Genomic DNA, 115,343 nt, shown 5'->3' with positions numbered 1-115,343 from the left:
GCGGTCCATCTCGCCGCACGCGAACTCCGAGTGAAAATTCCCGACCCCATGACCGCACCTCTGTCGAATGTTTCGGCCTTGCTTGCGAATGTTGCCGGAACCGTACGGTCGGGTTTCGGGCCCGTCAAGAGGGGCGGCGGAGGAAATCCCGCTCGGGGTCCAGCCCCTGCCTCCCTGCGGCGGGGAGCTACGATTCCCGGTATGAGCCCCGCAAACGTCCAGTCACATCAGGAGAACGCGCCCACCGGCGAATCGTCGGAAGGCACCGCCACCCTGGCGGAAATCGCCCGCGCGGCCGGAGTCTCGGCTCCGACAGTTTCGAAGGTGCTGAACGGCCGCGCCGATGTCGCCCCGGGGACGCGGACCAAGGTCGAGGAACTGCTGCTGCTGCACGGCTACCGCCGCAGACGCGGCTCCACCACCCAGTCGCAACTGATCGATCTGGTCTTCCACGAGCTGGACAGCGCGTGGGCGATGGAGGTCGTCCGCGGGGTGGAGAACGTCGCCCGCGAGGAGGGGCTGAGCCTGGTGCTCTCCGAGAGCGCGGGCCGGCTCACCCCCGGGCAGACCTGGGTGGACGGGGTGCTGGCCCGCCGGCCGGTCGGGGTGATCCTCGTCCTCTCGGACCTCACCGCCGCCCAGCGCGCCCAGCTGACCAGCCGCAGCATCCCGTACGCGGTGGTGGACCCGGCGGGCGACCCGGGGGACGACGTCCCCTCGGTCGGGACGACGAACTGGCAGGGCGGACTGGCCGCCACCCGCCATCTCACCGGACTCGGGCACCGCCGCATCGGGGTCATCAGCGGGCCCTCGCGGATGATGTGCAGCCGGGCCCGGGTGGACGGCTACCGCGCCGCCCTGGAGACCGCGGGCCTGCCGATCGACCCCGAGCTGGTCCGCGAGGGGGAGTTCCAGCACGAAGCCGGGTACACGGCGGGGCTGGAGCTGCTGCGCCTGCCCGACCGGCCGACGGCGGTCTTCGCGGGCAACGACCTCCAGGCGCTCGGCGTCTACGAGGCCGCCCGTGAGCTGGGCCTGCGCATCCCGGAGGACCTCAGCGTCGTCGGCTTCGACGACCTGCCGCTCACCCGGTGGATCGGGCCGCCGCTGACCACGGTGCGCCAGCCGCTGACGGAGATGGCCGAGACCGCCGCCCGCCTGGTCGTCGACCTCGGGCGGGGCAGGCAGCCGGCGACCACGCGCGTCGACCTGGCGACCAACCTGGTGGTGCGCAGCAGCACGGCGGCGCCCGGCCACTGATCAACTCCGTTGCGCGGGCCGGCCGGCGTCCGTACCGTCGCGCGGCATGAAGACCCCTGTCCTGCGCACCCGGCGGCTGCTGCTGGAGCCGTACACCCCCGCCGACGAGGAAGGGTTCGTGGCGCTCTTCCAGGACGCCGGGGTGGCCCGCTGGATGGGCGGGGGACCGGCCACGGAGGCGGCGGACCGGGCGCTGTTCGGGCGGATCTTCACCAAGGTGTACGCGCGGGACCTGTTCGGCGTGTGGGTGGTGCGGCAGGACGGGCGCGCCGTCGCGCACGCGGAGATCAAGCCGTCCCCCACCCCCGGCGTGGACGGCCACGAGATCGTCTACGCGGTGACCCCGTCGGCGTGGGGGCGGGGGCTGGGCACCGAGATCACCGAGGCGCTGCTCGCCCACGGCTTCGGCACCCTGGGCCTGGCCGAGGTGCACGCCACCGTGGACCCCGCCAACGAGGCCTCGCTCGCCCTGCTGGGCCGGACCGGTTTCCGTCACGTCCGGGACATCCCCGAGGACGACGGGAGCACGGCCCTCCTCCTGACCCGCCGGAAGACGGCCGCCGAGGGGCCGGAGCACCGGGTGCGCTGAGCGCGGGCGCGGGCGCCCGCCGCGGATGCGACGAGTGTCCGGAGCCGTCCTGCGCGCCACTGTCAGTGGCTGGGTGCAGACTGGCGCGTATCCGGCACAACGGCGTTTCGGGAGGTTCGGTCATGACCGATGTTCTGCTCACCGTCGGCACCCGCAAGGGGCTCTTCATCGGCCGCAGGCACGGCGGGGCGTGGGAGTTCGACGGACCGCATTTCAACGCGCAGGCGATCTATTCGATCGGCATCGACAAGCGCGGGAAGGTCCCCCGCCTGCTGGTCGGCGGCGACAGCGCGCACTGGGGCCCCTCCGTCTTCCACTCCGACGACCTCGGTGCGAGCTGGGTCGAGCCGAAGCAGCCGGCCGTGAAGTTCCCGGAGTTCACGGGGACGTCCCTGGAGCGGGTCTGGCAGCTGCACCCGGCGGGCCCCGAGGCGCCCGGTGTGGTGTACGCGGGCACGGAACCGGCCGCGCTGTTCCGTTCGCGGGACGGGGGCGAGTCGTTCGAGATCGTCCGCCCGCTCTGGGAGCATCCGACGCGCTCGCGGTGGGTGCCCGGCGGGGGCGGCGAGGGGCTGCATACGGTGCTGACCGACGAGCGCGACCCGCGCTCGGTCACGGTCGCCGTCTCCACCGCGGGGGTGTTCCGGACCACGGACGGCGGCGAGAGCTGGGCCCCGGCCAACAAGGGGGTGTCGGCGGTCTTCCTGCCGGACCCGGACCCGGAGTTCGGCCAGTGCGTCCACAAGGTCAGCCGGGACGCGGTCGACCCCGACCGGCTCTACCTCCAGAACCACTGGGGCGTGTTCCGCAGCGACGACGGCGGGGACAACTGGACGGACATCGGCGCCGGACTGCCCTCCGACTTCGGGTTCGCGGTGGCCGCCCACCCGCACCGCGCGGACACGGCGTATCTCTTCCCGATCAACGCCGACGCCGACCGGGTGCCGGCCGACCACCGCTGCCGGGTCTTCCGGACCACCGACGCGGGCGCCAGCTGGGAACCCCTGTCGGCGGGGCTGCCCGACGGCGCGCACTACGGCACGGTGCTGCGCGACGCGCTCTGTACGGACGATGCCGATCCGGCGGGCGTGTACTTCGGCAACCGCAACGGCGAGGTGTACGCGAGCGAGGACGACGGGGACAGCTGGCAGCAGCTCGCCTCGCATCTGCCGGATGTCCTGTGTGTCCGGGCCGCGGCGGTCGACGGGTGACGGGCGGGGCGCCCGCCACGCCTACGGCTACGGCAGGCGCCAGTCCACCGGCTGCGCCCCCTGGCGGACCAGGAGTTCGTTGGTCTTGCTGAAGGGGCGCGACCCGAAGAAGCCGCGGTCCGCCGACATCGGGGACGGGTGGGCGGACTCGATCGCCGGGTAGTCGCCGAGTGACGGCCGGAGGTTGCGGGCGTCGCGCCCCCAGAGGACGGACACCAGCGGGGTGCCCCGCGCGACCAGGGCCCGGATGGCCTGCTCGGTGACCTCTTCCCAGCCCTTGCCGCGATGGGCGGCGGGCTTGCGGGGTGCGGTCGTCAGCGCCCTGTTCAGCAGCAGCACGCCCTGCCGCGTCCACGGGGTCAGATCCCCGTTCGACGGGCGCGGCAGGCCCAGGTCCGTGTTCAGTTCGCGGTAGATGTTCTCCAGGCTGCCGGGCAGCTGACGGACGTCCGGTGCGACCGCGAAGCTCAGCCCGATGGCCATGCCCGGTGTGGGGTAGGGGTCCTGACCGACGATCAGCACCCGAACTTCGTCGAAGGGCTGCTGAAAGGCGCGCAGGACGTTCGCCCCCGACGGGAGATAGGTGCGGCCCGCCGCGACCTCCGCGCGCAGGAAATCCCCCATCTCGGCGACGCGCCCCGCCACGGGGGCCAGCGCCCGGGCCCATCCGGGCTCCACCACTTCGTTCAAAGGTCGTGCTGTCACGCGCTCACCCTACCGGCGTAACGGCGGCCTCCTCCCGCCTCCCCCGACGCCGCCGAACTCGTGGGCCGGGAGGGCTCCGTGGCGACACCGCCGACGGTGCGCCGAACGTCTGCGGCTAGGCTGCCGCCGTCATTCCTCTGCTTACGGGAGCCATTCCATGGAGTCACACGGGCACGCGTCCGGGGAGCATGTCCTCGGCGTGGACTCCGGCGGTTCCGGGCTGAGGGTGGCGCTCGGCACCGTGGGCGGGGAGACCCCCCTGGCCACGGCGGTGTGCGCCGAACCGGTGCGGACCGGGTCCTCCGGCATCGACGCCGCCCATCTCCTCGAACAACTGCTGCCCACCGCCCGCCGGCTGCTCGCCGGGCACGGCGGCGGTGACCGCGTCGCCACCGCGGCCATCGGCGCGGCGGGCATGGCCACGCTCGGCGACCAGCTGCGCGCCGAGCTGCCCGCGGCGCTGGCGGACGCGCTCGGCGTACGCACACTGGCACTCGCCGCCGACGCGGTGACGGCGTACGCGGGGGCGGTCGGACAGCGCCCCGGCGCGGTCGTCGCGGCCGGCACGGGCCTGATCGCCCTGGGCACGGATCTGACCGGGTGGCGGCGGGCCGACGGCTGGGGCCATCTGCTGGGTGACAGCGGCGGAGGGGCCTGGATCGGACGGGCCGGACTCGACGCGGCGATGCGCGCCCACGACGGCCGGCGCGGCGGTTCCGCGGCGCTGCTGGCCAGGCTGGAGGCGGTGTTCGGGCCGGCGCCCGGGCTGCCCGGCCTGCTCTATCCGCGGACCGACCGGCCCGCGGTCCTTGCCTCGTTCGCACCCGAGGTGGCCGCGTGCGCGGCGCACGATCCGGTCGCCGACGGCATCCTCCGCGACGCCGCGGCCCACATCGCCGAGGCGGCCGCCGCGGTGTGCCCGAAGGCCGGGGCGGACGACGAACCGTATGAAGTGGCGCTCACGGGTGGCTTGTTCCGGATGGGCGACCCGCTGCTCGAACCGCTGCGTGCCGAGCTGGCGCGACAGCTGCCGCACGCACGGGCGGTCCCCGGTTCGGGTGATCCGCTGATGGGCTCCCTGCGCATCGCACAAGCGCTGGCCAGGGGCGGTCTGAGGCTGCCGCACCATCCCACGCTGCTCCGCGTCACCGTGTCCGCGCCGGGGACCGGCCGTATCCCGGGGGTGACAGAGCAGGGCAGTTGACCAGTAAGCCGCTCATCGGATAAATGCGGACAGACGACGCTCGACGGGGCCCTCCCCGAGCAGCGGGGTACCCAAAACCAGTAGCATGCGGCGCCATGAGCACCCCCACTGGGCCCGCTTCCGGCCTGCCTGTACGAATGCCGCGACCTCGCCAGTCCGGACGGCACCGCCGCCCGGAGCCCGTGGTCGCGCCTGAGGGCGCTGCCGCGCTCGTTCTCGCCGTTCCCGGTACCCCCTCCCCGGCCAGCCGCAGTCTGGCCGAAGAGGTGATCAGCATTGCCCGTTCCGAGCTGCCCGGCCTGAACGCCCTGATCGGTTATCTCGACGGCGACGATGCCGAGTACCCCACCCTTGCCTCCGTTCTCGCGCACTCCGCCGCCGAGCGTGTCGCGCGCTTCGAGCAGGCGCAGGCCGCCGGCCGTGAGGTCGCCGAGCCCGCCGGTCCGGCCGCCGTCGTGGTGCCGCTGCTCGCGGGCCCCGACGGCACCCTGGTGCAGCGGATACGCCGCGCGATCGAGGACAGCCGGGCCCAGGCCGAGCTGACCGATGTGCTCGGACCGCACCCGCTGCTCGCCGAGGCGCTGCACGTACGCCTCTCCGAGGCCGGTCTGGCCCGCGCGGACCGCGCGAGGCTCTTCACCGTGGCCACGGCCGCCGACGGCATCGTGCTGGCCACGGTGGGCGGCGAGGAGGCCGTTCAGGCCGCCGGGATCACCGGCATGCTGCTGGCCGCGCGGCTCGCCGTGCCGGTGATGGCCGCCGCGCTCGACGTCGAGGGCTCGGTCGCCTCGATCGCCGACCAGCTGAAGGGCTCCGGCTCGCAGCAGCTGGCCGTGGCCCCGTACCTGGTGGGCCCCGAGGTCGCCGACGGCCTGCTGGACGCCGCGGCGAAGGAGGCCGGCTGCGCGAGCGCGGAGCCGCTCGGCGCGTACCCGGCGATCGGCAAGCTGGTGCTGTCGATGTACACGAGCGCGCTCGGGATCGCTCCCCCGGTGGCGCAGGGGGCCCAGGCCCACTGATCGATCCGCAGGTCCGGCGGCCGGGTGCGCCGTCGGCGGCACGCCGATGCCCCGGGACCCTTCGAGGGTCCCGGGGCATCGGTGGTTGTCAGGCGAAGATCACGCAGGAGGGTGCCTGGACGTCCAGGGACCCTTCCGGGGCCGGGATGCCGGTGGCCGGGTCCACGGCGAACCAGGCGACGTTCCCGGACCGCTCGTTGGCGGCGTACAGCCGCCGTCCGCTGGGGTCGAGGGCGAGGTCGCGCGGCCAGTGCCCGCCGCAGCTCACCGTCGTGACCAGGGACGCCTGCTCGCCCGTGGCGTCGAGGGCGAGCACGGAGATGCTGTCGTGGCCGCGGTTGGCCGCCCACAGGAACCGGCCGTCATGGGCGACGACGACCTCGGACGGGTAGCTCTGCCCGCCGTCGCCGCCACTCGCCCCGGCGGGCAGCACGGACGTCTCGCCGACGGCCTCCAGGGTTCCGGCCGCGGCGTCCCACCGGCACACCGTGACCGTGGGCTCCAGCTCGTTCAGCACATAGGCGTGGGCGCCCGCCGGGTGGAAGGCGAGGTGGCGCGGGCCGGTGCCGGGGCGCAGCACCGTCTCACCGTGCAGGCGCAGCTCCCCGGTGTCCGGGTCGAGTGCGCAGATCCGTACCGAGTCGGTGCCGAGGTCGACGCTGAGCACCCAGTTCCCCGACGGGTCGGGGAGGACCTGGTGGGCGTGGGGTTCCTGCTGGCGGGCGGTGACCGGACCACTGCCCTCGTGGGTGAGCACGGTGCCGGCAGCGCCGAGGGAACCGTCCGCGAGCACGGGCAGGACGGTGACACTGCCGGAGCCGTAGTTGGCGGTGACGACATGGCCGGCCGCGAGGGCCAGGTGGGTGGGGCCGTTGCCCTCGACCGGTCGGATGTCCCCGAGCGGCCGCGGCACGTCGTGGCTGATGTCGAGGGCGCCTGCCGCCCCCTTCTCGGTCTCGCTGACCGCGTACAGGACCGCGCCGCCGGGGCCCGTGCCCCGGCCGAGGGCGAGGTAGGAGGGGTCGGGTACGACGTCCGTCGTGCCGAGGACGGTGAGCGCCCCGGTCTCCTGGTCCACGGCGGCGACGGTGATACCCCGTCCGCCCGCCGAGGTGAACGACCCGATGAATGCCCGTCCGGCACCGTTGCTGCTGTCCACCGCACTGCCTCTCTCCGCCGACTGATCGCGACGGCGGCGGCCGCCGCGATCTTCCGCGGCGACCGTAGCAGTGCCCGGCTGCGGTCTAGACCAGGGGTGCGGGTCAGGCCGGGACGAGGGGTGCGCGGGGCGGGGCGTGCAGGGGTGCGGCCAGTTCGGCGAGGGCCCGCTCCAGGCCGTGCAGGTGGGCGAGGGCGGGTTCGGTGACCGCCGGGTGGGCCGGGAGGCCGGCGGCAGGGGCGGTACGGGCCGGCCGTTCGGAGGCGGTGAGCGCCTCCACGGCGTTCTCGACGCGCCAGCAGGCCGCGGCGAGCCGGGCGTCGTGGGAGGCTTCCGGGTCCGCCGCGACGGAGGCCAGTCCGCGCACCTCGCGCGCACAGTCGTCCAGCAGCGCGAGCACGTGCCCGGCCCGGGCCCTGCGGGCGCGCAGCGGGCTCAGGGGGTGGACCAGCGGGGCCAGCGAGAGACGGACGCGGCCGAGCAGCGCCTCCAGCTCGGCGACGCGCGGCGCCGGGTCGGCGCCGGCCGAGCCGGAGAGCCGGGCGGCGGCCTCCTCGGTGCAGGCGTGGACGCAGCGCAGCGCCCGCTGGATCCAGGCGTCGGTCGTGGCGTGCGTGGTGACGGGCAGCACGACGAGCACCGCGAGCATCGCGCCGAGCGCGCCGACGGCCGTCTCGCCGAGCCGCAGCGCGAGCAGGCCCGGGTCGAGCACCCCCAGGGAGCCGTAGAGCGCCCCGGCCATCACCGTCACGGAGAGCATCATCCAGGTGTAGGAGACCGCCGCGGTGTAGAAGATCCCGAAGACCCCGGCCGCGACGAGGAGCGCGGTGGGTACCGGAGCTCCGTGCAGCGGGACGACGACGGCCAGGCCGACGGGGATGCCGATCAGCGTGCCCAGGACCCGGCGGAAGCCGCGTACCAGCGTCTCGCCGCGTGAGGCGGTGTTCACGAAGACCCACCAGGTGGCACCGACGGCCCAGTACCAGCGCTGGTCGGACATGAGCTGTCCCGCCAGGAGCGCGACGGTTCCGCCGGCGGTCGCCTGGATCGCCTGCCGCGTGGTGACCCTGGCCAGGCCCGCGCCCATGACCGGGGCGGGCACGGTGGGCGCGGTCAGCCGGCGTTCGTAGCACCACAGCCCGAAGCGGACGGCCGAGGAGGAGAGCAGCGAGAGGGCGACCGCGGAGTAGAGCTCGGGGAGCTGTCCGGGGAGGGTGTGGAGGAACTGCGTGGTGAAGAAGGCCATGAAGGCGAACACACCGAGGGAGTGTCCGCGCGGTCCCCACCGCCGCGCGTAGACGCCCGCGCCCATGACCGCGAGGAAGGCCGCGTCGCGTGCGGCGGGGTGGTCGTGGAGCAGGGCGGCGAGCGCGAGCACCGGGAAGCCGACGGCGGGCAGCAGGGCGGTGGTGACGGCCTGGCCGCGGACGGTGGGATCGGTCACCGTGAACAGGGCGAGGAGCGCGGCCAGCCCGCCGGTGATGGCCGCGACCAGGGAGTGTCCGGCCAGGCCGCACACCGTCACCGCGAGGCCGATGCCGAGGACGGCCCGGGCGGCGAACCTCAGCCGCAGCCGCCCGGGGTCCCGGGCCACGAACGCTCTCTTCAGCACTGCTACTCCCCGCCTCCGTCCGCCGGCTCCGCTCACCGGCATGAAAAAGGCGCCGCGGAATCCGCAGCGCCATCGACAGGTACATCAGAGCATCCGGAGGCCTGTTGGCTCAAATTGACACCGGAAGACTGGACCAATGGCACAGTAGTCAGCCACCCCTGAGCGCCACCGGCCGACCAACGGACCACCGCCCGGCGCACCCCGTCGCAACGACGCCGCCCGGCCCGTCCCGGCACGGCACCTCACAAACCCTCCCCCGGGCCGGTGACAGCACCCCTCGCGCATGGTGTGGACATGATGAGTTGACATCACTACGCTCACCCTTGGTCTAGACCGCAGAACCCTCCGGACATCACCCCACATCTCCAGGAGCGACGTATGCGCAGAAAGATCACTTCCTTACTGGCCGGGCTCGGCCTGGCCGGCGTGGCGCTGTTCGCCACCTCCGGCAGCGCCCAGAGCCACGGCTACACCGACTCCCCCATCAGCCGCCAGCAGCTCTGCGGCATCGGCACCGTCAAGCACTGCGGCCAGATCCAGTGGGAGCCCCCGAGCGTCGAGGGCCCCAAGGGATTCCCCACGCGCGGACCGGCCGACGGCCACATCTGCGCGGGCGGCATCGGCCGCTTCTCGGAGCTCGACGACCCGCGGGGCGGCGCCTGGCCCGCCACCCGGGTCACCGCCGGACAGAACTACACGTTCAACTGGCGGATCGAGGCCCGGCACGCCACGACCGACTTCCGCTACTACATCACCAAGGACGGCTACGACCCGGCCCGGCCGCTCACCCGGGCCGACCTGGAACCGCAGCCGTTCCTCACCGTGCCCTTCGGCGGCCGGCTGCCCGGCTCGACGGTGACCCACTCGGGTGTGCTGCCGCAGAAGTCCGGCAAGCACCTGATCCTCGGCGTGTGGACGATCTCCGACACCGGCAACGCCTTCTACGCCTGCTCCGACGTGCAGTTCTGACACTCCGCCGCCATGGCCCGGCGGTGCGCCGTTGGTACAGTCGCTGCCCCGACCGACGTACCACGGAGAGGCCGGCGGACCATGGCGGTGGACGCGCTCGACACCCGGATCCTGCGGCTGCTCATCGAGCAGCCGCAGACGAGCGTGCGCGAGTACGCGCGGATCCTGTCCATCGCCCGGGGCACCCTCCAGGCCCGTATCGACCGGCTGGAGCGGGACGGTGTGATCACCGGCAGCGGTCCCTTCCTCTCCCCCGCAGCCCTCGGCCACCCGGTGCTCGCCTTCGTGCACCTGGAGGTGACGCAGGGGCATCTGGACGATGTGGGCGAGGCGCTCGCCGCCGTGCCGGAGATCGTCGAGGCCTTCTCGACCACCGGCGGCGGTGATCTCCTGACCCGGGTGGTGGCCCGGGACAACGGGCATCTGGAGGACGTGATCCAGCGGCTGATCCAGCTGCCCGGCGTGGTCAGGACCCGGACCGAGGTGGCCCTGCGCGAACGGGTTCCGCACCGGTTGCTGCCCCTGGTCGAAGCGGTAGGCCGGGCGGCGGCATCCGACCGGGGATGACCCGCCGAGAACATGACCGCCTCGGACGTCTCCGGTCTGGCGCCCCGTCACCGCGCGGGCGGCCGGGCCCGGATGACGGGCGGTCGACCGGGGGTCCGCGCGCCGGATATCCTGATCATGCCGTGTGCTCCCACCCCGCCCCTCGTTCCCGGCGAGGCCGCCGCGGCGGCCGAAGCGGTCCCCGGCCGGAACTGTCCGAGATACCCGAGCTATGCGAGATAGGTGTGCACAGGTGCTGGTTGCTGGTCGGTACCGATTGATATCCGCCATCGGCCGTGGCGGGATGGGTGAGGTGTGGCGGGCCACGGACGAGATCCTCGGCCGGGCCGTCGCCGTGAAGCTGCTGCTGGGGGAGCACGCCGACGAGTCGGCGACCGCCCGGTTCCGGCTGGAGGCCCAGACCGCCGCCCGGCTCAGCCATCCGCATCTGGTGGCGGTGTTCGACTTCGGGTCGTGGGAGGACCGTCTCTTCCTGGTGATGGAGCTGGTCGAGGGCCGGAGCCTGTCCGATCTCCTCCTGGCGCAGGAGCGGCTGGGACCGGAGCAGGTCGCCCGGATCGCCGGCCAGGCGGCCGCCGGACTGGCCGCGGCCCACCGGCAGGGCATCGTCCACCGGGACATCAAGCCGGGAAACCTGATGCTGGACGCCGAGGGCTCCGTCAAGATCGGCGACTTCGGCATCGCCCAGTTCGTCGACGACCCCTCGGCCGCCCTCACCACGACCGGCCACATCGTCGGCACGAGTCTCTACCTCGCCCCCGAACGGGCCCTCGGCCGCACGGCCGGTGCCGCGTCGGACATGTACTCCCTCGGCTGCGTCGTCTACCAACTGCTGCTCGGTCAGCCGCCGTTCCGCTCGGACACCGCGACCGCGACCCTGTACCAGCACGTGGACACACCGCCGACGCCGCTGCGGCAGCGCGGCGTCGAGATGTCCGCGGCCTTCGACTCCTACCTCCTCGGCCTGCTCGCGAAGCAGCCCGAGGAGCGGCCGAGTGCCCAGCAGGTCGCCGACTGGTTCCTCAGCGAGGCCTGGCGGGGGCAGGCGGAGCCGCTGCCGCAGCACCGGCCCGCTCCCCCGCGTGCCGCGTCCCCGGCCTACGCGCCGACGACGGCACCGCCCGCCGTGCCCGGCCGGCACTCCGGCGCGGACTCCGGTGCCCCGACGACGTACCGGCTGCCCCAGGCGCAGGGCCACGGGCGGCGGGCAGCGGGCCGGTCCCGCAACAGCAGGCGGCGCAGCACCAGAGAGGCGATCAGACGCAGACCCCGCGTGGCCAGCGCCATCGCGGGCACGATCGCCTTCCTCGCCGCCGTCTACCTGGGCATGAGCCTGTTCTCCCCCGACTCCAGCTCGGCCACCACACCTCAGGACAGCGGAACGACGAGCGGGTCCGTCTCGCCCGCGCCGTGACGGGAGCGGCGCGGGCGAGGAGCCGGGGACCGGCTACCAGCGACCGTGGACGGACGCGCGGATCCTGCGGTCGTAGAGGTCCCGCACCGCGTCGGCCGTGCTCCGCGGCAGCGGACCCTGTGCCGCGGCCGCCGCGTTGCCCAGGGCCTGCTCCACGGAGCGCGCTCCGGGGATGACCGCGGTGACGCCGGGCTGCTGGATGATCCAGCGCAGCGCGGTCTGCGCGGGAGTCGCGCCGTCCGGAGCGAGCCCGGCGAACTCTGCGGCGGCGGCCACCCCGGTGCCGTAGTCGACTCCGGAGAAGGTCTCGCCCTGGTCGAACGCCTCACCGTGCCGGTTGTACGTGCGGTGGTCCTCGGGTGCGAAGACGGTGTCCGCGGTGTACCTGCCGGACAGCAGCCCGGAGGCGAGCGGCACCCGGGCGATGATGCCGACCCCCGCCGCGCGCGCGGCGGGGAGCACCTCGTCCAGGGGCTTGAGCCGGAACGGGTTGAGGATGATCTGGACGCTCGCGACACCGGGCCGGGCGATGGCGGTCAGCGCCTCGGCACACGTTTCGGCACTCACCCCGTAGGCGGCGATCCGCTCCTCGGCGACCATCGTGTCGAGCGCGTCGTAGACCTCGTCCGAGGAGTAGACGGCCGTCGGCGGGCAGTGCAGCTGTACGAGGTCGAGGGTGTCGACCCCGAGGTTGGCCCGCGAGCGGTCGTTCCACGTACGGAAGTTGTCCAGGACGTAGTTCTCCGGCACCTGATCGGCGCGCCGGCCCATCTTCGTCGCGACGAGGACGCCCGTGTCGGGGCGCTCCTTCAGATAGCGGCCGATGAGCTGTTCGCTGCGGCCGTCCCCGTACACGTCGGCGGTGTCGAAGAAGGTGACGCCGCCTTCGACGGCGGCGTCGAGCACGCCGAAGGCATCGGCCTCACGCACCTCGCCCCAGTCTCCGCCGAGCTGCCATGTGCCCTGTCCGACGACCGATACGTCCCGTCCGGTCCTGCCCAGTTCGCGCTGCTCCATGAGGATCATGCTACGTCCGCCGGGGCCCGGGCCGCCCTGATCAGCCGGCGTCCCGGCCGAGCTCGGCGAGTCGGCGGACCTCCTCGTCGGTGAGCCGCAGGGCGCCTGCCGCCACGTTGGCCTCCAGGTGGTCGGGGTCGCCCGTGCCCGGGATGGCGAGGACGTGCGGGGCGCGCTGGAGGGTCCATGCCAGCCGGACCTGGGCGGGCGAGGCGTCGTGGGCCCGGGCGACGTCGAGCAGAGCCTCGTCCTCCGCCGACCGGTCGGCTCCCGACTGTCCGGCGTCGCCGGCGATCGAGTAGAACGGCACGAAGGCGATGCCCAGCTCGCCGCAGGTCCGCAGCACCTCCTCGGCGTCGGCGCGGCGGGTGCCGATGCCGTACCGGTTCTGCACACAGACGACCGGTGCGATGGCGAGGGCCTCGGCTATCTGCTCGGGCCAGACGTTGGAGAGTCCCAGGTGGCGGATGAACCCCTCCTTCTGCAGTTCGGCCAGAGCGCCGAAGGACTCGGCGATCGGGGCCGGGCCGTTCACCCGGAGGTTCACCACGTCGAGGTGGTCGCGGCCGAGCTGGCGGAGGTTCTCCTCGACCTGCCCGCGCAGTTGCCCGGGCCGGGCCCAGTCCAGCCAGTCGCCCGAAGGCCCGCGGCCGGGGCCGACCTTGGTCGCGATGACCAGGTCGTCGGTGTAGGGCCCCAGGGCACTGTTGATCAGCTCGTTGGCCGAGCGCCGCGGCGAGAAGTAGAAGGCGGCGGTGTCGATGTGGTTCACACCGAGCTCAACGGCCCGGCGCAGCACCGCGACGGCCCGGTCGCGGTCGTGCGGGCCGCGGTCGTCGCCGAACGCCGCACCGTTCTGGGTCAGGCGCATGGCGCCGAACCCGATCCGGTTGACGGTCAGGTCGCCGAGCTGCCAGGTGCCGGCAGCCGCTGCGGTGATGAGGTGCGAAGTCAAGGGCGTGATGCCTTCCTCGAAGGAGTGCTGGACAAGGGGGTGCCGAACCGGAAGGCCAAGCGGTGAATGACAGAGGTCTTGCGCCGAGGGATGGAATCGTGATACCTTCGCCTCAACATCCGTGCTACTTGCACCACTTGGCGCGGATGCAGAATAGAGCAAGCCCGTCGGTTCGTCCAGCCCCGCCCTCCTCCCCCGCACCACGAGGAGGGTTTTTCGCTGTCCGGCCACCCTCCGCGGCGATGGCTTTCCTGTGCGCCGGCTGTGCGATCCCACAGGTCCGACTTGACCAGACTTGCCAAGTCCCCCCGAGGAGCCCGCAGTTCGTTGACGAGGTCATGGCGACGTGTGAGTGTTCGGTCGCCCGATCACGGACACCACCTGGGCGGACGGCCCGCGCCGGCCGAACGGGCGGGTGCGTCTCCCCACGCCGCTGCCCGTGACCGAGGTCCCCACGAACCGAGGAGCCTCGATGAAACGCAGACCGATGACGGCCGGGACAACCCTGGCCGTCCTCGCCGGAATGCTGGTCGTCACGAGCGGCCAGTCAGCTTCTGCAGAACCGTCGCCCCCGTCCCCGACTCCCCTGTCGGCCGCCGTGTCGGCCGCCGACCGGGCCGCGGCCGGCGGTCTCGACACCCTGGCCAAGGGACCCGAGGAACGGTACGAGCGAAAGACGGTGACCCCCTGGGTCAACGGGCTCTACTCCGTCGCGTACGAACGCACCTACCGCGGCCTTCCGGTCGTCGGCGGGGACGCCGTCGTGGTCTCCGACTCCAAGGGGCACATCCGCGGATCCCAGTCGGCCCTCTCCCGGCGCGTCAACGTGCCGACCACCGCGACCGTCCCGGCCAGGACGGCCGAGGCCACCTCGCGCAAGCGGCTCCGCTCGGTGGAGCGGGTCGACAGCCACCGGCTGGTCGTCCGGGCCACCGGCACGAAGACCCGGCTGGCCTGGGAGACCGTACTCACCGGCCGGACCGGCAAGGCCCCCAGCCGCCTGCACGTCTTCGTCGACGCGGGTACCGGCGCGGTGCTCGACAGCTATGACGACGTCAAGGCCGGCACCGGCAACAGCCAGTGGAACGGCCCGTCCCCGCTCTCCATCAACACGACGTCCTCCGGCGGAAGTTACTCCCTGCGCGACCCGGGACGCCCCGGGCTGACCTGCGCCGACTACAGCACCGGGAGCGTCTTATCCAAGTCGAGCGACTCCTGGGGAACCGGCAGCGCCTCCAGCAAGGAGACGGGCTGCGTCGACGTCATGTGGGCGGCCCAGCACGAGTGGGACATGCTGCGCGACTGGCTGGGGCGCAACGGCCACGACGGCAACGGCCGCAGCTGGCCGGTCAAGGTCGGGCTCAACGACGTGAACGCCTACTGGGACGGCTCCACCGTCTCCATCGGCCACAACAACGCCAACCAGTGGATCGGCGCCATGGACGTCGTGGGCCATGAGTTCGGCCACGGCATCGACCAGTACACACCCGGCGGCGCCAACAACGAGTCCGGGCTCGGCGAGGCCACCGGCGACATCATGGGGGCGCTCACCGAGGCGTACACCAACGAGCCCGCCCCGTACGACGACCCGGACTACACCGTCGGCGAGAAGATCAACCTCGTGGGCAACGGGCCGATCCGGATCATGTACAACCCGGGACAGATCGGCGACCCGAACTGCTACAGCTCCGCCATACCCGGCACCGAGGAGCACGCGGCGGCCGGTCCCCTCAACCACTGGTTCTATCTGCTCGCCGAGGGCTCGAACCCCGGCGGCGGCAAGCCGTCCAGCCCCACCTGCAACAGCTCCACCGTCACCGGAGTGGGCATCCAGAGCGCGGGCAAGGTCTTCTACGGCGGCATGCTGCTCAAGACCAGCGGCATGACGTACAAGCGCTACCGCACCGCCACACTGACCTCGGCCAAGAACCTCGACGCCACCTGTGTGCTGTACAACCGGACGAAGGCGGCCTGGGACGCGGTGAGCGTCCCCGCCCAGAGCGGTGACCCCACCTGCACCCCGAGCGGCAACAACGACTTCTCGCTGTCGCTCGACCCGGCATCCGGCTCGGTGAAGCAGGGCAGTTCGGTGACGGCCACGGTCAGGACGACCGTGACCTCCGGCAGCGCACAGACGGTGAGCCTGTCGGCGACCGGACAGCCGAGCGGTGTGTCCGTCGCCTTCAGCCCGTCCTCGGTCCAGTCCGGCGCGACCTCGGCGATGACCGTCTCGACGACATCGGCCGCCGCACCCGGGACGTACACCCTCACCGTGAAGGGCGCGGGCACCCAGGACCACACCGTCCAGTACACCCTGACCGTCGGTGACGGCGGCAATCCGGGCGGCACGGCCCCCGACATCAGCGTCGCCAACGTCCAGGCGCACCTCACGCAGCTGAACACGATCGCCACCCAGAACGGCGGCAACCGGCGGGCCGGCAGCGCCGGTTACACCGCCTCGCTCGCCTATGTGAAGGGCAAGCTTCAGGCGGCCGGCTACACCGTCAGCGAGCAGACCTGCACCACCTGCACCTACCGGGGCAACAACCTGATCGCGGACTGGCCGGGCGGTCCCGCCGACCGCACCGTGATGTTCGGCGCCCACCTGGACGGGGTCGCCGCCGGTCCCGGCATCAACGACAACGGCTCCGGTTCCGCGACCCTGCTGGAGAACGCGCTCGCCCTGGCCCAGCAGAACCCGACGATGACCAAGCATGTGCGCTTCGCCTGGTGGAACGGCGAGGAGCAGGGTCTGGAGGGCTCCGAGTACTACGTCGGTCAGCTCACCGCCGCCCAGCGGGCCGCCATCAACGCCTACTACAACTTCGACATGGTCGCCTCGACGAACGGCGGCTACTTCATCAACAACCTCAACTCGGCGGCCTCGGCCCCGATGAAGGAGTACTGGACCTCGCTCGGCCTGGCCCCGGAGGAGAACATCGAGGGCCAGGGCCGCTCGGACGACTACTCGTTCCAGCAGGGCGGCATCGCCACCTCCGGTTACGCGACCGGTGCCAGTGACACCAAGTCCGCCGCACAGGCCACCAAGTGGGGCGGTACCGCGGGCCGTTCGTACGACCCCTGCTACCACCAGTCGTGCGACACCACCGCCAACATCAACGCGACCGCGCTCAACCGCAGCGCCGACGGGGTCGCCTACACCGTCTGGAAGACGGCGGTCGGCACCACCGCGCCCGCCGACGACTTCTCCGTCTCGGTGAACCCGGTCTCCGGCAGCGTCCAGCCGGGCGCGTCCGTCACCGCGACCGTGGCCACGGCCACCACAAGCGGCTCCGCGCAGAGCGTGCGGCTCAGCGCCTCCGGTGCGCCCAGCGGGGTCACCGTGTCCTTCGCCCCGGCCTCCGTGCAGTCGGGCGCCTCGTCCACGATGACCGTCTCCGCCGGGGCGCAGGTCACCGCGGGCACGTACAGCATCACCGTGACGGGGACGGGCACCGCCACCCACACCACCACGTACTCGCTGGTCGTCGGGGGCTCCAGCAGCTGCCAGGCCCGGCAGGTCGTCGCCAACGGCGGGTTCGAGAACGGCACGGCACCCTGGAGCCAGTCGGCCGGGGTCATCAACAACCGGACCTCCGAGAAGCCCGCGCACAGTGGCGCCTACCAGGCCTGGTTCGGCGGCTGGGGCAGCACGCACAGCGACACCGCCACGCAGTCGCTGACCGTACCGGCGGGCTGCTCGACCTACCGGCTGTCGTTCTACCTGAGCACCGACACCGACGAGTCGGCGGGCGACCCGACGGCCTACGACACGTTCACCGTGAAGCTGGGTTCCCGGACGCTGGCCACGTACTCGAACGTCGACGCGGGCAGCGGCTATGTCCAGCAGTCCTTCGACGTCGGCTCCGCCGCGGGGCAGACGGTGACGCTGGGGTTCACCAGTAAGGAGGACGCCTACCTGCAGACGAGCTTCGTCGTGGACGACGTGGCACTGGACGTCAGCTGATCAACTCCCGGAGGCCGTGGGGGCGGGGCGTGATCCACACGTCCCGCCCCGCTCCCGTCCCGGCATGAGATCCCGTATCGCTGTGATCGGCAGCGGCCCCGCAGGTCTGGCCTTCGCCCGTGTCCTCCACCGTCATGACCACCCCGTGACCGTCCTCGAACGCGATCCCTCCCGGGACGCCCGCCCGCCGGGCGGCACGCTGGACCTTCAGGAGGGACTGGGCCAGCGCGCGCTGGAGAAGGCGGGCGTGCTGGCGGAGTTCCGGGAGCTGTCCCGCCCCGAGGGGCAGGCCATGCGCATCCTGGACACGGACGGGACCGTGCTGCGCGACTGGCAGCCCCGTCCGGATGAGCGGGCGAATCCGGAGATCGACCGGGGCCAGCTCCGTGACCTGCTGCTCGGCCCCCTGGACGTCCAGTGGGGGCGGGAGGTGACGGAGGTCGTGCCGGGCGGCGGGGACGGCGCGCTGGTCCGCTTCGCGGACGGGCGGCAGGAGACCTTCGACCTCGTGGTCGGCGCGGACGGCGCCTGGTCCCGGGTCCGTCCGGCGCTCTCGCCCGTGACGCCGCAGTACACCGGTGTCACCTACGTCGAGACCTCCCTGGACGACATCGACACCCGCCACCCCGGCCTCGCCCGGCTGGTCGGCGACGGTTCCGTGGCGGCGTACGGCGTGAACCGCTCGATCGTCGCCCAGCGCAACAGCGGCGGCCACGTCAAGGTGTACGCCCAGTTCCGCACGGAGGAGGACCGGACCCCCCAAGGGGCGGCCGGCACCGATGCCGACGCCGTGCGATCGGGCCTGCTGGCACTGTTCGAGGGCTGGGCACCTCCCGTCCTCGACCTCCTCCGCCACGGCACGTCCTTCGTCCGCCGCCCCCTCCACACCCTTCCCGCGTCCCACACCTGGGCGCATGTCTCCGGGGTGACGCTCCTGGGCGACGCCGCCCACCTGATGCCCCCGCTGGGAGCGGGCGCGAACCTCGCGATGCTGGAGGGTGCCGAACTCGCCGAGTCCATCGCCTCCTCCGGCCCCGGGGATCTGGACGAGACCGTCCGCGCCTTCGAGGAACGGATGTGGACCCGGGCCGGCCGGTGGGCGAGCATCACGATCGCCGGCCTGGAACGCCTGGTGAGCCCGGACCCGTCCGCCGCCCTCGCCCTCTTCGACGACGTCCAGCCCTCCTGACCGGTTGCCGCGGACCCCCGGCGCCCGCTCAGCGGACCACCGCCGCCAGTCTGCGGACGAAGTCGTCCGTCTCCGGCCGTCGGGCCGTGCGGTCCGTGCGGCCGGCCAGTCTGGTGTGCAGGCCGCGCAGTTCCTGGCCGAGCAGCGTCGCGGGGTTCACCTCGGTGGTGTCGAGGACCGGGCCCGCCACAGCCTGCGCCGCCGCGGGGTCGCCGGCGCAGGCATGGGCGTCGGCCAGCCGCGCCAGGAACAGCATCCTCGCCGAGTGCATACCGGGCGGCAGCAGGCCGAGCGCGGTGCCCGCCGCCCCGACGGCACGGAGCGCGTAGCGGCGGTCGCCGGTGGCCGCGGCCAGATCGCGCAGCGCCCCGGCCGCGCCGGACTCCACCCGCAGACGCACGGAGGCGACGGAGAGCCAGGGTGCCTCCGTCTCGTCCCGTTCGCCGACCCGGTCCATCTGCGACCAGGCCCGGTCGATGTGGCCCAGGGTCCGGGCGGCGTCGCCCCGGACGGCGTGACCGCGCGCCTGGTACAGATCGCTCATGGCGCCCGCCCAGTGCCGGCCCGCGGCGGCCCGGCGGATCTCCTCGCCGTAGGCGAGCGCCGACGGGCCGTCACCCTCCAGCCGGGCAAGGGTGCTCATGTCGCTGAGCGCCGCGACCTCCGTCCCCACGTGACCGGCCATGGCGGCCCACACCAGGGAGCGGTCGAGCCAGGCCATCGCCGTCCCGTTGCGGCCCCACAGGAGCCGCAGGCAGCCCGCCGACTGCGCGTACTCGGCCGCGAGCGGCGCGAGCCGGCGCTGGTACGAGGCGGCGGGAAGCGCCATCCACCGGAGCATGGCGTGCAGGGTGCGCTCGACGACGGCGGTCGCTCCCGGCCAGGCGCGTTCCTCGTCGGCGCGCAGACAGACCGCGAGCAGGGCGGTCAGGGCGTGCACGGTGTCGTGGTCCAGGGCGGGCCGGGGCGAGGTGTCCGGGTCCAGGGCGCAGAAGACCGCGTGCAGCGCGATGACGTCGGTGAGCACGGGGACCGTGCAGCCGTCGCGGCCGTGGACCGGGCAGACGAGTCCGTAGGCGGGCAGGCTCACCGGCAGTACCGTCCCCGGCGGGAGCATCGCCAGGAGTTCCCCGCCCGCGGGTTCCCCGGGCAACGGGCCCCGGCGCGCGGGCGTCCGAGCCCCTCCCGCCCGCTCCTGCGCACCGGCGTCCTCGCACGCGGCCAGCAGGTCGCCGCCGGCGCCCAGAAGATCGTCCAGCCGGCCTGCCAGGGGCGGCGGTGTCCGGCGGCTGCCGTGCTCCAGTTTGCTGATGGCGGTGTGGTCGTAGCCGACGCGCGCGCCGACCTGTGCCTGGGTGAGGCCGGCCCGCCTGCGCCACTGACGTAACCGGACTCCGAACGATCTCCATGCCTCCGCGGTACGGGCGTCCGCCGGAACAGGGCCCATGCCCTCGGTCACCCGGAACCCCGTCGTCCCTGGTCAGGGACGCCACGCGTGCCACGCTCACGGCTCATGCCCCGGAGGATAGCGAGCGGCGGTGCCCGTTGTCCCCGGGGTGTCCGGAAGATGTCCGGTAACAGGCGCGGCGGTTTCCGGTAAGCGGATCCACCGACCCTTCACACCTGTCCACGGGAGCTGATCGGTTGCGGTGGCAACGACCCGCTTTCCTTCACTCACTCCGCGTGGCCGCAACATCATCCCCTGAATCGATGGTCCGTCAGATCCCTTACGGGGAAAGCCTCAAGGCTTCGGGAACTCGGTCAATCGTGAGGTATCAGTCATCATTTCTTGTTCTCAACAGAGCTCGGTGAAGCGGGTGTTGCACACCTATTGACGTGTGGGGACGCGAGGGAGAAGTATCCCCATCGGCCGGAGAGAGCGCTCTCCGGCTTCGTGTCGTGCACCCGTACCGCGACTCAGGAGAAAACCCCCATGTACGCACCCCCCTTGTTCCACAGACCCGCATCCTCGACGGGAAGGAGACGCACCGGCGTACTCGCCGCCGTCGCCGGTCTCGTCGTCTCGCTGCTGGCCTTCTCGCCGTCCACCCCGGCGAGCGCGGCACCCTCGCTGCTCTCGCAGGGCAAGACGGTGACCGCCTCCAGCCAGGAGAACTACGGCACCCCCGCCACGTCCGCCGTGGACGGCGACAACGGCACCCGCTGGTCCAGCGCGGCGGCCGACCCCCAGTGGATCAAGGTCGACCTGGGCTCCGCCGCCTCGGTCAGCCAGATCGCCCTGAAGTGGGAGACCGCCTACGCCAAGAGCTACAAGATCGAGTTCTCCACGGACAACAGCACCTGGAGCACCGCCTACTCGACCACCACGAGCCCGGGCGGCAACGAGACGCTGAACGTCTCCGGCACCGCCCGCTACGTCCGGCTCACCGGCACCACCCGGGCCACCCAGTACGGGTACTCGCTCTGGGAGTTCCAGGTGTTCGGCACCACCGGCGGCGGAGGCGGCCCGCAGATTCCCGGCGGCGGCGACCTCGGCCCGAACGTCCTGGTCTTCGACCCGTCGACGCCGGGCATCCAGGCCAAGGTCGACCAGATCTTCCAGCAGCAGGAGTCGGCGCAGTTCGGCACCGGCCGCTACGCGCTGATGTTCAAGCCGGGCACGTACAACAACATCAACGCCCAGATCGGCTTCTACACCCAGATCGCCGGCCTCGGGCTCAAGCCCGACGACACCACGTTCAACGGTGACGTGACCGTCGACGCGGGCTGGTTCAACGGAAACGCCACGCAGAACTTCTGGCGGTCCGCGGAGAACCTGGCGCTCAACCCCGTGAGCGGCACCGACCGCTGGGCCGTCTCGCAGGCCGCGCCCTTCCGCCGCATGCACGTCAAGGGCGGGCTCAACCTCGCCCCCAACGGCTACGGCTGGGCGAGCGGCGGGTACATCGCCGACAGCAAGATCGACGGCCAGGTCGGACCGTACTCGCAGCAGCAGTGGTACACCCGCGACAGCTCCATCGGCAGCTGGGGCAACGGCGTCTGGAACATGACGTTCTCCGGCGTCGAGGGCGCCCCCGCCCAGAGCTTCCCGAACCCCCCGTACACCACCCTCGACACCACGCCGGTCTCCCGCGAGAAGCCCTTCCTCTACCTGGACGGCAACGACTACAAGGTGTTCGTCCCCGCCAAGCGCACCAACGCGCGCGGTGTCTCGTGGAACGGCACTCCGCAGGGCGAGTCCATCCCGCTGAGCCAGTTCTACGTGGTCAAGCCGGGAGCCTCCGCCGCCACCATCAACGCGGCGGTGCAGCAGGGCCTGCACCTGCTGTTCACGCCCGGCATCTACCACGTCGACCAGACGATCAACATCGACCGCGCCAACACGGTCGTGCTCGGTCTGGGACTCGCGACGATCATCCCGGACAACGGGGTCACCGCCATCAAGGTCGGTGACGTGGACGGCGTGAAGCTCGCCGGACTGCTCGTCGACGCCGGTCCGCAGAACTCGCAGGTGCTGGTCCAGGTCGGCCCCGACGGGGCATCGGCCGACCACGCGGCGAACCCGACCACCGTCCAGGACGTGTTCGTCCGGGTCGGCGGCGCGGGAGCCGGCAAGGCCACCACCGGCATGGTCATCAACAACGACGACACGATCATCGACCACACCTGGCTGTGGCGCGCCGACCACGGCGACGGAGTGGGCTGGGAGACCAACCGCTCGGACTACGGTCTCCAGGTCAACGGTGACGACGTCCTGGCGACCGGCCTGTTCGTCGAGCACTTCAACAAGTACGACGTGCGGTGGTCCGGCGAGCGGGGCAAGACGATCTTCTTCCAGAACGAGAAGGCGTACGACGCCCCCAACCAGGCGGCCGTGCAGAACGGCAGCACCAAGGGGTTCGCGGCTTACAAGGTCGACGACTCCGTGAACACCCACGAGGGCTGGGGCCTGGGCAGCTACTGCTACTTCAACGTCGACCCGACGATCCGTCAGGACCACGGCTTCGAGGCACCGGTGAAGGCCGGCGTGAAGTTCCACGACCTGCTCGTCGTCTCCCTCGGCGGCCAGGGCCAGTACGAACACGTCATCAACAACACCGGATCTCCCACCTCCGGTACGTCCACCGTCCCCTCGAACGTGGTGTCGTTCCCCTGACCACACGTGTGAGGTGAACGAACCCTTGCGGGGCCCGGCAGTCACACTGCCGGGCCCCGTCCCGTCGGTGCGGCTGCTACCCGGGCGGCTCCGGTCCGTCGAGCGACTGCTCGGACCAGATGACCTTGCCGCGCTCGGTGTAGCGGGTGCCCCAGCGTTCGGCGAACTGGGCGACCAGGAACAGACCCCGCCCGCCCTCGTCCGTGGTCGCGGCGTAGCGCAGGTGCGGGGAGGTGCTGCTGCAGTCCGACACCTCGCAGATCAGGGCCCGGTCGTACAGGAGCCGCACGCTGATCGGCTCGGAGCCGTACCGGATCGCGTTGGTGACGAGTTCGCTCAGGATCAGTTCGGTGACGAAGCCCTCCTCGTCGAGGCCCCGGTCGGTGAGCCAGCGGATGGCCTCCTTGCGGACTCCGGCGACGGCCGACGGGTCGGGGGCCACCTCCCACTGGACGCGACGGGCCGGATCGAGGGTGCGGGTGCGGGCGACCAGGAGCGCGACGTCGTCCCCCGGGCGGTTGGACAGCAGGGCCTCCAGCACGTCGTCGCAGGTCTCCTCCGGTGTGCGGTCGCGGCCGGCCAGGGCTCCGCGCAGCTGCTCCATGCCCTCGTCGATGTCCTGGTCGCGGCGCTCCACCAGACCGTCCGTGTACAGCACCAAGCGGCTCCCCTCGGGCACCTCCAGCTCGGTCGCCTCGAAAGGCATGCCGCCGATGCCGAGCGGCAGACCGGCCGGGATCTCGGGGAACTCGACGGTGCCGTCGGGCAGGACGAGGGCAGGCCCGGGGTGACCGGCCCTGGCCACGCACACGCGCCCGGAGACCGCGTCGTAGATCGCGTACAGACAGGTGGCCCCGGTGATCGACCCGCCTCCGGCACCTTCGTCCTGGTCCATTCTGACGACGAGCTCGTCGAGGTGGCCGAGGAGTTCGTCGGGCGGCAGGTCCAGCGTGGAGAAGTTGTGCACCGTGGTGCGCAGCCGGCCCATGGTGGCCGCGGCGTGCAGACCGTGCCCGACGACGTCGCCGACGACGAGTGCCACCCGTGCGCCGGACAGCGGGATCACGTCGAACCAGTCGCCGCCCACCCCGGCCTGGGCCGGCAGGTAGCGGTAGGCGACGTCCAGGGCGTTCTGCTCGGGCAGGGCGCTCGGCAGCAGGCTGCGCTGGAGGGTCACCGCCATCTCGTGCTCACGGGTGTAGCGCCGGGCGTTGTCGACGCTGACGGCCGCCCGGGCCACCAGTTCCTCGGCGAAGGACAGGTCCTCGGCGTCGAAGGGGGCCTCGTTCTGCGCGCGCCAGAAGTTGGCCATGCCGAGGATGACGCCGCGCGCGTGCAGGGGTACGGAGAGCAGCGAGTGGAATCCGTACTCCAGGATCCGCGCGGACTGGGCGGGGTCGGGCAGGCGCCACTGGTGGGACGCGGTGAGGTCCGGCACCATCCAGGTGTGGCCGCTGCTGCTGCCGATGCCCTCGGCGCTGGTGGGCACGAAGCCGATGACGCGGCCCAGCGGATAGAGCGGATGGTCCGGGCCGACGCCGCTCACGGCGGTGCGGCGCACGTCCATCACATTGCCGGATGGTGCCTCCGGTTCCTCGCCGCGCAGGACGGAGTCGGCGAGGTCGACCGTCGCGCAGTCGGCGAATCCGGGGGCGGCGACCTCCGCCAGTTCCCGTGCGGTCGTGGTGATGTCGAGGGTGGTGCCGATGCGGGCCCCCGCCCGGTAGAGGAGCAGCAGCCGTTCCCGCACGGTCTCCGCCCGGCCGGTGACGACCTGCAGTTCCGTGGTGTCCCGCAGGGTGGCGACCGTGCCGGGCGGTCCGCCCCGCTGGCCGGTGGGGCGGAGGTTGACGGCCAGCAGCCGGTTCCCGGCGGGCCGCACCTCGTCCGTGGCGACCTGCCCGGAGGCCAGCAGTTCCGCGGTACGGGGGTTCAGCCCCAGGTCCGCCACGGCCCGGCCCTCGGCATCGGCGGGCAGGTCCAGGAGCCGGCGGGCCTCGTCGTTGGCCAGGGCCAGCCGGCCGTCGGCGCCGATGATCAGGACGCCCTCGCGGACCGAGTGCAGCACCGCGTCGTGGTGTTCGTACATCCGGGTCATCTCGGCCGGGCCGAGTCCGCGCGTCTGGCGGCCCAGCCGGCGGCTCACCAGGGCCGCGCCGCCCGCCGTGAGGGCGAGCGCGACCACCGCGGCGCCTGCGGCGAGCGGGATGCTGGGGTAGGCGAGCTTGTTCACGGTCTCGACCTTGATGCCGACGGACACGAGACCGGCGACCGTGCCGTCGGGCCGCTGCACCGGCACCACCGAGTTGACCGCGAGACCCCGGCTGGCGTTGACGGTCCGGGTGAAGCCGTCACCCTCCAGCGCCTCCTTGTAAGGCCCGAGGATGTGCTTCCCGATCAGTGCGATGTCGGGGTGGGTGTAGCGGATTCCGTTGGTCCCGGCGACGACGACGTACTCCACGCCGGTGCTCCGCCGGATCTCCTCGGCGCGTGGCTGCAGGAGCGCGGTGGGGTCCCTGGAGTCCAGGGCGGCCGCGATGCCGGGCCCGTGCGCGAAGGTCTCCGCGACGCTCAGCGACTTGGCCCGGGCCACGTTCATGCTGTCGCGTCTGCCCTGCACCACCAGGGCGATCACGGCGGTCGCGACGAGCAGCGCCACGATGCCCAGCATGAGGAAGAAGACCTGGCCGGCGACGGTACGGACGCTGAAGAGTGCGCGCAGCCTGCGTCCCGGTGAGGAGCGCCCGGGATTCGGGCCGGAGGGTGCAGGCTCGTCACCGCCCGGGCGTCCGTCATCGTGCCGATGCGGCTGCCGGGCGGAGCGGTGAAGCCACGTCCGGAACCGACCTGTACCACCCACATCTTCAGGTTTAACACGATTCGTCGCAGCCGCCTGTTCGAGGCACCGTGCCCTTCCTGGCCGCCGGATGTGTGAACGCCGCACCGGAGGGCATATGACAGGGACCGACAGGAGGTGGTGCAGTGGGCCGCATCAGGATCGTCCGACGTCCCCAGCTTCCTTCCAGGCCGCCGCCGCTCGATCTGCGCACCCCGTCGGGGCGCCCGCTGCCTTACTGACTTCCGCGCCGCTCTCTTCTTCGCCATCGGGACCGCACTCCGTGCGGTCCCGACCCGCGTTCCGGCGCCGGGCGGGCGGGACTTCCGGAACACGTCGCAGCCGACTGCCCGTGTGTTCCGGGGTGTTGATCACCCTGCCGCGGAGCGGTCCGAACCGGCAGGATGTCGGTGTACAGGGTCGCCGTCCGCGGGCGGCGCCGGCCGCCCCAGGAAAGGGTTCCCATGCGGGAAGCGCACGCAGACCAGTCCGCACCGGACGAAGGCTCCGCCGAGGAGGCCCAGGTGATCGTGGTGGGGGCGGGGCCGGCCGGCTCGTCCGCCGCCTTCCATCTCGCCAGAGCGGGCGTCGACGTGCTGTTGCTGGAGAAGTCCGCGTTCCCGCGGGAGAAGGTGTGCGGGGACGGCCTCACCCCGCGTGCCGTGCACCAGCTGATCCGGATGGGCATCGACATCTCGGCACCCGGCTGGACGCGGTCGCGCGGGATGCGCTGGGTGACCGGGGACCGGCAGGTGCAGATCGACTGGCCGTCACTGGGCGGCTACCCGGATTTCGGCCTCACCCGCAGCCGGCACGACTTCGACGACATCCTGGCCCGGCACGCGGTGGCCGCCGGGGCGCGGCTGCGCACCGGGGTGAAGGTGACGGATCCGGTGACCGACCGGGCGGGCCGGATCACCGGTGTCACCGCCGTGTCGGGGGCCGGGGAACCGGTGGTGCACCGCGCTCCGGTCGTCATCGCCGCGGACGGCGCCTCCGCGCGGCTCGCCCTCGCGATGGGGCTGCAGCGGGACGCGAAGCGGCAGATCGCCACGGCGGCCCGCCGCTACTACCGGAGCCCCGAGCGTTCCCGGGAGGAGTTCCTGGAGCTCTGGGCCGACCTCCGCTACCCCCGGAGCGACCACTTCCTGCCGGGGTACGGCTGGATCTTCCCGATGGGTGACGGCCGGGTCAACGTGGGTCTCGGTGCGATCCCCCACCACCGGCACGGCAAGGCAGACCTGCGGGCCACCCTGGACCGGTGGCTGGCGCGGACCCCGCAGGAGTGGGGACTGCGCGAGGAGAACGCCGAGGGGCCGGTGCGCAGCGCCGCGCTGCCCCTGGGCTTCAACCGGCATCCGCTGTACACGAGGGGGCTCCTCCTGGTCGGCGATTCGGGAGGCATGATCAGCCCGTGGAACGGTGAGGGCATCGGCCAGGCGATGGAGGCCGGCGAGGTCGCGGCCGAGTCGGCGGCGCTCGCCCTGGCCCTGCCGGCGGGTCCGAGGCGGGAGCGGGCGCTCCACCACTACCCCGTCGAGATGAACCGCCGCTGGGGCAGCTACTACCGGCTCGGCAACAAGGCGGCCGATCTGGTCTTCAGCAGGTCGGGTTTCCAGCCGGTGCTCAACCGGTACGTGATGAACTCGCCGTTCCTGCTGAACACCCTGGCCCGGCTGCTCACCAACCTGACGGACAAGCCCTCGCACGACGTGATCGACCACGTCCTGAACACGGCGGTACGCCTCGTCCCGGCTCCGGGCCCGCGCAGGCGCTGAGCCGCCCGGTCTCCGCCCGCCCCGGCCCGCTCCGGCGCGGGCGGAGACCCGTTCCGGTCCGTGCCGACCCGACTGTCAGGCCGCACCGGAGGGGGCCGGGCCGAAGGCGCGAAGGAAGGTGTCCACTCCCGCCTCCACGACCTTCGAGACGTCCGCCGGGTCGAGCGGACGGGTGCCCAGCGCGGTCATCGCCGGCACCTCCTCGTAGACGAGCGCAATGAACTGGTTGGCCGCCCGGACCGGGTCCTCGATCCGCAGGTGCCCGGCGTTCGCGAACCGGGCCAGCCGGCCCGCCAGGGCCTCGGTGAACTGGTTGGGTCCGCTGGCCCGTACCGCGTCGAAGAGGTCGGGGAAGCGCACGGCCTCCGCGTACAGCAGCCGGCGCACGGCCTCGGACTGCTCGTCGCAGTAGCAGTCGACGAGTTTGTGCGCCACGTCCTCGAGGCCGGGCCGCAGCTGTGCCGGGTCGGTGGGGAAGGCCGTCAGCACGTCGAGCGTCTTGGCGTTGGCCCGGGCCGCGGTCTCCGTCATGACGTACCGGAACAGATTCTCCTTCGACCCCAGGTGGTTGTAGATCGTCGGCTTGGAGACCCCGGCCTCGGCCGCGATCACGTCCAGGCTGGCCTGCGCGTAGCCGACCTGCGCGAACACCCGGAGGGCGGCCTCCACGATCGCCCGGCGCTTGTCCAGCCGCCCTCGGTCCGCCTGGCCACCGGCCGTCGTCATGTTCTCGCCGACACTCATGCCGTCATGCTACCGTGCCAGCCACCGGATTTAACTACCCAGTAAAGTTACTTGGATGGCTCGGTTAAAAGGGGTTTCTGTGTCTGTAACGAAACGAGCGGGGAGCGGGGCGGCCGGGCTCGATGCCGCGCTGCTCACCCTGGTCGGCGTCATGGTGCTCGGCGGGATGATGTCCTACCTGGACGCGACGATCGTCAACGTCGGGATCAGCACGCTGGGCGGCGAGTTCCACGCGACCCTGGCCACCGTCGAGTGGGTCACCACGGGCTATCTCCTCGCGGTCGCCCTCGCGATCCCGGTGGCCGGGTGGGCCGTGGTCCGCTTCGGCGCCAAGCGGATGTGGCTGCTGGGACTCTCGGTCTTCCTGACCGGGTCGGCGCTCTGCGCCGTCGCCTGGAACGCGGAGAGCCTGATCGCCTTCCGCGTCGTCCAGGGTCTCGGCGGCGGGATGGTCGACCCGATCATGATGACGGTCGTCGCGGGCGCCGCGGGGCCCGCCCGCATCGGCCGGGTCATGGGTCTGGTCTCCGTACCGATCACCCTCGGTCCCGTGGTCGGCCCGGTCATCGGCGGGCTGCTGCTGGACAACTTCTCCTGGCAGTGGATGTTCCTGGTCAACATCCCGTTCGCCCTCGCCGCGATCGTGCTGGCCGTCCGCGTCCTGCCGGCCGACCCGCCGCGGGCCGCGGACCCCGTACCGCTCGACGCCCCCGGTGTCGCCCTGCTCTGCCCCGGCTTCGCCGCGCTCGTGTTCGCGCTGTCCCGGGCCGGCGGCCAGGGGTTCGGGGACGCCGGGGTGATCATCGCCCTGACCCTGGGCATCGCCCTGTTCACCGTGTACGCCGTGCACGCCCTGCGCACCACCCGCATACCCCTGCTCGATCTGCGCCTGTTCGCCAACAAGGGGTTCGGCGCGAGCGTCGCGACGATGTTCCTGCTCGGCGGCGGGCTGTTCTCCCTGCTGTTCCTGCTGCCGCTCTACTACCAGCAGGTGCACGGCCACGGCGTACTGCGGTCCGGACTCCTGCTCGCCCCGCTGGGCCTCGGCACGCTCATCGGGATGCCGGTGGCGGGCCGGCTCGCGGACCGTCTCGGTGCCCGCCGGCTGGTGCCCACCGGAGCCCTGCTGATCGGGGCCGGCGCCCTGGTCTTCACCGGTGCCGATGCCGGAACTCCCCAGATCTGGCTGACCGCGGCCCAGTTCGCCGCCGGTTTCGGGATGGGCCTGGTCGGTGCGCCGACGATGGGATCGGTCTACCGGACCGTGCCGGGCGACGCGGTGGCGGGCGCCACCGGCGCCGTGTTCATCCTCAACCAGATCGGGGCCTCGCTGGGCATCGCCGTCGTCGCCCTGATCCTGCAGGCCGGCGGTTCCGTGCCGGCCCCCACCGCCGCCACGTTCGCCCACGCCTTCTGGTGGCCGGTGGCGGCGGCGGCCGTGGTCTTCCTCGCGGGTCTGCTGCTCCCGGGCAGGCCGCGGCCCGAACCCTCGGGCACCGGCCGGGAAGCGGCCGTCACCGGGTGAGCTGCCCCGCCGGGCCGGCGGCATCGCCCGGGGAGCTACGCGGTCCCGGCGGCCCACCGGGCCGCGAGCAGCAGGGCGATGTCGTCGGGCCGGTCCGCGGCCTGCCTGGCCCGGCCGATCACATGATCAGCCATCTCGGCCAGGGAGGCAGCGCCGCGCTCGGCGATGGTGCTGCGCAGCCGCTCGACGCCGACGTCGATGTCCGTTCCGGACTCCTCGACCATGCCGTCGGTGTACAGGGCGAGCATCGCGCCGGGGGCCAGCTCCAGTTCGGTGACGGGGTACGTCGCGTCGGCGTCGACACCGAGCACGATGCCGCCCGGCAGGTCCATGACCTCGACGGTGCCGTCGGGGCGGCGCAGCACGGGCTGCGGATGGCCGGCCCGCACCGCCTGGGTGCTGCCGGTGGCCGGGTCCATGACGATGTAGCAGCAGCTCGCGAACTGGCCGGGGTCGAGATCGATGAGCAGCCGGTTGGTCCCGCTCATCACTTCCAGCGGATCGTGCCCGCTGAGCGCGAAGGCCCGCACCGCGCTGCGCAGTTGGCCCATGGTCGCGGCGGCGGCCACGCCGTGGCCCTGTACGTCCCCGATGACCAGGGCGAGCCTCTGCCCGGTCTCGATGACGTCGTACCAGTCGCCGCCGACGTCCATGCCCTGGGTGCCGGCGAGGTAACGGCCCGCGGTGTCGACGCCGTCCACGACGGGCAGACCGTGCGGGAGCAGGACGTTCTGCAGGCCGCGGGCCAGGGCCGCCTCGGTGTCGTAGCGCTGGGCCCGCTGGAGCGCCTGGGCGATGAGTCCGGCCAGTGCGGTGAGGACCGTACGCTCCTCCGGGCTGAAGCCGCGCGGCTGGTCGAAGCCGAGGATGCACGAGCCGACGTGCCGTCCGGAGGCGATCAGGGGCAGGAAGGCGCGCGCGCCGACGTCGGTCTCCATCGGGATGCCGGGGTACGCGGCGGCCAGCCGCTGCATCGACTCGAAGAAGATGGGGCGTCCGGTGGTCAGGGTCTCGACGCCGGGGATGCGGGCGTCGAGGGCGACGCCGTCGAACCGGTCCAGGAACCCCTGGGGGAAGCCGGTCTCCCACTCCAGGTAGAGATGACGCTCCTTGAGCAGGTAGATCGCGAGCTGGCGGCCGCCGAAGGCGGGAAGCAGTTCCTCGGTCACCACGGCGGACACCTGGCGGGCGGTGACGGCCTCGGTGAGCGCGATGGCGAGGGCGACCGGCCGGTACAACGCGGCGGAGCGGTCGGCCGGTGAGCCGAGCCCCAGCCCGGGCGATACGACGGAGCCCGGCGTGTAGGCCGGCTGGTCGGTCGGGGTGAGGACGGCCGTCAGACCGTCGTGCCCGGGGTACAGGGAGACGGAGAGCCAGGGCTGCGGCGTGTTGCGGCGGGCGAGGAAGTGGACGGGCGCGTCGGAGATCATCGCGGAGCGGTAGTGGTCCTCGTAGGCGGGGTTCGCGAACCACGGCAGGGCCTCCCAGAGGACCCGCCCGACCAGTTCGGACCGGGGACGGCCGAGGATTTCCTCCGCGAGGCGGTTGATGTAGGTGATCCGGGCGAAACGGTCGAGGGAGAAGATGCCGCGCGGCAGCCGGTCGGCCGCCTCCGCGACGACCGGGCCGATCCCGAGGTCGACCAGGAACCCGGTCAGATGGGTCGTCGCGCCGGGCTCCGCTCCGCTGTCCCGGCGGCCCGAGACCTCCAGCAGGTGCGAGCGCCCGTCGGGGCCGCGCAGCCGCATCCGGCGGACGACCGGTCCGCCCGAGCCCGCCGCCTGACGGGCCAGGGTCCACAGCCCGTGGACGTCCTCGGGGGCGAGCCGCGCCGCCAGTGCGTCGATGGTGCCGGGGAACAGCTCCGGCCCGGTGCCCAGGATGGCGCAGAGCTCGTCGTCCGCGCCGACGGCGCCGCTCTCCAGGTCCCAGTCGAAGCGGCCGATCCGGACCGGCGGCGAACTGCCCGCTGGAAGCTGGACGGGCAGCGGCTCCTCGTCCCACCGGGTCTTCGTCCCCGCGGACTCCAGTGCGGCCAGTGCGGCGCCGAGCGCGTCGGCGACGGTGCGCAGCCTGCGCCGGTCGGCGGTGCCCACCGGTTCCCCGGGGGTCGCCGGGCGCAGCACGACCAGGACGGCGAGCGGCTTGCCGCCGTGGATGACCGGCACGTAGAGGGAGCCGAAGGGGAAGGGCAGGCCCGCCATCAGCTGTGGGAAGCGGCGCATCGCCTCCTCCGCGTCGGCGAGGTGCACGGCGTGGCCCGACCGGAAGGCCTCGGCGACGGGGAACGGGCGGTTCACGTGCATCCGCCACCAGGGACGGAACAGCGGTCCCGGCAGCCCCGCGAGCACGGCCAGCCGCAGGAGTCCGGGGGTGCGGGAGGGCAGGTAGACGCCGCCGGCCTGTCCGCCGGCGGACTCGATCGCGGTCACGACAGCCTGGGCGAGCACCAGCGACAGTTCGTCCGGCGCCCGGCCGTCGTTCGGCCTTCCGGACAGGCTGCCGCCCTCATCGAGCGGAGCATGCCGGGCAGCGCCGTACCAGGTCACACAGTCAGCATGCTCCCCCGGCGCCGTACCGCGCACTTCAGGGCGTCCGGCACCGGCGACCGAAATGCACCCTTCGTACTTGTGTGCAAGTCTGAAGTCGGCCCATCGTCCGACATCCGCGAGGAGGCACGATCATGGGCAAGAAGCAGAGCCGGCAGAACCGCGGTGCGCGCACCGGGGGCCACGACCACTCCACGGCCCCGGAGGCCAAGGAACAGACGAGCACGGCGCCCACGCCCGATGCGGTGAAGGCGATCTCCGAACAGGTCTCCCACAAGCGCGAGCGGAAGTTCGGCCACAACTGACCTTCCGGTCGGTCCCGCGGCCACACGAAGACGACGGAGCGGCAGCCACCGGGGAGGGTGGCTGCCGCTCCGCCGCGTTCCGTCCCCGCCCCGCCACACGCAGGCGCCAGGCCCCCACCCTTGCGGGTGGAGGCCTGGTGGAGGGTGCGACGGATGGAGGGTGCGACGCCCTACCGTTCGTCGGTGGGCGGACGGCGTTCACCGGTCTGGTCATTGAGCTTCTGCTGGGCGGTGTCGACCTGACCGCTGTACTTGTTGCCCGTCTTCTTGTCGATGAAGTCGCCACCCTTCTCGACTCCCTGGCGGGCCTGGTCGGGGTGCCCCTTGATCAGGTCCTTGATCTTGTCGAGCATGCTCATGACTTTCCTCCTCATGGAACGCTGACCCTCCCAGCATCCACGCGATGCCCCGGCGCCGCACCCCGGGACGCGGCGGCCCACTGCCGGCCGCGGACGGCCGGGGCCCGGGAAATTACCGATAGGTATCTAGTGACTTCTTGAGCAAGCGCCAGTAGAACTCGTTCCCATTCGACCGAGAGTGAGGAACGTCACATGACGGATTCGACCTTACCCCACAAGGGATCGAGCGAGGTCTCGCGTCGGGGATTCATCGCTAGAACAGGTTTCATCCTGGGAGCCGCCGCGCTCTCGGGCCACGCCACCGCCGCCCAGGCACGGACCACCGGTGCGGCCGCCGTGATCGGCAACGGGGACCGTGTCCCCGTGCTGGTGATCGGCACCGGGTACGGAGGTTCCGTCGCCGCACTGCGGCTCGCCCGGGCAGGCGTCCACGTCCACATGGTCGAGATGGGCATGGCCTGGGACACCCCGGGTTCGGACGGCAAGGTCTTCGCCAACACGACCTCGCCCGACGGCCGTTCGTACTGGCTCCGGACGAAGACCAAGCAGCCCCTGAGCAACTTCCTCGGTTTCCCCATCGACCGGGCGATCCCGCGCTACACCGGCATCCTGGACGCCGAGGACTTCAGCGGCATCACGGTCTACCAGGGACGGGGCGTCGGCGGCGGATCACTCGTCAACGGCGGCATGGCGGTGACGCCCAGGCGCGAGAACTTCGGCGCCATCCTGCCGACGGTCGGCGCCGACGAGATGTACTCGACCTACTACCCGCGCGCCAACTCCGGGCTCGGGGTCTCCACGATCGACCCGGCCTGGTTCGACACCGTGGACTGCTACAAGTACGCCAGGGTCGGCCGCAAGCACGCCCAGCGCTCCGGCTTCCCGTTCGTGTTCGTGCCGGACGTGTACGACTGGGACTACATGGAGCAGGAGGCGGCCGGGACCGTACCCAAGTCGGCGCTGGCCGGCGAGATCCTGTACGGCAACAACTACGGCAAGAAGTCGCTGCAGAAGACCTACCTCGCCCAGGCCGCGGCGACGGGCAAGGTCACCGTCTCACCCCTGCATCAGGTGACCTCGGTCTCCCCGGCGTCGGGCGGCGGCTACACCGTCGTCATCGACGAACTCCGCACCGACGGAGGCATCGCGGCCACCAAGACGGTCACCGCGGACAAGGTGTTCTTCGCCGCGGGCAGCGTCGGCACCAGCAAGCTGCTGACCAAGCTCAAGGCCACCGGCGCCCTGTCCGGCCTGAACGACGAGATCGGCCGGGGCTGGGGCGACAACGGCAACGTCATGTGCGGCCGGGCCAACCACCTGTGGGACCCGACCGGCGCGGTCCAGTCGAGCATCCCCTGCGGCGGCATCGACAACTGGGACGCCGGAGGGGCGTTCGCCGAGGTGGCACCGCTGCCGACCGGGATCGAGACCTTCGCCTCGTTCTACCTGTCCATCACGAAGAACCCGAACCGTGCCCGCTTCACCTGGAACGCGGCGACGGGCCGGGTCGACCTGGACTGGCAGACGGCGTGGAAGCAGCCCTCCATCAACATGGCGAAGTCCATCTTCGACAAGATCAACTCCAAGGAGGGGACGATCTACCGGACCGACCTGTTCGGCGTCTACAAGATCTGGGGCGACCACCTCACGTACCACCCGCTGGGAGGCGCGGTCCTCGACAAGGCCACCGACAACTACGGCCGCCTACACGGCTACACGGGGCTGTACGTGATCGACGGCGCGCTGATCCCCGGCAACACCAGCGTCAATCCGTTCGTCACCATCACGGCACTCGCCGAACGGAACATCGAGAAGATCATCGCCACCGACCTGTGACAGCGGGTCCGCGGGGGCGAACCTTCCAGTAGAAGGGTGGGCAGTCCTCCTACTGGACGCACGCCGTGACCGGGCTGTCCGCCGACAGCCCGTTCAGTGCCCCGGCCGGCCGCCGGTCCGTCAGTGCCCGGGCAGCACGCACACGGCGTCGAGGCCCAGCACATGGTTGAGCCGGCCGAAGGCCAGCCACGAACCGATGCTCATGCTCAGCTCGACGATCTCGTGCTGTGTGTAGTGCGCGGTCATCCGCGCCCAGAACGCGTCGTCCAGGCCGTGGTGGTCCAGGGCGTACCGCTCGGCGTACTCCGCCGCCAGCCGCGTCCGTTCGTCGAAGGCGTCGGTGGTGCGCCAGTCGCTCACCGCACCGGCGAACTCCTCCTCGACCTTCTGCCCGTCGCGCTCCGTGCGCCAGTCCAGGCAGAACAGGCAGCCGTTGATCTGCGCGATGCGCAGCCGCGCCGCCTCGAACTCGCGGAGCCCCAGCGTGGTGTGCTCGTACACCGACAGCGAGAAGTTCGCCGCGGCCATGCCGATGCCGGGGACCATGTCGCCCCATACGTATCCGATCGGCTCCTGGCCCTCGGGGATGTCGATGATCATGGCTGCTTCCTTCCGAGTCGGCCGGCTGCGGGGCGCAGGGGGACGTCGAGGGCGTCGTAGAGCCCGGGTTCCGCTTCCACCAGCCAGTCGATGGCGTTCACCAGCCGGCCGACGGCGGTGGCGTTGCCGCCCGCCGAGCGGTTCTCGCCCTCGTCGGTGGCCTCGACGGTGACCTCGATGCGCGGGCGGCCTTCGATGATCACGCGGTGGGCGCCGGCTCCGTCGGGAGGCGAGGGCCAGTCCGGGGCGCAGGACGGGTGGATGCGGGTGATGTGCTCGATGACGATGCGGGGTTCGCCCCCGACGATGCCCTGGACCTCGAAGCGGACCGCGCCCTGGGTGCCGGCCTCGAACACGCCCATCGTCCGGGTGGTGACGGTGGTTTCGAGCGGCCGCCGGGCCATGGTCTCGCGGATGTCGTCGAGTTCCACGTCCAGCGCTCTGGCCATCAGACGTATCTGCCCGCCCCACACCATGGTCGGTATGGAGGCCGCGAGCATCAGCGGCTCGTACTCCATGGGGTGTCCCATGCCGATCAGGTCGCGGACGGAGTCGGGCTGGTCGTAGGTCGAGTAGTCGAAGATCTCCTGGCAGCGGATCGCCTCGACCGTGGTGCCGAGTCCGCTGATCAGCAGGGGCAGTACGTCGTTGCCCCAGCCGGGGTCGACGCCGGAGACGAAGAGGGAGCCGCCACCGCCCGCGACCGCGGACAGGACCGGTTCGCGGAGTTCGGGCGGCGCGCCGCGCTGGTCGTAGAGGGCGTAGAGCGCGGGTGTGACGACGACGGCGCCGCCCGCGACCGCCCTGGTGATGTCGGCCAGGGCCTCGTCGGGGCGGATGTCGCCGGAGGCCGCGTACACGACGGCCCGGGGGGCGGTGGCCAGCACCGCGTCGATGTCATCGGTCGCCGCGACGCCCAGATCGCGGTCCAGGCCGGCGAGGCGGCCCGCGTCGCGGCCCACCTTGCCGGGGTCGTGGACGAGTACGTGCGCGAGTTTCAGGGCCGGATGGGCCTCGACGGCGCGGATGGCCGCGCGGCCGACATTGCCGGTTCCCCAGACCACCGTGGAAATCATGCGGCGGAGGGTAGCGCGCGGGATGAAAGGTTCATAGTGGCATCGCGCACCGGCTTGGCACCGGTCCTCGGGAGCGGTCCGGGGTGGGTCGGGGGGCGGTGTACGGAAGCGGTCCCGGGCCGGTCGGGGGGCGGTGTACGGAAGCGGTCCCGGGCCGGTCGGGGGGCGGTGTACGGAAGCGGTCCCGGGCCGGTCGGGCGGATCCGGCGGGCCGTGTACCGGAGGCGCCCCGGGCAGGTCCGACGGGACCTGGCCCGGGCCGCGCCGCGCCGCGGCTGCCGCTACTCGTCGATCGCGGCTCCGTATCCGGCGCCGGTCTCCGGGCCGCCGAAGGTGCCGGCGTCGAACGTCCATGAGCCGGATGCCGTCACACCGCCCGGGCCCGCCGGGAACGCCCAGACGATGCCGTCGCCGGCGTTCTCCCCGGGCGCGGCGGACAGCAGGCCGGACCGCCCGTCCTTGTCCGGATCGGTCAGCCGCACCTGGCCGCCCCAGCGGTCGCCCCGCTCGGGAGTGCCCGGCACGTTCGCCGAGTCCTGGTCCCACGAAGCTGCGCCGGTGGCGGTGAGCCCGCCGGCCGTGCCGCGCAGCACCCACACGGCCCCCGCGTCGGCGACCGTGCCGATGTCCTCGCCGGGGGCGCCGACCGCCACGTCCGGGTACCCGTCGCCGTCGGTGTCCGCCACGGAGAGGTCGGCGCCCCAGCCGTCGCCGGCCTCCGACCCGCCGGGGATGCCGGGGGTGTCCTGCGTCCACCACACGGGCGGGGTGCCCGGGCCGTCGGCGCCGACGGGGCCGTCGCCCGCGCTGCCGTAGTACACGCCGACCACACCGCCGGTCGTCGTTGCGCCGCCGTCGTCGGGGCCGGCCGGCTCGCCGGTGACGAGGTCGTCGTAGCCGTCGGCGTCGATGTCGCCGGTGGCGACGGCCGGGCCGCCGCGCAGATCGTGGTCGTAGCGGAGCCCCTGGACCTCGCCGAGGAGGACGGCGGACCAGCCGTGACCCGGTTCGTCGCCGACGGTGACTCCGGAGATGACGAGGTCGGCGAGGCCGTTGCCGTCGTAGTCGCCGGTGGTCAGGGCGCGGGGTGCGATCTCTCGCCCCGGGGTGCCGGGGATGTGGCTGCTGCTCGACGTGGCGTTCCGGCGGGTTCCCGGGGCGTACTGGAACAGGGTGAAGTCGGTGCGGTCGGTCACGGCCAGCTGGTCGCCGGGGATGTCGGGGCTGAAGTGCGCCGCGGCGAGCGCGCTGCCGAACCGGCCGCCGACGACCGGCTCCGCCGCCTGCAGCCAGTCGCTGTCCGTGCCGGAGAGCCCCTGGGCGGAGCCCCACAGGACGACGGCGCCGCCCGCGTCCGTCAGCGGCTCGATGTCCTCGCCGGGCACGCCCACGACCGCGTCGTCGTACCCGTCCCCGTCGAGGTCGCCGGTGGCCAGGGCGCGGCCGAAGCCGTCGCCCGCCTCGGCGGCGCCCGGTACTCCCGCGGTGTTCTGGCTGAGGACGCTCCCCCGGGTGGCGTCGATGCCGCCCGGCCCGCCGTACTTCACGGTCGCGTAGCCGGCGCCCTGCTTGCCGCCGACGGTCCCGCCGGGCGCGCCGATGAGGACGTCGTCGTGTCCGTCGCCGTTGAAGTCGGTGTTGCGGTCGTCGGCGTGCGTTCCGCCGGGGGTGCCCGCGTGGGCGGAGGGCGCCGCGACGGCGGCCCCCGCCATCAGGACGAATGAGGCCGCGACCACGGCGGCCGAACGGTAGGTGCGCACGAGCGGCTCCTCGGTTCAAGGATGACCGGGCGAGTCCGGGGGTACGCCGGGAAGAGCCCGTTTCCCTCCTGGCGCCCTGTTGGACCGCCCCTGGCGCACAAGGGTTGTACCGCACGGCAAAAGGGGTGGAAGGGAGCGGTTACGCTCCCTTCCACCCCTGCTCACGGCTCCGCCCGGGGGCGGATCCGCGGTGGATCAGTAGGCGCCGAAGACGTTGTCGATCGAGCCGTACGTGGCGGCGGCGTAGTTGCACGCGGCCGTGATGTTGGCGACCGGGTCCAGGATGTCGAGCGAGGTGCCCGCCACGTGGTACGCGTCGAACGTGGGCTGGATGACCTGGAGGAGGCCCTTGGACGGCGTACCGGCCGCGGCGTTCGAGTCCCAGTTGTTCACGATCTGCGGGTTGCCCGAGGACTCACGGATGACGTTGCGGTAGATGCCGTCGTAGCTGCCGGGGATGCCGTGCTCGGCCATGACGGCGAGGGACTCCTTGATCCAGCCGTCGAGGTCGTCGGTGTACGCCGTCGCGCTCTGCGCGGGGGTGGTCGCGGTGGTCTTCTCGGCGACGGGGGTCGCCGTCGTCCGCTCGGAGCGGTCGGCGCGGTCGGCGGTCGCGGCGCGGCCGGCCGAGGCGTCGGAGGCGCTGTCGGCCTTCTTCTCCGTCTTGAATTCGGTCTCGGTCGCGGCCTTGGGCGCGGTGGCCGCGGACTTGGCGCCGATGGTCAGCTTCAGGCCCGGAAGAATCAGGTCGGGATTGCCGCCGACCGCGCTCCGGTTGTCCTTGTACAGACGCTCCCAGCCGCCGCTGAGGGAATGCCCCTGGGCGATCTTGTAAAGCGAGTCGCCGGAGACCACGGAATAGGTGGTGGTCTCGGTCTTGCGGACCGCAATTTCCTTGGCAGCGACGGAAGTCGGGGCTGCGGCCTTTTCCACGGTGACCGACTGCGACGGTGCGGCGGAAGCCGATCCGGCGACGATCATGGGGAGCGCGAGGACGACTCCGCCCGTGCTCACGGCGATGAAACCGCGGGTCAGGGAGCTGGACTTGGAACGACGGTGCTTGGCCTTGATGGGCATGGCGCTTTTCCTCTCCGCCGCCTGCGAGGTGAGCTGTCGGGTTCGGACTGGAGATGTCCGGCCGCACATGGCGACTTCACCCCTAGCCGCTCCGGATACCGGACCGGCGGCAAACCTGGGTCCCCCGCTCCTGCCGTACGTGAGTGGGTCGGGTTCCCGGACGGCGGCAGGATTCGGCGTTCCATCCGGATTGATTGACGGTGACCGTAAGCGAGAAACGCCGGGCGTAACAAGTCCCGAATTGCTGATCACAATTGATTTGCAAGATCAATCAAAGGAAATGCTCATCTTCAGCCGCATCCGGAGAAGTCAACTTTCTTGGCGCGACAGGGAACCGAAGCTTCCGCTTCCACGTCCGCGGCCGGAAACGTGATGCTGACCACTGCGCCCGAAAGGGGCGATTTGCGCGGGATTCAGAATCCATGACCCGTCGAAAAGTGGCTCGGAGTCGCATAGTTGACTATTAGCTCAAATAGCAGCAATTAGGACATCTGGCATCGCGTGGGCTCACCTCCGGCACCTCGGCAGGCGCGCCGCGGCGCCTCACCCGAGCGCCCCGAAACGGGCCGGAGTCCGGCGGAGTGGAGTTCGATTCCGGGCCGTCCCCCTTGCCCGATCCACGTATGGTTAGCCTAACCTAAGTAAGCCCGGACGGGTTGGGGTGGCCTCGCGGCTGCCCCTGCCTGAAACAGCGTCAACTGCCGTGCTCCGCAACCATCCGGTGCGCGGAGGGCCCGCCCGGACCAGCCCATCAGCCGAACGTGAACGGAGATTCCAGGCCATGCCGCCGAATTCGACCTCCCCCTCCCCCGGTCCCGTCCGGTCCTCGGTGACGTCCTGTCCGGCCGGCGTCCGGAAGGCGACGGCCCGGTGAGCCCCGTACCGGAACTCACCGGCCGGCTCGCCCTCGTGACGGGGGCCGGCCGGGGGATCGGTGAAGCGGTGGTTCATGCCCTCGTCGGGGCCGGTGCCCGCGTCCTGGCCACGGATGCCGCCCCCGAGGGCGTCACCGCACTCGCCCGGACGTACGGCGACCGGGTCACGGCCGACACGCTCGACGTCACGGACGCGGCAGCGGTCGAGGCACTCGTCACCCGGACCGAGGACACGCTCGGCCCCCTGGACATCGCGGTCAACGTCGCCGGAGTACTGCGGTGTTCACCGGTCTCCGAACTGACCGACGAGGACTGGGCGGCCACCTTCGCCGTCAACACGAACGGCGTGTTCCACGTCTCGCGGGCCGTCTCGCGCCGCATGGCCGGGCGGGGCCGCGGCAGCATCGTCACCGTCGCGTCCAACGCGGCGGGCATACCCCGCACGGACATGGCCGCCTACGCCGCGTCGAAGGCCGCGGCCGTCATGTTCACCAAGTGCCTCGGCCTCGAACTGGCGCCCCTCGGCATCCGCTGCAACACCGTGTCACCGGGCTCGACCCTCACCGAGATGCAGCGCGGCATGTGGCCGCCCGGCGACGAGCAGGCAGCCGCCCGACGGGTCATCGACGGCGACGGGGCGGCCTACCGCACGGGCATACCGCTGGGCCGGATCGCCGACCCGGCCGACATCGCCGACGCCGTCGCCTTCCTCGTGTCCGACCGCGCCCGCCACATCACCCTGCACGACCTCTACGTCGACGGCGGCGCCACCCTGCGGGCGTGAACCGCCCGCCCGGCACCTCTTCACAGCGGCTCGCAGCCCTCCCCCACTGGAGACAAGAAGACATGTCTGCCTCACTGCGCGTTCCCACCGCCCCCGACCGGGCCGTCCCGCTCCCCGCACCGCACGTCTCCCCCTGCGCGGCCACCGCGCTGCTGGACGCCTACCGGCCCGGCAGCGACCGATTCCTCGCCTCGGCCCGTCACACCCTCCTCGGCACCGGCACCTCCGCCGAAGTCCCGGATGACTCACGGCCGTTGGGCGTACGTGTCCGGGAAGTGCTCGAAACGCGGCGGCGGGCCGGGGATCCCGCACCGATCGTCATGGGCGCACTGCCCTTCGCCCCGGACGCCCCGCCCTCGCTCGCGGTCCCGAGATCGGTGCGCCGGGCACCGGCCCTGTGCGACGACCCGCTGATCGCGATTCCCGGCCCGTTCGCCGAACCCGGCACCTGGCAGACCCGGGAGGTCCCCGAGCCCGGCGCGTACGCCGCGGCGGTCTCATCGGCGGTCCGGCGGATGCGCGCGGGCGAGTTCGACAAGGTGGTCCTCGCCCGCACCCTGGAACTGACCTCCTCGCGCGACCTCGACCTGGCCGCCATGCTGCGCCGGCTGGCGCAGCACGATCCGAAGGGCTACACCTTCGCCGTTCCCACCGGCCCGGACCGCACGCTGATCGGGGCCAGCCCCGAACTCCTCGTCGCCCGTCGAGCCGGCCGGCTCACGGCGAACCCCCTCGCGGGTTCCGCACCGCGCAGCAATGATCTGGCCGAGGACGTGCGGCGCGCGGCCGCACTGCTCGAGTCCCCCAAGGACCTGCACGAACACGCCGTCGTCGTCGACGCCGTGCGCGAGTCCCTCGCCCCCTTCTGCGTGAGCCTGGACGTCCCCGCACACCCCACACTCGTACGGACCGCGGCGATGTGGCACCTGTCGACGACCGTGACCGGCACGCTCGCGGACCCCGGCGTCTCCTCCCTCGACCTCGCCGCCTCGCTGCATCCGACGCCCGCGGTGTGCGGCACCCCGACCGATGTGGCCCGCGCCGTCATCGCGGAGTCGGAACCCTTCGACCGCGGCGCCTACACCGGCATGGTCGGCTGGCAGGACGCGGACGGCGACGGCGAGTGGGTCGTGACGATCCGCTGCGCGGAGGCGGAGGGGCGCTCGCTGCGGCTGTTCGCCGGCGCCGGTGTGGTGGCCGCTTCGTCGCCGGAGGCGGAGACCGCGGAGACCGGTGCGAAGTTCCGCACCTTCCTCAGCGCCGTGGGGGCCGCACTGTGAGCACCGGCCCGCGGACCGACGCCCCCACCTGGCCCGCCGCCTTCGCCGAGCGCTATCGCGCGGCGGGGCACTGGCGCGGCGAGACCTTCACCGGCGTGCTCCGGGAGCGCGCCGCCGCCCACGGTGACCGCGTCGCGGTCGTCGACCCCGCGAACGGGCGCCGCGCCTGGACGTACGCCGAACTCGACGAGCGCGCGGCCCGGGTGGCCGCCGGGTTCACGGCCCGCGGCATCTCCAGCGGCGACCGGGTCGTCGTCCAGCTGCCCAACGTCGCCGAGTTCGTCGAGGTCGTGTTCGCCCTGTTCCGGATCGGTGCGTTGCCGGTCTTCGCGCTGCCCGCCCACCGCGAGACGGAGATCGGCTACTTCTGCTCGTTCACCGAGGCCGTCGCCTATGTGATCCCGGACCGGCACGCCGGCTTCGACCACCGCGCGCTGGCGACCACCGTGCGGGCGCGGACCCCGAGCCTGAAGCACGTGTTCGTCGTCGGCGAGCCGGGCGAGCACACCGCCCTGTCCGATGTGCCGTGCTCCGGGGACCCGGACCGGGAGACGGACGGGCCGGCCCCGCACGATCTGGCGTTCCTCCAGTTGTCGGGCGGCACGACCGGGGTGCCCAAACTCATCCCGCGCACGCACGACGACTACATCTACTCGCTTCGTGGCTCCAACGAGATCTGCGGCGTCGACGAGGACACCCGGTTCCTCGTGGTGCTGCCGGCCGCGCACAACTTCCCGATGAGTTCGCCGGGCTGGCTCGGTGCCCTGTACGCGGGCGGCACGGTCGTCCTGTGTCCGCGCCCCGATCCGGGGAGCGCGTTCCCGCTCGTCGCGCAGGAGCACGTCACCATGACCGGGATGGTTCCGCCACTCGCCCTGCTGTGGACGGAGGCCGCCGCGGGCACGGCACACGATCTGTCGAGTCTGGAACTGGTCCTGGTCGGCGGCGCCAAGTACAGCGAGGCGGCGGCCCGCCGGCTGGAGCCCGCGCTGGGCTGCCGGCTCATGCAGGTCTTCGGGATGGCGGAGGGGCTCGTCAACTACACGCGGCTGGACGACGGCCACGAGACCGTGGTCACCACGCAGGGGCGGCCGATCTCCGAAGACGACGAGATCCGCATCGTGGACGACGCCGGACAGGAGGTCGCCGAGGGGGACTTCGGGCACCTGCTGACCCGGGGCCCGTACACCATCCGCGGCTACTGGCGCGCCCCCGAGCACAACAGGACGGCGTTCACCGAGGACGGCTTCTACCGGACCGGCGACATCGTGCGCCGCACGGAGAACGGCAGCCTCGTGGTCGAGGGCCGGGCGAAGGACCAGATCAACCGGGGCGGCGAGAAGGTCGCGCCGGAGGAGATCGAGAACATCATCCTCGGTCATCCCTCCGTGCACGACGTGTCGGTGGTCGGGATCGCCGACACGTATCTGGGGGAACGCACACTCGCGTACGTGATCCTGCGCGCCGGCGCCGAACCGCTCGCCGCCGTCGCCGTGAAGCGCCTCGTGCGCGAGCGCGGAGTCGCCGCGTACAAGATCCCCGACGTGGTCGAGTTCGTCGACGCCTTCCCGCAGACGGGGATCGGGAAGGTCAGCAAGAAGGGACTCCGCTCCGGCGCCGCCCCCGACCCTGGCTCTGCTACTGGCCCCGCCCCTGCCCCTGCCCCTGTCGTTGCTCCTGCTCCGCACGAAGCCCGCTCCGACCGGCACTGAAAGGCACACCCCCATGGCACTCCCCGCCATCGCCCCCTATCCCCTGCCGGGCGCGGACGAACTCCCCGTGAACCGGGTCGCCTGGACCGCTGACCCGGCGCGCGCCGTCCTGCTCGTCCACGACCTCCAGAACCACTTCCTCGGCGCGTACCGCGCGGGCGAGCAGCCGCTGACCGGGATGCTGGAGAACACGGCACGGATCATCGAGGCGTGCCGCGGTGCCGGCGTGCCGGTGGTCTACTCGGCGCAGCGCGGCGGCCAGACCGCCGAGGAGCGCGGCCTCCAGCTCGACTTCTGGGGCCCCGGCGCCGCCGACGACGCCGAGGCCCTGGCCATGCCGGAGTGCGTGGCCCCGGCGGCGGGCGACACGGTGCTGACCAAGTGGAAGTACAGCGCGTTCGTCCGTACCGAACTCGACTCCCTGATACGGGAGTCGGGCCGCGACCAGCTGGTGATCACCGGTGTGTACGCACACATCGGGGTGCTCATGAGTGCTGCCGACGCCTGGATGCGGGACATCCGCGCGTTCGTCGTGGCCGATGCCGTCGCCGACTTCTCGCGCGCGGACCATGACATGGCGCTGCGCTGGGCCGCGGGCCGCTGTGCGGTCGTGACCAGCACCGACGCACTCCTGAAGGAGATCTGAGCCGGATGCCCCCGCTTCGGAGAGCTCCGCTCGGTCCGCGGGCGACGGAAGGGGTACGGGAACTGGCCACCCGCCTGCGCGCGACCTCGCCCGAGGTGCTGATCGCCGCGCAGGCCCTCTACACCTCGCGCGCCACGGCCCGTTCCGAGGTGGTGCTCGGGGTGCCGGGGCCGGTCCCCGAGGTGCCGGAGGTGCCGGACCGGGTGGCACACGTCGTTCCACTGCAGCTGACCGTCAGTCCCGGTGCGAGCTTCGCCGAGCTGGTGCGCCAGGTCGTGCTGGGCGTGCGCGGGATCCACCGCCACGAGGACGTCCGGCGCTCTCCGCGCATCGATCACGACGGCGGTCCGGCCCTGGCCGACGGGGCCGCGCCGACCGCGCACCGGGAGCGCTTCCTGCATCTCGTGGAACAGCTGACGGAGTCGGGCCCGCACACCCCGCTGGCCGCGCTCGGCATCGCCACACCCGACGAACACGCCCTCATGACGGACCAGTTCAACCGCACGGACCGCGCTCTGCCGCCGACGACCCTGATCGGCCCGGTCGAGGCACAGGTCGCCCGCACACCGGACGCCATCGCGCTCCTGTGCGGGGACGTCTCCCTCACCTACGCGGAGCTGAACACCCGCGCCAACCGGCTGGCCCGGCATCTGCGCACCCTGGGTGCCCGGCCGGGGGCCGTGGTGGGGGTGGCGGTGCCGCCCTCGGTGGAGCTGGTCGTCTCGCTGCTCGCCGTGCTGAAGGCGGGGGCCGCGTACCTTCCCCTCGGGCCGGAGCACCCGGCGGAGCGGATCGAGTACCTGTTGCGGGACGCGGCTCCCGTCTGTGTCGTCACCGACCGTGCGGACCGTCTCCCCGCAGGGCCGGGCCCCGAGCGCGTGGTCCTGGAGGGCCTCGACGTGTCCGGGTATCCGTGGTGCGATCCGGCGCGCCCGCTGACGCCCGCACACCCCGCGTACGTCAGCTACCCCTCGGGGCCCACGGGCCGGCCGGACGGCGTCGTCGTGTCACACGGCGCGGTCGACAACCGGCTCCGCTGGATGCAGGACGTCCACGGACTGACGGCGGACGACCGGGTGCTCCAACTGGCTCCCGCGTCGTCCGCCATGTCCGTCCGGGAGCTCTTCTGGCCGCTGCGGGCCGGCGCGACGCTGGTCGTCCCCGGGCCGGACGAAGGCCACGAGAACCCCGGCCGGCTGGCCCGGCTGGTCCATGAACGATCCGTCACCGTCTGCCACTTGACTCCGTCCGCACTCCAGGACCTCCTGGCCGCGGACGACCTCGGTCTCTGCGCGGGTCTGCGCCACGTCCTGTGCAGCGGGGAGGTCCTGCCCCGGGAGACCGCGAACGCCTTCGGGCGCGGGCTGCCGCACATCGCGCTGCACCGCCTCCACGGACCGGCGGAGGCGGCCGTCGACGTCGGCTTCCACACCTGCGGGAGGGAGGGCCGCGGGCCGGTGCCGATCGGACAGCCGGTGTGGAACACCCGGCTGTACGTGCTCGACGCGGCGCTGCGGCCCTGCCCGCCCGGAGTGCCCGGCGATCTGTACGTGGCGGGACGACAGATGGCCGACGGCTATCTGAACCGCCCGGGGCCGACCGCGTCCCGGTTCGTCGCCGACCCCTTCGGCCACGCCGCGGCCCGGATGTACCGCACGGGGGACCAGGCGCGCTGGACGGAGCAGGGCGAGGTCGAGCACCTCGGACATACCGGCCGGCAGGCTGACCTGCGGGCCAGCCCCTAGCCCGCCAGCAGCGCCTCCAGCGCCCGCGCGGTGTCCGGGTGACGGCCGACGAGTGCCACGCCCTCCTGGCCGCCGGGCCCGGAGTCTTCCCACGTGCCCTCGCAGCCCAGCAGCCCTGCCACCGCGTCGCAGGTCGCGGGGTGGGCGGCGAGCAGCGTGCAGCCACCGGCGCCGTCCCCGCCCCTCACCGCCGGCACGGTCTGCTGCCGCGCTTCCGCCCGCCACGGCGGCACCCAGGCGTCCAGCTCCGCGAGACGCCCGGGGAAGGTCCGGCCGGCCTCGCGGATGAGCAGCGGCGCCAGGTCGGCGCCACCCGCGCGCAGCGTCGTGACGAGCGTCGGCAGCCAGGGCAGCAGCACCGGGTCGGGCAGCCGTCCGAACGCCTGCGACACCGCCTCCACCACGAAGTCCGCGAGGCCCGGGACGGGTTCCAGGGCATGCACGAAGCCGCTGAGGTAGCGCGGGTAGGCGGGCACCACCAGGGGGTTGCCCAGCAGTTCGTCGCACGTCGACCGCAGCTCGGTGCGGGAGAGGTGCCCGAGGTGGACCTGCGCCGCCCACAGCAGCGCCGTCCTCGACGGGTCACGCGGGTGCGACTGGGCCAGGGCCAGCCGGAGCTGGGCGCGGTCGCAGCCCAGGGACAGCGCCAGGCCCTCCATGCTGAACAGGAAGCCGAGCATCGCCGCCACCTGACGCACGGTGGCGTCGTCGTCGGTGAACGACGTCGGCAGCAGGGTGCAGTAGTGCGCGTACCCCGCCTTGACGAAGGACTCGATCCACGGCGGCAGGACCGGCTCGCTGGTGCGGTAGTACGCCAGCAGGCGGCGCACCCGGCGCAGTACCTCCGGTGCCCCGTCGACCGTGCGCTCGGCCGACAGCACCTCAAGCGCGCGGCTGCCGAGCTCGTCGGCGAGGCGGCGGCTGCGCAGATACAGCGTCGCGTCCTCGACGGTCTCCAGGACGGTCGCCGCGGTGGCCTGCGCGGCACCTGCCGCACGGCGCAACCGCTGCTCCAGGACCTGTTCGAGGCTGACGCCCTCGTAGCCGAGCTCGATGAGCGCGCGCTGGTGCGTGCCGAGGGCGAGGTCCCACGACTCCTGGAGGGACCGCTCCCCCAGGCTCCGCTCGCCCATGATCGGCCGGGCGGCTCCCGGTGGCATCAGCCGGCGCAGCATCCACAGGACGTCGGAGCACCGCTCCAGTTCGGGCCGGCCGGCGATGTCGAGGAGGGCCCGCTGCACACCGCGCTGCTCCAGCTTCAGCTCCAGGGCCGCGAGACGGTCGTGGACGTCGCGTGCCAGTGGGGGCAGGGCGTCGTAGCCGACCCGGCCGACCCGGTCGCCGCCCATCATGATCTCCACCAGGCGGCGCACATCGCGCCGGCCGGGCACGGTGTCCTTCTCGATGCAGGTGACGGCCGCGTCCTGGAAGTCGTACGGCGTCGGCCTGGCCCGGTCCCGCATGCCGGCCAGCAGGATCGACGTCTCGAAGACGGCGATGGCGTCGGCGGTGGACGCGAGATAGCCGTTGCGGCGGGCCGCGCGCACGATCTCCACGCACCAGCCGAGCAGTTCGGCCTCGTCGAGCCGGTCCAGGACGGGCGGCCTGCGCAGGAAACCGGACAGCTTGTCGGAGGGTTCGGCCGCCGGTCCGGCAACCGGCGCGGTCACGGATTTCTTCGGCTTCTTCGCTCCCGTCTGCCCGGCCAGCCGGTACGGCTCCACGCGGGTGCGCCGGAGGTTCTTCGCCCAGAGCGTCGCGGCGATCGACACCGATCCGCCGGCGAGGCCGAACTGTGCCTCGATCGCCGCGTGGCTGGACGGGATGAGTCCGTGCTGCCACTTCGTGGCCGTGCGGGGGCCGATCTCGAAGGTGTCGGTGCCGTGCACGCCGAACTCCGCGACCCGGCTGGCCGCGTGGAAGGCGCCGCAGACGTACAGGCAGTCGGCGGGGGCCGTCCCGGTCGCGGCCAGGTGTTCGCGCATCCGCGTCCACATGTGGCGTTCGCGGTCCTCGTCCACCCGGACCCGGTGCGGGTCGCCGGGTGCCAGGTGGCGGAAGAGGCTGCCGATGAGGAGCATGACCTGGCGGTAGGTGTCGTGGTCGCCCTCGCCCAGCGGCAGTTCCACGTACTGGTGCCACCACTCCGACCAGTGCCGCACCTTGCCGTGACGCAGCAGGTGCGCCTCCAGTTCGGCGAAGCGGGGCCGGAGGTCACCGATGCCGACGCCGACCGCGTCGCCGTGCAGGCCCGCCTCCTCCTCGGCCGCGGACGGTGTGCCGGAGCCCGCGGACGTGTCGGTGCTGTCGTTGTCTTCTCTCCCGCCCGGCTCCGTGCCGGGCAGTTCCGCTCGGGCGTCCCACTGGTAGACGTGGTCCGAGGAACGGTCGACGAGGACCAGTTCGACACCCGGTGTGTCCAGTGCGTAGGCGATCGCCTGGTACTCGGCCGAGGCCTCGGTGATGGGGGCGACCACGGACAGCGGTGCCCAGTCCGCCGGGAAGCCGTCGATCTCGCTGGCGAACGCCTGGACGGCCACGGGGAGTCTGCAGTTGCGCAGTTCGGTCAGCAGCGGCGCCATGTCCTCGCACAGCTCCAGGTAGATCACCTTGGGCTGCTTCTCCCGCAGGCGGCGCGCCATCGCGAGCGCCGAGGCGGGTGAGTGGTGACAGACGGGAAAGATCTCCAGGGGCTCACGCACGGCACGGTCGACGTCGTCGACGATGCCGAGGAGGATGCTCTCCAGTGCGTCGGGACCGTCGGCGAACGTCGCGGCGGCCTCCTGCAACTGGGTGCGCAGCTCCTGGAAGCCGCGCTCGTGCGGGCCGGTCACGACAGGGTGGCGATCGCGTCGCGGCCGCCCTCCAGGAACTCGGGCCAGGGCCCGCCCTCCTCCTTGCTGCGCGGTTCGACGACGCCGTGCAGGTACTTGTTGAGGATGGCCAGGTCCTCGGGGTCGCGCCGGGCCAGTGAACCGACGAGCGAGGACGCCAGGGTCCGGGCGGTCAGATCACGTTCCCCGAAGAAGTCGCCGTGCAGGACGGCGTCCTCCAGCACGCCGATCTGCTCGGCGGTGGACAGGGCCGACTCCAGCTTCTCGTCGTCGCTGCCGGCCGCGGCGGCGGAGGCCCGCAGGTCGGCGAAGCTCTGCAGGAGCACGTCCAGGAGCGTCGGCGGCACGTCGAGCTCGATGCTGTGGCGGCGCAGCAGTTCCTCGGTGCGGAAGCGGACGATCTCCGCCTCGCTCTTCTTGTTCGTCACCACCGGGATGCGGACGAAGTTGAAGCGGCGCTTGAGCGCCGAGGAGAGGTCGTTGACGCCCCGGTCGCGGCTGTTGGCCGTGGCGATGACGGAGAACCCGGGCTTGGCGAAGACGATGTTGTCGCTGTCCAGTTCGGGCACGGAGATGTACTTCTCGGACAGGATGGAGATCAGCGCGTCCTGGACGTCGCTGGTGGAGCGGGTCAGCTCCTCGAAACGGCCGATCGCGCCGGATTCCATCGCCGTCATGATCGGCGAGGGGATCATGGAGTCCCGTGACTGCCCCTTGGCGATGACCATGGAGACGTTCCAGGAGTACTTGATGTGGTCCTCGGTGGTGCCGGCGGTGCCCTGCACGACCAGGGTGGAGTTGCGGCAGATGGCGGCGGACAACAGCTCGGCCAGCCAGCTCTTGCCCGTGCCGGGGTCGCCGATGAGCAGCAGTCCGCGGTCGGATGCCAGGGTGACGATGGAGCGCTCGACGAAACTGCGGTCGCCGTACCACTTCTGGGAGATCTCCCGGTCGAGGTTGTCGGAGCGCTCGGAGCCCAGGATGAACAGGCGGACCATCTTCGGGGAGAGCCGCCAGGAGAAGGGCTTGGGGTTGTCGTCGACGGACTCGAGCCAGGCCAGTTCCTCGGCGTACTTGATCTCGGCGGGGGCGCGCAGCAGGTCGGACATGGGAGTCCCTTTCTAGGCGAGAAAAGTCTTGAGCTCGTGGACGAGCTTGCTGATGTGGCCGGAGAGGACCGGCGTGCCGAGGGCCTTGAACCGCTCACGGAACCAGGGGTTGACCTCCTGGCGGCCGGAGCTGGTGACCGACCCGACGGGGATGAACCTCACTCCGGACCGGTGGACGGCCTCGATGCCCTCGAAGAGCGGCTGGGAGCGGCCGAACTCGTAGAAGTCGGAGATCCACACCATCACCGTGTCCTGGGGATCGGTGATCTTCGGCCGGGCCATCGCCATCGCGACGGGTCCGTCGTTGCCCCCGCCGAGCTTGGTGCGCAGCAGGGTCTCGAAGGGGTCGTGCACCCAGGGCGTGAGGTCGAGCGCCTGGGTGTCGTACGCGATGAGGTGGACGTCCACCTTGGGCAGCCCGGCGAAGACCGAGGCGAGGATGGTGCAGTTCACCATCGAGTCGACCATCGAGCCCGACTGGTCCACGACGACGATCAGCCGCTGGGGTGTCGTCCTGCGTGCGGTGTGCCGGTAGTAGAGGCGGTCGACGTACAGCCGCTCCTCCTCCGGGCTCCAGTTGGTGAGGTTCTTCCAGATCGTGCGGTCGAGGTCGAGGTTGCGGAACACCCGCTTGGGCGGGACGGAGCGGTCGACGGCTCCCGCCGTGGACTTCTCTACCTGGGTCCGCAGCACCTCGGCGACCTCGTCGACGAAGCGGCGGATCAGGGCCTTGGCGTTGGCCAGAGCGATGCCCGAGAGGTTGCTCTTGTCCCGCAGCAGTTGCTCGATGAGCGACATGCTGGGGGTCAGCCGGGCCGCGAGCACGGGGTCGGCCAGCACCTCGCGCAGGCGCATCCGCTTGACGAGGTCGGCCTCCAGCGCGCCGAGCTCCGGCCCGATCACCGGGATCAGCCGGTCGAGGCCGGGGGCGCCGTGCCCGGAGCGTCCTCCTCCGCCGCGGCCGCCCCGCAGTTCGCCGGGTGCGCAGCCGAGCGCGCGCTCCAGCCATCCCGCGTCGGCCTGCCAGCGCGCCAGCTGTCCGGCGGTGACCGTGCCGGAGCCGGAGGAGAAGACGTTGAGGAGAACCTTCGACACCAGTGCCGCTCGCCGTACTTCGGCGGCCCGGTCCCGTACACCCTCTCCGTCCGCGTCGGCGCTGCTGTCGCTGTCTCTGTCGCCGTCGGGCTCCGGGGCCATCAGTCCGTCGAACTCGTCGGCCAGCTCGGGGTGGCGCTGCACGACCGAGTCGACGGAGGTCTGCGGGTCGAGCAGTGCGGACGGCAGCCCGAGGTCCTCCACGACGGCCAGGCTCGCCGACTCCAGTGCGGGCTGCTCCTCGGGGTCGAAGAGCCGGGCGAGCAGCCGCCAGTACAGCACCTGGCGACGGTTCTCGTGCGGGTCGGCCTCGGCGGTGCGCGGTGAGGCGGACGGGTCCGGCAGGCCGGTCGGTCGGTCCGTCATTTCCGCAGCAGCCTTCCCGCCCGCTCCCGGAGCACGGCGACGGCGTCGGTTGCGGCCTTCTCGGCCCTGGCTCCGGCCTTGTCGCTCGTACCCCCGGCCCAGCCTCCGGCGTGGAGCGCGACGGCCTTCTTCCGTACGGTCGTCTCGACGGCCAGCGGCTGGAGCCGGTAGGCGCCGGCGTCCCAGCGCAGCAGCGCGATGCATGCGCCGGATGCCGCGACGGCTTCGGGCGTCAGCGGCCCGGCGGCCGGTATGCGATCGGTGTCGACCGCGAGCGGATGACCCGCGACGGTGAACTCGATTGCCCCGTCCGCCTGTTGCGCGCTGTATCCCTCAAGGAACACCGGCACGGCGATGCGTGCCGGGTGGCGGTCCAGGGGTGCGGTGACCGCGTCGGCCGCGACGGGCAGGGCGACCCTGGCCGTGACGAAGGGGTCGGCGGGTTCGCCCGTGCGGGCGTGGGCGTCGCTCCAGATCAGGTCGCCCTCGCCGGTGACCGGCATGGCGGTGAGTTCCATCGAGCGGCCCTCTCCGACTGCGGTCAGGAGCGACATGTGCGGTCGGAGCAGTTGCCAGAGCCCCGCGCCGACCACGGTGTCGGGCTTCGGCACCGCGATTCCGGCCCGCACCAGGCGCGGTGTGCTGCCGTCGGCGGGCTCGAACACCGCGTGGACCTGGGCCTGTACGGCGGTGGCGTGCTCGTGGAGGTCGACGCCGAGGGGAAGGAGGCGCCCGGTGGCGGTGCCCGTCGCCGTGGCCGCGGCCGCACCCGGCAGGGTCAGCAGCATCGCGCGCCCCCACAGATCGGCCCAGCGCCGGGCCGGTACGCGCTCCAGCGCCGCACCCGGGCAGGACGCGGCGAGTTCGGCGGCGAAACCGTCGAGCAGGGTCGCGAGGCGGCGCATCGACGGGTCCGGAAGCATGGCGGAGACGACGGGCGCCGCTCCCGCGACCAGGTCATGGTCCATGCCCTGCCATCCGGCACGGGCCAGGTCGGCCAGCCAGGAGCGGGCGGCGGTCAGCAGATTCACGGCCGGCCGGTCCTCGGTCGCCGGTGCGGCGTCCTCGCCGCTCGGCCTGCCCGTCGCTTCCTCGACGCGGTTCATCAGGGCGTCGTGGACGGATCCGAGCAGGGCGGTGCGGGCGGCCGCGAGGGCGACGAAGTCGTCCTCGCCCGCGGATCCGTCCGCGGTCCTGCCGGCCGCCTCGACGACCCGGGCCGCCAGCGGGGTGCCCGCGACGGCGCGGGCGAGGTCGGCCAGGCCGGCGGCCGTGTCCGGCCGGGGACGGAGCAGACCGGCGGCGAGCGCGGCGTCGAAGGCGTCGACGGCCGCCAGTGCCTCGTCGAGTCCGGGAAGGGTTTCGAGCAGCGAAGCGGTGCGCATCACGCCACCGCCCGGGTGGGCGGGAACCAGTGCATCTCCGGCAACGGCTCCGCGCTGGGGGCGAGTTCCAGGTACGCCAGGTGGCGCAGGAAGCGGCTGAAGACGGGGGCGGCGTCCTTGGTCTCCGCCTGCACGGGACGGGTGGCGCTCATGCCGGCCTCGACGGACTGCGCGCTCGGCTCCCCGTCGGCGGTCTCCACCTTCAGGTAGCGGGCGACGCGCTCGGCGCCGTACTGCAGCACGGCCTCGCCGACCAGCGCCCGGATGTGATTGCAGAACGAACCCCGTGCGCCCCCGCAGGGCCGGTTGTTGTTGGTGCTGCAGGCGAATGCGTAGCTGCCGGCCGCGACCGACGAGACGTAGACCCGCCCGATGTCCGAGCCGCTCGACACCACGCCCTGCAGACGTCCGCCGGCCAGCTCGACGAACGGGACCTTGGCCAGTTTGCGTGGCCGCGCGGGTGCGGTCACCCGTGCCGTACTCGACCTCTCCCAGACCGACAACGCACCATCTCCTTTGCACCCAGGGGGTGTCCCCGTCACTCCGGCGGGGACACCACTGAACCTACGTGCGACCACTGACAACGGCGGTCGGAGACAGCTGCGGCAGGCCTCAGGAAACGGCGCCCACGGGGAGCAGCAGGGGGCGTTTCGCGGTGCGGCCGTCACCGGAGGAGCGGCCGCGCAGACGGCGTCCGAGCCAGGGGCCGAGGAATCCGGCCGCCCACCGCAGTTCGGCCGCTGCGGACTGCAGGCCGGAGGGAACGGCCGTCGGGGCCAGCGGGTCCGTCCACGTGCCGTCGCTCCCCGGCAGGTCGATGGCCTGGGCGGCGGCCGCGGCGATCCTCGCATGACCGAGGGGACTGGCGTGGAGCCGGTCCGTGCTCCACAGGCGCCGGTCGGTGGCGACGGCGTGCAGGGCGGTCTCGGCGACCGCGACCCCGTGGCGGGCGGCCGCGGCGCGGATGCGGGTGTTGAACTCCTCCACCCGCGGCCTGACGGGCCGGGCCAGGGGCGCGATCTTCCCGACGTCGGGGAAGGTCAGGGTCACCACCCGCGCCCCGGTGGCCGTGAGCGCGGCGAACATCTCCTCCACCTGCCCGGCCACCTCCGCGGCATCGAACCTCGGCCGGAGCAGGTCGTTGACCCCGGCGACGACGGTGGCCAGGTCGGGCTCCAGGGCCAGCGCGGGCCCCAGCTGTTCTGCGCGGACCTGACCGGCGACACGTCCTCGCACGGCCAGGTTGGCGTACTGGAGACCGGGGTTGACGGCCGCGACGTGCTCGGCGAACCGGTCGGCCCAGCCACGGAGTCCGGTGGCGTCGTCACCGTCACCGAGCCCTTCGGTCTGACTGTCGCCGAGGGCGACATAACGCAGGTACTCACCGCTCGGCATGAGCCGCCTTCTTTCCCCTCACCGGCCACGGAACCACGTACTCAATAATATGACTACTCAACTCCATGAGTATGCGGTTTCGCGCACCGGGACCCCCGAAGACCCGTCGACGGACGGGTCGGCGGGTCTTCGGGGGCGAACGGTGGCGGTGGTGGCGCCGGCTACGACGCCGCAGGCGTCGCTTCGTGACTCCCGTACGGCCGCGTGATGATCTCCATGCCATGACCTGCGGGATCCATGAAGTACAGGCCGCGCCCGCCGTGGTGGAGGTTGATCTCACCCGGCTGCTTGAGGTGCGGATCCGCGTAGTACGTGATCCCCGCCTGCTGGATGCGCCGCAGCGCGGCGTCGAACTCGTCGTCCCCGATGAGGAAGGCGTAGTGCTGCGGGGCGATGGACTCGGCCGGAATGCTGGCGAAGTCCAGGGTGACGCCGTTGCTGAGCGAGACCGGGATGAACGGGCCCCACTCGGTACCCACTTCGAGATCGAGCAGGTTCGCCAGGAACTCGGCGGATTCCCGGTTGGACCGGGCGTGGACAATCGTGTGGTTCAACTCGACAGACACAGTGGAATGCCTCCGAAGGCATCTCACGGACACCTCCATGCCTCACCCGGTCGGTGACCGGCACGCGATGTCGTGCCGCGATGATAGGAGCGGCATCGATTCCCTGTCGAGCGGCCCTTCCTACTCCTCGTCCGGATCGGCTTCCGGCTTCGCGTTCGCGTAGAGGACTTCGCGGGCCTGCTCGGCGGAGCGCGTTATGCCCTCGTTCACGAAGTCCAGGAAGCGCGCGATGTTCTCCAGGCGGACCGCGGCCGGGGAGTCGGCGCCGAGGACACCGACGCCCTGCCGTGCGGTCTCGACGAGTTGGGCGGTGGCCCGGGCACTGGCCATCATCGACTGGTACCAGACGTCGTCGTCGACGATGTAACGCTCGCGACGGCGTTCGTCGCGCTCCCGGCGGACGAGGCCCTGGCTCTCGAGGAACGTGATCGCCTTGGAGATGGACGCCGGACTGACCTGGAGGCGCTGCACGAGTTCGGCCGCCGTGAGGCTTCCCGAGTCGGTGGTGTAGAGGCAGACCAGGACCCGGGACATCATCTTGTTGGACAGGCCCGACTGCATGAGGACGGCGGCGAACACCTCCTCGTACTCGCGCACGGCCTCGGCGTCGCGCCCGTGGGGCTGCGCAAGCGCCTGCCGCCCACGGGGTTCGGCGCTCTGCCTGCGCTGATGGGTGCGGCGTTCGGTGGCGCGGTGGGCGAGGTCGGCCCGGTAGGCGGTGGGGCCGCCGTTGCGCATCACCTCGCGGGTCACGGTCGAGGTCGGCCGGTCGAGGCGCCGGGCGATCTCCGCGTACGGAAGGCCGTCGGCGAGACCGAGCCCGATCTGCTGACGCTCCTGCTGAGTGAGCCTGCCTCCCGGCATCGCGATCCCCTTCATGGTCCCGTTCACGGTCCGGCGTGGCCCGTGCCGCCCGAGCATAGCGTTCACGTTCATTCCATTGCAACGAACGCTACTGCTCCTGTTGCGTTAGCCGTCAGAGCGTTGCAATGAAATTCGCCATCTGACCTGCGATTAGCGGGATCTGACGCAACATCTGCGTTGTGCGAACCATGAACGCAACGTAGCGTTTCTCTCATCGGAAACAGTGATTCCAAGGAGCGCACCATGCAGAAGTTCGCCACCCCCACCCCCGTCTCCACCGTCCTGGACATCCCCGCCGGGCAGGTCCGGTTCATCGCCGCCGACCGGTCCGACACCACGGTCGAGGTTCTTCCCGCCGACTCCTCGAAGAGCCGTGACGCGAAGGCCGCGGAGCAGATCACCGTCGCGTACGCCGACGGCGTCCTGCGCATCGAGGCCGCACCGACGAACAACCGGATCATCGGCACCTCCGGATCCGTCGAGGTGACCGTTCAGCTGCCGGCCGGCTCCCGCGTCGAGGCGAAGGCGGCGGCCGCCGAGTTCCGGGGCGTCGGACGGCTCGGAGACGTCGTCTTCGAAGGCGCACAGGCCACGGTCAAGCTGGACGAGGCCGCGAGCGCCCGCCTCACCGTGCAGGCCGGTGACGTCACGGTCGGCCGACTGGGCGGCCCCGCGCGGATCAGCACCCAGAAGGGCGACATCCACATCACCGAGGCCCTCGGCGGAGCGGTCGAACTGAGCACCATGTCCGGCGGGATCTCCGTCGGCGCCGCCCGCGGAGTCTCCGCGTCACTGGACGCCGGCACCACCTACGGCCGGATCCACAACTCGCTCATGAACACCGCGGGCGCCCCGGACCTCACCATCCGCGCGACCACCGCGCACGGCGACATCACCGCCCGCAGCAACTGACCCCCAGCAAGCCTCCGAAGGAGCAACTCCCATGACCATCCCGGCCATCACCGTGAGCGGGCTGCGCAAGTCCTACGGCGACAAACTCGTACTGGACGGCATCGATCTGCGCATCCCGGCGGGCTCGGTGTTCGCGTTGCTGGGTCCGAACGGGGCCGGCAAGACGACGGCGGTGAAGATCCTGTCGTCTCTGGTGTCGGCGGGCGCCGGGTCCGGGGAGATCCGGGTCGGGGGCCACGACCTGGCCACCGAGCCGCAGGCCGTGCGTGCCGCGATCGGGGTCACCGGCCAGTTCTCCGCCGTGGACGGTCTGATCACCGGCGAGGAGAACATGCTCCTGATGGCGGACCTGCACCACCTCACCAGGGCCGATGGCCGGCGCGTCACCGCCGAACTCCTGGAACGCTTCGACCTGGTGGACGCCGCGAAGAAGCCCGCCTCCACCTACTCCGGCGGCATGAAACGCCGCCTGGACATCGCGATGACCCTGGTCGGCAGCCCCCGCATCATCTTCCTCGACGAACCCACCACCGGCCTGGACCCACGCTCCCGCCACACCATGTGGGGCATCATCCGCAGCCTCGTCACCACCGGCGTCACCGTCCTGCTCACCACCCAGTACCTCGACGAAGCCGACGAACTCGCCGACCGCATCGCCGTACTCGACAACGGCAAGATCGCCGCCGAGGGAAGCCCGGCCGAGCTCAAGCGGCTCGTCCCGGGCGGACACGTACGGCTGAGGTTCACCGACCCGTCCGCGTACCGGTCGGCCGCCACCGCCCTGCACGAGGCCGCCCGGGACGACGAAGCCCTCACCCTGCAACTCCCCAGCGGCGGAAGTCAGCGCGAACTGCGCGCCATTCTCGACTGGCTCGACTCGACCGGTGTCGAGGCCGACGAACTCACCGTCCACACCCCCGACCTCGACGACGTGTTCTTCGCCCTCACCACCCCCACCGGCGCGCTGCCGCACCAGACCCAGGAGACCACCCGATGAGCACCCTGCCCCTGGCCGTCCGCGACTCCCACACCATGCTGCGCCGCAACCTCCTGCACGCCCGCCGCTACCCCTCCCTCACCCTCAACCTCCTGCTCACCCCGATCATGCTGCTCCTGCTCTTCGTCTACATCTTCGGCGACGTCATGAGCGCCGGCATCGGCGGCGGCGGCGCCGACCGCGCCCAGTACATCGCCTACATCGTCCCCGGCCTCCTCCTCATGACGATCGGCTCCACCACCATCGGCACCGCCGTCTCCGTCTCCAACGACATGACCGAAGGGATCATCGCCCGCTTCCGCACCATGGCCATCCACCGCGGATCCGTCCTCATCGGCCACGTCCTGGGCAGCGTCCTGCAATGCATCGCCAGCGTCGTCCTGGTCGGCGCCGTCGGCGCCGCCATCGGCTTCCGCTCCACCGACGCCACCGTCCTGGAATGGTTCGCCGCCTTCGGACTCCTGGTCCTCTTCGCCACCGCGTTCACCTGGATCGCCGTCGGCATGGGCCTCATCAGCCCCAACGCCGAAGCCGCCAGCAACAACGCCCTCCCCATGATCCTGCTCCCCCTCCTCTCCAGCGCCTTCATCCCCGTCGACACCATGCCCGGCTGGTTCCGCCCCATCGCCGAGTACCAGCCCTTCACCCCCGCCATCGAAACCCTCCGCGGCCTCCTCCTCGGCACCGAGATCGGCAACAACGGCTGGCTCACCCTCGCCTGGTGCCTCGCCCTCACCGTCCTCGGCTACCGCTGGTCCACCGCACGCTTCAACGACGACCCCAAGTAACCCCCAACCACCCCCGGGGCGGCGCATCCGACACCCACGTCGGACACGCCGCCCCACCGGCAGTTCCGCTCCCGTTCTCACGACCGGAACGGGCCGGCCGCCTCGGTGGCGTGGGGTTTGTTCCGGGTGCTGCTAGTCCCATTGGTTCTGGTTGATGAAGTGGCTGTAGGCGCGCCAGGAGTTGGGGCCCATGACGCCGTCGATGGGGCCGGTGTAGCCGTGGGTGGCGGCGAGGCGCTGGACGGCGGCCCAGGTGTTCGTTCCGGGAATTCCGTCGAGGGGTCCTGTGTAGCCCCAGTTCCGCATGTTCAGCTGGAGCGCGGCGTAGGTGTTGGGTCCCGGGACACCGTCGATCGGTCCGGTGTACCCGGACTGGATCCGCAGCCAGTTCTGCGTCCGCTGCCACATCACCGGACCCGGGACACCGTCCTGCTCCGTCGACGTCTTGGGCAGACCCCCGCCACCGCCCAGGTAGTTCAGCGGATTGACCCGGGTGCCGCCCGGGGTGATCAGGTGCCAGTGCACGTGCGGTCCGGTGGAACTCCCGGAGCCGGGGGCACCGACGGCGCCCCCGGAGTAGCCCACGATCCCTCCCTTGCCGACCGAGGTGCCGTTGGCCAGCAGGAACTGGGACAGGTGCATGTACTGCGTCCGGTAGCCGTCGCTGTGGGTGATGGTCACCGTGTGTCCGCCGGTGCCGTTGTCCGGGATGTTCGTGACGACTCCCGCGCCCGCGGCGGGCAGCGCGGTCCCGACGCCCATCCCGTAGTCGATCCCGCCCAGGGAGCCGTCGTCGAGGTGATCCTGCCAGGTGCCGGTGATCCGGTAGCCGCTGAACGGGTTGTAGATGTCCAGCGCCTGGGCGGTGTTCCCCGAGAGCAGCACACCGCCGGCCGCCAGGCCGAACGTGGTGACCGATCCCCGCAGCAAGGTGCGCCGGCTTATGCCGGCCCTCGGCCGGATCTCTCGGCCGGCTTCGGACCCATGGCGATCGCACACAGCAACTCCCTTGATATGAGGGTGACTTGAGCTGACAGAGGGTGCGGGGCCACGGTAACCTACGCGCATAGATGTTGATAAGAACATGACACACGCACGGCGTACACGCCGTGCCGGCTGGATCCCCGACCCCACCGGAGGAGACATGCGCAGGAGAACCGTGATCCGCGGCGTCGTGGCGACCGCTCTGGCCCCGGCCGGAATCGTCCTGGCCACCGGCCGCCCGGCGCTCGCCGCGGCGGCGGATCTGGAGGGCGTCGACGTCTCGAACTACCAGGCCGGCATCGACTACGCCCGGGCCGCCGCCGAGGGCCGGCGGTTCGCCGTCGCCAAGGCCGGTGGCTGCCAGCTCGCCGAGGGCCCCTACACCACGTCCTCGTACGCCGGACATGTCGACGGCGCCCGTGCCGCCGGCCTGCGGGTGGGGCACTACTGGCTGTCGGGAGACTTCCTCGCCCCCGCTGCCGCCGCCGACTACTTCGTGGACCATCTGCACGACTACCGCGTCGGTGACGTCCTCGCGCTGGATGTCGAGGTGCTGGACGACTCGACCCGGCTGTGGAACGACACGGACGTGTCCGCTTGGTTCAACCGGGTCCGGGAGCGGGTCGGCAGCTACGTGCCCTGGTTCTACATCAGCACGGGCGCCCTGCGCGCCGGCACCTGGAGCCGCACGATCGCGTCCGGCGCCCACCTGTGGGCGGCATCCTGGGGGCCGAACAACGGCACCTGGCCGGGCGCGCCCGACCTGGGCGGCCGCTATCCGGACTGGGCGGCCCACCAGTACACCTCCGTGGGCTCCGCCGGGGGCGCCTCCCCCGTCGACCTCAACCTGGCCCGCGCATGGGCCTTCGACCTGACCGAACCGACCGATCCGCCGCCCGGTGGCGGGGGTCTGCCCAAGACGTCGACGGAGCAGGACGGTGTCCCGGGTCCGGTGATGTGGCAGCGGACGCAGAACTGGCTGCGGATCCAGTCCGGGTACACCGGACCGATCGACGGTGTCCCGGGACCCAACACCTACGCCGCGCTCCAGCTGAACATGCGGAACTGGGGCTACACAGGACCCCTCGACGGAATTCCCGGAACGAACACCTGGGCCGCCGTCCAGCGCCTCGCCGCCACCCACGGCTACACCGGCCCCATCGACGGCGTCATGGGCCCCAACTCCTGGCGCGCCTACAGCCACTTCATCAACCAGAACCAATGGGACTAGCAGCACCCGGAACAAACCCCACGCCACCACCTGGACCACCCGTGGCACAAGAAATCCCCGGCCCGCAATTGCGGACCGGGGATTTTCCCGCGTATATTGAGTGTTTCTGTGCGCACACAGAAAAGGCCCCACACGGGGGGCCACTAAGAAACACCATATCCGCCAGGGAGCAATGTTGTCAACTCGGGAAAGCGCCGAATTGCAGAAGGAGCAGGAATTCATCGACCGGCTCTACGACCGTGTCGACGCGCTGCGCGGAGTCGCCGCCCAGCACGTCGAGGGCGCGCTGACGCCGGTCGGGACCGGGCTGCAGGCCCGGCTCGAACGCGATGTGCTCGTCGCCGAACGCTCGGGGCTGCTCGCCGCCCTGAACGCCGTGGACGGCTCCCTGTGCTTCGGCCGCATCGATCTCTCCGACGGCGTCGCGCACCACATCGGCCGCATCGGAATCCGTGAGGACGACACCGCGCACACGCCGCTGCTGATCGACTGGCGTGCCCCGGTCGCCCGCCCCTTCTACCTCGCCACCGGTCACACGCCCATGGGTCTGCGCCGGCGCCGGCACATCACGACCGATGACCGCACCGTCACCGAGCTGCACGACGAGATCCTCGACGTCGGGGACCGGCAGCGCACCGGTTTCGAGGACCCGAGCGGCGACACCGTGCTGCTCGCCGCCGTGAACTCGGCCCGCACCGGCCGCATGGGCGACATCGTGCGGACCATCCAGGCGGAGCAGGACCGGATCATCCGCGCCCCGCACCGCGGTGTGCTCGTCGTCGAGGGCGGTCCCGGGACCGGAAAGACGGCCGTGGCGCTGCACCGGGCGGCCTTCCTGCTGTTCGAGCACCGTGAGCTGCTCGCCAAGCGTGCCGTGCTGATCGTGGGCCCCAACCCGGCCTTCCTCAGCTACATCGGCGAGGTGCTGCCCGCACTCGGCGAGACCGGTGTCCTGCTCGCGACCCAGGCCGAGCTCTTCCCCGGGGTGCACGCCGACGGAACGGACACGCCCCGCGCCGCCGCGGTCAAGGGCGGTGCGCCCATGGCGGAGGCGCTCGCCCTGGCCGTCCGCGACCGGCAGGTGCTCCCCGAGCCGGGTGCCCCGCTCGTCATCCGGCACGACGACGGTGATCTGATCCTCGACTGGGAGATCGCCTACGAGGCCAGGCAGGCGGCCCGCGACACCCTGCTGCCGCACAACCTCGCCCGCCCGCACTTCGCGTTCCGGATCATCGACGCCCTCACGGCTCAGCTCACGGAGCGCATCGGGGCCGACCCGTACGGCGGTCCCAACTTCCTCGGCCCCGACGACATCGCCCAGCTGGGCAAGGGGGTCGCGGTCAGCGGGGCGGTGCACGGCGCCGTCGACGAGCTGTGGCCGTTCCTCACTCCGCAGGACGTCCTCGCCGACTACCTGGACCACCCCGTCTACGTACCCGAGGAGGACGCCGAGGCGATCCGGCGCGCGCCCGGCGCGGGGCGCTGGACCCCCGCCGACGTACCGCTGCTCGACGAGGTGGCGGAGCTCCTCGGTGTCGACGACAGCGCCGAGCGCGCGGCTGCCGAGGCCGGGCGCCAGGAGCGGATCGCGTACGCGCAGGGCGTGCTGGAGCTGTCGAGGGGCTCGGAGTCGTTCGAGTTCGAGGACGAGGAGTCCGAGGTCCTGGCCGCCCACGACATCATCGACGCGGAACGGATGGCGGAGCGGCAGGAGGAGGCCGATCACCGCAGCGCGGCCGAGCGCGCGGCCGAGGACCGCACCTGGGCGTTCGGGCACATCATCGTCGACGAGGCGCAGGAGCTGTCCCCGATGGCGTGGCGGCTGCTGATGCGCAGGTCACCGACCCGTTCGATGACGCTGGTCGGTGACCCCGCTCAGACCTCCGAGGAGGCCGGGGTCGGCTCGTGGGAGAAGATCCTGGAGCCGTACGTCGGTGACCGCTTCGAGCATGTGGCGCTGAGGGTCAACTACCGTACGCCCGCCGAGATCATGGAGCTGGCGGCCCGGGTGCTGCGCGCCCACGACCCCTCGTTCGAGCCTCCCTCGTCGGTGCGGTCCACCGGTGAGGCGCCGTGGCTGCGGGACGCCGGGGACGACCTGGCGGGCGCGGTGGCGCGGGCGGTGGTGGAGCTGACGCCAGAGGAGGGCAGGCTCGCGGTCATCGCGCCGCGGGCGCTCCACGAGGAGATCGCGGTCCCGTCGACGGGGCTCACGGCCGGCGCCGAACCCGATCTGACGCAACGGGTGGTCCTGCTCGACCCGCGCCAGGCCAAGGGGCTCGAATTCGACCATGTGCTGGTCGTGGAGCCCGGGCTGTTCGGCACGAGTGATCTGTACGTGGCCCTGACCCGGGCCACGCAACGCCTGGGCATCGTCCACCGGGAGGAGCTGCCGCAGGCGCTGCGCTGAGTCCGCCGGCGACGGGGAACCGCCTCTACTCGCCTTCCCTGCGGCGGAGCTGCGCCGAGAGGTGGTGCTGGAGGGGCTGTCCGACGGCGGCGAGGTCGTGGACGAAGTCGAGTGTGCCGTCGTCCGTGAGGGTGTAGCGGCGGCGGGTGGCGTCGACCTGCTTGGCCGTGGGGGCGAGGGCGACCTGATGGGTGGAGAGGTCGGCCGTGCCGTCGGCCGCCACACCGGTCAGGATCTCAGTGATGCCGGTGGGCTGGGTGATCAGCGCCTCCACCCGGCCGTCCGGCTGCATCCGCCACCAGCCGCTCTCCCGGGCCGACGGCCGCAGCGGCCGGCCGTCCGCGTCGAGCAGCCAGGCGCGCGCCTCGTAGTGGAGGAAGGGCCTTCCGTCATGGCTGAAGGTGACCTCCTGCGCGTAGCCGAAGTCCTCGGAGAGCGTCGGGTACTCCCCCCGGCCGCGGCCGGTCCAGTTGCCCAGGAATCCGAGCAGGGGCTCCAGCAGCGGGTGCGGAGCGGGTGATGCGTCCGGCCGGTGGGCATCGGGGTACGGGTGCTTGCGGGCGGGGTCGGACATGAGGTGCGCTCCTGGGTGGGTCGGGCCGGTGCCGGCTGCCGAGGGAAGCCTAGGCTCCGGGCCCGGTGCCGGAGCACAGGCGCCGGGCCGGTCCCGTGCGGGACCGGCCCGGGCGTCGTGCTCAGACGAGGTCGAACCGGTCCAGGTTCATGACCTTGTCCCACGCCGCGACGAAGTCCTTCACGAACTTCTCCTTCGCGTCGTCGCTCGCGTAGACCTCGGCGACCGCGCGCAGTTCGGAGTTCGAGCCGAACACGAGGTCGGCGCGGCTGCCGGTCCACTTCACCTTGCCGGAGCCGTCGCGGCCCTCGAAGGTGGTGGCGTCCTCCGACGTCGACTTCCACGTCGTGCCCAGGTCGAGCAGGTTGACGAAGAAGTCGTTGGTCAGGGATCCGGGGTTCTCGGTGAGGACACCGACCGACGACTGCTGGTGGTTGGCACCCAGGACACGCAGACCGCCGACGAGGACCGTCAGCTCGGGGGCGCTGAGCGTCAGCAGGTTCGCCCGGTCGAGCAGCAGGTACTCGGCGGGGAGGCGGTTGCCCTTGCCGAGGTAGTTGCGGAACCCGTCGGCGGACGGCTCCAGCTCGACGAACGACTCCACGTCGGTCTGCTCCTGCGACGCGTCGACACGGCCCGGGGTGAAGGGGACCTCGATGTCGAAGCCGCCCTCCCCGGCCGCCTTCTCGACGCCCGCGGCACCCGCGATCACGATGAGGTCGGCGAGCGAGACCTGCTTGCCGCCGGACTGCGCGGAGTTGAAGGACTCCTGGATGCCCTGCAGGGTGCGCAGCACCGTCGCGAGCCGGTCCGGGTCGTTGACCTCCCAGGCGTTCTGCGGCTCGAGGCGGATGCGTGCGCCGTTGGCGCCGCCGCGCTTGTCGCTGCCGCGGAAGGAGGAGGCGGACGCCCAGGCGGTGGAGACCAGGTCGGACACCGACAGGCCGGAGTCGAGGACCTTGGCCTTGAGCGCCGCGGTGTCCCCGGCGTCGACGAGCTCGTGCGTCCGCGCGGGCAGCGGGTCCTGCCAGACCAGCGTCTCCGCCGGGACCTCCGGGCCGAGGTAGCGGACGACCGGGCCCATGTCACGGTGGGTCAGCTTGTACCAGGCGCGGGCGAAGGCGTCGGCGAACTGCTCGGGGTGCTCGTGGAAGCGCCGCGAGATCTCCTCGTAGGCCGGGTCGACCCGGAGCGAGAGGTCGGTCGTCAGCATCGTCGGCGCGTGGGTCCTGGCCGGGTCGAACGCGTCCGGGACGGTGCCGGCGCCCGCGCCCTCCTTCGGCCGCCACTGGTGGGCGCCCGCGGGGCTCTTGAACAGCTCCCACTCGTAGCCGAAGAGGATGTCGAAGAAGCTGTTGTCCCACGCGGTGGGGGTGTTCGTCCAGATCCCCTCCAGGCCGCTGGTGATCGCGTCGGCGCCCTTGCCGGTGCCGTACGTGCTCCGCCAGCCGAGGCCCTGCTGCTCCATGGGGGCGGCTTCCGGGTCGTCGCCGACGCTGTCCGCGGGGCCGGCGCCGTGGGTCTTGCCGAAGGTGTGGCCGCCGGCGATCAGCGCGACCGTCTCCTCGTCGTTCATCGCCATGCGACGGAACGTCTCGCGGATGTCGCGGGCCGCGGCGAGCGGGTCCGGGGTGCCGTTGGGGCCCTCGGGGTTGACGTAGATGAGGCCCATCTGCACGGCGCCGAGGGGGTTTTCGAGCTCCCGGTCACCGGAGTAGCGCTCGTCGCCCAGCCAGGTGGTCTCGGGACCCCAGTAGACGTCCTCGTCGGGCTCCCACACGTCCGCGCGGCCGCCGCCGAAGCCAAAGGTCTTGAAGCCCATCGTCTCCAGGGCGACATTGCCGGTGAGAACGATGAGGTCGGCCCACGAGAGGTTCTGGCCGTACTTCTTCTTGACCGGCCACAGCAGTCGGCGGGCCTTGTCGAGGCTCGCGTTGTCCGGCCAGCTGTTGAGCGGGGCGAAGCGCTGCTGGCCGGCGCCGGCGCCGCCGCGGCCGTCGCTGATCCGGTAGGTGCCGGCGCTGTGCCAGGCCATCCGGATCATGAACGGGCCGTAGTTGCCGAAGTCCGCCGGCCACCAGTCCTGCGAGGTCGTCAGCACCTCGGCGATGTCCCGCTTCACCGCCGGGAGGTCGAGGGTCTTGAACGCCTCGGCGTAGTCGAACTCCTCGCCGAGCGGATTGGCGACGGCGGGGTTCTTGGCGAGGATCTTCAGGTTGAGCCGCTCCGGCCACCACTGGCGGTTTCCGCCGCCCTGGGTCGGGTGCGGCGCACGACCGTGGGCGACCGGGCAGCCGCCGCCCTCCTCCGCCTTCGGGTCGGTGACGATCGCGTCGTGGTTCTCAGTCATGGAAATCCTTCCGGACGGGGCGGATCACGGTGCTGAGGAACTACGGACGGGGGAAAGGCCGGGTCCGGATGCCGGGGTCTTCCGTCCCCGTCTCCTGAAGTCACGTACTTTTCCGCTGCTGTCCTGTCCCTTGGCTGTTCGCCGGAACCGATCCTACGATGGACATAGTCCAAGTCAATACGACCGACAGGCGTGTGGGCATCCAATCGTCGATCGACGCACAGTGAGGTGGGTGGGTATGAGTGACCTGCTGCAACGGCTTCGCGCACGTGGCTGGCGGATGACCGCTCAGCGACGGGTGGTGGCCGAGGTACTCGCCGGTGAGCACGTCCACTTCACCGCGGACGAGGTGCTCGCACGTGCCACGTCCCGGCTGCCGGAGATATCCCGCGCCACCGTGTACAACACGCTCGGCGAACTCGTCCAGCTCGGCGAGGTGATCGAGGTGGCCACCGACGGCCGCGCCAAGCGCTACGACCCGAACGCCCACCACCCCCATCAGCATCTGGTGTGCTCGCGGTGCGGGACCATCAGGGACGTCCACCCGGGCGGCGACCTGCTGGCGGAACTGCCCGCCTCCGAACGGTTCGGCTTCACCGTCTCCGAGGTCGAGGTGACCTACCGGGGCCTGTGCCCGGACTGCGGCCTCGCCTGACCCGGCCGCCCGGCCCGGCGTAGGCTGCGCTCAGCATGCACACGGCGGGGGGGCGGAGCACATGGCGGCTGATCCGGTACAGAGGTGGGGATCGACCCTCGATGCGGTGATGGTGTACGCGCAGGGCGCGGTCTGCCGGCGCCTGACCCGGGGCAGCGTGCCGCCGGACGGCCGGGTCCGGGTGACGGGCCTGCCCCGTTCGCTGGACACCGGCTCGCTGCGGGCCACGGTTCTGGGCGCTTCCGGCGCGCGGGTCACCGAGGCCCGGGTGGAGGTCGAGGCCGGACTCCCGCGACCGGACGCACCCGACACGCTGCGCAGCGAGGTCGAGCGGGTGAGCGAGGCGTACGAGGTGGCGCGGCGGCGCCGGGACCGGCAGCTGGGTCTGATCGAGGAGGTCGGGGGGCTCCGCCCGGTGCCGCCGCCCCGCAAGCGCGATGACCCGCACCGCCGCACCCCGGCCGATGCCTGGCTGGAGCTCGCCGGCTTCGTCGAGGAGCGGCTGGCGGGCCTGCATCTGCGCCTCGCGGAGCTGGAGGAGGCGCTGCGCGGCGTCGAGCACGAGCTCACGGTCGCCACGGACAGTTTCGAGCGCGCGTCCACCGACGCACCCTCGGCGCACGTGGAGACGATGGTGTCCGCGGTCCTGACCCTGGAAGGCGCCGGGGACGCGGAAGTGGAACTGGAGCTGGAATACGGGGTGCCGGGCGCCGTCTGGGTGCCTGCCTACCGGCTCACTCACCGTCAGGGCGACGACAGCGGCCGTCTGGTGCTGCGCGCCTCGGTCGCCCAGCGGACCGGCGAGGACTGGACGGGTGTGCGCGTCGCCCTGGCCACCGCCGATCTCCGGCGCCGCACCGATCTGCCGAGACTCCGCTCGGTGCGGATCGGACGCAGCCAGCCCGCACCCGTGCCGGCCGCCTGGCGCGAGCCCCCGGCCGGGCTCGCCGGTCTGTTCTCCGGGTACGACGCGGCAGGCCCGGCCCCGGAACGGGCGGACCGGCCCGCGGCTGCCGGGGGCGCCGGTCAGGGGTTCTTCCCGGGCACCGTGGACGAGCCCTTGGCCGGCGGCCCCGTTCCGCCGCCCGCACCCCCGGGCTACGGCGGACCGCCCGCACCCCTGGGCTACGGCGGGCCGCCGGCGCCGGGCGGCGCTCCCCAGGAGGACATCGCCGGTGCGATGCCCGCCCCGGCTCAGCCGGGTGGGCTGCCGCAGGGCAGCAGGACGAGGTCGCGCGGCAGGTCCCTCGCGGGTGCCCCCGCGCCCATGGCTCCCGGCGGGGCTCCGCCGCCCCCTCCGCCGCCGGTGAACGGCCCGCCGCAGCCGTCCGGCGCCGAGCTCGACTACGCGGCGCTGGTTCTGTCCGGACCCGGCGAACAGGCCGCCCACCGGGGCAGGCTGTTTCCGGGCTCCGCCTTCGACCCGGTGGCGGCCGAGTACCGCCGCCGCGCCGAGACGGTGGCCTCGCTGCCGTTGCCCGGACAGGCCGTGCGGCCCCGGGAGTCGGCGGGTTCCTTCGACCACCGTTTCGACGCCACCGCCCGCGCCGACATTCCGTCGGACGGCACCTGGCACACCGTCACCGTCGGTGAGATCCCGGTCGGTCTGCGGACCGAGTACCTCAGCGTGCCGTCCGTCGAGCAGACCGTGTACGCGACGCTGGTGCTCTCCAACGCCACCGACCAGGCCCTGCTCGCCGGCCCGGTGGAGATCACCGTCGACGACGACTTCCTGCTGACCGCCGCGCTGCCCACGCTCGCCCCCGGGGGTGTCCGCCGGGTGGGTCTCGGGCCGGCCGAAGGCATCCGGGTCACCCGCCGGACGAATCTGCTCGAGTCGACCGCGGGCCTGCGCAACAACACCACCGTCCTCGACCACCGCGTCCATGTGGAGCTGGCCAACCGTCTCGCGCGGCCCGTCACCGTGGAGGTCCACGAGCAGGTGCCGGTCACCTCCGACGGGGACGTCCGGATCGAGGAGCGGGCCGACTGGACCGTTCCCGAGGGGAGCGCGGGACCCGAACCGCACGCACCCGGCACCCGCGTCTGGCGGCTGGACCTCCCGGCAGGCGCCACCGCCGCCCTCGACGGCGGCTACGAAATCCGCATCCCGACCGGCAAGGCCCTGGTCGGCGGAAACCGCAGGAGCTGACACCCCTCATGTCCACGGCGCCCCATCCGATCGCCCTCCCCGTCACCGCCGTCACCTGCCTGGAGGACCGCGCCCACATCGAGCGCACCGCCGTGCTCGACCTGACGGCCGGGGTCCAGCGGCTGCGGCTCGGACCGGTCAGCGCGCTGGCCGTCGACCGGACGCTCCACGCCGAGCTCACGTCCGGTCACCCGGCGACCGTGCTCGACCTGCGGATCGTCCGGGCCTGGTCGCCGCGCGGGCCGGTGCCGCCCACCGACGAGGACTCCGCCCTGCGTCACCGTGTCCACGGCCTGGAGGAGGAACGGCCGGCGCTGGAGCAGCACCGCGACCGGCTGCGGGTCCGCCTCGACCTGCTCGGCCGGCTCGCCACCGATCTGCTGCGGGAGATCGGCGAGGGCGCCGGTTACGGCGAGACCGAACTGCCGCGCTGGGCAAGCGAGCTGGACCGGGTCGACGGGGAACGCGACACGTGCGCCGAGCAACTCCGCTCTGTGGAGGCGCAGCTGACCACCCTGCGCGCCGAACTGAGCGCTGCCCAGCAGGCCATGGACCTCGCCGAGGAGGAACCCGCCGAGCTGACCGGCCACATCGAGCTGACCGTCGAGGCCTCGGCCGCCGGCCCGGTCGGGCTGCGCCTGACCCACCTCACCCCGTGTGCGCTGTGGCGGCCCGCCTACCGGGCCGTGCTCGACGGGGACTCCCTGACGCTGGAGACCGACGCCATGGTGTGGCAGCGCACCGGCGAGGACTGGTCGGACGTGCGGCTGACGCTGTCGACGGCCCGCTCGTCCCTGGCCACCGATCCGCCCCGGCTGGGCGAGGACCGGCTGACGCTGAAGGACCGGTCCGCTACCGAACGCCGAACGGTCGACGTCGAGTTGCGCGAGGAGGAGATCGGGGAGCTCGGCCCGGCGCCGGTCCTCGGTCTGCCGGGCGTGGACGACGGCGGTGAGACACAGGTGCTGAGGTCATCGGCACCTGTCTCGGTGCCCGGCGACGGTCTCGCGCACCGGGTGCCGCTGTCCGCCGGCACCGCGCCCGCTTCCAGTGAGTACGTCAGCGCGCCGGAGCTGTCCCCGCTGGTCACCCAGGTGGTGCGGTTCGACAACGTGACCGGGCACGCGCTGCTCGCCGGTCCGGTGGACCTGGTCCGCGGCAGCGGGTTCAGCGGCCGGGGCACGCTGGACTTCACCGCCCCCGGCGCACCCGTCGAGCTGGCCTTCGGCAGCTGCGACGACTACCGGGTGGTCCGGGAGACCGAGGAGACCCGCGACACCGCGGGCCTCACCCAGCGGACCGTGGTCACCCGGACGGTCCGGCTGCACGTGTCCCGGTTCTCCGCCCCCGGGGAGCTGGGTGAACGGTCGGTCGTCCTCCGGGAGCGGATTCCGGTCTCCGAGGTGTCGGCGGTCGAGATCCGTCTGCACAAGAGCGCGTGCTCCCCGGCGCCCGATGTGGTGGACGCCGAGGGCATCGCGCGCTGGGACGTCGCGCTCCCGCCCGGCGGGCGCCGTACGCTCACCCTCGTCTACGAGCTGTCGGCGAGCGCCAAGGTCACCGGCCTCTGAGCCCGGCGGGCCGCCGCACACCTGGTGCACGGCGGCCGCTCCCGGGCCCGCGTCTCAGGCCTCGTCGCGCAGCCGGGCCGCCAGCGAGGCCAGCGGACCGGCCTCGTCGGTGTGTCCGAGGGCGTTCAGCCGGGAGAGCGCGGCGTCCAGACGGATGAGTGCGGGAGCGGTGCGCTCCAGGTAGATGCCCTCCACCGCACTCGCGAGGCGCATGCACTCGGCCCACTCACCGGCACGGTCCTGATCGGCATCGGGTTCGCCGAGCAGGCCCAGAGTCTTCTCCAGGGCGGCCAGCGCGGTCTCGTACTCTCCGGCGTAGGCGTGGACCCGCCCGTGCTCGTAGGCCAGGGCCGTGTCGAGGGAACGGCCTCCCGCCTCGAAGGCGGCGGCCCGGGCCTCGTCGGCGATCCGGCCGGCCTCGGCGAGGTGGGCGAGGGCGGCGGCCAGGCCGTCGGCGCCCTCCCGCTCTGCCTGGAGGCGGGCGAGTTCGCGCAGGGCGTTGCTGAGGTGCTCGTAGCGCGGGGCCAGGGCGTGGGCGGCGACCGCCTGGTCCATGACCTCGCGGGCCCGGCCGAATTCGCCGGACTCACCGAGGAGTACGGCCGTCTCCGAGGCGATCATGGCGTGGCTGCCCGGGTCGTCGTCCCAGCCGGCGGACTCGGCGGCGAGCGCGACGAACTCCGCCGTGGCGGCCTTCAGGTCCTCCCCCGCGTGCAGCGCACGGGCTCGGGTCAGGCGCAGCTGCGCCACGAGCCGGTCGTCCAGCTCTCCGGCGGCGACGCCGGGATCGGCCAGCAGGGAGTCGAGGAGGGCGATGCAGTCCTCGATGCGGCCCAGGTCGAGGCTGAGCTGCGCCGCGTTGCTGTAGGTGCAGAACGCGTCGGTCCGGCTGCCGCGGCGAAGATCCAGTTCCGCCGAGCGCGTCAGGTGCCGCAGGGCCTCGTCGGCGCGGCCCAGGTGCATGAGGGCCTGGGCCAGATCACCGTGCAGCCGGCCGTTGTCGGCGGCCAAGGTCGCCCATTCGCCGGCCAGTCGCAGCCCTTCGGACAGGTCCGCGTGCGCCGCCTGGGCGTCCTGGCGGCCGAGGTTGATGCGGCCGCGCAGTCCGAGCGTGCGGGGCAGATGCCAGGCGGGGCCGTGCTCCTTCAGCCGGAGGAGGAGGGCGTCCAGCTCGGTGACGGCCGTCGCCAGGTCGCCGGAGACGGCGTGTGTGCCGGCCCGCAGCAGCGCGGCGCCGGACACCTGCCCGCCGATGCCGTGCCGGTCGGCGAACGCGTGCAGCAGCTCCACCTCGGCGAACGCCGCCGTGACATGTTCCTCGCTCACCGAGGTCTGGAGGCGCAGGCCGAGCGCGGTCGCGCGCAGCCGCAGCAGCCGGGCCTCCAGGTACGGGGCGAGACCGGGTGTCTCCTCGTGCAGCCGGACCATGGCCGCGTGGGCGGCGGTCATGGCGGCGGCCTTGGCCTCGGTCCCGTCATCGCCGCCACCGTCGCCGTCCGCAGGGATTTCGGCGGAGGCGAGTGCGGCGGAGGCGCGGGAGAGCGCCGCCTCACCCGGTGCTCCGGCGTCTTCGTACAGACCCGCGGCCTCCTCGTACAGGTCTGCGGCTTCGGCGAAGTCGTCCCTGTCGCCGGCCCGGCCCGCCTCGTCGGCCAGCAGCTCGGCGCGCAGCCGCACGAACGGGCCCACGGCCGGGTCGTCGGGGTGGGTGTAGCCGCGGGCGGCGACGAGCTTGCGCAGCCGGGCCCAGCAGAGTTGCGCGTCGGGGTGTGCCTGCTCGTCCAGTTCCCTGGCCCGCAGGATGAGTGCGGGCAGGTCACCGGGGATGTCGGCGGTCCTGCGCGGGGCGGGCGCCGCGGCCGGGACCGCGGCCGGGTCCACCTCGTCGAGGGTGCGGGTGCGCAGGGTGAGTTCGAGGGCGTCCAGCAGCGGGGCACGGTCGATGCGGGCCCGGCGGCGGTCGGTGAGGGCCGTGGTTCCGTTGCGGGCGTCGAAGCGGGCGGCGAGGTCGTCGGCTCGTCCGCGCACCTCGGCACCCAGGCCGGCGACCGTCCAGCTGCGGCCCGCGTATCCGGCGGCGGGCAGCTCGCCGTGGCCGAGGGACTCGACGCGCCGCAGGAGGACGTCCACTCCGGTGAGGAAGTCGAACAGGTCCAGCGGCGAGTCCACCTCGTCGAACAGGTTCCGGTTCTCGGCCAGCAGTTCCAGGCCGCGTGCCTCGTTGCCGGTGAGCGCGCAGAACTCCAGGTGCCGGCCGACCTCCCCGGCCATGGAGGCGTTGCGGCGGCAGCCCCGGTAGCCGGAGAGGTGCAGTGCGCGGGCCCGGTCGGTGTCGCCGGTGCGCAGCAGGGGCAGCAGGGCGTACGAGAGGGAGCGGGCCGGCTCCTCCTGGCAGGACTCCTGGCCGGCCAGGACGGGTTCCCAGGCGCGCAGTGCGCGCTCGTCGTCGCCTGCCGCGAGGTGGTACAGGGCGCGCTCGCAGATCTCGCAGGCCTCGCAGTCGCTGAACGCGGTACGGGTGCGGCCCGCCCACAGCTCGTAGGCGACGGCGGTGTCCTCACCGAGGTGCGAGGCGAGCTGGTAGACCTGTCCGTAGTACGGCTGGAGGCCGAGACCGGCCTTCTCGTACCGGTCCCTCATCTCCTTGAGCCACTGGCGCAGGCTGGCCAGCGGTATCTCGGGCAGCGCGCGCAGGGCGTTGGCGACCCACTTGAACCGCCAGAACAGCAGGTGGCGCAGGCGCTCGTCGAAGACGTCGGGCTGCTCGTCGAAGAGCGTGAGCAGGCGGGCGAAGACGACGGGCGACTTGCGGGGCTCGGAGCCGTAGGCGTACGCCTCCTGGAGTTCGAGGAGGGTGCGGACCAGCGCGAGGGGGTCCTCGAACCGCTCGGCGGCGTCGACGAGTTCCTCGGCGGTGACGGTGCGGGTGCGGCCGTAGGGGCGCCGCTGGTTGTCCTGGAGTGCCTGGTACAGCTCGTCGGTGTTCTGGGGTGCGGTCGGCATCGTCAGCTGTCCTTGCGGAGGGCGTGGGCGAGGAGGTCGAGGAAGGAGCGGTTGATCAGGCTCGATTCGGCGGGCCTGAGCGGGCGCCGGGACAGCAGCGCGGCCTGCCCGTAGAGCGCTTCGGCGCTGGTGCGGGCCAGTTCGGGTTCATCGATGGCGAGGGCGGTGCGGACGAGCGGGTTCAGCTGGTTGAGGATCAGCTGGGCGCGCGGGGCCTCCTGGCGCAGCGCGCCGAGGATGTCGCCCCACAGGCCGCCGTCCTGCTCACGGGCGAGCTGCGAGCGGGTGCGTTCGTGACGGGCCTCGCGGCTGTCGATGAGGAGGGCGGGGGCGGAGGCGGGCTGGAAGGTGCGCAGCGCGACGTCGCAGTCGAAGACGGCGAGTGCGTCACGGGCCAGGGCGAGGTAGGCCGCGGCGGCCAGTTCCGTCTCGCGCTCGACGGGGTCGAGGTGTGCGGTGAGGGTCGCCGGGTCGAGGTCGGCGACGCTGACCTCGGGCCTGATCTCGGGGAGCCGGTGGACCAGTTCACGGTCGTACGTGTAGCCGCCGTTGACGACGCCGAGTCCGGCGGCCGAGGCGATCGCGGCGACCTGCCGGAACTCCTCCACGCTCGACGTGACGAGGACGGTGCGGTGGGCGCGCGCGAACTCGTCGAGGCTGGTGGACCCGTCCGTGGTCTCGAACGGCAGCCAGGGCAGCAGCATCCGCAGGATCTCGTCGTCGTGCACCGCCAGCGACTTCACGGCCAGGTGGTGGGCCTGGAGGAAGCGGGCGAGCAGGTCGGGGTCGCTGGCGGCCGCCCGGGCGATCCAGGCGCGGAGCCGGTCGGCCAGGGCGTCGCGGACGGCGGCGAGGGTGTCGTCCTCGTACAGGGCCTCGCGGGACGCGGTCGGGCGCAGGCTCTCGGCGTCGACGACGCAGCGGACGAAGAACGCCCACTCGGGCAGGATCTCCTCGGCCTGCTCCGACAGCAGCATGCCCTTGACGTGCACGCGGTGGCCGTGGCGGCGCCCGGTCGGCACCGTCTCGGGCAGCACGCACGCGATGCCCTTGAGCCCGACGGCCGGCAGGTCCAGATCGATGGTGTCCAGCGGCTTGAAGCCGAAGACCTCCTCGCCGTAGGCGGCCAGCGCGCGGGAACGGGCGCCCGGCGTGGGGTACGTGCCCTGCCAGGGCGCGGGCTCGGGATTGACCCGGGCACCCGGGCCGCCGGAGCCGTCGTCGAAAGTCACCGGGTGGCGCAGCAGGGAGCCGAAGTGCCGGGCGAGGGTGTGCACCTGCCCCGGACGGGTCCACTCGCCGGCGTCGGCGCGCGGTGTCAGTGTGACGGTGGTTCCGGGGCGCGGGCGGGCGGAGACCGGCAGGGTGCGGACGCTGTAACTGCCGTCGCCGCGCCCCCGCCACTCCACCACGGGTGCGTCGGGGGTGCGGGCGGAGCGGCTGACGACCAGGATCTCGTCGGCGACCAGGAAGCAGGAGAGCAGGCCGATCCCGAACTGGCCGATGAAGTCGCCGCGTTGCTCCGCGATGCGGTCGGCGCGCTTGCTGCTCCGGCCGATCGTGGCAAGGAAGGTGTGCACGTCGGCCTCGGTGAGACCGACGCCGTCGTCCTCGACGCGTACGACCGAACCGTCGGCGTACAGACGGATGCCGAGGGCAGCGGCGGGGACGTCCGGTTCCAGCCCGTGCCGGGCGGTCAGCGCGTCCACCGCGTTCTGCAGCAGTTCGCGGAGGTAGACGCGGGGGCTGGAGTAGAGGTGGTGGGAGAGGAGGTCGACGAGGCCGCGCAGGTCCACCTGAAAGGTGCGGTCGGCGTCGGCCGGGTTCGAGGCGGTGTCGGGCAGAGTCATCGGGCAGTCCGGTGTGGGAGAGGCGGCAGGTACGGGAAGGCGGAACGGGCCCGGGCCGGAGAACCGGGACCCGGACCTGGGCCGGCGCTCAGGCGCGGCGGTGCTGGCGGGCGAACTGCTTCTCGGGCTCCGCGAAGTAGGTCCAGGGCCACTCGGTGTAGGCACCGTCGAGCGCCTGGAAGACGCGCCCTGACGTGTGGCGTTCAGCGGCGAGCGACAGCGCCATCGCGAACACGTTGAAGTCGTGCTGCCATCCCGGACGCCGGACGTAGGCGGGGTGGAGGACGCTGTGGTCGGCGGCGTCGCGCAACTCGGCCTGGATCGCGGGAGTGCGCAGACAGGCCGCGTCGTCCGACTCGACCCAGTCCTCGATGTGCGCCATGGCGATCACGCAGCCGATCCGGTCGCCGTGCGGAGCGCGGGCGAACGCGTCGCGGGCGAACGCCATGGCCTCGCCCGCTTCACCGCCCCAGCGGGGCTGCAGCTGCGAAACCCATTCGATGTGGGTCTCCAGGTCCAGCGGGGCGCGGCGCAGAGCGGCTGCGAGCCGGGTCTCGTTGACGACGGTGCCCAGCGACATGCCGCGGCCGGAGGTGAGCAGCCGGCGCCACGGTGTGACCCAGTCCGGCCGCAGCTCGGCCGCCCGGAACAGCTGCTCCTCGGCGATGTCGAGGCGCTCGTGGAAGGTCCGCCACTGCTCCTGGGTGACGTTGACGGCCCGCGCGCTGGTGCGCGCTTCCCAGCCCCAGCTGATGTGCCGCGCCCCCGATATCAGCAGCGCCGTCGCCCGGTGCTCCTCGTCCTGCTCCACGGCCCGGCCGATCCAGTCCTGCACGCCGTCCAAGTCGGCCAGCTCGCCGAGCACTTGGTGGTCGTGGCCGAGATCGAAGGGCACCAGCGCCGCCTTGACCGCGTCCCAGTCCCCCGCACCGGCCGCCTCGACCAGCGCGAGCACCCGCGCGTCCCCGAGCGCGCGCAGCGTGTACATCCCGTTCTTCTGTCTGCGCGGCACGGGAAGGGCGTGCGGATCAACCGCCGGTCTCTCGCCACCCCTGCCGAAAAGCTTGCCGAACATGCCGCGCCCTCCCCTGGTCCCGCGTGATCGTCGGGTGCAGCATAAGGGGCCGCCCCGCCATCACTTCCACAGGGTATTCACGGTTGCTCCATGAATCCGGTGCAGGTTGCGCCCGCCCGCGGACGTACGGCGTTCACCAGGGGACGGCGGGCCGAAAGGCCGGCAGCGAGGCCCGGCCCCGGTTCAGAGTCCGATGTCGCGGCCGTTGATGTCGGCGAGGGACTCGCGGCGTATCAACAGCCGGTCGCGGCCTTCGTGGACGGCGACCACGGGCGGGCGCCCGACCGCGTTGTAGCTCGACGCCATGGAGAGGTGGTAGGCGCCCGCCACCGGGATGGCCACCAGATCGCCGGGGTGGATGTCGGCGGGGACGACCGCGTCGGCGGCGAGTACGTCGCCGGCCTCGCAGTGCCGGCCGACGACGGTCGCCGTGCAGGGCTCGGCCGTCGAGCGGCGGCCGATGAGCCGGGGTGCGTAGCGGGCGCCGTACAGCGCGGGCCGCGGGTTGTCGCTCATTCCGCCGTCCACCGCCACGAAGACGCGGTCGCCGGTCCGTTTGACGGCGAGCACCCGGTAGAGGGCCACGCCCGCGGGCCCCACCAGGGCGCGGCCCGGCTCGATGGTGAGCCGGGGCACGGGGATGCCGGCGGCGGCGCAGCTCGTGGCGAGTTCTCGGTGGATCCGGGCGCCGAGGGACGGGATGTCGAGCGGAGCCTCGCCCGGCCGGTAGGCGACGGCGTGCCCGCCGCCCATGTCCAGTTCCGGCAGCACCGCTCCGTGCTGCCGGTGGACCTGGGCCAGCAGCCCGGTCATGCGCCGGAGCGCGGTCAGGTAGGGCTTGACCGTGGTGATCTGTGAGCCGATGTGGCAGTGCAGGCCGACCAGTTCCAGATGCGGCTGGCCGAGGATCCGGGCGATGGCGTGCTGGGCGCTGCCGTCGGTGAGGGAGAGCCCGAACTTCTGGTCGTCCGTACCGGTGCGGATCGCGGCGTGGCCGCCGGCGCTGACCCCGGGGACCACCCGCACCAGCACCTTCTGGCGGGCGCCGTCGGGGACGAGGGCGGACAGCCGGGCGATCTCCCACGCGCTGTCGATGACGATCCGGCCGACGCCCAGGCGGAGCGCGGCGCTCAGGTCCTCGGGGCTCTTCGCGTTGCCGTGCAGCACGATGCGCTCGGGCGGGAAGCCGTTGGTGACGGCGAACTCCAGCTCACCGGCCGAGCAGACGTCCAGCCCGAGTCCCTCCTCCCGCACCCAGTGCAGAAGGGCGCGGCAGAGGAACGCCTTCGCCGCGTAGACGACGTCGGTGTCCGGAAAGGCCTGGCGATACGTACGGCAGCGTGCGCGCACCTCGCCCTCGTCGAGGAGGTAGACCGGCGTCCCGTACCGCTCGGCGGTCTCGACGAGGGACACACCTCCCACGGCCACGTCGCCGTGCGAGGTGAGCCGCGCGGAGGCGGGCCAGACGGACAGAGCCGCGGTGTTGGCCGGCGCCACGGCGCCTGCGTACGGCATGGCTGGTACCGACGTCGGAGCGGCGGGCCCCGGCAGTATGGATTTCATGGTGATCCCCCGGCCCGTCACGAAGTCGATGCGGTTGCGGTTGCGGCGGGCAGCGGGGGCGTGCCGCTCGCTCGCGGTTCCCTGGCCGGCCTGTATGTGCGCTGCGGACCGCGGCCCGCTCGGCCGCCGGGCCGCCCGGCAAGGGGTGCGGCGCCGGGCCCGGGAGCGGCCAGCACCGGGTCGATGGTGAGGCCGTCGATGCCCAGGGGCGCGACGAGTGCGCGTGCCGCCGGCTCCGAGAGCCGGATCCAGGGCTGCTGCTTGCCGAGCGTCCGGGTCAGCTGTCGCTCGTCGGTGAAGGCGACTGCGGTACGGACCCCGAGGGGCGTACGGAAGAGGCGGGCGCTGCAGCCCACGGACCCCGGCCGGACCGGAACGAAGAGGGCCCCGGCCCGGTCGGCAGGAAGGGGGTCGGGGTCCTCGGCGGACTGGTTGTCGTTCATGGCACTCCTCGTTCGGGCGGGTCATCGCCCCGGCCTGCGAACACGCCGGGGCACATCAGTGACGCTATGCCCGCCCCCGACCCGAGGGGCGTGTCCGTTGTCGGGCCCTTGATCCCGGATGCCGGAGTCTTGACGCGCGGTTGACAGGAGGCTCGACACCCGCCGCGTGCCGGGCCCGTCGGTCATCACCCCGGCCCGCGTTCACTCCGGAGCCGGCAGATCCATCAGCGCGAGCTTGGCCGGGTCGATCACGACGGTGATTCCGGCGATCCGGCCGCCGACGACGGTGAACGCCAGGATCGACAGCGGGGTCCCGTTCCCGTTCCAGGAGACGACGCCCGGGCAGCCGTCGACCAGGACCGCCCGGCCCTGTGCCGCGGCTGCGGCAAACAGTTGGGCACCGGCCGCGACCTTGGTGGCGCCGAGGGTGACGACCAGGCCGGAGGGGGTGTCGACGGTCAGCTTCACCTCGGGGTCCAGCACCCGCAGCAGCCCCTCGAAGTCGCCGTGGCGAGCCGCTGCGAGGAAGGCTCGCACCACCTCCCGCTGCTCCTGTCCGGATCCGGTCGGGCGTTCGGTTGTCCGCACCTTCCGGCGGGCGCGGCTGGCGAGCATCTTGGCGGCGGCGGTGGACTTGCCGAGGATCCGGCCGATCTCGTCGAACGGCACCGCGAACAGGTCGTGCAGCACGAACGCCAGCCGTTCGCCCGGCCCGAGCGACCCCAGGACGACGAGGAGCGCGAGCCCGACCGAGTCGGCGAGCATCGCGTCGTCCTCGGGAGCCGGCCGGTCGTCGATCGTCACCACGAGGTCGGACAGACCGTCGTCGTAGGACGCCTCCGGGCGGGCCCGGCGGGAGCGCAGGACATCGAGGCTGATCCGGCCGACCACCGTGGTCAGCCAGCCGGCGACGTTGTTGATGGCCGTCGTGTCCTGGCGGGAGAAACGCAGCCAGGCCTCCTGGACCACGTCCTCGGCGTCCGCGTGCGATCCGAGCAGGCGGCGGGCGACCGCCCGCAGCCGGTCGCGGTGGGCCTCGAACGTCTCGGCCATCGGGTCGGTCGGGAGGGTGTCGGACATGTTGTTACCTTCCTCGGCGCTGCTCCGTCATGGGTGATGACGGGCCCGGAAGGGCGCAGGTAACCGGCCAGCCGGTGATCAAGGAGCAGAACTGATGGAAGCACGCATGACAAGCCCGGCCAATCCCGACGTGATCACGGCGATCCAGCACCTCTACAAGGCGATTCACGCCGGAGGGGTGGACGGACGCCTTCTCTCGCTGGTCCATCTGCGGGCCAGCCAGATCAACGGCTGCAGCCCCTGCATCTTCGCCTCCGTCCGGGCGGCGCAGAAGGCCGGTGAGACGGAGGACCGGCTGCACCACGTCGTCGCGTGGCGCGAAACGCCCTTCTACACCGATGAGGAGCGGGCGGCCCTCGCCCTGGCCGAGGCCGCCACCCGGATCCAGGACGGTGCCCCGGGTGTGACCGACGAGATCTGGAACACCGCCGCCGGCCACTTCACCGAGGAGCAACTGGGTGCGATCACCCTGGAGGTCGCGTTGACCAACTTCTTCAACCGGCTCAACCACACGGTCAAGGAGCAGGCCGGCAAGACCTGGTGAGCCGGAGCGGCCCGTCGCCGTCCCGATCCGCTGCTCTCGACCTGCCGGACTTCACACGCTTGGATGGTCATCGGTCGTACGACCGGTCCCGCACGATGTCCGAGTGGCACGGAGCCTGCGAAACGGAGCCGATGATGGAGTCTGGGATGGCGACGGCCGGGGTGTCGCTTGCCGACCGGTACCTGCTTCGGCGGCTGTTGGGGCGCGGTGGCATGGGCGAGGTCTGGCTGGGCCGGGACGCGGTGCTGGGGCGTGAGGTCGCCGTCAAGGTCATGCCCGTCGCGCCGGACACCGTCTCGGAGCGGCGCTTCCTGCGCGAGGCCGAGGTCCTCGCCGGTCTGCGGCACCCGGGGATCACGGTGGTGCACGACGCCGGCCGGCACGACACGTACCGCTTCATCGTCATGGAGCTGCTGACCGGCCACGACCTCGCCCGGCTGCTGGCCGAACAGCGGGCGGGGCAGCTGTCGTTCGCCCGTGCGGTGGACCTGATGAGCCAGACCGTCGACGCCGTCGCTGCGGCCCACCAGCACGGGGTGGTCCACCGCGATCTGAAGCCGGCCAACCTGTTCGTGCAGGCGGGCGACCGGGTGAAGGTCTGCGACTTCGGTATCGCCCGCGTCTCCGACACCTCCGAGACGCTGACCTCGGCCGGTCCGGTCCTCGGCACTCCGGCGTACATGTCGCCCGAACAGCACCAGGGCCGGACGGCGGACGCGCGCACCGACCTGTACTCCCTGGGCGTCGTGCTGTTCGAGATGCTGACGGGTGTCCTCCCGTTCCCCGTCGACCAGCCCCTCTACGCCCTGATGCGCCAGCACGTGGAAGCGACCCCACCGCGGCCGAGCGCGCTCCGCCCCGGCATACCGCGCGAGTTGGAGAAGCTGGTCATGGGGCTGCTGGCCAAGGACCCGGCACGGCGGCCGGACACCCGGGAGGTGGCCGCGGCACTGGCGGAGCTGACCGCCCGGGACGCCCTGCCGACCGCGGCACCGGGTTCCGGGCGGACCTCCCGGCACGACCGCGGCCGGCGGCCCCGGACGCCCACCCTCGCGGCGAACCCGGCACCGGACGCCGGAGCGGGTGTCGCGTTCGACCTGCTCCGCACATTGAGGAGCAACTCCGGCGGCTCCGTCGACGCCCTGGCGTTCAGCCCCGACGGGCAGGCCCTCGCCACCGGTCACAGCCGCTCGGGCGTCCGCCTGATCGACCCGCACACCGGCAAGGTGCTCCATCCCCTCACCGGAACCGATGACCGCGTCCACACACTCGCGTTCGCCCCCGACGGCCGCACACTCGCCACGGGAGGCGAAGGCCCGGTGGTACGTCTGTGGGACGGCCGTACGAACACGCTGCGGGCCCAGCTGACCGGGCACACCGGAACCGTCGTGAGCGTGGCGTTCGCACCGGACGGTCACACCCTCGCCGTCGGCAGCTACGCGGGGCTGCGCCTCTGGAGCGCCGACACCGCGAAGCGCCTGGCCGATCTGTCGGGCGGCACGGGCCCGGCGGCGTTCAGCCCCGACGGCCGTCTCCTCGTGTCGGGCGGCACCGACGGCTATGTGCGCCGCTGGAGCCCGCGTTCGGGCAAATCGCACCGCCCGCGGTCCGTCAGACCGAACGGCCAGGTCCGTCTTCTCGCGTTCGGCCCGGACGGGCAGAGCATCGCCGCCGTCTGCGCACCGCTCACCGCCCGGGACAAGGGGCTGGTCAATGTGGTGGACACACGCACCGGGCGGGGGCACCGCCGGCTCACCGGCCACACCGAGGACGTGGGTGCGCTGGCGTACAGCCCGGACGGGCGGCTGCTCGTGTCCGGCGACCACGGGGGCACCGTCATCGTCCGGGACGCCCGCTCCGGCGCGCAGCTCCTCATCCTGCCCGAGCGGTCCGAGAGGGTCCGCGCGCTGGCGTACAGCCCGGACGGCGCGACGCTCGCCGTGGGCTGCTTCGACGGAAGCATCCGCCTCTGGGGCCTCCGTAGCTGACCGGAGGTCCGGACCGACGGGGCTTCGGGTGCGCAATGCGTGGCGGACACGCCAAAGGGCCGAGGGCAACGCCTGTGCGTGTGCCTCTTGTTCTCGATACTGACAACCGGCGGCCGGCATCCGGCGCGGCCGCGCGTCAGCCCGACTTCGGCGGCTTCCGCGCGTCGAAGGCGAAGAGCGTGTTCTTGGCCGCGGCGACGAACAGCGCCCGCCCCGCGACGGTCACCCGCGGGCTTGCGCCCTGCTCGCCCGTCAGGCCGTCGGCCTGCGGATCCGTTGTCCACAGCACTCTGCCGTCGGACGGCGAAAGGGCCACCACCCGGCCGGTGGCCGAGCTGAAGTACAGCGCGCCGGGACCCGCCGCTGGACCCGCCGCACCCTCCACCCCTGTCTGCCGCGACCACTTCTTCCGGCCGGTCGCGGGGTCGAGCGCCGTGACGAGACCGGTCTGTCCGCTCACGTAGACGGTGCCGTCCGCAAGGCCGGGCGTGCCCGCGTACGTCTTGGCCAGTGGTGCGTAGGTGACCTTCCGCGTGGCCGGATCGACCCGCGCCACCCCGTCGTAGCCGGCCATCGCCGGTCCCTCCATGTGCTGGTGCAGGAGTACGACGCTGCCGTCGTCGACGCCCACCGGCTCGGCGGGACCGTTGACCGCGACGGGCCCGCCCAGCTTCCCCGTGGCCCGGTCGACCACGTGGAGGGTGGGGTGACGCACCTCCAGGGCGTCCACCTCCGCGTTCGTCGCGCACATCGCGAAGAAGCGGGGGCCCGCCGGGACGGGAGCGCACTGGGTACCCGCGGGGAACGGGGTCGTCCAGGTGACGTCACCGCTGTGCGCGTCCCGCGCCTCGAAGCGGGAGTTGGAGGCGTCGACCGTCACCACGGTGGAGCCGACCACCACGGCGTCCAGCGTCCGGCCCGTGACGGCCGTCGACTGGGCGCCGGACGGCACGGACCACAGCTCGCCGCCGTCGTTCGCGTCGAGGGCCACCACCTCGCTGCGAGGGTCCTGCGGGGCGTCCTGGGCGGCGAAGCGGTACCCGAGCACCGTGTCGTCGGTGGCTCCCACCAGGTGCATGCCCTGGACGGGGACGCCCGGACTCTTCGCGGTCCAGACCCGTGAACCGTCCGAGGCCCTGACCCGGGTCGCGACGACGCCGCCGCCCCCGCAGAACAGCGCGTCGCCGTGCGCGACACAGCGCAGCTCGTCGGGGATGTCCTCGATACCGCCGGGGACGGTCTTGTGCCACGGTGCGAAGCCGGCCGGGAGCGTGGCGCCGGGAGCGGCGACGCTGTTGCCCTTGTCGCCGTCGCTCCTGCCTCCGAAGCCGTCGCCGGTCACCGCGGCGACCCCGCCGCCGATCGCCCCCACGGCGACCGCGGCCGCGAGCACGGGCCGCCAGCGGCCGCGCAGACGGCGGCCGATGGCCGTGCCGGTGCTTCCCGTGCCGGGACCGGGCGGGGTGGCCGGCGACGGGGTGGCCCGCGTCAGGAGGTGGTGCTGGGTGTGCATGTCGCGGGTACGGCCCGTGCCGGAACCGTTCGGGACGGCCCCGCCGAGGTCGGCCGGCAGGTCCCGCAGCAGCACGAGGAGTTCGTCCGCCGACGGGCGGCCCTCGGGCTCCTTGGCCAGGCACGACTCGACGACCGCGCGCAGGGCCGCCGGCACGGCGTCCAGCGACGGCTCCTCGTGGACGACCTGGTACGCCGTCATGTAGGGGCTGTCGGCGTCGAAGGGACCGTGGCCCGTGGCCGCGTACACGAGCAGTGTCGCCAGCGAGAAGACATCGGAGCGGGGCCCCACGCCCCGCGGCGCCTGCAACTGCTCCGGCGACATGAAGGGCGGCGTGCCGATGACCCGGCCCGTCATCGTCAGCGTCTGCTGGTCCACGGCGCGCGAGATGCCGAAGTCGATGACGCGCGGGCCCTCGGGCGAGAGCACGACGTTCGAGGGCTTCAGGTCACGGTGGACGACCCCCACGCGGTGGATGTCGCGCAGCGCCTCCGCCAGCCCGATGGCGAGCCTGCGCAGCTCCGCCCCGTCGAGCGGGCCGTTCGCCGTGATGCGCTGGGCGAGCGTCTGCCCCTCGATGTACGTCGTCGCCATCCACGGCTGCTCGGCATCGGGGGCGGCGTCGACCACGGCGGCGGTGAACGCGCCGCTCACCCGCCGCGCCGCCGCCACCTCCTGCCGGAAGCGGATGCGGAACTCCTCGTCCCCCGCGAACTGCTGGTGGATCAGCTTGATCGCGACGGGCCGCCCCGAGCTCGTACGGGCCAGGAAGACCGTGCCCATGCCACCCGAGCCGAGCCGGGCCTCGAGCGGATAGCCGCCGATCTCGGCTGGATCGCCTCCGCGCAGCGACACTCTTGCCGTCCTCCTGTCCCCCGTGCACCTCTGCCGGCACGGGCCTGCGTACCTGTCCTGCCTGCACACAAACTAGTCGCAGGGCGGTGCGGCAGAACAAAGCGGGTGCGCACAGGAAGCCCGGATCCGCTCCCGTACGCGCTCACACGCCGGCGTCAGAGCCAGCCGTTGCGACGGAAGCCCCGGTGGATGACGAAGCAGGCGGCGGCGATGACACAGAGGACGAGGGGATAGCCGTAGGTCCAGCGGAGTTCGGGCATGTGGTCGAAGTTCATGCCGTAGACGCCGCACACCATGGTCGGCACGGCGACTATCGCGGCCCAGGCCGTGATCCTGCGCATGTCCTCGTTCTGGGCGACGGCGACCTGGGCCAGGTGGGCCTGGAGGATGGAGTCGAGGAGCGCGTCGTAGGAGGCGATCTGCTCGGCGGCCCTGGCCAGGTGGTCGGCCACGTCACGGAAGTACGCCTGGATCTCCGCGTCGACGACGGGGGCGGACCGTGTGGCGAGCTGCTGCAGCGGCCGGTCCAGCGGCGCCACGGCGCGCTTCAGCTCCAGCAGTTCCCGCTTGATCTGGTAGATACGGCCCGCGTCGCCCCGGCCGCTGTTCTCACTGAAGACGGCGTTCTCCACGACCTCTATGTCGCTCTCCACGGCGTCGGCCACGGCCGCGTACTCGTCGACCACATGGTCGGCTATGGCGTGCAGCACCGCGGCCGGGCCCTTGGCCAGCTGCTCGGGTGTCTGCTCGAGATCGTTCCGCAGCGGGCCCAGGGAGCCGTGCCCGCCGTGCCGGACCGTGATGACGAAGTCGGTGCCGACGAAGGCCATGAGCTCGCCCGTGTCCACCACCTCGCTGGTCTCGGTGAGCTCCGTGTGCTCGACGTAGCAGACGGTCTTGAAGACCGCGAACAGCATGTCGCCGTACCGGTTCACCTTGGGCCGGTGATGTCCCTGGACCGCGTCCTCGATGGCCAGCCGGTGCAGGTCGAAGAGTTCGGCGAGGCCGGTGAACTCCTCGCGTTCCGGCTCGTGCAGACCGATCCAGACGAACCCGTCGCCCGTCTTGCGCACGCGCCGCAGACAGTCCTCGACATCTCCGTGGCCGTGCTGCCGTACGCCGTCGCGGTAGACCACGCAGTTCACCACCGAGCTGCCCAGCGGTGATCGCGCCGGATGGCTCAGGTCCACGGCACGGCCCTGGGTGCGGCGGACCGCGCGGCGGATGTTGCTGAGCATCGACACTGCGGCTCCTTCGGCTGACGGGCGGCCAGTGTGCCACCCGGCGTCGCCGGTCCTTCGCGCAGGATCCGTGAAGGGTGGCAGCCGGCGTGCCGACGGCCGCCGGCGACGGCTTTACGTCCCGGTGCTGCCGGTGGCGCTGGTGCTGTCGCCGCTGCTGCTGCTCGCCGTGCCGGCCGGACTGGTCGCGTGCCGCAGGTTCCGGGTGAGCCCGGCGGGCGCCCTCCGCGGGAGCCGGCGGCTGCTGTGGGCGCTGCCCGGCACCCGGTTCGAGATCGAAGAGGGCCGAACGGCCTTACAGGTACGCATCAGATGAGCCGGAAGAGCAAGGAGTTCCCCATGAACGAGCAGCGCCGTCAGGTCCTGCGGATGCCGGCCGATGGCAAGGTCACCGCGGACGAGGCCGAGCGTCTGATCGGCGCTCTCGAACGCGAGCAGCCCGCGTCGCCGCCCGGAGCCGTGTCCCGCCCGGCATCGCGGCCCAAGTACCTGCGCGTGGTCGTGGATTCGGCGGACGGCTCCGGCGGTGACGGGCGCAGCCGGGTCAACATCCGGGTCCCGTTGCAGCTGCTGCGCGCCGGGGTCCGGATCGCCAGCCTCATCCCTCCGCAGGCGCTCACCAGGGTCAACGCGGAGCTGGCCAGGTCAGGGGTGCCGATCGACCTCGCCGAACTCAAGCCGCAGCACCTGGAGGAGCTGGTCGACCACCTCGACGACGTCATCGTCGACGTGGAGGACCCCGACGCCACCGTGCGGGTCTTCTGCGAGTGAGACGGCCGGGGCACCGGCGTCCGGGCCTCGGTGAGAGAGCGGGCGGCGTCCGGAGCGCCTCAGCGCTGAGGCGCTCCGGAGCCTCTCCCCTACGGGGCGTCCTGCTTGAGGGCCCTCGCGCGGTCGCCCTCCGGCATCGCGGCCCGCACCAGCTCGGCGGAGCGGATGGTGCGGGTGGCCGGCGATACCCTCAGCCGCACCTGGGCGCCGGTCGCGATGCCCTGCGAGGCGGCGGGCAGCGCCCAGGCGGTGGTGAGGTCGGTGTCCCCCTCGTCCAGGACCAGGAACCGGGCCGCCTCCCTGCCCTTGCGCGGCTCCATCCGCAGCACCTCGCCGGTGATCGTGCCGGCTTCCCGCCGCTCCAGGCAGGCGAGTACCAGGAAGTACACCGCCAGTGCCCCGAAGACGGCGATCGCGGCGAACTCGACGGGCAGGGGGCCCTCGTGGGCCGCCGCGTCGACGAACCAGCCGTGGCTGCCGCTCGCGAAGTTGCCGGGCATCATCGCGAGGAACGCCACGAGCAGGGTCCAGCGGTTGAACGTGCCCGCCACCACGAGCCCGAGCAGTGCGCTGCCCACCCAGCCGATGCTCAGCACCAGACCCGGCCGGCGCAGTGAGTCGCCGTGCTGCGCGTCGACCACGACCGACCAGTCGGGCTGCCGCAGCACCGCGTACACGGCGACGCACGCCGCGAACACGCCCAGCCCCGCCGCCAGATACAGCAGCCGCTTCGTCGAGGCGCCGAAGCCGGGACGCAGTCGCGGGTAGCGGATCCGTACCGGGCGCCAGGTCCCTCCGTACGAGGACCAGACGCGCCGCCGGTCTCCGGAGTCGAATCCGAGGAGCCGGCTGCTCAGGCTGGTGACGCCGAGCGCGGTGCCGTACGCGAGATAGCGGTCCCAGACGGTCACGGACGCGGGCGGCAGCCGGGCGAAGTCCTCGTGCGCCGTCAGCCAGGCGCGCAGTCCGGCCCAGTGCCCGGCGCGTTCGAGGCCCTCGGGTGTCGCCCGCTCGCGCAGTGACTTGCCGAGCAGGAAGGCCAGCGCGGCCCCCGGAGCCACGCCGACGGCGAACGCGGCGCGCAGGTTGTGCCCTCCCATGACCGCGGCCACGGTGAACAGCGCACCGGGTACGAAGGCGCTGAACATCAGCGCGGAGCCGAGCAACCGCGAGTAGCGGAACCGGGACAGGCCGCGCTGCCGGGCCTCGGCGATGATCTCCTGGCGCAACGAGGAGTTCCAGGCGGCGGCGCGCTTGGCGTCACGGAAGGCGATCGCCCCGATGGGCGCGCCGCCGTCCGCCGCGCGGGCGTTGACCCGGTCCAGCACCCGCTGCTCGTACGGCGGCAGGCCCGCCGCCGCCCGGCCGGCCTCGGTGGCGTGCACGGTGCTGCGTGCCGGGTCGTCGCCCGGCTGCCGGAGCTCGACGAGCCCGCGGGCCGCGAGGTCCAGCAGGGTGGCCGCGGCGGCGTGTTCCACACCCCGCCAGCCGTTGCCGAGCAGGCTGACCACGGCCGGCGGTTCGGGGTCGTCCCCGAACTCCTGGGTCGCGGGCCCCGGCGTGACCTCGCCGTTGCGGGTGGCGACGAGCGCGAACCCGAAGGCGACGAGCCAGAGCACGATCAGGGCGGCGCCGCCCCAGTAGAGCTGTTCGGTGAGTGTCACGCGAATCTCACCTGGACGGCCTCCTGCGCCGCGTCGGCGGCCTCGAAGTACTCGCGCCGCTCGTGCGCGCCGCCCAGGCCCGACACGACGTTCCCCGGGAAGCTCTCGAGGGCGGTGTGGTAGCTCTGCACCGCACTGTTGTAGAACTGCCGCGCGTAGGCGACCTTGTCCTCCGCCGTCCTCAGCTCGGCCTGCACCGTACTGAAGTGCTGGTCCGCCTTGAGGTCGGGATAGCTCTCGCCGAGCGCGAACAGTTTGCCCAGCGTCGTGGTGAGCGCGTCCTCGGCTGCCGCCCGTTCGGTCACACCGAGCGTGCCGCTGACGGCGGCCCCGCGCGCGGCCGTGACCGCTTCGAAGGTGCCGCGCTCATGAGCAGCGTAGCCGCGCGCACTCTCCACCAGATTCGGTATCAGTTCGTGCCGCCGCTTCAGCTGCACATCGATCTGCGCCCACGAGGCCTGCGTCTGATTCCGCAGCCGGACGAGGCGGTTGTAGGTCCGGACGACCCACCACACGACCAGAACGACCAATACCGCAATAATTGCACCAACGATGACACCCACGGTGTCGCCCCCAGAGGCCCTAGAAGATCCGACCCCCCTGGCCGATCGACGTGATCATATTCCGGCCGTCAAGCCCCGTACGGACCGGGGATCGTTCGCCCGCGGGGTCCTGCTCACCCACGTCCGCGGACGGGAGCGCGGCGACCCTCCTGGCCGTGCCGGTGCAGGCCAGGAGGGTGCGGCGGCCCCGCGGCCGGCGTGGTTGCGCCCGCCTTCCGAGACGCGCTGTTTCGTTGCCCGGGTCAGCCGGGCCGGGTCAGCCGAAGGCCCGCTTGTCGCCCCAGCCGGATCCGATGACCGTCTTCACGGGCGCGTTGGTGTTGGTGGTGGACGGGTTGTAGATGGCCATGTGGCCGTCCGCCGCGAACCGGGCCCAGATGTCCGGGATGCCGTCCTTGTTGATGTCCGGGATGCCAATCGCGGTGTCGACGTTCGCCTCGGTCCAGCTGCTGCCGAACGGGACGTCTCCGTTGAGCGAGTTGGCCGCCAGCATCAGGGAGTTGAGGTCGACACTGCCGGCGGTGGAGCCGGGCTTCCCGTGACGCACGTACATGTTGCCGTTGTCGAGGTTGCGCCAGAGCAGGTCGGGCGTGCCGTCCTTGTTCATGTCGGCGAGGTTGACGACGTCGCGGCGCCCCCAGGCGTCGGAGTTCATCTGGGTCGCGGTCCGGATGGTGGCACCGCTGTAGCCGGAGAGCACCCACAGGGCCGCGTCGGTGCGCAGCACCAGGTCGGGCAGCTTGTCGCCGGTGATGTCACCGACGGCCTTGAGCTGGATCCAGGTGGACGGCGCGGGCGCGTTCGACGGGAGGCGGATCTTCATCCGGTCGCCGACGTCGAACGAGCCGTAGCCGTCGCCCGGGTAGAGCCAGAACCCGCCTGACGGGTCTACGGCGAAGAGGTCCGTCGTCCCGTCGCCCGGGTAGGCATCCTGGTAGTGCGCGATCAGCGCGGCCTTGCCGGTCGTCGCGTTGTACCAGTGACCGGCCGGGGCCGGCGTCGACTTGCCGTCGGCGCCTGTCGTGTACGAGGAGGTGAGCTGGCCGTACAGCTCGCCGCCCGGCTGGCCCGGATACGTGCGCAGCACGCCGGTGCTGTCGATGAGGAGCAGGTCGGGGGTGCCGTCGCCGCCGGTGTCACCCGGGCCGTCGGCGTTGTCCCTCGGCGGGACGTAGGTCGTGTGGTCCGTCCGTGCGCTCATGTTGCCGAGGCTGTCGTAGGCGTAGACCTGGAGGGTGTTGGGGCCGGCGTTCGGCGGCCGCAGGTCGGGGACGGTGGCGAGGCCGGCGGCGTCGGCGTTGACCGTGACGGGGCTGACTCCGCCCCACGCGTAGGTGAACTTCACGGCCCCGGGCGACTCGAAGGTGATCGGTCCGGTCAGGCCGAAGGCCACGGTCGCCCATGTGGCGCCGTCATCGGTGGCCTTGAGGAACACGTCGCTGGTGACGGTGGGCTGGGACGGGCCGCTCGGGTCCACCGTGATGCGGCAGGGCTCGGTGCCCGGCGGGTAGATGGAGGACGTCGCGCCGGCGGAGTCCTTGCCCATCGCGTCCCAGGAGAACGTGGTGTTGGTGGTGAGGTCCTTCAGCAGGGGATCACTGGACGGGATCGTGTACTTGGCGGTGCCTCCGGAGGCACCGATCGCGATCTCGACACCGGCCGGGACCGTGCCGCCGGTCTTCCAGAAGCGGAAGCGGACCTTGCTCATGTTGTTGTCGGGGTCCTTGGCGGTCACCGACAGGGTGATGTTGGTCTTGCCGACCGTCACGCCCGCGCCGGGGCCGGGCTTGCAGGAACCGCCGGGCGCCGAGGAGCCGCTGGTGGGCTCGGACGGGTTGCGGTTGTAGACGGCCTCGATGGTCGCCGAGGTCGCCTTGAACTTGCGCCAGGTCTGGGTGTCCGACTCGGTCGTGGCCCGCATGCCCAGGGTCACGGACGCATCGCCCCTGTCAGTGGCGTACTGAGCGGCGTCCTTGACGTTGAAGTCCTCGTACTCGTCCTTGCAGGAGCTCGACGACCAGCCGTGCGCGAAGGACTTGCGCTCGATCTCGTCGGACCAGCTCGGCTGCGCGTTCCATGTCGTGCCGGACGAGATCGCGCCGGTACGCCACAGCTGGAACTCGCGTTTCGTACAGGACCAGGAGTGGTTGTTGAGCACCTTGAAGGTCGCGCTGGTGATCTTCGCGCCCTTGATGCTCTTCGACCAGTCCATCCGCCAGAAGGAGCGGGCGGTGCCGCCGGTGTCGGACTCGTGGCCGACGCGGGCGTCGGAGGTACCGGAGGAGAAGTTGGTGCCGTTGAAGAAGCTGGTGCTCGGGTACGGCTTGTAGGCCACTGTCCACGCGTCCCAGCCGGGGTTCAGCGGCGGGTCGACGAACAGCGGGTACGTGATGTCCTCGCGCGCCGCAAGACCGGTGGCGGCGAAGCCGAGGCCGAGCCGGGCGTTGTGGGTGTTCTCGCCGTCCAGGGTGATCGGCAGCGGCGCCGCCTGCGCGCCGGGCTCGACGCCGGTCAGTCCGGAAAGCTTCAGGACGTCGTCCGGGGTGGCGGCGGAGGTGCGGTTCGGGGCGCCCTCGGGCAGCTCGGGGTCACGGCCGCTGGAGTCCCAGGCGAACGGCGTCGGAATCGATCCGACCTCCTGGCCGGCCTTGTCCAGGACCTGGACCCGGCTGGCCTTGCGGTCCTGACGGAACACGGCCGTGGCGGAGTCGAGGCCGTACGAGACGGTCTTCAGCGCGTCCTGCCGCGCGGCCTCGGGGGTCTTGACGATCAGGACCTGTGCCATGCCGCCCTCCTCCCGGGCGACGAGCAGCAGGTCGACGCCCGGCAGGACCTCGGAGTACAGGGCGCGCGGCCCGTCGAGGACCGGCTCGGGCAGGGCGCCCGGCCAGGTGTACGCGACGGTGTGGCCGTCGAGTTCGACCTCGGCGAGCACCGTCCCGCCCGGTGTCCCGGTGCGGGCGAACGAGCGTCCGGCGCGCGCCTTGTGGGCGCTGCCGCTCGCGAAGCGGACGGGAACGGCCGGGTTCGCGGGCGCGATACCGAGTCCCCTGGGGGCCTCGGCCGTCCGCTTGAGCTTGTTGTCGATCGGGGCCCACTCACCCTTGGCGTTCTTCGCCCGGGTGGGTGCGGCCGTGATCCGGGTCTTGAAGCTGCCGTTGGGCAGCGCCCAGGTCAGCGAGGTGGCGTCGGTGGCCGTGTCGACGAGTACCTGCGCGCGGGTGCGCAGGGCCTCGGCCATCGCGGTGGCCTCGTCGCGCGGGCCGGTGGACACGGGGGCGGCGCCGGTGGCGCCGTTGGCACCGCCGGCGGTGGCCGGGGAAGAGCCGCCGGACTGCCACCACGGCAGCAGGGCAGCGGTGAGGGCGGCCAGTACGAGGCCGAGGGTCAGGGACAGCCGCGTGCGCGTGCGCACAAAGGGGCTGAGAAAACGAGGCGGCGCGGTCACGGCGGTCTACTCCGGTGGGAACCAGGCGGATTGAGGACAGCACAGACAGCCCCAGTGGGCAGGCCGCGGGGGCAGAAGGCGGGCACACGATCACACATGTGAAGCATTTGCGTCCACAGGTGAAGCTTTTATGAACTCGTTACCTCTATGTGGAGCCGACGTGAAACCGGCCGACGGGCTGTCAACCAAGCCCGATTCAAGGCTTTTCTGGGCCCGTATTGACGGTTAACGCTGAAGTGTCCAGCGTCTTACTGATTGATCATCAGCAGAACGGTCTGATCCGTTTCGCCCCGTGTCACAGATCACTTTCGCGACCCCGGGGCACCCCTTATCGATCTTGAATATGTGGCGGACATGCCAGAGAGTGCGCACGCACGCGTCTGAGGCAGAGGTGTGCCATCCGGTGTATCCGCACCTCGTCCATTGTTTGAACTGCCAGGTGGGAGTCGACGCGTATGCGTGCTTCAGGTCCACTGTCATGGGTGGGGCGGGGACGCCTAGCCATGACGGATTCACAACGACGGCGCCGGCGGCGAAGCCGCACGGCGATCGTCCTTCTGCTGTCCTCGACACTGACCGTGACGACCCTGGGCAGCCAGGCGTTCGCCGTTCCCGGTCCCGGCATGAGCCGCGAGGAGTCGATCGCCAAGATCGGACTCCCGGACCTGCCGGAGGCCACCGACGTCGAGGGCGACGCGGCCGCCGACAAGACCCTGACCCTGGCTCCGGAGAATCCGGTCGCCCCCTACACCCCCACCGCCACCGCGGCGTGGACCTCCGGCACCGGCCAGGCCACGCTCGACGCGAGCAGCGCGCCCGGGACCACGGAGCCGGTCAGCAACAACCTGCCGGTCGCCATCGGTGTCCCGGAGGGCGGTGACGCCGCCGCACTCGCCGGCGACTGGACCGTGGGCGTGGCCCCGCAGACGACCTCGCAGGACGCGGGCGTCTCCGGCATCGTCATGAAGCTCACCCCGCCGGCCACCGTCGACCCGGCCGCCGAGGTCGCGATCAGCATCGACACCACGGGCTTCGCCGACCTCTACGGACCGCAGGCCGCCGACCGCTTCGGTCTGATGCTGCTGCCCGAGTGCGTCTACTCCTCCCCCACCGAGGGCGACTGCGCCGACGGCGGCGACGGCGGCACGAGCACGATGTCCCTCTCCGACGGGGACAAGGACGTCAAGAACGGCAAGAAGGACTTCCAGCGCCTGCGCAGCACGGTGAAGACCGTGGCCGCCAAGGACGCGCCGACGAAGACGAAGACGGCCGGGAAGTCCGCCACCCGCAAGGTCCTCAGCGGCAGCATCCCGGTCTCCAGCCTCGTCGGTGAGGGCTTCGTTCCCTCCGGCGCGACCAAGGCCTCCTACCGGGACGGCGTCCAGCCCGCGGTCTCCGCGAACGGCGGCGCCGCCGTCGGCGGCCTCGACACCGGCTCCTCGGTGTCCGGTGACTTCACGGCCTCGCCGCTGCTGTCCTCCGGCTCCTGGTCGTCGGGCTCCTCCTCGGGCGCCTTCACCTACTCGTACGACGTCCAGGTCCCGGAGACCGCCGGCGGCCTGATGCCGAAGGTCAGCCTGGCGTACTCCTCGCAGTCCGTCGACGGCCGTACGTCCTCGACGAACAACCAGGCCTCCTGGATCGGCGACGGCTGGGACTACAACGCGGGCTCCATCACCCGTACGTACGCCAACTGCCGCCAGGACTCGAAGAAGGCCGGCTCCAACAACTCCACCCACCGCACCGCGGACCTGTGCTGGGGTTCGGAGAACGCCACCCTCTCGCTCGGCGGCATGACCACCGAGCTGGTCTGGGACGCCACCAAGAGCAAGTGGTTCACGGCCAACGGCGACGGCTCCACCATCCAGATAGTCAAGGGCGAGGCCACCGGCAACGGCGCCAAGGACGGTGAGTACTGGATCGTCACCACCAAGGACGGTACGAAGTACCACTTCGGCAAGAACAAGCTCCCGGGCTGGTCGAACCACGGCGCCGACCCCGACGACCCGACCACCGACTCGGTGCTCACGGTCCCGGTCTACGGCAACCACCCGAACGAGGACTGCTACAAGGGCCCCACGACCACCGACTGGACGAACTCCTGGTGCACGCAGGGCTGGCGCTGGGGCCTCGACTACATCGAGGACATCCACGGCAACGCCATGTCGATGTGGTGGAAGAAGGACGCCCCGAACTACTACGCCCGCAACTTCAACTTCAAGGCCCCGGTCGCCTACGACCGTGACGGCTGGCTGGACCACATCGACTACGGCCAGCGCAAGAACACCATCTTCACCGAGACCGCGCCCGCCCGGGTCGGCTTCTCGGTGAAGGAGCGCTGCTACGACGTCGACGACGTCACCTGCTCCGACGCCAACTTCGCCTCGAAGGACCCGCGCAACTACCGGCCCTGGTTCGACACCCCGGCCGACATGCGCTGCGAGTCCGCCAAGAAGTGCTGGAACGCCGGTCCGTCCTTCTGGTCCCGCAAGCGTCTCGACAAGATCACGACCTCGGCCCAGCGGCGCACCGACACCGCGGCCCGGCAGGTCGTCGACGAGTACCAGCTGAAGCAGAGCTTCGCCAAGCTGCTGACCGGCCCGAACACGGCCCTGTGGCTGGAGTCGATCCAGCGCACCGGCTACGCCCGCAAGGGCTCCACCGACGCGAGCCTCCAGCTCAACACGGTGCGGTTCGAGCCCAACGCCGAGGACATGCCGAACCGCGTCAAGGCGGTCCACACCTCGCGCCCCGGTTTCTCCCGGCTGCGCATCGGCCGCGTCGTCAACGAGTACGGCGGCGAGACCATCGTCACGTACAAGCCGATCGAGGGTGACTGTCTCTCCGGCAACCTTCCCCTGCTCGACCAGCAGCCCGGCGAGGACCGTGCCACGGCCATGGCCCGGCTGCAGGCCAAGCTCAAGGTGAACGACCGGCTCTGCTATCCGTCGTTCTGGAACCCCGACCCCGAGGTCGAGGACATCGACTGGTTCCACAAGTACGCCGTGGACACGGTCGAGGAACTGCCCAACATCGACGGCAACTTCACCACCAGGACGGAGTACCGGTACAAGAGCCCGGCCTGGAAGCTCGCCGAGGCCGAGTTCACCAAGAAGTCCCAGCGCACGTACGCGCAGTTCGCGGGCTTCGAGCAGACCACGGTCCTGACGGGCCCGGTCGTCGAGGGCGAGGCGGACACCGCCGGTCAGCGCTCCAAGTCCGTCACCCGCTTCTTCCGGGGCCTCGGCGACACCGTGCCCGTCAAGGACATCACCGGCGCCGAGATAGCCAAGGACCGGGAGCCGTTCGCCGGCCGGATCGCCGAGGAGCTCACGTACACGGACTCCACCAAGGCCGACTCCGACTGGCTGTCCCGCTCGGTCACCAAGCCCGAGGCGACCGAACTCGCCAAACGGGACCGCGACGACGGCCTGAGCCCACTGCGGGCCTGGCGGGTCACGGAGCCGGAGGAGGTCGCGTACACCAAGTCGTCCGGCACCAACACCGACGACCCGCGCCCCCAGCGCACGGTCAGAACGACCTCGAAGTACGACGCGACCTACGGTCTGCCGACCGAGGTCGAGTCGCTGGGCGACGCCGACCCCGCCAAGACCGGTGACGAGTCCTGCACCAAGCTGGAGTACCTGCACCGGCCCGACAAGAACCTCATCGGTCTGTCCAAGCAGGTCCTGGTCTCACCGACGACCTGTGCGAACGCCGACTGGGCGGATCTCGGCTCGCTGAGCGGCGCCACCCGCACCTCGTACGACGGCACGGCCTACGGCACCGCGCTCGGCTCCTCGACCCGTGGCCTGGCCACCGAGTCGTGGACGCTCAACGGCGCCGGCACCGGCTTCCAGACCACTGGTACCACCGAGTTCGACGACGTCGGACGCGTGGTCAAGGAGACCTCGGCGGAACAGCTGAAGCAGCTGATTCCGAAGTCCTCCACGATCGCCTACGACTCCATCGGGCCGGCCACGGGCCAGGTCTTCAAGGTCACCACGACCAACATCCTCGGGCAGCGTCAGATACAGGAGCTGGAGCCGGGCCGCTCGGTCACCGTCAGGACGACCGACGCCAACGACCTGGCCAGCGAGGCCGTGTACGACCCGCTCGGCCGGCTCGCCGAGGCCTGGGCCCCGGGCCGTACGTCTGGCACCGGCGTGGCGGACTTCCGCGCGGTCTACACGGTCCCGAAGGAGGAGACCGACCCCGACGACGCGAATATCAAGATCCGCAAGCCCCCGTACGTCACCACGTACGCGCGTGGCTACGAGGACCGGATCGAGACCTCCGTCACGCTCTACGACGGCCTCGGCCGTGAGCGGCAGACGCAGGAGGAGGCCGACGGCGGCGCCGGCTGGCTGATCACCGACACGCTGTACAACGGCTCCGGTGAGGTCTACCAGACCAACAACGCCTACCTGACCGACGAGGCGAAGCCGGGCGAGCTGTTCAGCCCGCTCGCCGACACGGCCATTCCCAACATCACGCGCTACACGTACGACGGTCTCGGCCGCGTGCTGAAGGAGACGCCGTACCTCAAGTGGATCGACCCCGACACCAAGGAGTCCTCCTCCAGGGCTTACGAGGACCGGGCCGTCCGCTACGAATACGGTGAGGACTGGTCGAAGGTCATCCCTCCGGCGGGCGACTCGTCCTACCGCGTGTGGACCGACGCGACCGGCCGCACCATGCGCACGGACACTTTCAACCCGGCTGCCCCCGGCGGGTTCACGTCGACGCGCTACCAGTTCGACGCGCTGGGCCAGCTCTCGAAGGCGACCGCCTCGGCGGACACGGCGCACCCGTGGTCGTGGACGTACGACCATAACGGTCAGATGGAGACGGCGGCGGACCCCGACTCGGGTACGTCCCGCACGACCTACGACGCCTTCGGCCGACTCGAGACGATGACGAACGCCCGCGGCGTCAAGGTCTGGAACAGCTACGACGAGCTGTCGCGTCCGAAGGAGGTGCGCGAGAACAATTCCGCCGGCAAGCTGCTGTCCTCGTTCACCTACGACACGGCCCCCGGCGGCAAGGGCATGCCCGCCACCGCCACCCGCTACACCGATCTCCAGGCGTACACCCAGAAGGTCAACGGCTACACCAAGGAGTACCAGCCGACCTCGACCACGCTGTCCCTGCCGCAGTCCATCGCCGACACGTGGGGTCTGAAGAAGGACTACACGTACGACTACACGTACAACGACCGCGGCATGCTGGACGAGACAACCGTTCCGGCAGTGGGCAGTTTCGACGCCGAGAAGCTGGTCGTCCGCTACAACAAGGACGGCAAGCCGCTCTCCATCTCCGGCAAGGACTGGTACGGCTCCGAGACCACCTACGACGCCTACGGCCAGGTGCTCCGTTCCACGCTCGGTGCCCAGCCGTACCGGGTGTGGACGCAGAACGCCTTCGACGAGGGCAGCGGTGAACTCACCGAGCAGTCGGTCTACCGCGAGAAGAGTGACGCCTCCGCGGACAAGAGCGTCGTCGGCGGCAACCTCGTCTCGAACCGGGGGTACACCTACGACCCGGCCGGCAACGTCACGTCGATCGAGGAGAAGTCCACCGGGATCGCGGAGCGCCAGTGCTTCGTCTACGACCCGCTGGGCCAGCTGAAGTCGGCCTGGACCTCGAAGGACCGCACGAGCTGCGTCAACCCGAGGAACCCGGACGGCTCGCTCAACAAGAACACGGACGGCACACTTCGTGTCGCCGCGGGCGCGGACAGCTCCGGCTACTGGCAGGAGTACGAGTACGACCTGCTCGGCAACCGCACGAAGCTCACCGAGAACGACCTCTCCGGAGACACCACCAAGAACGCGGTCTCCACGTACGCGTACGGCAAGAACGCCGCCAAGGACCAGCCGCACACGCTGACCAAGGTGTCGAAGAGCTACAAGACCCCCGCGGGGGCGCAGATCACGGCCGAGGCCACCCGGCTGTACGAGCTGACCGGCGAGACCAAGACGGTCACCTCGGTCGAGAACGGAGACAAGCAGGAACTGAGCTGGACCTATGACGGCCAGGTCGACCGGATCACCGGCGCGGGCACCGGCGGCAAGACTCCGTATGTGGGGCTCGGCCAGAAGTGCCTGGACCTGAAGTCGAGTGCGACCACGGCCGGCCAGCCGATCCAGTTGTACTCCTGCAACGGTTCGCCGGCGCAGAACTACAAGTTCACGCCCACTCCGGGCACGGCGTCGGCGCCGCAGACCGATCCCGACAAGGGCACGCTCTCGGTGTACGGCACCTGGTGCCTCCAGCCCGCCGCCAACACGACCGGCTCGGCGGTCCAGATCCAGAAGTGCGACGGCTCGGCCGCACAGGAACTGAAGCGCAACGCCTCCGGCCAGCTGATCCACCCGGCCTCCGGCGGTCTGTGCCTCGCGGTGCAGGGCGCGGCGGACGTGAACGCGACGCCGATCGTGCTCGCCACCTGTGCCTCGGCCCAGGCCGCCCAGCAGTGGCTGCCGCAGAACGACACCCGTCACATCTACGGCCCCGACGGCGCCCGGCTGCTCACCATCAAGGGCAAGCAGGCGACGCTCCACCTGGGTGAGGCCGAGGTGACCGTCCAGCAGGGCGGCGCCGTGGTCAACACCCAGCGCACCTACGGGGTTCCGGGTGGCGCGGTGATGCGCTACGCCTACGGCAACGGCGCGGAGACCCTGGTCGCCCAGACCACGGACCAGCAGGGCAGTGCGTACGCGGAGGTCGCCCTTTACGGCGGCATGTCGGTCCGTGTCCGCAAGCAGGACCCCTTCGGTAACGAGCGCGGCACCGCCGGTGCCAACCTCCAGAGCCACAAGGGATTCCTCGGCCAGACCCGGGACGACTCCTCCGGGTTCCAGCCACTGGGTGCCCGTCTGTACGACCCGGTCGTCGGACGCTTCCTGTCCGTCGACCCGGTGCTCGACGTGGACGACCCGCTGCAGGCCAACGGGTACGTGTACGCGCAGAACAACCCGGTCACGTACTCCGACCCGACCGGTGAGTCGATCGTCCTGAGCGCCTCGGAGAAGGCCGCGGCCCTCGCCGGCGCGGGTCTGTCCGCGGCGCAGGTCGCACAGGCGCAGTCGATGCAAGGCAAGTCCCTCACCTCCGTCATCCTGGCGGTGGCGTGGGAGACGCTGAAGGACTTCATCGGCATCAACGACGCCATGGCCTGCTTCGGCGGCGACATGTGGTCGTGCGTCAGTATCGCGGTCGACGCCATCCCCTGGTCCAAGCTCGGGAAGATCCCGTCGGTGATCAAGGCGGTCAACCGCACCATCGAGGCCATCAAGGCCTTCAAGGTGGCCAAACGGGCCGCCGAACTTGTTCTCAAGGCCGCCAAGGCCGCCGAGTCCGCCGCGCTGAAGGCCAAGAAACTGGCCATCGAGAAGGCCAAGAAGGAAGCCGCGCAACGGGCCAAGAAGAAGGCCGCCGAAGCCGCGAAGAGAAAGGCCGACGAGGCTGCCGCGCTGAAGCGGAAGACGGGTAACGCCGTCCAGAAGCAGTCCCAGGCCAAGGCCGCGCCCAAGGCCTCCTCCCACCCGAGCGCGGGCAAGGGCGGCGGCAGCAAGAGCTCGGGAGGCGGTGGCGGCGGCAAGTCCGGCGGCTCCTCCCGCAGCAAGGGCGGCACCAGTGGCGGCGGCGGCTCCGGCAAGGCCGACGGCGGCGGTTCCTGCTCGGTCAACAGTTTCGTGCCCGGCACGAAGGTGCTGATGGCCGACGGCTCCACCAAGCCGATCGAGAAGGTCAAGGTCGGCGACAAGGTCATCGCGACCGATCCGGAGTCCGGCGAGAACGTCGTCGAGACGGTCACCGCCGAGATCAAGGGCCGGGGCCTCAAGCAGCTGGTCCAGGTCACGATCGACCTCGACGGCGGGAACGGCTCGAAGACGGCCCGGGTCACCGCGACCGCCGGACACCCCTTCTGGGTCGCCGAGCTCGGCGAGTGGATCGACGCCACCGATCTCAAGTCCGGTGAATGGCTCCGGACCAGTGCGGGCACCTACGTCCAGATCGCCGCGATCAGGCGGTGGACCGCGCAGGACTCCACGGTCCACAACCTGACCGTCTCCGATGTGCATACGTACTATGCGCTGGCGGGTGCCACACCGCTCCTGGTTCACAACTGCAACAGTGGCGCTTCGGAGGCCCAGAGCGATCTGTCCAATATGCGAAGCGAAATGGACATGGACCAGGTCGGCACGACTTCCCCCAAGAAGGAGGGAACTCTTGCTCGGCTTGACTACCAGGGGCAGACTTTCTACGGAATGAACGCACCCGGCGTGCAGCACAGCAATCCGGGCAAGGTCATGACCATGCACCTTCTTCACGCCGAAGGTGATGCTCTCGCCCAGGCTCACAGAGCGAACTTGAGGGGCGGTGTCGCCGTATTGCATACGGATCGCGCTCCCTGCTCGTTCTGCCGGAACAATTTCGCGGGAATGTCACGCGCGCTCGATCTCGATGCCCTGATGGTCTACGGTCCGGATGGTCTCGCCGGCGTGTATAGTCGACAGGCTGATCGATACATCAGGTTGAGGTAGGTCACGTGGGAAAGAAGAACGAGATCGGATGTGAAATCTGGTCCGCCGATGGAGACTTCACCGAGAAATTTCTTCCGCTTGGTAGCGAGTCGCTTCGCGATATCGCATCCTCATTGGGTGCGGATGACTCCGCCACCATGGTGTGGAATGACGGTGAGGATCCTTGCCTGATGATCGCCCTGTCCGAGGGCAGAGCGGTTGTCACTCTCATTCTCGAAGCAAGGTTCCATACCTTGATCGGTTCGAATGATCCCGGTGATATGGAGATCATGGTGGGCGGGCAGTCGGTGGTTCAGCCGAAACGGCTGACGACTTCCGTCGGCAAGGCGATCGATCTGATTGGTGACGTTCCTCGTGTAGATGAAATACTCCATCGTTATTCCTGGTACACCGAAGAGTAAAGTCCTCTTCATCCCGGAACAGCGGTGACGGAAGCAACCGAAAGCAAGGGCGACGGACACTCGGTGTCCGTCGCCCTTGCTGTTCTGCCGGGCAGGAACGGTCGTCAAGTGCCGCTGATCCGGGAGGAGCTCTCCAGGGAGTGACGGCCGCCGTACCACTGCCGTAGCCGGTGGACGCCGCATCCGTAAGCCAGTTGGGCGTGTCGCCGATGACAAGCGGGCGGGGCCGGTTGGAGCCTGAAGGCATGACCGACCCGACTCAGGACCCCCGCTTCCTCCAGGACCCCTACCCCATCTACGCGGCCATGCGGTCCAGTTGTCCGGTGCAGCCCGTGTCCGCCGGGTCCGGTGGGCGCATCAGCTATCTGGTCACCGGCTACGCGGAGGCGCGGGAAGCGCTCGGCGACGCCCGGCTCGCGAAGGACACGGCGGCCTTCTTCGCGGGCAAGGCGACAGGGCGTCGTCTGCACCCCGCGGTGGCGCACACCATGCTGGCCACGGACCCTCCCCAGCACACCCGTCTCCGCAAGCTGGTGACCAAGGCGTTCACGACCGGGGCGGTCGCGGAGCTGCGTCCGTTCATCGCCGAGGTCACCGGCAGTCTGCTGGATCAGTGGCCCGCGGGCGGGCGGTTCGACTTCGTGGCGGGCCTGGCGGTGCCGTTGCCGGTCATCGTGATCTGTGAGCTGCTCGGCGTCCCGGAGGCGGACCGGTCCGACGTCCAGCGCTGGTCCGGTGAGCTGTTCGCGGCGAGCCGGCCCGAGGTCATCGACGCGGCCTCGCACTCCATGGCCGACTACCTGACGGACCTCATCGCGGCCAAGCGCGTGCACCCCGGTGGCTCTGTCCTTGACCGGCTCATCTCGGCGCGTGACGGAGACGACCTGCTGAGCGAGGACGAGCTGGTCTCCCTGGCGGTGCTGCTGCTCGTGGCCGGGCACGAGACCACCGGCAACTTCCTCGGCAACGCCGCGCTGGCGCTTCTCCGGCACCCTGCCGAGCTGGACCGGCTGCGGGAGGACCCGGACGAGGTCCCCGCCGCGCTGGACGAGCTGCTCCGATTCGACTCCCCCGTCAGTACGGCCACCTTCCGGTTCACCACGGAGGGCGTCACGCTCGGCGGTACCGATATCCCGGCCGGTTCTCCGGTGCTGGTCGCTCTGGGGGCCGCGAACCGCGATCCTGCGCGGTTCGCGTCGCCGGACCTGCTCGACCCGGACCGGGACGCAGGCGCTCATCTCAGCTTCGGCCACGGCATCCATCGCTGCGTCGGGGCTCCGCTGGCCAAGGCCGAGGCGGAGATCGCACTCCGCGCGGTGCTGACGCGGTTTCCGGGCATCCGGCTCGCCGTGCCGCCGGACCGACTGGAGTGGCGGCGCACCCGTCTCGTCCGGGGTCTGGCCTCGCTTCCCCTCCTGGCCTGAAGTCCGTCCTGCTGTCCTGCCCCTCCGGCACGGGCTGATGGCGGAACGGAAACCGGTCAGTCAGAGCGTCCGGTGGACACTGACGGCGTAACCGCCGCCGTCGTACGGGTCGGCATCCCAGGTGGCGAACCGGTCGACGAGGGTGAGACCGGCCGCGGTGCAGCAGTCGTCGTAGTCGGACAGCGTGAGACCGGGCGGCACCGGCAGATGGGCTTCGTCCAGGCCGAAGCCGGCGACCAGCAGGCCGCCCGGACGCAGGGCCTTGGACAGGTGCCCGACCACCGTGGCCTCGGTGCCGGGGGCGAGCAACGGGAAGATGTTGCCCGCTGCGACGACGAGGTCGAAGCCCCCTGCGACACCGAGACGGGCCGGCTCGAACTCGGCCAGGTCGGCCCGGAACCAGGGCAGCTCGGGCGCCTGCTTCCGCGCCACCGCCAGCATCGACTCGTCGAGATCCACCCCGACGCAGTCGTACCCGAGTTCCGCGAGCCGGATCATGACGCGTCCGGTACCGCACCCGGCGTCCAGCACCCGCGCTCCGACCGGCACGAGGGCCGCACAGAACCGCGCCTCACCATGCACGTTCTGGCCACTGCGGGCGAGGGTCGCGAACCGTGCGGCGTATTCCTCTCCGGACGCTTTCCCGGCCATATCCGTCCAACGACTCATAAGGCGACTATAGAGCGCCGGTGCCGACTGCCGGAGGCTACGGCCTCACGGGCTCCAGCCGCAGCCGCCGGGCCGGCCAGGGCACCGGCTCGGCCGGTCCGAACCAGACCCGGACCTCCTCCCCGGTGCGTACCGGCAGGAGCGGATAGTCGTTCTCGGCATGCTCGGTGCGGTGCAGTGCGTGTTCCGGGCCCAGGTGCCGGGCGGCGTACGCCTCGAAGCCTGCCGCGTCGGCCGGGTGGCAGATGGTCGCGAGCACCTCGCGTGCGGCGGGCGGAGGTGTGTAACCCGGGCCGCGCAGCAGCAGGACGTCGTCGCTGTCGACCATGGTGGCGTTGGCCGCGTCGCGGAACTCCCGCCAGACGGGACCGGTGTAGAACGCCTCCAGCGCGCGCCGGCGGTGTGCCATGTCGGGGAACGCGCGCAGCCAGACGAATCTGTCCGGATCGTCCAGGTCCCGGAAACGGCCGCCGACGGTGATACCGGCCGACTGCTGGCCGGTGACGAACTCTCGCTCGAAGAGCTCGGTCAGCGTTTCCCTGGCTTCGGGGTGCAGCGTGTACTGACGGAGTTCGACCACGCTCATGCGCCGGCCTGCCCGGTACGGGTGAGGTCCATGGTCCAGTTGAGCTCCCAGGTACGCCCCTCGTCGGCGGAGAACCGCTGCTCCCAGCGAGCGGTGTCCGGGCCGAGGCGGTGCCAGGTGAAGTGCACGCGGATCGGACGGCCCTCGTAGGTGTCCTCGCCGTGGAAGTCGCCGCGGTCGCCGGTGAAGCCGCCGGTCACCGGTGGATCCAGCCGGCCCGTCCGGCTGTCGGACCAGTGGATCGACCAGCGTTCCGCCTCCCGTTCGTAAAGCCGCAGGGTCACGCCCTGACGGCCGAGGGTCGGAAAGGTGATCTCGTCGATGTTGCCGGCGCCCCCGAACAGCGGCCGCACCACCGCGTGCCCGGGGAACTCCGTCCAGGCGCCGGGGCCCGGGCCGAGCGGTGCGGTGAGACGGCGATTGGCCACGTCCCAGGAGCCGTGCAGGAAGTCGAAGTCGTTCATGCGCCGCAGATTAGGGGCACTCCACTGACATCTCCTGTCAGTGGATACGGATACTGGCTCCATGCGTGCGAGCCGACTGGTCACCCTGCTTCTGCTGCTCCAGAACCGGGGCCGGATGACGGCCCGCCAACTGGCCGAGGAGCTGGAGGTCTCCGTCCGGACGGTCTACCGGGACGTCGAGGCGCTCGCCGCCGCAGGCATCCCGCTGTACGGCGATGCGGGCCACGCGGGCGGTTACCGGCTGCTCGACGGCTACCGGACCCGGCTCACCGGACTGACCGCTGACGAGGCGCAGGCCGCTTTCCTTGCCGCGCTCCCCGGGGCCGCGGCCGAACTCGGCCTCGGCACGGCACTCGCCGCCGCCCGGCTCAAGCTGCGGGCCGCCCTGCCCGCGGAGCTGCGCGAGCACGCCGAACGGATTCAGGAACGGTTCCTGCTCGACGCCCCCGGCTGGTACGGCGACGCCGACCGCACGCCGCACCTGCCCGCCGTCGCCGCCGCGTTGTGGGCGCGGCGGACGGTGGTACTGCGGTACCGGCGCTGGCGGGCGCCGGAGGAGATCGAGCGGCGGGTGGAGCCGTACGGACTCGTCCTCAAGGCCGGCCGCTGGTATCTGGTCGCGGGCGGGCCCTCCGGCATCCGTACGTACCGGGTCGACCAGGTCCTGGGGATACGGCAGCTGGACGAGGAGTGCACCGTCCCGGACGGGTTCGGCCTGGCCGCGTACTGGACCGGCTATCTGGCCGCGTTCCGGGAGCGACTGCACACCGGGGAGGCGCTGGTACGGCTCACCCCGCAGGGCTCCCGTAGCCTCGGCGTGACACCGACGGGTGGCGAGTGGACCGAGGTCCGCCTACCCATCGAGTCGGTCGGCCACGCCCACGGGGAATTCCTGCGGCTGGGCACCGACATCGAGGTCCTGGCACCGGCCGAGCTCCGGGACCGCATCGCCACGACCGTACGCACCCTGACCGCGCGCTACGAGGGGTGATTCCCGCACCGGTGTCAGGGGGTGGCGGGTGCCGAGCATGCATGGGCCTTCGCCGAGCGTTCGGCGAACGCCGTGAGGGCGGCACGCTCGTAGGCGAGGTCCGCGTCATCCCGCGGGTACGTGCGGTCATCCGCCTTCTCGTAGGAGGGCCGCAAGGTGAACAAGGCCCGGCCGTCATGGCACTTGGCCGTCGTCCAGCTGATCCGTCCGTCACCGTCGCGGTAGTGCGCGGGTGTCCCGGTGTCCGGTGTGTCCTCATCCCGCTCGTGCCCGAGCAGCCGCTCCTGGGCATAGGAGCCGTAGTCCGCCTCGAGTACGTAGCGTGTGCTGAGGCCGGCGTCGGCGAGCCGGCACGTTTCGTGCGGGGCTCCCCCGCGGGCGGTCTCGGTGGCGATCGCCATGCCGTGCGCGGCGGGGACGCCGGAGCAGGTTCCGTCGGCTGTGCCGAGCGGCTTGTACTCGTCCTCGTTCACCGGCAGGCCGAGGCTGCTGACCGGCTTTCCGAGCTTTGCCCCGCAGTGTCGCTTCCTGGATGCCTGGGCCGCGGTGGAGGTGGCGATCCTGGCGAACGCCGGCCGTGCGGCAGGATCGTCCGGTGACGTGTCGAGCGTTGTCTCCACGGTGACGGACAGGCCGTCGGTGCCGCTGTCTCCGGTGCACTTGAGGACCAGGCTCGTGGTCACCTTCTCGTCCTCGTCGGCCCCGAAGACGTCCGACGACCCGAAGGATTTCGGTGCGGCCCCGAAGAGACCCGTCCATCCGTGGCCGACCGGCACGGCGAGTGCGCGCGGCGACCCCGTGTAGAGGGTGTCGTCCAGGCGCTGTCCGACCTGCGCGGTGTCGAGAACCCGGATCGTGGCGGTGCCGCCGTCACTGACGTGCACCTCGCAGGCCACCAGGCCCGCGCCGCGCTGTTCGTGCTCGACCTCGACGTCGCCCGGCCCGAGGACGCCGCGCACCGTGTTCCGGTCGAGCAGCCCGTCGCAGGCTCCGTCGAGCGCCGACTCGTCGCTCCAGCGCTGGAAGTCGCCGTGCACCAGGAGATATCCGGCGACGACAGCGGCCACTGCCACCAGGGCGGCGACCGCTCGCAGGACCGTCCGCCTCACCGCCATCCCTCCACCTCTCCAAGGATCCTGGTGTCATGACACCGCTGCTGCGCGGGCCAGTTGTCGGGGGAGGCGAGGTAACTGTCCATCAACTTCCGGACGTCCTTGGAGAACGTGGTCCGCTCCGCCTCGGTGAGCGTGTAGGCGCTGAGGTCGGACGTCTCCCGGTCGACGGTGACACGGTGGTAGGCCGCTCCCGCGGCACACTCGGACCGCGCCCACAGGGCGAGTTCGTGGGGCTCCGATTCGGGGATGGCCCTGGTCCGCTCCCCTTCGCGGAAGGTGTAGCTGTCACCGGTCCGGTTGTACTGGCCGTCGGCGGACCGGCCGAGCGGCCCGGCCCAGCTCGCCGCCGAGACACTGACGACCGCGTTGTCGGACGGTGCCGGATCGGTGCTCGTCGGGTCCTCGCGGTCCAGGACGGTGGCCTCGCAGACGCTCAGCAGCCGTGAGTCCTGGAGATCGCCGGCGGCGGTCCACTTGCCGGGGAAGCCCGCACGCCTGCCGAGTCCTTTGCACTTCTCCACGCCCAGACCCGGCTCGTCGATCCCCACGACCTTCATGTTGCCCCCGTCCGCGTCCGAGGTGACATGGGCCTCATACGTGTCGACGACCCGCGTGGGAACCTTCAGCGGGGAGCCGCCGCACTTCTGAGCCGCCGTGATCCCGTTGGCCACCTGGACGGCGGTGCGGAAGTCCGCGAGATACTCCGCCGGCTTGCCCTTGCCGGAGACGGGCAGATCGACCGCGGCCGTGACATACATGCCGGACACCTCGCGGACCCGCCCCTCGATCCCGCCGGGGCACTCGGCGACGACCCACGACCGCCCGTCCTCGCCGACCCTGCCGGTGACCCCGGGCGCCTCGTACCCGTCGTCGTCACCGCCGGGCAGGATGTCCTCGGCCCGCACGGTCATCGGCAGCCGGGAGATGAGCGCGACGGCCCGCACCCGCACCGACCCGTGCCCCGGCCAGGTGACGGAGCAGTTCAGCAGGGAGCGGCTGTCCTCGTCGGGCTCCAGCATGGTGCCGTACTCACTCACCACGCCCGCGGTGTCGCCGGGCACGGCGCCCCGCAGCTCCTCGTACGGCAGAAGACCCGCGCAGGCGCGCTTCAACTGCGCCCGGTTCGCCGCCGCATGATCACCGCCGTCCGCGCGGTCGACACCGAGGAAGAACACCACCCCGGTGACCGACAGCACGAACGGCAACCCTATGAACAGCGGCTTGCGCAACCATGGCGGCACCCGGCCCACGGAGCGGTCCCCCTCCCGGTACTACCGGCGGGACATCGTCATCACCGGCGGATCAAGGTCTGGAACCTACCAGAGCCGCGGCGGACCCGGGCAGCGCGTCACCGCGGGGCGGCCGTCCCGTAGTGGGCCCTGGTGCGGGCATGTGCCGCCGGGTCCGCCCCCACGGCGTCGAGCCCCAGCAGTGCCGATCCCAGCACGGGCCGTTCGGTGACCACCCGCACCTCGGCCAGCGGAGCCCGCTGCGCCAGCAGGGCGCGGATGCGGTCGTCCAACTGGGCGTGGCGGGCCGCCAGGACGCTGCCGCCCAGGAGCACGGGCACCTTCTCCTTGAGCAGGCCGAGTCGGGCAAGGGCGACGGTGGACATCGCCACGACCTCGTCCGCCATCCGGTCCACCACGGCACGCGCGACCCGGTCCCCGTCCGCGGCCGTCGCGAAGAGCACCGGCGTCAGCTCGTGCCTGCGGTGCGGAGCGAGGTGTGCGAGGTGCAGGGCTTCGATCAGGGCGTACATGGACGGGAGCCCGAAGTGGGCGGGCAGCGTCCGCATCAACGCGGTGGGCTCGCCGCGGCCGTCCTCGGCGCGTGCGGCGAACCACAGCGCCTCCTCGGCCAGGCCGCCGCCGCCACCCCAGTCCCCGGAGAGACGGCCGATGGCGGGGAAGCGCGCGGTCCTGCCGTCGGGCAGCATGCCCGCGCAGTTGATCCCTGCGCCGCACACCACGGCCACGCCCCGCGGCTCGGCATCCTCCGTCAGGCCGGCCCGCAGCACCGCGAAGGTGTCGTTGCGGACGTCGACGCTCCGGGCCCAGCCCCGGCGTCGGATCGCCTCCTCCAACTGCTTCTCCTCGACCGGGAGATCGGCGTTGGCGAGGCACGCCGACACATGGCCGACGTCGGTGACGCCCGCTGCCGCCAGCGCCTTCCCGGCCGCGTCGGCGAGGACGTCCACCGCGGGCTCGACGCCCACCCGGGGCGGCTGGAAGCCGCCGCCCCGGGCCGCGCCGAGGACTGTGCCGTCAACGGCGACGACGGCGACGTCCGTCTTGCTGTTCCCCGCGTCGACTGCGAGGAGTGCGGCGGTCAGGCCCACGCGAGGTGCTCCCGGTTGTGCGCGATCAGCTTGTCGGTGAGCGCCTCGGCGTACTCGAACTGGCCGATCAGGGGGTGTGCGAGCAGCGCCTTGAACACCCGGTCGCGGCCGCCGCGCAGCGCGGCCTCCAGCGCCAGGTCCTCGTACGCCGTCACGTTCGCGATCAGACCGGCGTACAGCGGGTCCAGGTCCGGCACGGCCAGCGGCGTGGCCCCCTTCGCGTCGATGGCGGCCTGCACCTCGATGACCGCGTCGTCGGGGAGGAACGGCAGGGTGCCGTTGTTCGCCGTGTTGACGACCTGGAGGGGCGAACCGCCCGAGCCGAGCAGGCCCGATGCGAGGTCGACGGCCGCCTCGGAGTAGAAGGCGCCGCCGCGCTTGGCGAGCAGTGCGGGTTTCTCGTCCAGTGCCGGGTCGCCGTACATCGCGAGGAGTTCCTTCTCCATCGCGGCGACCTCGGCGGCCCGGGAGGGCTTGGTCCCGAGCTCCCGCACGACCTCGTCGTGCGCGTAGAAGTAGCGCAGGTAGTACGAAGGGACGACCCCGAGCCGGTCCACGATCGCCCGCGGCATGCGCAGATCGGCGGCGAGGGCGTCGCCGTGTTCGGCGATCAGGCGGGGCAGGACGTTCTCGCCCTCGGGGCCGCCCAGACGCACCCCGAGCTCCCATGTCAGGTGGTTGAGGCCGACGTGGTCGAGGTGGATCTCACCCGGCGTGACGTCCAGCAGCCGGGCGAACTTGCGCTGGAAACCGATCGCCACGTTGCACAGGCCGACGGCCTTGTGACCGGCCTGGAGCAGGGCGCGGGTGACGATGCCGACCGGGTTGGTGAAGTCGATGATCCACGCGTCCGGGTTGGCGCGGCGGACACGTTCGGCGATGTCCAGGACGACGGGGACGGTGCGCAGGGCCTTGGCGAGGCCGCCGGCGCCGGTGGTCTCCTGGCCGATGCAGCCGCACTCCAGCGGCCACGTCTCGTCCTGGTTGCGGGCGGCCTGGCCGCCCACGCGCAGCTGGAGCAGGACCGCGTCGGCGTCCGCGACGCCCGCGTCGACGTCCGAGGTGGTGACGATCCGGCCGGGGTGGCCCTGCTTGGCGAAGATCCGCCGCGCGAGCCCTCCGACCAGGTCCAGCCGGTCGGCCGCCGGATCGACGAGCACCAGCTCCTCGATCGGCAGGGTGTCCCGCAGCCGCGCGAATCCGTCGATCAGTTCAGGTGTGTAGGTGGACCCGCCACCCACTACTGCGAGCTTCATCAATCAGCCCTTTACTCCGGTGAGTGTGACGCCTTCGACGAAGGCCTTCTGTGCGAAGAAGAAAACGATGACGACCGGCACCATGACGAGCAGCGTCGCGGCCATGGTCAGGTTCCAGTTGACGCTGTGGGCGCTCTTGAAGGACTCCAGTCCGTAACTGAGCGTCCAGGCACCCGGGTTCTGGGCCGCGTAGATCTGCGGCCCGAAGTAGTCGTTCCAGCAGTAGAAGAACTGGAACAGTGCGATGGCGGCGATCCCCGGCTTGGCCATCGGGACGATGATCTTCAGCAGCGTGCGGAGTTCCCCGCAGCCGTCGACGCGGGCCGACTCGATGTACTCCTTGGGGATGGTCAGCAGGAACTGCCGCAGCAGGAAGATCGAGTACGCGTCGCCGAACGCCATCGGGATGATCAGCGGCCACAGCGTGCCCGAGAGGTGGAACTGCTGGGCCCACACCAGGTACATGGGGATCACGATGACCTGGGGCGGGAGCATCATCGTGGAGATGACGAGGATCATCAGGCCCCGCCGGCCGCGGAAGCGGAACTTGGCGAGCGCGTAGGCGACCGGGACGGCCGAGCAGACGGTGAAGAGCGTGCCGAGCCCGGCGTACATCAGGGAGTTCTTCCACCAGGTGAGGAAGCCCTCCGTACGGAAGACGGCCGTGTAGTTCTCCCAGTGCCAGGAGCTGGGCCAGAGGTCCCCGCTCATGGCCTGCGCGTCGCTCATCACGGACGTCAGGAACACGAAGACGAACGGCAGGACGAACAGCAGCGCGACGGCCAGGGCCACGCTGTGCACGGCGATCCAGTTCAGCACGCGCTTGCGGCGAGCGCGGGCGGCTTCGGGGCCCTGCGCGCGCGAGGTGGACGGGGGCCTGGTGGCCGCCGGGGCTTCGATGGTCGTAGTGGTCACCGGAATCAGTCCTCCGCCGAGAGCAGGCCCGAGCGCTTACGCATGAGCAGCATGGTCACGGCCATCGCGATGGCGAACAGCACGAGCGACAGAACGCACGCCGCGCCGGTGTTGAAGTTCTGGAAGCCCATCGAGTAGACGAGCTGGGGAACAGTGAGAGTCGAGTGGTCCGGGTAGCCGGGCTGGATGACCGAGCCCGGGCCGATCGAGACCCCGGAGGCGAGCTTCCCGGCCACCAGGGCCTGTGTGTAGTACTGCATCGTCTGGACGACGCCCGTGACGACCGCGAACATCACGATCGGGGTGATGGCCGGCCAGGTGACGTAGCGGAACCTCGCCCATGAGCCCGCGCCGTCCAGCTCCGCGGCCTCGTACTGCTCCTTCGGCACGTCCAGCAGGGCGGCCATGAAGATCACCATCAGGTCGCCGATCCCCCACAGGGAGAGCATGACCAGGGACGGCTTGGCCCAGCTGGGGTCGTTGAACCAGTTGGGGCCGTCGATCCCGACGGCGGAGAGTATGCCGTTGACCGGGCCGGTCGCCGGGTTGAGGAGAAAGACGAAGGCGACGGTCGCGGCGACCGGGGGCGCCAGGTACGGGAGGTAGAAGGCGGTGCGGAAGAGGCCGGGGCCGGTCTTGATCTTCGTGATCAGCAGGCCGAGCGTCAGTCCGAAGACCACCCGCAGCGCCACCATGATCACGACCAGCCAGAGGGTGTTCCACAGGGCGGGTCCGAACAGGGGCATCTGCTCGAAGACGTAGGTCCAGTTCCGGAGGCCGACGAAGGTCGGCGCCTGGATCTGGTTGTAGTGCATGAAGGAGAAGTAGACGGTGGCGATCAGCGGATAGGCGAAGAAGACGCTGAACCCGATCAGCCACGGGGAGAGGAAGCCGAGCGTGCGCAGTCTGCGCCGCGCCGGCGTGGAAAGGGTGAGGGCCATGGTGTGGTGCTCCCGGCGTCGGTCAGCTCTTCGACTGGAGGGTGTCTGCGTCGATCTGTTCGTCGAGCTCGCGCAGCCCCTTGTGCAGGTCGGGGATCCGCCCCGCCTCGGCGGAGTAGGAGAAGTCCTGCAGCGACGTGATGTACATGCCGCCGTTGGTGGACTGCGGCATGGCTTGGCTGTACTTGTTCTGCGCGATGTCGATGAACGTCTTGAACGTCGGATCGGCGTCCAGGTCGGGCGACTTCAGCGCCGCGTACGTCGAGGGCACGTTGTGGATCGCGTTGGCGAAGTCGACCACCTGGCGGGTGTCCGTCGTCAGGAAACTGACCAGCTCCCAGGCCGCGTTCTGGTGCTTGCTGCTGTGGCCGATGCCGGTGACCGTGCCGGTCAGGTAACCGCGCCCGTAGGTGTCCGCCTGGTCGTCGGGCACCGGGAGCGGGGCGACGCCCCAGTCGAAGCCGGCCTTGGCCTCGTTCAGCATCAGGCCGCGCCACTCGCCGTCGAGGTGCATGGCGAGTTTCCCGGTGAGGAAGGCGTTCTGCGCGGACATCTCGTCACCGAACGAGGTACGGAACTTCTCCAGCGCCCCGTACCCGCCCTGTGCGTCGGCGAGTTGGTGTGTCACGCGGTAGAAGTCCGTGGTGGCCTTCTGGTCCGCGAGGACCGAGTTGCCCTGCTTGTCGAAGTACGTGGGGCCCCACTGGCCGAACAGCCGGTCCGGACTGTTCTGGTAGAGGCGGAAGTTGGGCATGAAGCCGACCTGTTTGTACGACCCCTTGCCGGAGCGCACGGTCAGCTTCTTCGCGTCGCGCACGAACTCCGACATCGTCCGCGGCGGACGCGCGATGCCCGCCTCCTTGAACTCGTCCTTGTTGTAGTACATGCCGAAGGCGTCCGCGAGCAGCGGCAGAGCGCACTGCTTGCCCTCGAAACTCGTGTACTGCAGAAGGCTCTTGGGGAAGACCTTCGTCTTGTCGACGCCGGTCTTGCGCAGGAACGGGTCGAGGTCCGCCCACATCCCGGAGTCGCAGTACTGGCCGACGTTGTTGGTGGTGAACGAGGTGACCACGTCGGGCGAGCTGTCGCCACCGGCGCGCAGGGCCTGGTTGATCGTGGCGTCGGTGACGTTGCCGGTCGCCTGGACGTGGATGTTCGGGTGGAGCTTCTCGAAGCGGGCGATCGAGTCGTTGATCGCCTTCACTTCACCGGGCGCCGACCAGCCGTGCCAGAACTTCAGGGTGACGGGGGCGGTCGCGTCGTCCTCGGCGCTGCCGACGCCGGGGTTGGCGCAGCCGGACAGGAGCAGTCCGGCCGTGGCGATCGCCGCGGACGCGCACGTGCGTATGCGCCATCGCTGCATGGCGGCTTCCTTTGCGGTGGTCTCCCCCGCTGGGGAGTACGGAAGGGGGGACGGTGGGGATCAGGCGGAGGTGTCGAAGACGGTGTGGCGGGCCCGGGTGAGGGCGCGGCGCAGGGCTCCGATGAGGATGGGGTCGCCGTCCAGGTCGCTGATGCGGAGCTCGGGCCGGGGAAGTGCGAGGCCGGTCATCTCCTGCTCCACGAGGGCACGGAGTGGTTCGCCGCCGGCCTGGGCGACTCTGCCCGACAGCACGACGAGGTCGGGGTCGACCACGGCGACGACCGAAGCCAGGCCGGAGGCCAGCCGGCGGGCCAGCTCCTCGCGTACGGAGTCGTCGGCGAGCGCGTCCTCCAGCGAGGCGGCGCCGCCGGCGAGCCGTCGTACGGCGGCCGCGGCGACGAGGCTCTGGAAGCCGCCCCCGGCGTCCCGGCCGGTCTGTACCGCCTGCTCACGCGCGAGGGGTGCGCCGGGCAGGGGCATGTAGCCGATCTCGCCCGCTCCCCCGGTCGCGCCGCGCAGCAGTGTTCCTCCGAGCACGATGGCGGCGCCGACGCCCTCGTCGATCCAGGCCAGCACGTAGTTGTCCCGGCCCTGTGCGGCCCCGTCGTACTGCTCGGCGAGCGCGGCGAGGTTGACGTCGTTCTCGATGTCCACCGGGGTGCCCAGCACCTCGGCGAGTTCGCCGCGCAGGGTGCGGGAGTGCCAGCCGGGCAGGTGGGGGGCGTAGCGGAGCTGTCCGGTGCGGGGGTCGATGGCTCCCGGCGTACCGATGACGGCGGCGGAGATGTCGTCGTGCCCGAGCCCGGCCCGGCCGAGCGCCCCGTCGACGGCCTCGCTGACGAGCTGGGCGGTGCGGTGGCGCACGTCCTCGGCGACGGCACTGGCCGCGATGTGACAGCGGCCGGCCTCACGTCCGGCGATGTCGGCGACGATCGCGGTGATGCCGGTGGGGCCCGCGGACAGGGCCGCGACATGCCCGGCGGAGGGGTCGACCTCGTAGAGCAGTGCGTTCGGACCGGGGCCACCGGTCTTCGCCCCGACCGCCCTGGCGAGCCCGGCGCTCTGCAGGCGCTCCAGCATCTGCGAGATCGTCGCCTTGGAGAGCCCGGTGAGCTCACCGATGCGCGCCCGGGTCAGGGTCCCGTGCGCCGCGAGGAGGTCCAGGGTCGCGCGGTCGTTCATCGCACGCATGGTGCGCGGGGTACCCGGAGTTCCCCTCACCGGAGCGGCCATGGAGTGACTCCTCTTGAATAGTTAGGACACTTTCCGATCTATTCGAGGAATGTAGGTCCGGTCCGGAGGGGCGTCAAGGGGTGTTCTCCCAGCAGATTCACGAAGAACTTCCGGGATCACTCAGGACAAGTCGTCGTATGTCGACGACGTCGAAACGAGCTGTCCGCACCCCGGGCGCGGGCCCCGGCGCAACCGGGGCGGGCGGGGCGGAGCCGTCATCGGCCTCCCCGGCCCGGCGCCCGCTCATCGCCGGCTCAGCGCGTCCTCCTGACCACACCCGCGCCGTCGAAGGCCGCCCCGCTCCCCGACCCGAGGTCCAGCCACAGGTCGGTGAACCGGTCGAGCAGCCCGGCAGCCACCGTCACATCGTCCGTCAACGGCCGGTCGGCCAGCTCCGCATCGAGCACCGAGTCCGCCAGCCCGAAGGCGCGGCCGACCGGCAGTTCCGGGTCGAGCCGCATGTCGCGCTGACGCAACGTCCGTACGGCCGCGACGAGTTCACAGCCGATGACGAGCCGGAACGCCTCGCACGCCCGCAGCGTCTGGCGCGCCGCCAGCGAGGCGAAGCTGGCCTGCTCCTCGACGCCTCGCGAGAGCACCGCGTGGCCGAGCGACGCGGGCGCACAGAAGGCCCGCAGGTCCCCGAGCGCCGCCCCCGCCGCGTACTCGAGGATCATCACGCCCGAGGAAGCCGGTTCGCCGTCCGCGAGGAACGGCCGCAGACGGGTGAAGCCCGGTTCGTTCAGCGACGAGAGCCGCGAGGTCGACAGGCGTGCCACCTGCGTCACCGCCAGCCTGAAGTGGTCCAGGGC

At 71.6% G+C, this 115,343-nt stretch carries 83 protein-coding genes, 1 pseudogene and 1 riboswitch (1 of these 85 cut by a window edge); of the genes and pseudogenes, 36 read left to right on the top strand and 48 right to left on the bottom strand.

What is annotated here, in order from left to right:
- The first annotated feature begins 201 nt into the window (after positions 1–201).
- The 3 genes from OG521_35070 to OG521_35060 all read left to right on the top strand — a co-directional run bounded on the left by OG521_35070 (position 202) and on the right by OG521_35060 (position 3,060).
- The gene (locus OG521_35070; GenBank protein ID WUW25704.1) at positions 202–1,260 is read left to right on the top strand and encodes a LacI family DNA-binding transcriptional regulator; all 1,059 of its coding nucleotides are present in this window, start codon (positions 202–204) and stop codon (positions 1,258–1,260) included.
- 46 nt (positions 1,261–1,306) lie between these two features.
- Positions 1,307–1,849 (top strand): GNAT family N-acetyltransferase, encoded by a 543-nt coding sequence (locus tag OG521_35065; GenBank protein ID WUW25703.1) that lies wholly within the window; start codon positions 1,307–1,309, stop codon positions 1,847–1,849.
- A gap of 122 nt (positions 1,850–1,971) precedes the next feature.
- Positions 1,972–3,060 carry an exo-alpha-sialidase gene (locus tag OG521_35060; protein WUW25702.1) on the top strand — a complete coding sequence of 363 codons (1,089 nt, stop codon included), beginning with the start codon at positions 1,972–1,974 and terminating at the stop codon, positions 3,058–3,060.
- A gap of 27 nt (positions 3,061–3,087) precedes the next feature.
- Here the strand turns inward: OG521_35060 and OG521_35055 are convergent, their stop codons facing one another.
- On the bottom strand, positions 3,088–3,765 hold the full coding sequence (locus tag OG521_35055) for a uracil-DNA glycosylase (GenBank protein WUW25701.1): 678 nt from the start codon (positions 3,763–3,765) through the stop codon (positions 3,088–3,090).
- A 157-nt stretch (positions 3,766–3,922) separates the two neighbouring features.
- Here OG521_35055 and OG521_35050 point away from each other — a divergent pair, with 157 nt between their 5' ends.
- On the top strand, positions 3,923–4,969 hold the full coding sequence (locus tag OG521_35050) for an ATPase (protein ID WUW25700.1): 1,047 nt from the start codon (positions 3,923–3,925) through the stop codon (positions 4,967–4,969).
- Positions 4,970–5,064: 95 nt separating this feature from the next.
- Positions 5,065–5,988, top strand: coding sequence for a hypothetical protein (locus OG521_35045; GenBank protein ID WUW25699.1), 924 nt, complete (start codon positions 5,065–5,067; stop codon positions 5,986–5,988).
- 88 nt (positions 5,989–6,076) lie between these two features.
- On the opposite strand, the gene OG521_35040 is transcribed toward OG521_35045, so the two are convergent.
- Together OG521_35040 and OG521_35035 are read right to left on the bottom strand one after the other, a co-directional pair.
- A complete protein-coding gene (locus OG521_35040; protein ID WUW25698.1) occupies positions 6,077–7,147 on the bottom strand; it encodes a lactonase family protein in 1,071 nt (356 codons plus the stop codon).
- Between the two features lie 103 nt (positions 7,148–7,250).
- On the bottom strand, positions 7,251–8,759 hold the full coding sequence (locus OG521_35035) for an FUSC family protein (protein WUW25697.1): 1,509 nt from the start codon (positions 8,757–8,759) through the stop codon (positions 7,251–7,253).
- A 378-nt stretch (positions 8,760–9,137) separates the two neighbouring features.
- On the opposite strand from OG521_35035, the gene OG521_35030 reads away from it, so the two are divergent.
- The 3 genes from OG521_35030 (at position 9,138) to OG521_35020 (ending at position 11,709) form a co-directional block, all read left to right on the top strand.
- The gene (locus tag OG521_35030) at positions 9,138–9,728 is read left to right on the top strand and encodes a lytic polysaccharide monooxygenase (GenBank protein ID WUW25696.1); all 591 of its coding nucleotides are present in this window, start codon (positions 9,138–9,140) and stop codon (positions 9,726–9,728) included.
- Positions 9,729–9,809: 81 nt separating this feature from the next.
- The gene (locus tag OG521_35025; GenBank protein WUW25695.1) at positions 9,810–10,295 is read left to right on the top strand and encodes an Lrp/AsnC family transcriptional regulator; all 486 of its coding nucleotides are present in this window, start codon (positions 9,810–9,812) and stop codon (positions 10,293–10,295) included.
- A 283-nt stretch (positions 10,296–10,578) separates the two neighbouring features.
- On the top strand, positions 10,579–11,709 hold the full coding sequence (locus tag OG521_35020; GenBank protein WUW25694.1) for a serine/threonine protein kinase: 1,131 nt from the start codon (positions 10,579–10,581) through the stop codon (positions 11,707–11,709).
- A 33-nt stretch (positions 11,710–11,742) separates the two neighbouring features.
- Here the strand turns inward: OG521_35020 and OG521_35015 are convergent, their stop codons facing one another.
- Together OG521_35015 and OG521_35010 are read right to left on the bottom strand one after the other, a co-directional pair.
- Positions 11,743–12,735, bottom strand: a complete 993-nt coding sequence (locus OG521_35015; GenBank protein WUW25693.1) for an aldo/keto reductase — start codon at positions 12,733–12,735, stop codon at positions 11,743–11,745.
- A 31-nt stretch (positions 12,736–12,766) separates the two neighbouring features.
- Positions 12,767–13,681 carry an oxidoreductase gene (locus OG521_35010; protein ID WUW25692.1) on the bottom strand — a complete coding sequence of 305 codons (915 nt, stop codon included), beginning with the start codon at positions 13,679–13,681 and terminating at the stop codon, positions 12,767–12,769.
- Between the two features lie 487 nt (positions 13,682–14,168).
- Between OG521_35010 and OG521_35005 the strand changes: the two genes are divergently transcribed.
- Both OG521_35005 and OG521_35000 read left to right on the top strand, forming a co-directional pair.
- Complete coding sequence (locus tag OG521_35005; GenBank protein ID WUW26905.1) at positions 14,169–17,648, top strand: M28 family peptidase; 3,480 nt, start codon at positions 14,169–14,171, stop codon at positions 17,646–17,648.
- A 64-nt stretch (positions 17,649–17,712) separates the two neighbouring features.
- Positions 17,713–18,837 (top strand): FAD-dependent monooxygenase, encoded by a 1,125-nt coding sequence (locus OG521_35000; GenBank protein WUW25691.1) that lies wholly within the window; start codon positions 17,713–17,715, stop codon positions 18,835–18,837.
- A gap of 28 nt (positions 18,838–18,865) precedes the next feature.
- On the opposite strand, the gene OG521_34995 is transcribed toward OG521_35000, so the two are convergent.
- Positions 18,866–20,284, bottom strand: a complete 1,419-nt coding sequence (locus OG521_34995; GenBank protein ID WUW25690.1) for a helix-turn-helix transcriptional regulator — start codon at positions 20,282–20,284, stop codon at positions 18,866–18,868.
- Positions 20,285–20,770: 486 nt separating this feature from the next.
- On the opposite strand from OG521_34995, the gene OG521_34990 reads away from it, so the two are divergent.
- Positions 20,771–22,954, top strand: a complete 2,184-nt coding sequence (locus OG521_34990; GenBank protein WUW25689.1) for a discoidin domain-containing protein — start codon at positions 20,771–20,773, stop codon at positions 22,952–22,954.
- Between the two features lie 76 nt (positions 22,955–23,030).
- Here the strand turns inward: OG521_34990 and OG521_34985 are convergent, their stop codons facing one another.
- Positions 23,031–25,625 carry a SpoIIE family protein phosphatase gene (locus tag OG521_34985; GenBank protein ID WUW25688.1) on the bottom strand — a complete coding sequence of 865 codons (2,595 nt, stop codon included), beginning with the start codon at positions 25,623–25,625 and terminating at the stop codon, positions 23,031–23,033.
- 629 nt (positions 25,626–26,254) lie between these two features.
- Between OG521_34985 and OG521_34980 the strand changes: the two genes are divergently transcribed.
- Positions 26,255–27,568 (top strand): geranylgeranyl reductase family protein, encoded by a 1,314-nt coding sequence (locus tag OG521_34980; protein WUW25687.1) that lies wholly within the window; start codon positions 26,255–26,257, stop codon positions 27,566–27,568.
- 75 nt (positions 27,569–27,643) lie between these two features.
- Here the strand turns inward: OG521_34980 and OG521_34975 are convergent, their stop codons facing one another.
- Positions 27,644–28,312 carry a TetR/AcrR family transcriptional regulator gene (locus OG521_34975; GenBank protein WUW25686.1) on the bottom strand — a complete coding sequence of 223 codons (669 nt, stop codon included), beginning with the start codon at positions 28,310–28,312 and terminating at the stop codon, positions 27,644–27,646.
- 79 nt (positions 28,313–28,391) lie between these two features.
- On the opposite strand from OG521_34975, the gene OG521_34970 reads away from it, so the two are divergent.
- The gene (locus tag OG521_34970; protein WUW25685.1) at positions 28,392–29,837 is read left to right on the top strand and encodes a DHA2 family efflux MFS transporter permease subunit; all 1,446 of its coding nucleotides are present in this window, start codon (positions 28,392–28,394) and stop codon (positions 29,835–29,837) included.
- Between the two features lie 35 nt (positions 29,838–29,872).
- On the opposite strand, the gene OG521_34965 is transcribed toward OG521_34970, so the two are convergent.
- Positions 29,873–32,287, bottom strand: coding sequence for a SpoIIE family protein phosphatase (locus OG521_34965; protein ID WUW26904.1), 2,415 nt, complete (start codon positions 32,285–32,287; stop codon positions 29,873–29,875).
- A 233-nt stretch (positions 32,288–32,520) separates the two neighbouring features.
- Between OG521_34965 and OG521_34960 the strand changes: the two genes are divergently transcribed.
- Positions 32,521–32,691, top strand: a complete 171-nt coding sequence (locus OG521_34960; protein WUW25684.1) for a hypothetical protein — start codon at positions 32,521–32,523, stop codon at positions 32,689–32,691.
- Positions 32,692–32,861: 170 nt separating this feature from the next.
- On the opposite strand, the gene OG521_34955 is transcribed toward OG521_34960, so the two are convergent.
- Positions 32,862–33,050, bottom strand: a complete 189-nt coding sequence (locus tag OG521_34955; GenBank protein ID WUW25683.1) for an antitoxin — start codon at positions 33,048–33,050, stop codon at positions 32,862–32,864.
- Positions 33,051–33,242: 192 nt separating this feature from the next.
- On the opposite strand from OG521_34955, the gene OG521_34950 reads away from it, so the two are divergent.
- Positions 33,243–34,886, top strand: coding sequence for a GMC oxidoreductase (locus OG521_34950; protein WUW25682.1), 1,644 nt, complete (start codon positions 33,243–33,245; stop codon positions 34,884–34,886).
- A 120-nt stretch (positions 34,887–35,006) separates the two neighbouring features.
- Here the strand turns inward: OG521_34950 and OG521_34945 are convergent, their stop codons facing one another.
- The 4 genes from OG521_34945 to OG521_34930 form a co-directional block, all read right to left on the bottom strand.
- Positions 35,007–35,486, bottom strand: coding sequence for a carboxymuconolactone decarboxylase family protein (locus OG521_34945; GenBank protein ID WUW25681.1), 480 nt, complete (start codon positions 35,484–35,486; stop codon positions 35,007–35,009).
- The gene (locus OG521_34940) at positions 35,483–36,562 is read right to left on the bottom strand and encodes a dihydrodipicolinate reductase (GenBank protein ID WUW25680.1); all 1,080 of its coding nucleotides are present in this window, start codon (positions 36,560–36,562) and stop codon (positions 35,483–35,485) included. Before OG521_34940 ends, OG521_34945 begins: the two co-directional genes overlap by 4 nt.
- 281 nt (positions 36,563–36,843) lie before the next feature.
- Positions 36,844–38,322 (bottom strand): integrin alpha, encoded by a 1,479-nt coding sequence (locus OG521_34935; GenBank protein WUW25679.1) that lies wholly within the window; start codon positions 38,320–38,322, stop codon positions 36,844–36,846.
- A gap of 195 nt (positions 38,323–38,517) precedes the next feature.
- Positions 38,518–39,399, bottom strand: a complete 882-nt coding sequence (locus OG521_34930; GenBank protein ID WUW25678.1) for a transglycosylase SLT domain-containing protein — start codon at positions 39,397–39,399, stop codon at positions 38,518–38,520.
- A 5-nt stretch (positions 39,400–39,404) separates the two neighbouring features.
- A riboswitch (cyclic di-AMP (ydaO/yuaA leader) is annotated at positions 39,405–39,588 on the bottom strand.
- Between the two features lie 681 nt (positions 39,589–40,269).
- Between OG521_34930 and OG521_34925 the strand changes: the two genes are divergently transcribed.
- The 5 genes and pseudogenes from OG521_34925 (at position 40,270) to OG521_34905 (ending at position 46,408) form a co-directional block, all read left to right on the top strand.
- Positions 40,270–41,058: a 2,3-dihydro-2,3-dihydroxybenzoate dehydrogenase gene (locus tag OG521_34925; protein WUW25677.1), complete on the top strand. Its 789-nt coding sequence runs from the start codon at positions 40,270–40,272 to the stop codon at positions 41,056–41,058.
- A 62-nt stretch (positions 41,059–41,120) separates the two neighbouring features.
- Positions 41,121–42,338, top strand: coding sequence for an isochorismate synthase (locus tag OG521_34920; protein WUW25676.1), 1,218 nt, complete (start codon positions 41,121–41,123; stop codon positions 42,336–42,338).
- Positions 42,335–44,050 (top strand): (2,3-dihydroxybenzoyl)adenylate synthase, encoded by a 1,716-nt coding sequence (locus OG521_34915; protein WUW25675.1) that lies wholly within the window; start codon positions 42,335–42,337, stop codon positions 44,048–44,050. The genes OG521_34920 and OG521_34915 overlap by 4 nt, the downstream gene beginning before the upstream one ends.
- A gap of 13 nt (positions 44,051–44,063) precedes the next feature.
- Complete coding sequence (locus tag OG521_34910; protein ID WUW25674.1) at positions 44,064–44,696, top strand: isochorismatase family protein; 633 nt, start codon at positions 44,064–44,066, stop codon at positions 44,694–44,696.
- A gap of 44 nt (positions 44,697–44,740) precedes the next feature.
- A pseudogene (locus OG521_34905) lies at positions 44,741–46,408 on the top strand (amino acid adenylation domain-containing protein).
- Positions 46,409–46,437: 29 nt separating this feature from the next.
- Here the strand turns inward: OG521_34905 and OG521_34900 are convergent.
- The 8 genes from OG521_34900 to OG521_34865 all read right to left on the bottom strand — a co-directional run bounded on the left by OG521_34900 (position 46,438) and on the right by OG521_34865 (position 56,055).
- Positions 46,438–49,275, bottom strand: coding sequence for a DUF5682 family protein (locus OG521_34900; GenBank protein ID WUW25673.1), 2,838 nt, complete (start codon positions 49,273–49,275; stop codon positions 46,438–46,440).
- Positions 49,272–50,384, bottom strand: a complete 1,113-nt coding sequence (locus OG521_34895; GenBank protein WUW25672.1) for an AAA family ATPase — start codon at positions 50,382–50,384, stop codon at positions 49,272–49,274. The genes OG521_34900 and OG521_34895 overlap by 4 nt, the downstream gene beginning before the upstream one ends.
- A gap of 12 nt (positions 50,385–50,396) precedes the next feature.
- Positions 50,397–51,845 carry a VWA domain-containing protein gene (locus OG521_34890; GenBank protein WUW25671.1) on the bottom strand — a complete coding sequence of 483 codons (1,449 nt, stop codon included), beginning with the start codon at positions 51,843–51,845 and terminating at the stop codon, positions 50,397–50,399.
- Positions 51,842–53,260, bottom strand: coding sequence for a hypothetical protein (locus OG521_34885; GenBank protein ID WUW26903.1), 1,419 nt, complete (start codon positions 53,258–53,260; stop codon positions 51,842–51,844). Before OG521_34885 ends, OG521_34890 begins: the two co-directional genes overlap by 4 nt.
- Positions 53,230–53,733: a hypothetical protein gene (locus OG521_34880; protein ID WUW26902.1), complete on the bottom strand. Its 504-nt coding sequence runs from the start codon at positions 53,731–53,733 to the stop codon at positions 53,230–53,232. Before OG521_34880 ends, OG521_34885 begins: the two co-directional genes overlap by 31 nt.
- 109 nt (positions 53,734–53,842) lie before the next feature.
- Positions 53,843–54,625 (bottom strand): SGNH/GDSL hydrolase family protein, encoded by a 783-nt coding sequence (locus OG521_34875; protein ID WUW25670.1) that lies wholly within the window; start codon positions 54,623–54,625, stop codon positions 53,843–53,845.
- Between the two features lie 161 nt (positions 54,626–54,786).
- Positions 54,787–55,191, bottom strand: coding sequence for a VOC family protein (locus tag OG521_34870; GenBank protein WUW25669.1), 405 nt, complete (start codon positions 55,189–55,191; stop codon positions 54,787–54,789).
- 120 nt (positions 55,192–55,311) lie between these two features.
- The gene (locus OG521_34865) at positions 55,312–56,055 is read right to left on the bottom strand and encodes a helix-turn-helix domain-containing protein (protein WUW26901.1); all 744 of its coding nucleotides are present in this window, start codon (positions 56,053–56,055) and stop codon (positions 55,312–55,314) included.
- 243 nt (positions 56,056–56,298) lie between these two features.
- Here OG521_34865 and OG521_34860 point away from each other — a divergent pair, with 243 nt between their 5' ends.
- The 3 genes from OG521_34860 to OG521_34850 are packed head-to-tail and all read left to right on the top strand — an operon-like array spanning position 56,299 to position 58,752.
- Positions 56,299–56,967 carry a DUF4097 domain-containing protein gene (locus tag OG521_34860; GenBank protein WUW25668.1) on the top strand — a complete coding sequence of 223 codons (669 nt, stop codon included), beginning with the start codon at positions 56,299–56,301 and terminating at the stop codon, positions 56,965–56,967.
- A gap of 31 nt (positions 56,968–56,998) precedes the next feature.
- On the top strand, positions 56,999–57,964 hold the full coding sequence (locus tag OG521_34855) for an ATP-binding cassette domain-containing protein (protein WUW25667.1): 966 nt from the start codon (positions 56,999–57,001) through the stop codon (positions 57,962–57,964).
- Complete coding sequence (locus tag OG521_34850; protein WUW25666.1) at positions 57,961–58,752, top strand: ABC transporter permease; 792 nt, start codon at positions 57,961–57,963, stop codon at positions 58,750–58,752. Before OG521_34855 ends, OG521_34850 begins: the two co-directional genes overlap by 4 nt.
- Positions 58,753–58,884: 132 nt before the next feature.
- On the opposite strand, the gene OG521_34845 is transcribed toward OG521_34850, so the two are convergent.
- Positions 58,885–59,682, bottom strand: a complete 798-nt coding sequence (locus OG521_34845) for a peptidoglycan DD-metalloendopeptidase family protein (GenBank protein ID WUW25665.1) — start codon at positions 59,680–59,682, stop codon at positions 58,885–58,887.
- A 214-nt stretch (positions 59,683–59,896) separates the two neighbouring features.
- On the opposite strand from OG521_34845, the gene OG521_34840 reads away from it, so the two are divergent.
- Together OG521_34840 and OG521_34835 are read left to right on the top strand one after the other, a co-directional pair.
- Positions 59,897–60,967 (top strand): GH25 family lysozyme, encoded by a 1,071-nt coding sequence (locus OG521_34840; GenBank protein ID WUW25664.1) that lies wholly within the window; start codon positions 59,897–59,899, stop codon positions 60,965–60,967.
- Between the two features lie 199 nt (positions 60,968–61,166).
- Positions 61,167–63,377 (top strand): AAA family ATPase, encoded by a 2,211-nt coding sequence (locus tag OG521_34835; GenBank protein ID WUW25663.1) that lies wholly within the window; start codon positions 61,167–61,169, stop codon positions 63,375–63,377.
- Positions 63,378–63,402: 25 nt separating this feature from the next.
- On the opposite strand, the gene OG521_34830 is transcribed toward OG521_34835, so the two are convergent.
- The gene (locus OG521_34830) at positions 63,403–63,951 is read right to left on the bottom strand and encodes an FABP family protein (protein ID WUW25662.1); all 549 of its coding nucleotides are present in this window, start codon (positions 63,949–63,951) and stop codon (positions 63,403–63,405) included.
- A 121-nt stretch (positions 63,952–64,072) separates the two neighbouring features.
- On the bottom strand, positions 64,073–66,301 hold the full coding sequence (gene katG / locus OG521_34825) for a catalase/peroxidase HPI (protein ID WUW25661.1): 2,229 nt from the start codon (positions 66,299–66,301) through the stop codon (positions 64,073–64,075).
- Positions 66,302–66,539: 238 nt separating this feature from the next.
- On the opposite strand from katG, the gene OG521_34820 reads away from it, so the two are divergent.
- The 3 genes from OG521_34820 to OG521_34810 all read left to right on the top strand — a co-directional run bounded on the left by OG521_34820 (position 66,540) and on the right by OG521_34810 (position 70,679).
- Positions 66,540–66,956: a transcriptional repressor gene (locus OG521_34820; protein ID WUW25660.1), complete on the top strand. Its 417-nt coding sequence runs from the start codon at positions 66,540–66,542 to the stop codon at positions 66,954–66,956.
- Between the two features lie 61 nt (positions 66,957–67,017).
- Positions 67,018–69,108: a DUF4139 domain-containing protein gene (locus tag OG521_34815; protein ID WUW25659.1), complete on the top strand. Its 2,091-nt coding sequence runs from the start codon at positions 67,018–67,020 to the stop codon at positions 69,106–69,108.
- Positions 69,109–69,116: 8 nt separating this feature from the next.
- A complete protein-coding gene (locus OG521_34810; GenBank protein WUW25658.1) occupies positions 69,117–70,679 on the top strand; it encodes a mucoidy inhibitor MuiA family protein in 1,563 nt (520 codons plus the stop codon).
- A 54-nt stretch (positions 70,680–70,733) separates the two neighbouring features.
- Here the strand turns inward: OG521_34810 and OG521_34805 are convergent, their stop codons facing one another.
- The 6 genes from OG521_34805 to OG521_34780 form a co-directional block, all read right to left on the bottom strand.
- Positions 70,734–73,682, bottom strand: a complete 2,949-nt coding sequence (locus tag OG521_34805) for a hypothetical protein (GenBank protein ID WUW25657.1) — start codon at positions 73,680–73,682, stop codon at positions 70,734–70,736.
- A gap of 2 nt (positions 73,683–73,684) precedes the next feature.
- Positions 73,685–75,532 (bottom strand): HSP90 family protein, encoded by a 1,848-nt coding sequence (locus OG521_34800; GenBank protein ID WUW25656.1) that lies wholly within the window; start codon positions 75,530–75,532, stop codon positions 73,685–73,687.
- An 88-nt stretch (positions 75,533–75,620) separates the two neighbouring features.
- Positions 75,621–76,607 carry a hypothetical protein gene (locus OG521_34795; GenBank protein ID WUW25655.1) on the bottom strand — a complete coding sequence of 329 codons (987 nt, stop codon included), beginning with the start codon at positions 76,605–76,607 and terminating at the stop codon, positions 75,621–75,623.
- A 183-nt stretch (positions 76,608–76,790) separates the two neighbouring features.
- Positions 76,791–78,122 carry a diaminopimelate decarboxylase gene (lysA, locus tag OG521_34790; GenBank protein ID WUW25654.1) on the bottom strand — a complete coding sequence of 444 codons (1,332 nt, stop codon included), beginning with the start codon at positions 78,120–78,122 and terminating at the stop codon, positions 76,791–76,793.
- A 65-nt stretch (positions 78,123–78,187) separates the two neighbouring features.
- Positions 78,188–78,613: a hypothetical protein gene (locus tag OG521_34785; GenBank protein ID WUW25653.1), complete on the bottom strand. Its 426-nt coding sequence runs from the start codon at positions 78,611–78,613 to the stop codon at positions 78,188–78,190.
- A 201-nt stretch (positions 78,614–78,814) separates the two neighbouring features.
- The gene (locus tag OG521_34780; protein ID WUW25652.1) at positions 78,815–79,693 is read right to left on the bottom strand and encodes a sigma-70 family RNA polymerase sigma factor; all 879 of its coding nucleotides are present in this window, start codon (positions 79,691–79,693) and stop codon (positions 78,815–78,817) included.
- Positions 79,694–79,787: 94 nt separating this feature from the next.
- Between OG521_34780 and OG521_34775 the strand changes: the two genes are divergently transcribed.
- A complete protein-coding gene (locus tag OG521_34775; GenBank protein WUW25651.1) occupies positions 79,788–80,237 on the top strand; it encodes a carboxymuconolactone decarboxylase family protein in 450 nt (149 codons plus the stop codon).
- 146 nt (positions 80,238–80,383) lie between these two features.
- Entirely contained in the window at positions 80,384–82,225 is a 1,842-nt protein-coding gene (locus OG521_34770) for a serine/threonine protein kinase (GenBank protein WUW25650.1), read from the top strand.
- 136 nt (positions 82,226–82,361) lie between these two features.
- Here the strand turns inward: OG521_34770 and OG521_34765 are convergent, their stop codons facing one another.
- Positions 82,362–84,593, bottom strand: coding sequence for a serine/threonine-protein kinase (locus tag OG521_34765; protein ID WUW25649.1), 2,232 nt, complete (start codon positions 84,591–84,593; stop codon positions 82,362–82,364).
- Positions 84,594–84,748: 155 nt separating this feature from the next.
- Positions 84,749–85,831, bottom strand: coding sequence for a magnesium and cobalt transport protein CorA (locus OG521_34760; protein WUW25648.1), 1,083 nt, complete (start codon positions 85,829–85,831; stop codon positions 84,749–84,751).
- Positions 85,832–85,904: 73 nt separating this feature from the next.
- On the opposite strand from OG521_34760, the gene OG521_34755 reads away from it, so the two are divergent.
- Both OG521_34755 and OG521_34750 read left to right on the top strand, forming a co-directional pair.
- Entirely contained in the window at positions 85,905–86,150 is a 246-nt protein-coding gene (locus OG521_34755; GenBank protein ID WUW25647.1) for a hypothetical protein, read from the top strand.
- 23 nt (positions 86,151–86,173) lie between these two features.
- Entirely contained in the window at positions 86,174–86,605 is a 432-nt protein-coding gene (locus OG521_34750) for a hypothetical protein (GenBank protein ID WUW25646.1), read from the top strand.
- A gap of 89 nt (positions 86,606–86,694) precedes the next feature.
- Here the strand turns inward: OG521_34750 and OG521_34745 are convergent, their stop codons facing one another.
- From OG521_34745 to OG521_34735, 3 genes are all read right to left on the bottom strand, one after another.
- Entirely contained in the window at positions 86,695–88,269 is a 1,575-nt protein-coding gene (locus OG521_34745; protein WUW25645.1) for a DUF2207 domain-containing protein, read from the bottom strand.
- Entirely contained in the window at positions 88,266–88,799 is a 534-nt protein-coding gene (locus OG521_34740) for a LemA family protein (protein ID WUW25644.1), read from the bottom strand. The genes OG521_34745 and OG521_34740 overlap by 4 nt, the downstream gene beginning before the upstream one ends.
- A gap of 289 nt (positions 88,800–89,088) precedes the next feature.
- Entirely contained in the window at positions 89,089–92,280 is a 3,192-nt protein-coding gene (locus OG521_34735; protein ID WUW25643.1) for a DNRLRE domain-containing protein, read from the bottom strand.
- A gap of 503 nt (positions 92,281–92,783) precedes the next feature.
- Here OG521_34735 and OG521_34730 point away from each other — a divergent pair.
- From OG521_34730 to OG521_34720, 3 genes are all read left to right on the top strand, one after another.
- A complete protein-coding gene (locus OG521_34730; GenBank protein ID WUW25642.1) occupies positions 92,784–100,832 on the top strand; it encodes a ricin-type beta-trefoil lectin domain protein in 8,049 nt (2,682 codons plus the stop codon).
- A 5-nt stretch (positions 100,833–100,837) separates the two neighbouring features.
- On the top strand, positions 100,838–101,233 hold the full coding sequence (locus tag OG521_34725; protein ID WUW25641.1) for a hypothetical protein: 396 nt from the start codon (positions 100,838–100,840) through the stop codon (positions 101,231–101,233).
- A gap of 245 nt (positions 101,234–101,478) precedes the next feature.
- On the top strand, positions 101,479–102,657 hold the full coding sequence (locus OG521_34720; protein WUW25640.1) for a cytochrome P450: 1,179 nt from the start codon (positions 101,479–101,481) through the stop codon (positions 102,655–102,657).
- 60 nt (positions 102,658–102,717) lie between these two features.
- On the opposite strand, the gene OG521_34715 is transcribed toward OG521_34720, so the two are convergent.
- From OG521_34715 to OG521_34705, 3 genes are read right to left on the bottom strand one after another with little or no spacing between them, the layout of a single operon-like run.
- A complete protein-coding gene (locus tag OG521_34715; protein ID WUW25639.1) occupies positions 102,718–103,326 on the bottom strand; it encodes a class I SAM-dependent methyltransferase in 609 nt (202 codons plus the stop codon).
- Between the two features lie 37 nt (positions 103,327–103,363).
- On the bottom strand, positions 103,364–103,912 hold the full coding sequence (locus tag OG521_34710; protein WUW25638.1) for an NIPSNAP family protein: 549 nt from the start codon (positions 103,910–103,912) through the stop codon (positions 103,364–103,366).
- Complete coding sequence (locus OG521_34705; protein ID WUW26900.1) at positions 103,909–104,385, bottom strand: hypothetical protein; 477 nt, start codon at positions 104,383–104,385, stop codon at positions 103,909–103,911. The genes OG521_34710 and OG521_34705 overlap by 4 nt, the downstream gene beginning before the upstream one ends.
- A gap of 52 nt (positions 104,386–104,437) precedes the next feature.
- Here OG521_34705 and OG521_34700 point away from each other — a divergent pair, with 52 nt between their 5' ends.
- Positions 104,438–105,367, top strand: a complete 930-nt coding sequence (locus OG521_34700; protein ID WUW25637.1) for a YafY family transcriptional regulator — start codon at positions 104,438–104,440, stop codon at positions 105,365–105,367.
- A gap of 14 nt (positions 105,368–105,381) precedes the next feature.
- Here OG521_34700 and OG521_34695 read toward each other — a convergent pair whose 3' ends face one another.
- From OG521_34695 to OG521_34655, 9 genes are all read right to left on the bottom strand, one after another.
- Positions 105,382–106,482, bottom strand: coding sequence for a hypothetical protein (locus OG521_34695; protein ID WUW25636.1), 1,101 nt, complete (start codon positions 106,480–106,482; stop codon positions 105,382–105,384).
- A complete protein-coding gene (locus OG521_34690; GenBank protein WUW25635.1) occupies positions 106,473–107,678 on the bottom strand; it encodes a hypothetical protein in 1,206 nt (401 codons plus the stop codon). The genes OG521_34695 and OG521_34690 overlap by 10 nt, the downstream gene beginning before the upstream one ends.
- 152 nt (positions 107,679–107,830) lie before the next feature.
- Complete coding sequence (locus OG521_34685) at positions 107,831–108,823, bottom strand: ATPase (protein WUW25634.1); 993 nt, start codon at positions 108,821–108,823, stop codon at positions 107,831–107,833.
- A complete protein-coding gene (locus tag OG521_34680) occupies positions 108,814–110,079 on the bottom strand; it encodes a 6-phospho-beta-glucosidase (GenBank protein ID WUW25633.1) in 1,266 nt (421 codons plus the stop codon). Before OG521_34680 ends, OG521_34685 begins: the two co-directional genes overlap by 10 nt.
- A gap of 3 nt (positions 110,080–110,082) precedes the next feature.
- Complete coding sequence (locus tag OG521_34675) at positions 110,083–110,994, bottom strand: carbohydrate ABC transporter permease (protein WUW25632.1); 912 nt, start codon at positions 110,992–110,994, stop codon at positions 110,083–110,085.
- Between the two features lie 5 nt (positions 110,995–110,999).
- Positions 111,000–111,935 (bottom strand): sugar ABC transporter permease, encoded by a 936-nt coding sequence (locus OG521_34670; GenBank protein ID WUW25631.1) that lies wholly within the window; start codon positions 111,933–111,935, stop codon positions 111,000–111,002.
- A gap of 22 nt (positions 111,936–111,957) precedes the next feature.
- A complete protein-coding gene (locus OG521_34665; GenBank protein WUW25630.1) occupies positions 111,958–113,298 on the bottom strand; it encodes an extracellular solute-binding protein in 1,341 nt (446 codons plus the stop codon).
- Positions 113,299–113,358: 60 nt separating this feature from the next.
- The gene (locus tag OG521_34660; GenBank protein ID WUW25629.1) at positions 113,359–114,489 is read right to left on the bottom strand and encodes an ROK family transcriptional regulator; all 1,131 of its coding nucleotides are present in this window, start codon (positions 114,487–114,489) and stop codon (positions 113,359–113,361) included.
- Positions 114,490–114,785: 296 nt separating this feature from the next.
- Positions 114,786–115,343, bottom strand: partial view of an aromatic amino acid lyase gene (locus tag OG521_34655; protein WUW25628.1) — the 3' end only. Its footprint extends 1,002 nt past the window's final position; 558 of the gene's 1,560 nt are visible here — the last part of the coding sequence; the start codon falls outside the window, past its right edge; its stop codon occupies positions 114,786–114,788.

This window comes from Streptomyces sp. NBC_01463, assembly GCA_036227345.1.
GTDB lineage: Bacteria > Actinomycetota > Actinomycetes > Streptomycetales > Streptomycetaceae > Streptomyces.
This window is presented reverse-complemented; position numbering and strand designations above follow the sequence as displayed.

Bases quoted from the DNA above. Each gene is read 5' to 3' on its own strand.
- OG521_35070 (WUW25704.1), top strand. From the start codon at position 202: ATGAGCCCCGCAAACGTCCAGTCACATCAGGAGAACGCGCCCACCGGC.
- OG521_35065 (WUW25703.1), top strand. From the start codon at position 1,307: ATGAAGACCCCTGTCCTGCGCACCCGGCGGCTGCTGCTGGAGCCGTAC.
- OG521_35060 (WUW25702.1), top strand. From the start codon at position 1,972: ATGACCGATGTTCTGCTCACCGTCGGCACCCGCAAGGGGCTCTTCATC.
- OG521_35050 (WUW25700.1), top strand. From the start codon at position 3,923: ATGGAGTCACACGGGCACGCGTCCGGGGAGCATGTCCTCGGCGTGGAC.
- OG521_35045 (WUW25699.1), top strand. From the start codon at position 5,065: ATGAGCACCCCCACTGGGCCCGCTTCCGGCCTGCCTGTACGAATGCCG.
- OG521_35030 (WUW25696.1), top strand. From the start codon at position 9,138: ATGCGCAGAAAGATCACTTCCTTACTGGCCGGGCTCGGCCTGGCCGGC.
- OG521_35025 (WUW25695.1), top strand. From the start codon at position 9,810: ATGGCGGTGGACGCGCTCGACACCCGGATCCTGCGGCTGCTCATCGAG.
- OG521_35020 (WUW25694.1), top strand. From the start codon at position 10,579: ATGGGTGAGGTGTGGCGGGCCACGGACGAGATCCTCGGCCGGGCCGTC.
- OG521_35015 (WUW25693.1), bottom strand. From the start codon at position 12,735: ATGATCCTCATGGAGCAGCGCGAACTGGGCAGGACCGGACGGGACGTA.
- OG521_35005 (WUW26905.1), top strand. From the start codon at position 14,169: ATGACGGCCGGGACAACCCTGGCCGTCCTCGCCGGAATGCTGGTCGTC.
- OG521_35000 (WUW25691.1), top strand. From the start codon at position 17,713: ATGAGATCCCGTATCGCTGTGATCGGCAGCGGCCCCGCAGGTCTGGCC.
- OG521_34995 (WUW25690.1), bottom strand. From the start codon at position 20,284: ATGGGCCCTGTTCCGGCGGACGCCCGTACCGCGGAGGCATGGAGATCG.
- OG521_34990 (WUW25689.1), top strand. From the start codon at position 20,771: ATGTACGCACCCCCCTTGTTCCACAGACCCGCATCCTCGACGGGAAGG.
- OG521_34985 (WUW25688.1), bottom strand. From the start codon at position 25,625: ATGCTGGGCATCGTGGCGCTGCTCGTCGCGACCGCCGTGATCGCCCTG.
- OG521_34980 (WUW25687.1), top strand. From the start codon at position 26,255: ATGCGGGAAGCGCACGCAGACCAGTCCGCACCGGACGAAGGCTCCGCC.
- OG521_34975 (WUW25686.1), bottom strand. From the start codon at position 28,312: ATGAGTGTCGGCGAGAACATGACGACGGCCGGTGGCCAGGCGGACCGA.
- OG521_34960 (WUW25684.1), top strand. From the start codon at position 32,521: ATGGGCAAGAAGCAGAGCCGGCAGAACCGCGGTGCGCGCACCGGGGGC.
- OG521_34955 (WUW25683.1), bottom strand. From the start codon at position 33,050: ATGAGCATGCTCGACAAGATCAAGGACCTGATCAAGGGGCACCCCGAC.
- OG521_34950 (WUW25682.1), top strand. From the start codon at position 33,243: ATGACGGATTCGACCTTACCCCACAAGGGATCGAGCGAGGTCTCGCGT.
- OG521_34945 (WUW25681.1), bottom strand. From the start codon at position 35,486: ATGATCATCGACATCCCCGAGGGCCAGGAGCCGATCGGATACGTATGG.
- OG521_34940 (WUW25680.1), bottom strand. From the start codon at position 36,562: ATGATTTCCACGGTGGTCTGGGGAACCGGCAATGTCGGCCGCGCGGCC.
- OG521_34930 (WUW25678.1), bottom strand. From the start codon at position 39,399: ATGCCCATCAAGGCCAAGCACCGTCGTTCCAAGTCCAGCTCCCTGACC.
- OG521_34920 (WUW25676.1), top strand. From the start codon at position 41,121: ATGTCTGCCTCACTGCGCGTTCCCACCGCCCCCGACCGGGCCGTCCCG.
- OG521_34910 (WUW25674.1), top strand. From the start codon at position 44,064: ATGGCACTCCCCGCCATCGCCCCCTATCCCCTGCCGGGCGCGGACGAA.
- OG521_34895 (WUW25672.1), bottom strand. From the start codon at position 50,384: ATGTCCGACCTGCTGCGCGCCCCCGCCGAGATCAAGTACGCCGAGGAA.
- OG521_34890 (WUW25671.1), bottom strand. From the start codon at position 51,845: ATGACGGACCGACCGACCGGCCTGCCGGACCCGTCCGCCTCACCGCGC.
- OG521_34875 (WUW25670.1), bottom strand. From the start codon at position 54,625: ATGCCGAGCGGTGAGTACCTGCGTTATGTCGCCCTCGGCGACAGTCAG.
- OG521_34865 (WUW26901.1), bottom strand. From the start codon at position 56,055: ATGCCGGGAGGCAGGCTCACTCAGCAGGAGCGTCAGCAGATCGGGCTC.
- OG521_34860 (WUW25668.1), top strand. From the start codon at position 56,299: ATGCAGAAGTTCGCCACCCCCACCCCCGTCTCCACCGTCCTGGACATC.
- OG521_34855 (WUW25667.1), top strand. From the start codon at position 56,999: ATGACCATCCCGGCCATCACCGTGAGCGGGCTGCGCAAGTCCTACGGC.
- OG521_34850 (WUW25666.1), top strand. From the start codon at position 57,961: ATGAGCACCCTGCCCCTGGCCGTCCGCGACTCCCACACCATGCTGCGC.
- OG521_34840 (WUW25664.1), top strand. From the start codon at position 59,897: ATGCGCAGGAGAACCGTGATCCGCGGCGTCGTGGCGACCGCTCTGGCC.
- OG521_34830 (WUW25662.1), bottom strand. From the start codon at position 63,951: ATGTCCGACCCCGCCCGCAAGCACCCGTACCCCGATGCCCACCGGCCG.
- katG (WUW25661.1), bottom strand. From the start codon at position 66,301: ATGACTGAGAACCACGACGCGATCGTCACCGACCCGAAGGCGGAGGAG.
- OG521_34820 (WUW25660.1), top strand. From the start codon at position 66,540: ATGAGTGACCTGCTGCAACGGCTTCGCGCACGTGGCTGGCGGATGACC.
- OG521_34815 (WUW25659.1), top strand. From the start codon at position 67,018: ATGGCGGCTGATCCGGTACAGAGGTGGGGATCGACCCTCGATGCGGTG.
- OG521_34810 (WUW25658.1), top strand. From the start codon at position 69,117: ATGTCCACGGCGCCCCATCCGATCGCCCTCCCCGTCACCGCCGTCACC.
- OG521_34805 (WUW25657.1), bottom strand. From the start codon at position 73,682: ATGCCGACCGCACCCCAGAACACCGACGAGCTGTACCAGGCACTCCAG.
- OG521_34800 (WUW25656.1), bottom strand. From the start codon at position 75,532: ATGACTCTGCCCGACACCGCCTCGAACCCGGCCGACGCCGACCGCACC.
- OG521_34795 (WUW25655.1), bottom strand. From the start codon at position 76,607: ATGTTCGGCAAGCTTTTCGGCAGGGGTGGCGAGAGACCGGCGGTTGAT.
- lysA (WUW25654.1), bottom strand. From the start codon at position 78,122: ATGCCGTACGCAGGCGCCGTGGCGCCGGCCAACACCGCGGCTCTGTCC.
- OG521_34785 (WUW25653.1), bottom strand. From the start codon at position 78,613: ATGAACGACAACCAGTCCGCCGAGGACCCCGACCCCCTTCCTGCCGAC.
- OG521_34780 (WUW25652.1), bottom strand. From the start codon at position 79,693: ATGTCCGACACCCTCCCGACCGACCCGATGGCCGAGACGTTCGAGGCC.
- OG521_34775 (WUW25651.1), top strand. From the start codon at position 79,788: ATGGAAGCACGCATGACAAGCCCGGCCAATCCCGACGTGATCACGGCG.
- OG521_34770 (WUW25650.1), top strand. From the start codon at position 80,384: ATGGCGACGGCCGGGGTGTCGCTTGCCGACCGGTACCTGCTTCGGCGG.
- OG521_34760 (WUW25648.1), bottom strand. From the start codon at position 85,831: ATGCTCAGCAACATCCGCCGCGCGGTCCGCCGCACCCAGGGCCGTGCC.
- OG521_34750 (WUW25646.1), top strand. From the start codon at position 86,174: ATGAACGAGCAGCGCCGTCAGGTCCTGCGGATGCCGGCCGATGGCAAG.
- OG521_34730 (WUW25642.1), top strand. From the start codon at position 92,784: ATGACGGATTCACAACGACGGCGCCGGCGGCGAAGCCGCACGGCGATC.
- OG521_34720 (WUW25640.1), top strand. From the start codon at position 101,479: ATGACCGACCCGACTCAGGACCCCCGCTTCCTCCAGGACCCCTACCCC.
- OG521_34715 (WUW25639.1), bottom strand. From the start codon at position 103,326: ATGAGTCGTTGGACGGATATGGCCGGGAAAGCGTCCGGAGAGGAATAC.
- OG521_34710 (WUW25638.1), bottom strand. From the start codon at position 103,912: ATGAGCGTGGTCGAACTCCGTCAGTACACGCTGCACCCCGAAGCCAGG.
- OG521_34700 (WUW25637.1), top strand. From the start codon at position 104,438: ATGCGTGCGAGCCGACTGGTCACCCTGCTTCTGCTGCTCCAGAACCGG.
- OG521_34695 (WUW25636.1), bottom strand. From the start codon at position 106,482: ATGGCGGTGAGGCGGACGGTCCTGCGAGCGGTCGCCGCCCTGGTGGCA.
- OG521_34680 (WUW25633.1), bottom strand. From the start codon at position 110,079: ATGAAGCTCGCAGTAGTGGGTGGCGGGTCCACCTACACACCTGAACTG.
- OG521_34670 (WUW25631.1), bottom strand. From the start codon at position 111,935: ATGGCCCTCACCCTTTCCACGCCGGCGCGGCGCAGACTGCGCACGCTC.
- OG521_34665 (WUW25630.1), bottom strand. From the start codon at position 113,298: ATGCAGCGATGGCGCATACGCACGTGCGCGTCCGCGGCGATCGCCACG.
- OG521_34660 (WUW25629.1), bottom strand. From the start codon at position 114,489: ATGCGTGCGATGAACGACCGCGCGACCCTGGACCTCCTCGCGGCGCAC.